120 protein-coding genes (2 of these 120 running past the window's edge) are annotated in these 110113 nt (G+C 70.2%); 52 read left to right on the top strand and 68 right to left on the bottom strand.

Going from position 1 to position 110113, the window contains the following annotated elements:
* Positions 1 to 281, bottom strand: partial view of a 4-hydroxy-3-methylbut-2-enyl diphosphate reductase gene (locus tag FB561_RS35905; protein WP_145814537.1) — the 5' portion only. 760 nt of this gene lie to the left of the window's left edge; only the first 281 of its 1041 coding nucleotides appear in the window; the start codon lies at positions 279 to 281; the stop codon falls past the left edge of the window.
* A gap of 165 nt (positions 282 to 446) precedes the next feature.
* Complete coding sequence (locus FB561_RS35910; protein WP_145814538.1) at positions 447 to 1037, bottom strand: dihydrofolate reductase family protein; 591 nt, start codon at positions 1035 to 1037, stop codon at positions 447 to 449.
* An 81-nt stretch (positions 1038 to 1118) separates the two neighbouring features.
* Between FB561_RS35910 and FB561_RS35915 the strand changes: the two genes are divergently transcribed.
* Entirely contained in the window at positions 1119 to 1673 is a 555-nt protein-coding gene (locus tag FB561_RS35915; protein WP_145814539.1) for a TetR/AcrR family transcriptional regulator, read from the top strand.
* On the opposite strand, the gene FB561_RS35920 is transcribed toward FB561_RS35915, so the two are convergent.
* Positions 1645 to 2136: an HAD domain-containing protein gene (locus FB561_RS35920; protein WP_145814540.1), complete on the bottom strand. Its 492-nt coding sequence runs from the start codon at positions 2134 to 2136 to the stop codon at positions 1645 to 1647. The two genes, FB561_RS35915 and FB561_RS35920, sit on opposite strands and share 29 nt — an antisense overlap.
* Positions 2137 to 2191: 55 nt before the next feature.
* On the opposite strand from FB561_RS35920, the gene xseA reads away from it, so the two are divergent.
* Together xseA and FB561_RS35930 are read left to right on the top strand one after the other, a co-directional pair.
* The gene (gene xseA / locus FB561_RS35925; RefSeq protein ID WP_145814541.1) at positions 2192 to 3412 is read left to right on the top strand and encodes an exodeoxyribonuclease VII large subunit; all 1221 of its coding nucleotides are present in this window, start codon (positions 2192 to 2194) and stop codon (positions 3410 to 3412) included.
* A gap of 17 nt (positions 3413 to 3429) precedes the next feature.
* Positions 3430 to 3633: an exodeoxyribonuclease VII small subunit gene (locus FB561_RS35930; RefSeq protein ID WP_145814687.1), complete on the top strand. Its 204-nt coding sequence runs from the start codon at positions 3430 to 3432 to the stop codon at positions 3631 to 3633.
* A gap of 9 nt (positions 3634 to 3642) precedes the next feature.
* Here the strand turns inward: FB561_RS35930 and FB561_RS35935 are convergent, their stop codons facing one another.
* Positions 3643 to 4269 (bottom strand): TetR/AcrR family transcriptional regulator, encoded by a 627-nt coding sequence (locus FB561_RS35935; RefSeq protein WP_145814542.1) that lies wholly within the window; start codon positions 4267 to 4269, stop codon positions 3643 to 3645.
* Between the two features lie 42 nt (positions 4270 to 4311).
* On the opposite strand from FB561_RS35935, the gene FB561_RS35940 reads away from it, so the two are divergent.
* Positions 4312 to 4911 carry a flavodoxin family protein gene (locus tag FB561_RS35940; RefSeq protein WP_145814543.1) on the top strand — a complete coding sequence of 200 codons (600 nt, stop codon included), beginning with the start codon at positions 4312 to 4314 and terminating at the stop codon, positions 4909 to 4911.
* On the top strand, positions 4911 to 5231 hold the full coding sequence (locus tag FB561_RS35945) for a DMT family transporter (RefSeq protein WP_145814544.1): 321 nt from the start codon (positions 4911 to 4913) through the stop codon (positions 5229 to 5231). The genes FB561_RS35940 and FB561_RS35945 overlap by 1 nt, the downstream gene beginning before the upstream one ends.
* Positions 5232 to 5288: 57 nt before the next feature.
* On the opposite strand, the gene FB561_RS35950 is transcribed toward FB561_RS35945, so the two are convergent.
* The gene (locus tag FB561_RS35950; RefSeq protein WP_145814545.1) at positions 5289 to 5954 is read right to left on the bottom strand and encodes a nucleotidyltransferase family protein; all 666 of its coding nucleotides are present in this window, start codon (positions 5952 to 5954) and stop codon (positions 5289 to 5291) included.
* A gap of 136 nt (positions 5955 to 6090) precedes the next feature.
* Positions 6091 to 6747: a DUF4245 domain-containing protein gene (locus FB561_RS35955; protein ID WP_145814546.1), complete on the bottom strand. Its 657-nt coding sequence runs from the start codon at positions 6745 to 6747 to the stop codon at positions 6091 to 6093.
* A 78-nt stretch (positions 6748 to 6825) separates the two neighbouring features.
* On the opposite strand from FB561_RS35955, the gene glpX reads away from it, so the two are divergent.
* The 5 genes from glpX to FB561_RS38890 all read left to right on the top strand — a co-directional run bounded on the left by glpX (position 6826) and on the right by FB561_RS38890 (position 10667).
* A complete protein-coding gene (gene glpX / locus FB561_RS35960) occupies positions 6826 to 7860 on the top strand; it encodes a class II fructose-bisphosphatase (RefSeq protein WP_145814547.1) in 1035 nt (344 codons plus the stop codon).
* Positions 7857 to 8795 carry a carbohydrate kinase family protein gene (locus FB561_RS35965; RefSeq protein ID WP_145814548.1) on the top strand — a complete coding sequence of 313 codons (939 nt, stop codon included), beginning with the start codon at positions 7857 to 7859 and terminating at the stop codon, positions 8793 to 8795. Before glpX ends, FB561_RS35965 begins: the two co-directional genes overlap by 4 nt.
* A 2-nt stretch (positions 8796 to 8797) precedes the next feature.
* Complete coding sequence (locus FB561_RS35970) at positions 8798 to 9280, top strand: hypothetical protein (protein ID WP_145814549.1); 483 nt, start codon at positions 8798 to 8800, stop codon at positions 9278 to 9280.
* Entirely contained in the window at positions 9277 to 9786 is a 510-nt protein-coding gene (locus tag FB561_RS38885) for a hypothetical protein (RefSeq protein WP_238335323.1), read from the top strand. Before FB561_RS35970 ends, FB561_RS38885 begins: the two co-directional genes overlap by 4 nt.
* A gap of 65 nt (positions 9787 to 9851) precedes the next feature.
* A complete protein-coding gene (locus tag FB561_RS38890) occupies positions 9852 to 10667 on the top strand; it encodes an ABC transporter ATP-binding protein (protein ID WP_238335324.1) in 816 nt (271 codons plus the stop codon).
* Positions 10668 to 10676: 9 nt separating this feature from the next.
* Here the strand turns inward: FB561_RS38890 and FB561_RS35980 are convergent, their stop codons facing one another.
* Complete coding sequence (locus FB561_RS35980; RefSeq protein WP_145814551.1) at positions 10677 to 11387, bottom strand: DUF1707 SHOCT-like domain-containing protein; 711 nt, start codon at positions 11385 to 11387, stop codon at positions 10677 to 10679.
* Positions 11388 to 11582: 195 nt separating this feature from the next.
* Here FB561_RS35980 and FB561_RS35985 point away from each other — a divergent pair, with 195 nt between their 5' ends.
* Positions 11583 to 13247, top strand: coding sequence for a fumarate hydratase (locus tag FB561_RS35985; protein WP_145814552.1), 1665 nt, complete (start codon positions 11583 to 11585; stop codon positions 13245 to 13247).
* 63 nt (positions 13248 to 13310) lie between these two features.
* Here the strand turns inward: FB561_RS35985 and FB561_RS38105 are convergent, their stop codons facing one another.
* A complete protein-coding gene (locus FB561_RS38105; protein ID WP_170284946.1) occupies positions 13311 to 13469 on the bottom strand; it encodes a hypothetical protein in 159 nt (52 codons plus the stop codon).
* Positions 13470 to 13543: 74 nt separating this feature from the next.
* A complete protein-coding gene (locus FB561_RS35990; RefSeq protein ID WP_202881014.1) occupies positions 13544 to 14521 on the bottom strand; it encodes an ArsR/SmtB family transcription factor in 978 nt (325 codons plus the stop codon).
* A gap of 233 nt (positions 14522 to 14754) precedes the next feature.
* Between FB561_RS35990 and FB561_RS35995 the strand changes: the two genes are divergently transcribed.
* On the top strand, positions 14755 to 15918 hold the full coding sequence (locus tag FB561_RS35995) for an MFS transporter (RefSeq protein ID WP_170284947.1): 1164 nt from the start codon (positions 14755 to 14757) through the stop codon (positions 15916 to 15918).
* On the opposite strand, the gene FB561_RS36000 is transcribed toward FB561_RS35995, so the two are convergent.
* The 3 genes from FB561_RS36000 to FB561_RS36010 are packed head-to-tail and all read right to left on the bottom strand — an operon-like array spanning position 15896 to position 18467.
* The gene (locus tag FB561_RS36000; protein ID WP_145814554.1) at positions 15896 to 16405 is read right to left on the bottom strand and encodes an AAA family ATPase; all 510 of its coding nucleotides are present in this window, start codon (positions 16403 to 16405) and stop codon (positions 15896 to 15898) included. The two genes, FB561_RS35995 and FB561_RS36000, sit on opposite strands and share 23 nt — an antisense overlap.
* Positions 16402 to 17067 (bottom strand): ribonuclease FAU-1 family protein, encoded by a 666-nt coding sequence (locus tag FB561_RS36005; RefSeq protein ID WP_238335325.1) that lies wholly within the window; start codon positions 17065 to 17067, stop codon positions 16402 to 16404. Before FB561_RS36005 ends, FB561_RS36000 begins: the two co-directional genes overlap by 4 nt.
* Positions 17064 to 18467, bottom strand: a complete 1404-nt coding sequence (locus tag FB561_RS36010; protein WP_145814555.1) for a class II fumarate hydratase — start codon at positions 18465 to 18467, stop codon at positions 17064 to 17066. The genes FB561_RS36005 and FB561_RS36010 overlap by 4 nt, the downstream gene beginning before the upstream one ends.
* A 110-nt stretch (positions 18468 to 18577) precedes the next feature.
* Here FB561_RS36010 and FB561_RS36015 point away from each other — a divergent pair, with 110 nt between their 5' ends.
* Complete coding sequence (locus FB561_RS36015; protein WP_170284948.1) at positions 18578 to 18955, top strand: DUF3224 domain-containing protein; 378 nt, start codon at positions 18578 to 18580, stop codon at positions 18953 to 18955.
* Here the strand turns inward: FB561_RS36015 and FB561_RS36020 are convergent.
* From FB561_RS36020 to FB561_RS36030, 3 genes are all read right to left on the bottom strand, one after another.
* The gene (locus FB561_RS36020) at positions 18940 to 19581 is read right to left on the bottom strand and encodes a spermidine synthase (protein ID WP_145814557.1); all 642 of its coding nucleotides are present in this window, start codon (positions 19579 to 19581) and stop codon (positions 18940 to 18942) included. The genes FB561_RS36015 and FB561_RS36020 overlap by 16 nt on opposite strands.
* Before the next feature lie 231 nt (positions 19582 to 19812).
* Positions 19813 to 20511 carry an aggregation-promoting factor C-terminal-like domain-containing protein gene (locus tag FB561_RS36025; protein WP_145814558.1) on the bottom strand — a complete coding sequence of 233 codons (699 nt, stop codon included), beginning with the start codon at positions 20509 to 20511 and terminating at the stop codon, positions 19813 to 19815.
* A gap of 182 nt (positions 20512 to 20693) precedes the next feature.
* Positions 20694 to 22028, bottom strand: coding sequence for a PhoH family protein (locus FB561_RS36030; protein WP_145814559.1), 1335 nt, complete (start codon positions 22026 to 22028; stop codon positions 20694 to 20696).
* Positions 22029 to 22427: 399 nt separating this feature from the next.
* Here FB561_RS36030 and FB561_RS36035 point away from each other — a divergent pair, with 399 nt between their 5' ends.
* Positions 22428 to 23519, top strand: a complete 1092-nt coding sequence (locus FB561_RS36035) for an NYN domain-containing protein (RefSeq protein WP_202881015.1) — start codon at positions 22428 to 22430, stop codon at positions 23517 to 23519.
* On the opposite strand, the gene FB561_RS36040 is transcribed toward FB561_RS36035, so the two are convergent.
* Positions 23486 to 24265, bottom strand: a complete 780-nt coding sequence (locus tag FB561_RS36040) for an isoprenyl transferase (protein WP_145814560.1) — start codon at positions 24263 to 24265, stop codon at positions 23486 to 23488. The genes FB561_RS36035 and FB561_RS36040 overlap by 34 nt on opposite strands.
* A 271-nt stretch (positions 24266 to 24536) precedes the next feature.
* Between FB561_RS36040 and trhA the strand changes: the two genes are divergently transcribed.
* A complete protein-coding gene (gene trhA / locus FB561_RS36045; RefSeq protein WP_145814561.1) occupies positions 24537 to 25238 on the top strand; it encodes a PAQR family membrane homeostasis protein TrhA in 702 nt (233 codons plus the stop codon).
* Between the two features lies 1 nt (position 25239).
* Here the strand turns inward: trhA and FB561_RS36050 are convergent, their stop codons facing one another.
* On the bottom strand, positions 25240 to 25665 hold the full coding sequence (locus FB561_RS36050) for a MarR family winged helix-turn-helix transcriptional regulator (protein ID WP_145814562.1): 426 nt from the start codon (positions 25663 to 25665) through the stop codon (positions 25240 to 25242).
* A gap of 63 nt (positions 25666 to 25728) precedes the next feature.
* Between FB561_RS36050 and FB561_RS36055 the strand changes: the two genes are divergently transcribed.
* Positions 25729 to 26904, top strand: coding sequence for a phosphotransferase (locus FB561_RS36055; protein ID WP_145814563.1), 1176 nt, complete (start codon positions 25729 to 25731; stop codon positions 26902 to 26904).
* A 4-nt stretch (positions 26905 to 26908) separates the two neighbouring features.
* On the opposite strand, the gene FB561_RS36060 is transcribed toward FB561_RS36055, so the two are convergent.
* Entirely contained in the window at positions 26909 to 27379 is a 471-nt protein-coding gene (locus FB561_RS36060) for a nitroreductase/quinone reductase family protein (RefSeq protein WP_145814564.1), read from the bottom strand.
* Between the two features lie 43 nt (positions 27380 to 27422).
* Here FB561_RS36060 and FB561_RS36065 point away from each other — a divergent pair, with 43 nt between their 5' ends.
* The gene (locus FB561_RS36065) at positions 27423 to 27911 is read left to right on the top strand and encodes a hypothetical protein (protein ID WP_238335326.1); all 489 of its coding nucleotides are present in this window, start codon (positions 27423 to 27425) and stop codon (positions 27909 to 27911) included.
* 10 nt (positions 27912 to 27921) lie between these two features.
* Here the strand turns inward: FB561_RS36065 and FB561_RS36070 are convergent, their stop codons facing one another.
* From FB561_RS36070 to mca, 6 genes are all read right to left on the bottom strand, one after another.
* A complete protein-coding gene (locus FB561_RS36070; protein ID WP_145814566.1) occupies positions 27922 to 29343 on the bottom strand; it encodes a M28 family metallopeptidase in 1422 nt (473 codons plus the stop codon).
* Positions 29344 to 29439: 96 nt separating this feature from the next.
* Positions 29440 to 31491, bottom strand: a complete 2052-nt coding sequence (locus FB561_RS36075; protein WP_145814567.1) for a M4 family metallopeptidase — start codon at positions 31489 to 31491, stop codon at positions 29440 to 29442.
* Between the two features lie 251 nt (positions 31492 to 31742).
* Positions 31743 to 33734 carry a thioredoxin domain-containing protein gene (locus FB561_RS36080; RefSeq protein WP_145814568.1) on the bottom strand — a complete coding sequence of 664 codons (1992 nt, stop codon included), beginning with the start codon at positions 33732 to 33734 and terminating at the stop codon, positions 31743 to 31745.
* Between the two features lie 23 nt (positions 33735 to 33757).
* Entirely contained in the window at positions 33758 to 34786 is a 1029-nt protein-coding gene (locus FB561_RS36085; RefSeq protein WP_145814569.1) for a CopD family protein, read from the bottom strand.
* 107 nt (positions 34787 to 34893) lie between these two features.
* Positions 34894 to 35241: a hypothetical protein gene (locus FB561_RS36090; protein WP_145814570.1), complete on the bottom strand. Its 348-nt coding sequence runs from the start codon at positions 35239 to 35241 to the stop codon at positions 34894 to 34896.
* A gap of 40 nt (positions 35242 to 35281) precedes the next feature.
* Positions 35282 to 36193 carry a mycothiol conjugate amidase Mca gene (gene mca / locus FB561_RS36095; RefSeq protein ID WP_202881016.1) on the bottom strand — a complete coding sequence of 304 codons (912 nt, stop codon included), beginning with the start codon at positions 36191 to 36193 and terminating at the stop codon, positions 35282 to 35284.
* Between mca and FB561_RS36100 the strand changes: the two genes are divergently transcribed.
* A complete protein-coding gene (locus tag FB561_RS36100; RefSeq protein ID WP_145814572.1) occupies positions 36181 to 36597 on the top strand; it encodes a DUF4307 domain-containing protein in 417 nt (138 codons plus the stop codon). The genes mca and FB561_RS36100 overlap by 13 nt on opposite strands.
* Before the next feature lie 284 nt (positions 36598 to 36881).
* Positions 36882 to 37391: a transcription elongation factor GreA gene (gene greA / locus FB561_RS36105; RefSeq protein ID WP_145814573.1), complete on the top strand. Its 510-nt coding sequence runs from the start codon at positions 36882 to 36884 to the stop codon at positions 37389 to 37391.
* 80 nt (positions 37392 to 37471) lie between these two features.
* Here greA and FB561_RS36110 read toward each other — a convergent pair whose 3' ends face one another.
* Positions 37472 to 38308 carry an ABC transporter permease gene (locus FB561_RS36110; RefSeq protein ID WP_145814574.1) on the bottom strand — a complete coding sequence of 279 codons (837 nt, stop codon included), beginning with the start codon at positions 38306 to 38308 and terminating at the stop codon, positions 37472 to 37474.
* Positions 38305 to 39321, bottom strand: coding sequence for an ATP-binding cassette domain-containing protein (locus FB561_RS36115; RefSeq protein WP_145814575.1), 1017 nt, complete (start codon positions 39319 to 39321; stop codon positions 38305 to 38307). The genes FB561_RS36110 and FB561_RS36115 overlap by 4 nt, the downstream gene beginning before the upstream one ends.
* A 211-nt stretch (positions 39322 to 39532) precedes the next feature.
* Between FB561_RS36115 and FB561_RS36120 the strand changes: the two genes are divergently transcribed.
* On the top strand, positions 39533 to 40789 hold the full coding sequence (locus FB561_RS36120; RefSeq protein ID WP_145814576.1) for an MFS transporter: 1257 nt from the start codon (positions 39533 to 39535) through the stop codon (positions 40787 to 40789).
* Here the strand turns inward: FB561_RS36120 and FB561_RS36125 are convergent.
* From FB561_RS36125 to FB561_RS36135, 3 genes are read right to left on the bottom strand one after another with little or no spacing between them, the layout of a single operon-like run.
* Positions 40773 to 41468: an ABC transporter permease gene (locus FB561_RS36125; protein ID WP_145814577.1), complete on the bottom strand. Its 696-nt coding sequence runs from the start codon at positions 41466 to 41468 to the stop codon at positions 40773 to 40775. The genes FB561_RS36120 and FB561_RS36125 overlap by 17 nt on opposite strands.
* A complete protein-coding gene (locus tag FB561_RS36130; protein WP_145814578.1) occupies positions 41465 to 42238 on the bottom strand; it encodes an ABC transporter permease in 774 nt (257 codons plus the stop codon). Before FB561_RS36130 ends, FB561_RS36125 begins: the two co-directional genes overlap by 4 nt.
* Complete coding sequence (locus FB561_RS36135) at positions 42235 to 42942, bottom strand: ABC transporter ATP-binding protein (RefSeq protein WP_145814579.1); 708 nt, start codon at positions 42940 to 42942, stop codon at positions 42235 to 42237. The genes FB561_RS36130 and FB561_RS36135 overlap by 4 nt, the downstream gene beginning before the upstream one ends.
* A 131-nt stretch (positions 42943 to 43073) precedes the next feature.
* Between FB561_RS36135 and FB561_RS36140 the strand changes: the two genes are divergently transcribed.
* Both FB561_RS36140 and FB561_RS36145 read left to right on the top strand, forming a co-directional pair.
* Entirely contained in the window at positions 43074 to 43928 is an 855-nt protein-coding gene (locus FB561_RS36140; protein WP_145814580.1) for a sensor histidine kinase, read from the top strand.
* Positions 43925 to 44581, top strand: coding sequence for a response regulator (locus tag FB561_RS36145; protein ID WP_145814581.1), 657 nt, complete (start codon positions 43925 to 43927; stop codon positions 44579 to 44581). The genes FB561_RS36140 and FB561_RS36145 overlap by 4 nt, the downstream gene beginning before the upstream one ends.
* A gap of 49 nt (positions 44582 to 44630) precedes the next feature.
* On the opposite strand, the gene FB561_RS36150 is transcribed toward FB561_RS36145, so the two are convergent.
* Both FB561_RS36150 and FB561_RS36155 read right to left on the bottom strand, forming a co-directional pair.
* Positions 44631 to 45743, bottom strand: coding sequence for a hypothetical protein (locus FB561_RS36150; protein ID WP_145814582.1), 1113 nt, complete (start codon positions 45741 to 45743; stop codon positions 44631 to 44633).
* A 167-nt stretch (positions 45744 to 45910) separates the two neighbouring features.
* Positions 45911 to 47410 carry an MFS transporter gene (locus tag FB561_RS36155; RefSeq protein ID WP_145814583.1) on the bottom strand — a complete coding sequence of 500 codons (1500 nt, stop codon included), beginning with the start codon at positions 47408 to 47410 and terminating at the stop codon, positions 45911 to 45913.
* Positions 47411 to 47498: 88 nt separating this feature from the next.
* Between FB561_RS36155 and FB561_RS36160 the strand changes: the two genes are divergently transcribed.
* Entirely contained in the window at positions 47499 to 47945 is a 447-nt protein-coding gene (locus tag FB561_RS36160; RefSeq protein ID WP_170284949.1) for a MarR family winged helix-turn-helix transcriptional regulator, read from the top strand.
* Positions 47946 to 47971: 26 nt separating this feature from the next.
* On the opposite strand, the gene FB561_RS36165 is transcribed toward FB561_RS36160, so the two are convergent.
* Genes FB561_RS36165 through FB561_RS38110 form a run of 5 tightly spaced genes read right to left on the bottom strand, consistent with a single transcriptional unit; the run spans position 47972 to position 53068 of the window.
* Positions 47972 to 48778 (bottom strand): carbohydrate ABC transporter permease, encoded by an 807-nt coding sequence (locus tag FB561_RS36165; RefSeq protein WP_145814585.1) that lies wholly within the window; start codon positions 48776 to 48778, stop codon positions 47972 to 47974.
* Positions 48775 to 49695, bottom strand: a complete 921-nt coding sequence (locus FB561_RS36170; protein WP_145814586.1) for a carbohydrate ABC transporter permease — start codon at positions 49693 to 49695, stop codon at positions 48775 to 48777. Before FB561_RS36170 ends, FB561_RS36165 begins: the two co-directional genes overlap by 4 nt.
* Positions 49692 to 51032 carry an extracellular solute-binding protein gene (locus tag FB561_RS36175; protein ID WP_145814587.1) on the bottom strand — a complete coding sequence of 447 codons (1341 nt, stop codon included), beginning with the start codon at positions 51030 to 51032 and terminating at the stop codon, positions 49692 to 49694. Before FB561_RS36175 ends, FB561_RS36170 begins: the two co-directional genes overlap by 4 nt.
* Positions 51033 to 51042: 10 nt before the next feature.
* Positions 51043 to 52245 carry a threonine ammonia-lyase gene (ilvA, locus tag FB561_RS36180; protein ID WP_145814588.1) on the bottom strand — a complete coding sequence of 401 codons (1203 nt, stop codon included), beginning with the start codon at positions 52243 to 52245 and terminating at the stop codon, positions 51043 to 51045.
* Positions 52246 to 52291: 46 nt separating this feature from the next.
* Positions 52292 to 53068: a hypothetical protein gene (locus FB561_RS38110; RefSeq protein WP_170284950.1), complete on the bottom strand. Its 777-nt coding sequence runs from the start codon at positions 53066 to 53068 to the stop codon at positions 52292 to 52294.
* Between the two features lie 114 nt (positions 53069 to 53182).
* Here FB561_RS38110 and FB561_RS38115 point away from each other — a divergent pair, with 114 nt between their 5' ends.
* Complete coding sequence (locus FB561_RS38115; protein WP_170284951.1) at positions 53183 to 54463, top strand: phosphotransferase family protein; 1281 nt, start codon at positions 53183 to 53185, stop codon at positions 54461 to 54463.
* Here the strand turns inward: FB561_RS38115 and FB561_RS36190 are convergent.
* Genes FB561_RS36190 through FB561_RS36205 form a run of 4 tightly spaced genes read right to left on the bottom strand, consistent with a single transcriptional unit; the run spans position 54456 to position 58427 of the window.
* Positions 54456 to 55262, bottom strand: a complete 807-nt coding sequence (locus FB561_RS36190; RefSeq protein ID WP_145814590.1) for an ABC transporter permease — start codon at positions 55260 to 55262, stop codon at positions 54456 to 54458. The genes FB561_RS38115 and FB561_RS36190 overlap by 8 nt on opposite strands.
* Complete coding sequence (locus FB561_RS36195) at positions 55259 to 56044, bottom strand: ABC transporter permease (RefSeq protein ID WP_145814591.1); 786 nt, start codon at positions 56042 to 56044, stop codon at positions 55259 to 55261. The genes FB561_RS36190 and FB561_RS36195 overlap by 4 nt, the downstream gene beginning before the upstream one ends.
* Entirely contained in the window at positions 56044 to 56991 is a 948-nt protein-coding gene (locus FB561_RS36200; RefSeq protein ID WP_202881018.1) for an ABC transporter ATP-binding protein, read from the bottom strand. The genes FB561_RS36195 and FB561_RS36200 overlap by 1 nt, the downstream gene beginning before the upstream one ends.
* A gap of 56 nt (positions 56992 to 57047) precedes the next feature.
* Positions 57048 to 58427 carry an MFS transporter gene (locus tag FB561_RS36205; RefSeq protein WP_145814593.1) on the bottom strand — a complete coding sequence of 460 codons (1380 nt, stop codon included), beginning with the start codon at positions 58425 to 58427 and terminating at the stop codon, positions 57048 to 57050.
* Between the two features lie 55 nt (positions 58428 to 58482).
* On the opposite strand from FB561_RS36205, the gene FB561_RS36210 reads away from it, so the two are divergent.
* Positions 58483 to 58827: a MerR family transcriptional regulator gene (locus FB561_RS36210; RefSeq protein WP_145814594.1), complete on the top strand. Its 345-nt coding sequence runs from the start codon at positions 58483 to 58485 to the stop codon at positions 58825 to 58827.
* 3 nt (positions 58828 to 58830) lie between these two features.
* Here the strand turns inward: FB561_RS36210 and FB561_RS36215 are convergent, their stop codons facing one another.
* The gene (locus FB561_RS36215) at positions 58831 to 59559 is read right to left on the bottom strand and encodes an SDR family oxidoreductase (protein WP_145814595.1); all 729 of its coding nucleotides are present in this window, start codon (positions 59557 to 59559) and stop codon (positions 58831 to 58833) included.
* Positions 59560 to 59680: 121 nt separating this feature from the next.
* Between FB561_RS36215 and FB561_RS36220 the strand changes: the two genes are divergently transcribed.
* The 4 genes from FB561_RS36220 to FB561_RS36235 all read left to right on the top strand — a co-directional run bounded on the left by FB561_RS36220 (position 59681) and on the right by FB561_RS36235 (position 62915).
* Positions 59681 to 60217 carry a MarR family winged helix-turn-helix transcriptional regulator gene (locus tag FB561_RS36220; RefSeq protein WP_145814596.1) on the top strand — a complete coding sequence of 179 codons (537 nt, stop codon included), beginning with the start codon at positions 59681 to 59683 and terminating at the stop codon, positions 60215 to 60217.
* Complete coding sequence (locus FB561_RS36225; RefSeq protein ID WP_145814597.1) at positions 60214 to 61818, top strand: MDR family MFS transporter; 1605 nt, start codon at positions 60214 to 60216, stop codon at positions 61816 to 61818. The genes FB561_RS36220 and FB561_RS36225 overlap by 4 nt, the downstream gene beginning before the upstream one ends.
* Before the next feature lie 204 nt (positions 61819 to 62022).
* On the top strand, positions 62023 to 62616 hold the full coding sequence (locus FB561_RS36230) for a hypothetical protein (RefSeq protein WP_145814598.1): 594 nt from the start codon (positions 62023 to 62025) through the stop codon (positions 62614 to 62616).
* The gene (locus FB561_RS36235) at positions 62616 to 62915 is read left to right on the top strand and encodes a hypothetical protein (protein ID WP_145814599.1); all 300 of its coding nucleotides are present in this window, start codon (positions 62616 to 62618) and stop codon (positions 62913 to 62915) included. Before FB561_RS36230 ends, FB561_RS36235 begins: the two co-directional genes overlap by 1 nt.
* 48 nt (positions 62916 to 62963) lie before the next feature.
* Here FB561_RS36235 and FB561_RS36240 read toward each other — a convergent pair whose 3' ends face one another.
* Genes FB561_RS36240 through FB561_RS36250 form a run of 3 tightly spaced genes read right to left on the bottom strand, consistent with a single transcriptional unit; the run spans position 62964 to position 66805 of the window.
* Positions 62964 to 64235: an AI-2E family transporter gene (locus FB561_RS36240; protein WP_145814600.1), complete on the bottom strand. Its 1272-nt coding sequence runs from the start codon at positions 64233 to 64235 to the stop codon at positions 62964 to 62966.
* Between the two features lie 30 nt (positions 64236 to 64265).
* On the bottom strand, positions 64266 to 65651 hold the full coding sequence (locus FB561_RS36245) for a glutamate mutase L (RefSeq protein WP_145814601.1): 1386 nt from the start codon (positions 65649 to 65651) through the stop codon (positions 64266 to 64268).
* A complete protein-coding gene (locus FB561_RS36250; protein WP_145814602.1) occupies positions 65648 to 66805 on the bottom strand; it encodes a cystathionine gamma-synthase in 1158 nt (385 codons plus the stop codon). Before FB561_RS36250 ends, FB561_RS36245 begins: the two co-directional genes overlap by 4 nt.
* A gap of 176 nt (positions 66806 to 66981) precedes the next feature.
* Between FB561_RS36250 and FB561_RS36255 the strand changes: the two genes are divergently transcribed.
* From FB561_RS36255 to FB561_RS36270, 4 genes are all read left to right on the top strand, one after another.
* A complete protein-coding gene (locus FB561_RS36255) occupies positions 66982 to 67563 on the top strand; it encodes a hypothetical protein (protein ID WP_145814603.1) in 582 nt (193 codons plus the stop codon).
* Positions 67564 to 67571: 8 nt separating this feature from the next.
* Positions 67572 to 68759, top strand: a complete 1188-nt coding sequence (locus FB561_RS36260; protein ID WP_145814604.1) for a hypothetical protein — start codon at positions 67572 to 67574, stop codon at positions 68757 to 68759.
* A 181-nt stretch (positions 68760 to 68940) separates the two neighbouring features.
* Positions 68941 to 69522: a hypothetical protein gene (locus FB561_RS36265; RefSeq protein WP_145814605.1), complete on the top strand. Its 582-nt coding sequence runs from the start codon at positions 68941 to 68943 to the stop codon at positions 69520 to 69522.
* Between the two features lie 8 nt (positions 69523 to 69530).
* A complete protein-coding gene (locus FB561_RS36270; RefSeq protein ID WP_145814606.1) occupies positions 69531 to 70358 on the top strand; it encodes a hypothetical protein in 828 nt (275 codons plus the stop codon).
* A 75-nt stretch (positions 70359 to 70433) separates the two neighbouring features.
* Here the strand turns inward: FB561_RS36270 and FB561_RS36275 are convergent, their stop codons facing one another.
* The gene (locus tag FB561_RS36275; RefSeq protein WP_145814607.1) at positions 70434 to 71021 is read right to left on the bottom strand and encodes a TetR/AcrR family transcriptional regulator; all 588 of its coding nucleotides are present in this window, start codon (positions 71019 to 71021) and stop codon (positions 70434 to 70436) included.
* An 87-nt stretch (positions 71022 to 71108) separates the two neighbouring features.
* Here FB561_RS36275 and FB561_RS36280 point away from each other — a divergent pair, with 87 nt between their 5' ends.
* Positions 71109 to 73271: an MMPL family transporter gene (locus FB561_RS36280; protein ID WP_145814608.1), complete on the top strand. Its 2163-nt coding sequence runs from the start codon at positions 71109 to 71111 to the stop codon at positions 73269 to 73271.
* A 94-nt stretch (positions 73272 to 73365) separates the two neighbouring features.
* On the opposite strand, the gene yczE is transcribed toward FB561_RS36280, so the two are convergent.
* Positions 73366 to 74034, bottom strand: a complete 669-nt coding sequence (yczE, locus tag FB561_RS36285; RefSeq protein WP_145814609.1) for a membrane protein YczE — start codon at positions 74032 to 74034, stop codon at positions 73366 to 73368.
* Between the two features lie 62 nt (positions 74035 to 74096).
* On the opposite strand from yczE, the gene yczR reads away from it, so the two are divergent.
* Both yczR and msrA read left to right on the top strand, forming a co-directional pair.
* On the top strand, positions 74097 to 75539 hold the full coding sequence (yczR, locus tag FB561_RS36290; RefSeq protein WP_145814610.1) for a MocR-like transcription factor YczR: 1443 nt from the start codon (positions 74097 to 74099) through the stop codon (positions 75537 to 75539).
* 87 nt (positions 75540 to 75626) lie between these two features.
* The gene (gene msrA / locus FB561_RS36295; RefSeq protein ID WP_145814611.1) at positions 75627 to 76277 is read left to right on the top strand and encodes a peptide-methionine (S)-S-oxide reductase MsrA; all 651 of its coding nucleotides are present in this window, start codon (positions 75627 to 75629) and stop codon (positions 76275 to 76277) included.
* Between the two features lie 50 nt (positions 76278 to 76327).
* Here the strand turns inward: msrA and FB561_RS36300 are convergent, their stop codons facing one another.
* The 3 genes from FB561_RS36300 to FB561_RS36310 form a co-directional block, all read right to left on the bottom strand.
* Positions 76328 to 76765: a DUF6228 family protein gene (locus FB561_RS36300; RefSeq protein WP_337692339.1), complete on the bottom strand. Its 438-nt coding sequence runs from the start codon at positions 76763 to 76765 to the stop codon at positions 76328 to 76330.
* Between the two features lie 102 nt (positions 76766 to 76867).
* Positions 76868 to 77626 carry a class I SAM-dependent methyltransferase gene (locus tag FB561_RS36305; RefSeq protein WP_145814613.1) on the bottom strand — a complete coding sequence of 253 codons (759 nt, stop codon included), beginning with the start codon at positions 77624 to 77626 and terminating at the stop codon, positions 76868 to 76870.
* A 114-nt stretch (positions 77627 to 77740) separates the two neighbouring features.
* A complete protein-coding gene (locus tag FB561_RS36310; RefSeq protein ID WP_145814614.1) occupies positions 77741 to 78268 on the bottom strand; it encodes a DinB family protein in 528 nt (175 codons plus the stop codon).
* A 63-nt stretch (positions 78269 to 78331) separates the two neighbouring features.
* Between FB561_RS36310 and FB561_RS36315 the strand changes: the two genes are divergently transcribed.
* Positions 78332 to 78874, top strand: coding sequence for a DUF1707 SHOCT-like domain-containing protein (locus tag FB561_RS36315; protein WP_145814615.1), 543 nt, complete (start codon positions 78332 to 78334; stop codon positions 78872 to 78874).
* Positions 78875 to 78925: 51 nt separating this feature from the next.
* Here FB561_RS36315 and FB561_RS36320 read toward each other — a convergent pair whose 3' ends face one another.
* Positions 78926 to 80554: a glycoside hydrolase family 26 protein gene (locus FB561_RS36320; protein ID WP_145814616.1), complete on the bottom strand. Its 1629-nt coding sequence runs from the start codon at positions 80552 to 80554 to the stop codon at positions 78926 to 78928.
* Positions 80555 to 80924: 370 nt separating this feature from the next.
* Here FB561_RS36320 and FB561_RS36325 point away from each other — a divergent pair, with 370 nt between their 5' ends.
* Positions 80925 to 81287 (top strand): hypothetical protein, encoded by a 363-nt coding sequence (locus tag FB561_RS36325; protein ID WP_145814617.1) that lies wholly within the window; start codon positions 80925 to 80927, stop codon positions 81285 to 81287.
* A gap of 252 nt (positions 81288 to 81539) precedes the next feature.
* On the opposite strand, the gene FB561_RS38120 is transcribed toward FB561_RS36325, so the two are convergent.
* On the bottom strand, positions 81540 to 81989 hold the full coding sequence (locus tag FB561_RS38120) for an MmyB family transcriptional regulator (protein WP_238335327.1): 450 nt from the start codon (positions 81987 to 81989) through the stop codon (positions 81540 to 81542).
* Here FB561_RS38120 and FB561_RS36335 point away from each other — a divergent pair.
* Positions 81913 to 82257, top strand: a complete 345-nt coding sequence (locus FB561_RS36335) for an aldo/keto reductase (protein WP_238335328.1) — start codon at positions 81913 to 81915, stop codon at positions 82255 to 82257. The two genes, FB561_RS38120 and FB561_RS36335, sit on opposite strands and share 77 nt — an antisense overlap.
* 144 nt (positions 82258 to 82401) lie before the next feature.
* Positions 82402 to 83184: a maleate cis-trans isomerase family protein gene (locus tag FB561_RS36340; protein ID WP_145814618.1), complete on the top strand. Its 783-nt coding sequence runs from the start codon at positions 82402 to 82404 to the stop codon at positions 83182 to 83184.
* Positions 83185 to 83207: 23 nt separating this feature from the next.
* On the opposite strand, the gene FB561_RS36345 is transcribed toward FB561_RS36340, so the two are convergent.
* The 3 genes from FB561_RS36345 to FB561_RS36355 form a co-directional block, all read right to left on the bottom strand.
* Positions 83208 to 85991, bottom strand: a complete 2784-nt coding sequence (locus FB561_RS36345; RefSeq protein WP_145814619.1) for an AfsR/SARP family transcriptional regulator — start codon at positions 85989 to 85991, stop codon at positions 83208 to 83210.
* A gap of 89 nt (positions 85992 to 86080) precedes the next feature.
* Entirely contained in the window at positions 86081 to 86542 is a 462-nt protein-coding gene (locus FB561_RS36350) for a hypothetical protein (protein ID WP_145814620.1), read from the bottom strand.
* Between the two features lie 227 nt (positions 86543 to 86769).
* A complete protein-coding gene (locus FB561_RS36355) occupies positions 86770 to 87600 on the bottom strand; it encodes a phytanoyl-CoA dioxygenase family protein (protein WP_170284952.1) in 831 nt (276 codons plus the stop codon).
* A 65-nt stretch (positions 87601 to 87665) separates the two neighbouring features.
* Here FB561_RS36355 and FB561_RS36360 point away from each other — a divergent pair, with 65 nt between their 5' ends.
* A complete protein-coding gene (locus FB561_RS36360; protein ID WP_145814622.1) occupies positions 87666 to 87896 on the top strand; it encodes a hypothetical protein in 231 nt (76 codons plus the stop codon).
* A gap of 88 nt (positions 87897 to 87984) precedes the next feature.
* Here the strand turns inward: FB561_RS36360 and FB561_RS38415 are convergent, their stop codons facing one another.
* Positions 87985 to 89010 carry a GNAT family N-acetyltransferase gene (locus tag FB561_RS38415; RefSeq protein WP_145814623.1) on the bottom strand — a complete coding sequence of 342 codons (1026 nt, stop codon included), beginning with the start codon at positions 89008 to 89010 and terminating at the stop codon, positions 87985 to 87987.
* 59 nt (positions 89011 to 89069) lie between these two features.
* Between FB561_RS38415 and FB561_RS36370 the strand changes: the two genes are divergently transcribed.
* Positions 89070 to 89654, top strand: coding sequence for a chloramphenicol phosphotransferase CPT family protein (locus FB561_RS36370; RefSeq protein WP_145814624.1), 585 nt, complete (start codon positions 89070 to 89072; stop codon positions 89652 to 89654).
* Here the strand turns inward: FB561_RS36370 and FB561_RS36375 are convergent.
* Complete coding sequence (locus tag FB561_RS36375; RefSeq protein ID WP_145814625.1) at positions 89651 to 90277, bottom strand: glycerophosphodiester phosphodiesterase; 627 nt, start codon at positions 90275 to 90277, stop codon at positions 89651 to 89653. The two genes, FB561_RS36370 and FB561_RS36375, sit on opposite strands and share 4 nt — an antisense overlap.
* Positions 90277 to 91173, bottom strand: a complete 897-nt coding sequence (locus FB561_RS36380) for a lysylphosphatidylglycerol synthase domain-containing protein (protein ID WP_170284953.1) — start codon at positions 91171 to 91173, stop codon at positions 90277 to 90279. The genes FB561_RS36375 and FB561_RS36380 overlap by 1 nt, the downstream gene beginning before the upstream one ends.
* A gap of 217 nt (positions 91174 to 91390) precedes the next feature.
* On the opposite strand from FB561_RS36380, the gene FB561_RS36385 reads away from it, so the two are divergent.
* Positions 91391 to 92119, top strand: a complete 729-nt coding sequence (locus FB561_RS36385) for a phosphatase PAP2 family protein (RefSeq protein WP_170284954.1) — start codon at positions 91391 to 91393, stop codon at positions 92117 to 92119.
* On the opposite strand, the gene FB561_RS36390 is transcribed toward FB561_RS36385, so the two are convergent.
* A complete protein-coding gene (locus FB561_RS36390) occupies positions 92100 to 92978 on the bottom strand; it encodes an aminoglycoside phosphotransferase family protein (protein ID WP_238335334.1) in 879 nt (292 codons plus the stop codon). The two genes, FB561_RS36385 and FB561_RS36390, sit on opposite strands and share 20 nt — an antisense overlap.
* A gap of 137 nt (positions 92979 to 93115) precedes the next feature.
* On the opposite strand from FB561_RS36390, the gene FB561_RS36395 reads away from it, so the two are divergent.
* On the top strand, positions 93116 to 93904 hold the full coding sequence (locus FB561_RS36395) for a hypothetical protein (RefSeq protein ID WP_145814629.1): 789 nt from the start codon (positions 93116 to 93118) through the stop codon (positions 93902 to 93904).
* On the opposite strand, the gene FB561_RS36400 is transcribed toward FB561_RS36395, so the two are convergent.
* Both FB561_RS36400 and FB561_RS36405 read right to left on the bottom strand, forming a co-directional pair.
* Positions 93828 to 94847, bottom strand: a complete 1020-nt coding sequence (locus FB561_RS36400; protein ID WP_145814630.1) for a LacI family DNA-binding transcriptional regulator — start codon at positions 94845 to 94847, stop codon at positions 93828 to 93830. The genes FB561_RS36395 and FB561_RS36400 overlap by 77 nt on opposite strands.
* A 23-nt stretch (positions 94848 to 94870) precedes the next feature.
* On the bottom strand, positions 94871 to 96250 hold the full coding sequence (locus FB561_RS36405; RefSeq protein ID WP_145814631.1) for an FAD-binding oxidoreductase: 1380 nt from the start codon (positions 96248 to 96250) through the stop codon (positions 94871 to 94873).
* Positions 96251 to 96439: 189 nt separating this feature from the next.
* Between FB561_RS36405 and FB561_RS36410 the strand changes: the two genes are divergently transcribed.
* Entirely contained in the window at positions 96440 to 97687 is a 1248-nt protein-coding gene (locus FB561_RS36410; protein WP_145814632.1) for a lactate racemase domain-containing protein, read from the top strand.
* On the opposite strand, the gene FB561_RS36415 is transcribed toward FB561_RS36410, so the two are convergent.
* Complete coding sequence (locus FB561_RS36415) at positions 97684 to 98577, bottom strand: GTP-binding protein LepA (RefSeq protein WP_238335329.1); 894 nt, start codon at positions 98575 to 98577, stop codon at positions 97684 to 97686. The genes FB561_RS36410 and FB561_RS36415 overlap by 4 nt on opposite strands.
* Positions 98578 to 98815: 238 nt before the next feature.
* Here FB561_RS36415 and FB561_RS36420 point away from each other — a divergent pair, with 238 nt between their 5' ends.
* The gene (locus FB561_RS36420) at positions 98816 to 100267 is read left to right on the top strand and encodes a flavin-containing monooxygenase (protein WP_145814633.1); all 1452 of its coding nucleotides are present in this window, start codon (positions 98816 to 98818) and stop codon (positions 100265 to 100267) included.
* Between the two features lie 529 nt (positions 100268 to 100796).
* Here the strand turns inward: FB561_RS36420 and FB561_RS36425 are convergent.
* The gene (locus FB561_RS36425; protein WP_145814634.1) at positions 100797 to 102170 is read right to left on the bottom strand and encodes a cystathionine beta-synthase; all 1374 of its coding nucleotides are present in this window, start codon (positions 102168 to 102170) and stop codon (positions 100797 to 100799) included.
* A gap of 111 nt (positions 102171 to 102281) precedes the next feature.
* On the opposite strand from FB561_RS36425, the gene FB561_RS36430 reads away from it, so the two are divergent.
* On the top strand, positions 102282 to 103328 hold the full coding sequence (locus FB561_RS36430; protein WP_145814635.1) for an SGNH/GDSL hydrolase family protein: 1047 nt from the start codon (positions 102282 to 102284) through the stop codon (positions 103326 to 103328).
* Positions 103329 to 103460: 132 nt separating this feature from the next.
* Positions 103461 to 103691, top strand: coding sequence for a DUF4287 domain-containing protein (locus FB561_RS36435; RefSeq protein WP_145814636.1), 231 nt, complete (start codon positions 103461 to 103463; stop codon positions 103689 to 103691).
* A gap of 189 nt (positions 103692 to 103880) precedes the next feature.
* Here the strand turns inward: FB561_RS36435 and FB561_RS36440 are convergent, their stop codons facing one another.
* The 3 genes from FB561_RS36440 to FB561_RS36450 all read right to left on the bottom strand — a co-directional run bounded on the left by FB561_RS36440 (position 103881) and on the right by FB561_RS36450 (position 106616).
* The gene (locus FB561_RS36440) at positions 103881 to 104738 is read right to left on the bottom strand and encodes a Bax inhibitor-1/YccA family protein (protein ID WP_145814637.1); all 858 of its coding nucleotides are present in this window, start codon (positions 104736 to 104738) and stop codon (positions 103881 to 103883) included.
* Between the two features lie 141 nt (positions 104739 to 104879).
* Entirely contained in the window at positions 104880 to 105629 is a 750-nt protein-coding gene (locus FB561_RS36445; RefSeq protein WP_337692340.1) for a DUF4118 domain-containing protein, read from the bottom strand.
* Between the two features lie 78 nt (positions 105630 to 105707).
* Positions 105708 to 106616 carry an SDR family oxidoreductase gene (locus FB561_RS36450; protein WP_145814639.1) on the bottom strand — a complete coding sequence of 303 codons (909 nt, stop codon included), beginning with the start codon at positions 106614 to 106616 and terminating at the stop codon, positions 105708 to 105710.
* 87 nt (positions 106617 to 106703) lie between these two features.
* On the opposite strand from FB561_RS36450, the gene FB561_RS36455 reads away from it, so the two are divergent.
* Together FB561_RS36455 and FB561_RS36460 are read left to right on the top strand one after the other, a co-directional pair.
* Positions 106704 to 107264, top strand: coding sequence for a TetR/AcrR family transcriptional regulator (locus FB561_RS36455; protein ID WP_145814640.1), 561 nt, complete (start codon positions 106704 to 106706; stop codon positions 107262 to 107264).
* A gap of 6 nt (positions 107265 to 107270) precedes the next feature.
* The gene (locus FB561_RS36460) at positions 107271 to 107540 is read left to right on the top strand and encodes a hypothetical protein (protein ID WP_145814641.1); all 270 of its coding nucleotides are present in this window, start codon (positions 107271 to 107273) and stop codon (positions 107538 to 107540) included.
* Positions 107541 to 107542: 2 nt separating this feature from the next.
* On the opposite strand, the gene FB561_RS36465 is transcribed toward FB561_RS36460, so the two are convergent.
* From FB561_RS36465 to FB561_RS36470, 3 genes are all read right to left on the bottom strand, one after another.
* Complete coding sequence (locus FB561_RS36465; RefSeq protein WP_145814642.1) at positions 107543 to 107866, bottom strand: type II toxin-antitoxin system PemK/MazF family toxin; 324 nt, start codon at positions 107864 to 107866, stop codon at positions 107543 to 107545.
* Entirely contained in the window at positions 107863 to 107997 is a 135-nt protein-coding gene (locus FB561_RS39075; RefSeq protein WP_272952596.1) for a hypothetical protein, read from the bottom strand. Before FB561_RS39075 ends, FB561_RS36465 begins: the two co-directional genes overlap by 4 nt.
* 267 nt (positions 107998 to 108264) lie before the next feature.
* Positions 108265 to 109047, bottom strand: a complete 783-nt coding sequence (locus FB561_RS36470; protein ID WP_145814643.1) for an SDR family oxidoreductase — start codon at positions 109045 to 109047, stop codon at positions 108265 to 108267.
* Between the two features lie 148 nt (positions 109048 to 109195).
* On the opposite strand from FB561_RS36470, the gene FB561_RS36475 reads away from it, so the two are divergent.
* On the top strand, positions 109196 to 109699 hold the full coding sequence (locus tag FB561_RS36475; protein WP_145814644.1) for a DinB family protein: 504 nt from the start codon (positions 109196 to 109198) through the stop codon (positions 109697 to 109699).
* Between the two features lie 32 nt (positions 109700 to 109731).
* On the top strand, positions 109732 to 110113 hold the 5' portion of the coding sequence (locus tag FB561_RS36480; RefSeq protein WP_170284955.1) for an NUDIX domain-containing protein. 80 nt of this gene lie beyond the right edge of the window; 382 of the gene's 462 nt are visible here — the first part of the coding sequence; it begins with the start codon at positions 109732 to 109734; its stop codon lies beyond the right edge, outside the window.

Here is a 110113-nt window from a genome sequence, read left to right on the forward strand (position 1 = left end):
ACGCCGTGGGCGGAGAAGATCACGGTCTCGCCCTCGGGGACCTCGTCGGTCTCGTCGACGAAGATCGCGCCGCGCGCCTGCAGGGTCTGCACGACGTGCTTGTTGTGCACGATCTCCTTGCGCACGTAGACCGGTGGCCCGTACAGGTCGAGGGCCTTCTCGACCGCGACGACGGCCCGGTCCACGCCGGCGCAGTACCCACGCGGGGCGGCCAGCAACACCCGCTTGGTCCGTACGGCGGTCGGTCCGGTGGTTTCGGTCTGGGCAGTCACGGCACCCATGGTACGGGGCCTGCCGTGGCCACCCCGCCACCGTGGCCCACGTCACGCCACGGCCGGGCGCAGTCGAAGAGCCGCCCGCCCTGTCCGGGCGGCTCCTGACCAGGAGGTGATGCGATGCCTCCATGATGCGGCCGCAAAGCCCTTGTGATCAAAGGATTTTCCGCGTCAGGCCTGGCGATACGTCAGCACGGCGACCCCGCTCCCGTACACCTGGTGATCGGTCAGTTCGAGCCGCCGGACGTCGAAGGCGCCACCGTCGAACAGCTTGACCCCGGCCCCGATCACGACCGGGTTCACCTTGACCACCAGCCGGTCGATCTCCGGCCACAGCGTCTCGGCCAGCCGGCCACCCCCGCAGAGCCAGATCCCCAGTCCTGGTTGGCGTTTCAGCTCGCGGACGACCTCGACCGGGTCGTCGGCAACGAACTCGACGGCCGGATCCGGGCTCTGCGCGGTCCGCGTGAACACGTAGCTCCGCAGCCGCGGGTACGGGTTCGTGGTGCCGTGGGACTTGCCGACCTCCCAGGTGTTGCGGCCCATCAGCACGGTGTCGAACACCCTGTTCTCCGCGTCCAGGCCGAGGTACTCGCGGACCGCGCCCGGCACCGTCTCCGGGTACGCGGTGAGCAGCGGCTCGGAGTGGTCGCCCTGGGCGAGGAAGAACCCGCCTGGACTGGTGTCGGTGGGGTCGCCGCCGCTCGGGTCCGCGACGTACCCGTCCAGCGTCGAGGCGATGAAGTACGTCAGTTCGCGCATGCCTTGTCCCTTCGAGAAGCGATAACCACTCCGAGCATAGTACTCTGACCATAGTGGTTTCCAAACTGGAAGGGTAGGACGATGCGGAGCAACCCGGAACGACGGACAGCGCTGGTCGACGCCGCGATCGAGGTGCTCGCGTCCGACGGCGCTCGCGGACTCACCTTCCGCTCGGTGGACCAGGCGGCCGGCGTACCGGCGGGCACGGCGTCGAACTACTTCACCAACCGGGACGCCCTGCTCCTCCAGGCCGGCCTGCGCATCCACGACCGGCTCGGCCCCGACCCCACCGACCTCGACCAGCCGCCGTCGGCCGAGTTCCTCACCGATCTGCTCCGCCTGCTCCGGCAGCGCCTCACCGAGGACCGCACGGGCTACCTCGCCCTGCTCGAGCTCCGTCTGGAAGCCACCCGGCGCCCGGAGCTCCAGGAAGCGCTGACCACCAGGGTCCGCGCGAACCTGGACGAGAACGTCCAGCTCCACCGCGATCACGGCCTGCCCGGCGACCCACTGCTGCTCTACCTGGCGATGGGCGGTCTCATGCTCGAATCGCTCACCCTCCCCGGCGTACTCCCCGACAACGCCCTGGAACAGCTCGTCGGCCACCTCATCCGAGCCGGGCGGCCCACTCCCTGACCGTCGCGCAGTCCTCCGCCGTCAGACCGATCGCCGAGTCGACCAGGTGGAGGTAGTGGGCGGGCACGCCCTGGGCCTCGAGGTACGCGGTGTCCGCGTCGGAGATCTCGTCGTCGATCCACGCGAACGGCCGGTCGACCCACTGCGCCACGTGCCTCGTCTTCCAGCACAGGCTGCCGGAGCCGGCGCCGATCGCGCCCTCTGGCCAGGTGATCACCGGGAACTCGGGCAGCCCGATGCGGGGAGCGAGCAACCGGTTCGCGCCGTGCTCCCAACCGGTGGCCCAGATCGGGTCGTAGACCTCGGCGAGCGCGGTGATAAGTTCGCCGTGGCCCGGGTTCATCAGGACGTCCCAGGTCTTGTCGCCCTCGCGAAGGTGGTGGGCCTCGTACCCCGGGGGCGGGGTGGTCGCGCGGTCGGGATTGAGCGGGCCGTCGACGTCGAGCAACAGGTAGGGACGCATCGGCCCAAGGTATGGCGTCCCGGGGTTTGTCGGCGCGGGGTCGTAGGGTCTGGGGGTGGCTTTGGAAACCTCCCCGGACGCGCCCGCGGCCGTTCGCACGATCGCGAACGGGATCGCCGGCTGGATCAACCAGCTCGGCGCGGTCTGGGTCGAGGGCCAGCTGACCGACGTCTCGGCCAACCGCGGGACGACCACGGTGTTCGCCACCCTGCGCGACACCGACGCGGACATCTCGCTGCGGATCACCTGCAACCGCCGGGTGTTCGAGGCCGTCGACCCGCCGGTCACGGACGGGTCCCGGGTGGTCGTGTTCGCCAAGCCGAACTTCTTCGCCCGGCGCGGCACGCTGGCGCTGGCGGTGAGCGAGATCCGGCACGTCGGGATCGGCGAGCTGCTGGCCCGGATCGAGCGGCTGAAGCAGTTGCTCGGCGCCGAGGGGCTGTTCGCGGCGTACCGGAAGAAGAAGCTGCCGTTCCTGCCGCACACGATCGGGCTGATCTGCGGCCGTGACTCCGCCGCCGAGCGGGACGTGCTGGAGAACGCGAAGCGCCGCTGGCCGGCCGTCGCGTTCCGGATCGAGTACGCGTCGGTGCAGGGCCCGTCGGCGGCCGGGGACGTAATGACCGCGCTGCGCCGGCTGGACGCGGACGAGTCGGTCGACGTGATCGTGATCGCCCGTGGCGGTGGTTCGCTGGAGGACCTGCTGCCCTTCTCGGACGAGGGCCTGGTCCGCGCGGTCTCCCAGGCCCGGACGCCGGTGGTCAGCGCGATCGGGCACGAGCCGGACTCCCCCTTGCTCGACCTGGTCGCCGACCTGCGCGCCTCGACCCCGACCGACGCGGCCAAGCGGATCGTGCCCGACGTCCGCGAGGAGCTCGACGGCGTCCAGGTCCTGCGCGACCGGGGCCGCCGCGCGATCACGGCCTGGCTGGACCGGGAGTTCCACGCGCTGGCCGCGATCCGCAGCCGGCCGGCCCTGGCCGCGCCGACGAGCGACCTGCGCCGCCGGTCGGACGAGATCGCCGCGCTGGTCGACCGGAGCCGGCGCACCCTGACCCATCGCCTCGACCGGGCGAGCGACGACGTGGCGCACCGGCTGGCGAGTGTGCGCGCCCTGTCCCCCAAGGCGACGCTCGAACGCGGGTACTCCGTGCTCCAGCTCGCCGACGGGACCGCGGTCCGGCAGCTGGACCAGGTGCGGCCGGGCGACGTACTGAACGCGCGGGTGACCGACGGGCGGTTCGATGTGGAAGTGACCTCGAAGGAGAGCAAGTGACCGACGGCCGTCCGGAGATGTCCTACGAGCAGGCCCGCGAGGAACTGGTCGAGGTGGTTCGCAAGCTCGAGGCGGGCGGGACCAGCCTGGAGGAGTCGCTGGCTCTGTGGGAGCGCGGCGAGGAGCTCGCCGCCACCTGCCAGCAGTGGCTCGAGGGGGCCCGCAAGCGGCTGGCCGAGGCGCAGGCCGCGCACGCGACCGACGAGAAGAAGCCGGACTGACCGATCCGCTCAGCCGGCCAGTAGCGCCGTCGCCGCGGCGCGGAGACCTTCGCGCATGCGGTCCAGTGCGAAGCCTTCGGCGCGCAGAGCCTGGTGCAGGTCCGCGGCCAGCGGCGCCAGGATGACGTGCGCCGTGTAGTCGGCGTCCAGCTCCGGCCGGGCCTGCTCGACCAGCATCGCGAGATGGCGGTGCCACAGCCGGTACGAACCGATCCGGTACCGCGCGCCGTCCGACGCGTTCTCGCTGTCGACGAAGAGCTCGACGTGCCGGTCGAGGAGTTCCACGTACGCGTCCAGGAAGGCCGTGACCCGCTCGGCCGGGGACGCTCCCGGGCCGAGCGGCGGTGGTCCGGTGAGGATCTTCGCCTGCAGTTCTTGCTCGCGTTCGTCCAGGAGCGCGACCGCCAGCCCGGCCCGGTCCCCGAACCGGCGGAACACCGTGCCCTTGCCGACACCGGCCTCGGCCGCGATCGCATCCAGCGACACGTTCTTCACCCCCTGCTCGGCGAAGAGCCGGTCGGCCGCCTCCAGCACCTTCAGCCGGTTGCGGCGCGCGTCGGCCCGTTCGGGGCGCGGCTGATCCAGCAACGGCAGCGCCTCTGGCGAAACGGACTCCGGTCCGGTACGGTCGCTCATAGAACGGACTGTAGTCCGTTAGACCGACTGGAGGAAGCCAGGATGAGCAACAACCCCGCCCGGATCGCCGTCGCCTACCACTCCGGCTACGGCCACACCGCGCAACAGGCCGAGGCCGTCGCGGCGGGCGCGTCAGTGGTACCGGGGGCCGTCGTGGAGCTGGTACCGCTGGACGAGCTGACCGACGAGGTGTGGCAGCGGCTGGCGGCCGCGGACGCGATCGTGTTCGGGTCGCCGACGTACATGGGTGGCCCGAGTGCCGTCTTCAAGGCGTTCGCGGAGGCGAGCGCGAAGGTGTGGGCCGACGACCTGGCCTGGCGGGACAAGATCGCGGCCGGGTTCACCAACTCCAAGGCGATGTCCGGCGACAAGCTGAACAGCCTGGTGTACTTCTCGATCCTGGCCGCGCAGCACGGGATGATCTGGGTCGGTCTGGATCTGTACCCGGGCTGGTCGGAGTCGACGGCGAGCAGTGAGGACCTCAACCGGCTCGGCAGCTGGCTGGGCGCGATGGCGCAGTCCGACGCCGACCTGTCCGCCGAGAAGGCGCCGCCGGCCACCGACCTGCGCACCGCGGCCGCCCTCGGGACCCGGGTCGCGACCGTGACGATCCGGCACCTCCGCGGTGCGCCGGCCGCCTGATGGCCTGGGTGGTCCTGCTCGCCGCGGCGGCCTTCGAGATCGCGTTCGCGCTCAGCCTCAAACCGAGTGAGGGGTTCAGCCGGTTCTGGCCGACCGCGGGCGTGCTGGTCTTCGGCGTCGTCTCGGTCGCCCTGCTGGCCAGGACCCTCGACCGGCTGCCGGTGGGCACGGCGTACGCGGTGTGGACCGGCCTTGGTTCGCTGGGCGTGGTGATCCTCGGCATCGTCCTGTTCGGCGAGCCGCTCACGCCGGCCCGGCTCGCGTGCCTGGCGCTGATCATCACCGGCGTCATCGGCCTGCGGCTGGCCGGGGCGGAGTGAAACCGAGACTCGCACCGGTCACCGGGCACTCCGGGAGGGAGGTCGTTCTCCTGGAGGTCAGGGACCGGTGCGGGTCGGCCGGAGCGGCGCGCGCCCCCGAGTCGGTACCGCGGCCGGCGGGACGACCGGCAGGGTGTCGAGCGGGCCGGAGGTGGCCTGGCCGACCAGCGTCGCGTAGTCGTCCCAGGTCCGCACCGTCGGCGGAATGTTGCCAATGGCATCGACATCCGTGACCAGGTGCGGACCGGCGTCGATCAGGTGCCACAGCTCCTCGTCACTGCGCAGCCCGCGCAACGAGCCGAACGTCTCCCGGCCGAACCACACCGGGTGGCCGCGCCCGTCGTCGTACCGCGTGACGCCGATCGGCGTGGCCACCTCGGCGACCAGGGACCACACGGCAGCCGACGTCACGCCGGGCTGGTCCCCCAGCATCACCACCAGGCCGTCGGTCCGCCGGTCCACCGCGTCCAGGGCCGGGACGACCGAGGAGCTACCGGTGTCGGCGTGCGGTGATTCGACCACGCGGGTGCCGTCCAGGTCGACCCGCTCGCGGATCTGCTCGGCAGCGACGCCGAGGGTGACGAGCAGCTGGTCGAAGCCGCAGTCGCGTGCGGTCTCCAGGGTGGCGTCGAGCACCGTGGTGCCCTGGTAGGCCAGCAACTGGCGGGGTACGCCGATCCTCGGCGAACCCTCCGCGGCGAGCACCATCCCGGTGACGAACATCGCCGCATCAACCCCCGACCTGGAACGGACACATCACGCCAGGCTCCTTAGTCGATGCCTCCTCCGAGAGAACCGGATGCCACGCAGAGTGTCAACCTCTGCACAACTTCGACAGCGAGCCGGCCGTGAGCGGGGATCAGCGCAACGTGGCGGCGAACGTCTCCAGGGCCGGGTAGCCGGCGTTGCCGACGACGATCGTGGTGACCCCCGAGCCGACCAGGACCAGCGCGTGCTCGTCCTTGCGGTCCAGCAGGGTCCGGCGCTGCCAGGTCACACCGTTGACCGTCGCGGTGCCGTCGTCCTCGGTCTTGCCGAGCTCGTCGTTCTGGAACCCGCGGCTGGTGACGTTGGACTGCTCCAGCCCGACGTACTTCTTCTCGCTGGTGACGATGCCGAGGTGCCAGGTGATCGGGCTCTGCTCGGGCGCGCGGAACCGGACGCTGGTCGCCGTCCACCCGGCCGGCATCGGCTCCGGGCCGCGGATCCAGGACGCCAGCTTCTTCGCGTCGGCGAGCTGCTCGGTGTACGGGACGGCGTTGACCTTCTCCTGCTTGGGCCGCCAGGTGACGATCATCAGGAACGCGACCACGACGAAGCAGGCCAGCAGGGCCCAGAACATGTTGGTCAGGGTGCGCGCCTTGGCCCGGTTCACCCGGTCCTGGGCCCGGTACTCCATCGCCTCCGCGCGGGCCCGGGCGCGCTCCCGCGTCTCCGCGTCGATCACGGTGGACGGGGAAGCGTTCTCCTCGGTGCCGGGGCCGGGGTCGGCCGGCTCTTGACCTGTCGGGCTCATGGCACCAGTGTCCCCTGCGCCGGAAGTGGCCGCGGTAGGGGGCGTCGGCGGCGGGCCCGGGTTGGCTACGATCCCGCCATGAGCGACCCCACCACACCCCCTGCCCATCTCGAGGTCGGCGAGCGCGCCCCCGACCGGAACCTGGCTCTGGAACTGGTCCGGGTGACCGAGGCCGCCGCGATGGCCGCCGGCCGGTGGGTCGGCCGGGGCGACAAGAACGGCGCCGACGGTGCGGCCGTGAACGCGATGCGCACCCTGATCGGCACGGTCGGGATGAACGGCGTGGTGGTGATCGGCGAGGGCGAGAAGGACAACGCCCCGATGCTCTACAACGGCGAGCAGGTCGGCGCCGGCGACGGGCCCGAGTGCGACGTCGCGGTCGACCCGGTCGACGGCACGACGCTGGTGGCCAAGGGGATGGCGAACGGAATCGCCGTGATGGCGGTGTCGCCGCGGCACACGATGTACGACCCGTCCGCCGTGTTCTACATGGAGAAGCTGGTGGTCGGGCCGGAGGCGGCCGACGTGGTGGACATCCGGCTGCCGGTCGCGGAGAACATCCGCCGGGTCGCGAAGGCGAAGGGCTCCAGCGTCGAGGACGTCACCGTGGTCCTGCTGGACCGGCCGCGGCACGAGCAGATCGCGGCCGAGATCCGGGCCACCGGGGCGCGGATCAAGTTCATCAGCGACGGCGACGTGGCCGGCGCGGTCGAGGCGGCCCGGCCGGACACCGGGCTGGACATGCTGGTCGGCATCGGCGGGACCCCGGAGGGCATCATCGCCGCCTGCGCGATGAAGTGCGTCGGCGGCCTGATCCAGGGCCGGCTCTGGCCGCGCGACGACGACGAGCGGCAGCGCGCCGTCGACGCCGGCCACGACCTCGAGCGCGTCCTCACCACCGACGACCTGGTCGGCGGGGACGACTGCTTCTTCGTCGCCACCGGCATCACCGACGGCGAGCTGCTGCGCGGCGTCCGGTACGGCCGCTCCACCGCGCGGACCCATTCGCTGGTGATGCGGTCGCGCAGCGGCACGATCCGCAGCATCGAGAGCGTGCACCAACTGGAGAAGCTGCGCGCGTACTCCGCCATCGACTTCGAGCACGCCCGATGACGGCACCCGTCCTCGTCGTCGGCGAGGCCCTCGTCGACATCGTCGGCACGGCCGGCCGGAGTCCCGGCAAGAACGGCACCAAGGCGACCCCGGGCGGCTCCCCCGCCAACGTCGCGGTCGGCCTGGCCCGGCTCGGCGTCCCGACCGAGCTGGTCACCCGGTTCGGCACCGACCCGTACGGCGACCAGCTCGGCGCGCACCTGTTCGGCAACGGGGTCCAGCTGGCACCAGGATCGGTGGACCCGGGCTTCCGGACGAGTACGGCGACCGCCACCCTCGACTCCGACGGCGTCGCGTCGTACCAGTTCGACATCAGCTGGGAGCCGCCCGCGCTGACCCTCAACCGCGGCTGCCCCGCGGTCCACACCGGCTCGATCGCGACCGTGCTCGAACCGGGGGCGGAGGCGATCCGGAAGTTCCTCGGCACGCTCGCCGACCAGCCGGTCACGGTCACCCTGGACCCGAACGCGCGACCGACCATCACGCCCGACCCGGTGGCCACCTGGTCCGCGGTCCAGGCGCTGGCGGCGTTGTCGGACCTGGTCAAGCTGAGTGACGAGGACTGTGCGTTCCTGCGGCCGGGGTCGTCGCCGGAGGAGATCGCGGCCGAGTTGCTCGCGGCCGAGCGGACCCAGTGCGTCGTGATCACCCGCGGCGGTGACGGCGCGACCGGGGTCACCCGGACGGCCCACGTCGAGGTGAACGCCCCGGCGATCGAGGTGGTCGACACCGTGGGCGCGGGTGACTCGTTCATGTCCGCGTTGATCGCGGGACTGTCGGCGCGCGGACTGCTCGGTCCGGCCCGGTTGCGGGGCCTGGACGAGAAGGCGTTGTGCGAGGTGGTCGACTACGCGGTGAAGGCCGCCGCGATCACCTGTACCCGGCACGGCGCCGACCCGCCGACCTCCGCCGAGCACGCCGGCCGCTGGAGCTGACCGTGAGTCCGGCGGGCACGTGGACCGCGGAGTTCGAGGCGTCCGGGCGCGTGGTGTTCCCGCCCCGGCGTAACCGGCTGCTGATCCGGCTGGCACTGGTCCTGGTGCTGTTCGGCAACTCGCTGTGGTCCAACCTCGAGCACCTCCGCGCCGACGACGTGTCCGGAGCGCTCGGAATCCTGCGGATCACGGCGCTCGCGGCGTTCGCGTACCTGGTCGGGCTGACCGTCTGGCAGTTGGCGACCGGACGTCCGGTGGTCACGATCGACGGCACCGGGATCAGCCGCGGCGACCGGACCCGGCTCGGCTGGCATCAGATCGCCCGCATCGACGAGCCGTCCGGCCTGCCGGGGCTGCGGACCGTCCAGGTCCACCCGACCGAGCGGTCCGCGGGGCCGGTCGGCATTCCGCAGGACAATGTCCTGGAGCTGGGCGAGCTCGCTCGCTGGCTCCGCACCGTGCACGACCACCGGAGGAACGGATGAACGCCGCCGACCCGACCAACGATGCCGAGCGCATCGGCCGCTGGGAGAAGGCGTTCGCGGGCGCCGACGGGTTGCGAGTCCCCCCTCGCCGGAACCTGATGATCCGCCGGTTGGTGGTCTTCGGCCTGCTCGTCCTCGCCACCGGCTGGCCGGTCCTGTCGGCAGTGCTCGGCAACTCGGAGTGGCGCGGCTGGCCGGTCTTCTGCGCCGTCTGCCTGCCGTTCTTCCTGTTCTTCGGCCTGCAGACCGGCCGCGCGCTGCTGACCGGGCGCCCGGTCCTGGTCGTCGACCGGACCGGGATCGCGGTCGGCAAGCAGCAACTGGCCTGGCCGGACATCACCGCGATCGATCTGCAGAAGAAGAACCTGCCGCAGGGACTGCAGTCCATCGGCATCACCGCCGGGAACCGCCGGCTCGATCTCACCGAGGAACACCTCGAGAACCTGTCCGTCTTCGAACGCTGGCTCGAGCGCGTCTGGAAGAAGCAGACCACGCACGACGACTGAGCGGTCCGGGAACTGGGCCCCTACCGGCTGTCGGCCGGAAACAGCCCTCGTCTACGGTCGTCTGCGTGTCCTGGAACCGCCGGCCCGTGCTCGCCCTGCAGAACGTCGACTTCGTCCGGAACGAGAAGGTACTGCTCGCCGACGTCTCGCTGACGGTCCGCGCGGGCGAACGCTGGGCCCTGCTCGGCCCGAACGGTGCAGGCAAGAGCACGTTGCTCCGGCTCTGCGGCGCGGTCAATCACCCGACCCGCGGCACCGTCGACGTACTCGGCCGCCGGATGGGCCGGGTCGACATCCGCGAGCTGCGCGAGTCGATCGGCCACGTGGATCCGCGGCACCCGCTGCGCTCGCCGCTGACCATCGAGCAGGTCGTGCTGACCGGTGTCACCGGCTCGATCGAACTGATGCCGCGCTGGCAGCCGACGGCCGAGGAGCAGGCTCGCGCGACCGACCTGATCGACCTGCTCGGCATCGGTACGCACGCGATGTCACCGTGGACGACCCTGTCCCAGGGTGAGCGAGGACGCGCGCTGATCGCCCGCGCCCTGATCGCGGATCCGGGCCTGCTGTTGCTCGACGAGCCGTCGACCGGGCTGGACGTCGCCGCGCGCGAGCAGCTGCTGGAGACCATCGACCTGGTCCACACGACCCGGCCGGAGCTGGCGTCGGTCCTGGTGACTCACCACCTCGAGGAACTGCCGTCCTCGACGACCCACGCGGCCCTGATTCGTCGCGGGCTGCTGCACGCCGCGGGACCGGTGGACGACGTACTCACCACCCGGCTGATCTCCGAGTGCTTCGACCACCCGATCGAGATCACCCGCAACGGCACCCGCTGGACGGCGACCGCGCAGACGTCGGACACCCGCCGCGCGGGCTGACCCGCTGGATCAGGTGAGCCGGAGCCGCTTGCTGAGGCGGGGGCCGCGCTTGACCTTGATCTCGCCGAGGATCGCCGTGCCGCGGATATGGAAGACCTTCACCGGTCCGGTGGCCGGGTCGACGGCGCCGCCGAAGCCGGCCTCCTGCTCGGTGACGGAGCCGAGGATCGGGTTGCCGTCGAGGTGCACGATCGCGTTCTGCGGGACCCGGATCTTCACCTCCGACAGGATCGACTTCACCTCCACGAAGATCTCGTCGTACGGCAGCTGCGCCTCGGTGTAGTCCAGCGTCACGTCACCGAGGACGGCGTTGACCTCCTGCCGCTGCGGGGCCAGCCAGCCGCCGGTGCGCTTGGTTTCGGCCAGGAACGTGTTGATCACCGGGGTCGAGTCGCTCTGCGCGTACTGCGCGGGGTGCTGCTCGCCGCTGTACTGCGCCGGCGTGCTCGGGGCACTCGGTCCGCCCGGGAGGTCCGCGGTGATGTGAACGAGCTCGCCGTACGTCTTCGCGTTGTACGTCGTCTCCAGCCGGTCCTCCAGCTCGGTGAAGCTCAGCCGCCCCTCGCCGGCCGCGGCCCGGAGGACCTCGGCGACGTCCTCGCGTTCCAGGTCGGAGACGCGGCGGCGCAACGCCAGCTCGTCCCCGGTCGGCTGCGCCACGGGCGCGTCCTGCGGGCGGTCCTGGGGCCTGTCCTGCTGCGAGTTCTCGTCCTGAGCCACGACAGCACGATACGCGGGCGGGCGGCCCGGTGCCGATGAGTTGACTCCCCCATTTCGACCCTGACCGCACCCCTGAGTCTCCGGCTCCGGCGAATCGGTCCGCGGGGTTGCCGACCGGCCCGTCGCCGCGCCCGCGGAGGGCCGGATCTAGGCTTGGGCTCGCAACGCAGACCATTTCGCCAGGAGGTACGCCCGGTGTCCGCCGACTTCAGCTACTCGGATCTGTTGCCGCTCGGGAAGGACGAGACCGAGTACCGGCTCCTCACCACCGAGGGGGTCAGCACCTTCACCGCCGGCGACCGGACCTTCCTGCAGGTCGAGCCGTCGGTGATCCAGGCGCTCACCGCCGAGGCGATGCACGACATCTCGCACTACCTGCGGCCGGCCCACCTGGCCCAGCTGCGGCGGATCATCGACGACCCGGAGGCGTCCGGCAACGACCGGTTCGTCGCCCTGGACCTGCTGAAGAACGCGAACATCTCGGCCGGCGGCATCCTGCCGATGTGCCAGGACACCGGCACCGCGATCGTGATGGGCAAGAAGTCCGAGGGCGTCCTCACCGGCGCCGTGGACGAGGAGTGGATCAGCCGCGGCGTGTACGACGCCTACACCAAGCTGAACCTGCGCTACTCGCAGATGGCGCCGCTGACCATGTGGGACGAGAAGAACACCGGCTCCAACCTGCCGGCCCAGATCGAGCTGTACTCGACCCCGGCGAGCGGCGACCCGGCGTACAAGTTCCTCTTCATGGCCAAGGGCGGCGGCTCGGCGAACAAGTCGTTCTTGTTCCAGGAGACCAAGGCGGTGCTCAACCCGGACGGGATGATGCGGTTCCTGGACGAGAAGATCCGCTCCCTCGGGACCGCCGCCTGCCCGCCGTACCACCTGGCGGTCGTCGTCGGCGGCACCTCGGCCGAGTACGCGCTGAAGACCGCGAAGTACGCGTCCGCGCACTACCTCGACTCGATGCCGACGACCGGATCGCCGCTCGGGCACGGATTCCGGGACCTGGAGCTGGAGGAGAAGGTCTTCGAGCTGACCCAGCAGTTCGGGATCGGCGCGCAGTTCGGCGGGAAGTACTTCTGCCACGACGTCCGGGTGATCCGGTTGCCGCGGCACGGCGCGTCCTGCCCGGTCGCGATCGCGGTGTCGTGTTCGGCCGACCGGCAGGCGCTGGCGAAGATCACCCCCGAGGGCGTCTTCCTGGAGCAGCTCGAGCGCGACCCGGCCCGGTACCTGCCGGACACCACCGACGAGCACCTCGAGTCCGAGGCTGACGTGGTCCGGATCGACCTGAACCGGCCGATGAGCGAGATCCGCGCCGAACTGTCCAAGCTCCCGGTGAAGACCCGGCTGTCGCTGTCCGGCCCGCTCGTCGTCGCCCGCGACATCGCGCACGCGAAGATCAAGGAGCGGCTGGACGCGGGCGAGGAGATGCCGCAGTACCTGCGCGACCACGCGGTGTACTACGCGGGCCCGGCGAAGACGCCCGAGGGGTACGCGTCGGGTTCGTTCGGGCCGACCACGGCGGGCCGGATGGACGCGTACGTGGACCAGTTCCAGGCGGCCGGCGGGTCCTTCGTGATGCTTGCCAAGGGCAATCGCTCGGCGAAGGTGACGCAGGCCTGCAAGGACCACGGCGGCTTCTACCTCGGCTCGATCGGCGGCCCCGCGGCCCGGCTGGCGCAGGACTGCATCAAGTCCGTCGACGTGATCGAGTACGCCGAGCTGGGGATGGAAGCGGTCTGGAAGATCGAGGTCGAGGACTTCCCCGCGTTCGTGGTCGTCGACGACAAGGGCAACGACTTCTTCACCGACACCGCCAAGCCGGTCCCGCTGAGCGTCCGCCCGCGCAGCTGACGGCATCGGCGAGACGTGCCGAACGGACCCGGTTGCGGTGGCGCAACCGGTCCGGGGGCGGCCTCAGCTCGCGTTGCTGTCGACGGGCTCCGGGATCTTGACCAGCAGAGCCCTGGTGGCGCGGACGAGGTCGGCTTCGTTGTGACCGAAGGCCTGGAGGTAGCTGCGGAGCGCGGAGCGCAGTAGTTGGAGCTCCTCGGCATCCAGCTCGATGGTGTACATATTTCCAAGGTAAGACTCTGCCTGGCAGGTGCAACCACCCGTGACCCAGCTGTTGCCGGCCGGACCGTGGGGGCTCAGTGACCGGCCAGGTCGCGGCCGAGCTCGGTGCACACGTAGAGGACCTGCTTGCCCTGCCGGTGGCGGCTGACCAGACCGGCGTCGTACAGCACCTTGAGGTGGGCCGAGATGCTGCTGGGTGCGGCGCCGAGGCGGGCAGCCAGGTGGGTCGTGGTCTGCGGTGCGTCGAGGACGGCGAGCAGGCTGGCCCTGGTGTCGCCGACCAGGCGCGCGAGCGGCCGGCCGGTGGGTGACGGGCGGCGTTCCCAGAGCGTCCCGATCGCCCGGGCGCCGTAATAGATAGCGGCTGGCGAGGCGTTCCGGACAGCGAAGGCGGGCCGCCCGGCCAGGAAGACGCTGGGGATCAAAGGCAGGCCCGCACCGGTGAGCTCGCGCTCGATGTGCTGGTGCCAGTCGATCCGCAGGCGTCCCTCCAGCCAGGTCAGGGTCGGGTGGATCTCGGCGAGCATGCGGCCGGGTCCATGGTCGGCGAGGGCGCGGGTGCGGTAGGCGATGTCGGCTTCCAGCAGCGTTCGCATCCGCGGCCAGAAGGGTTCGACGGCCAGCCGCCACCAGGTCGAGAGAGCGGTCACCAGCAGTGGAAGCCCTCGCTCGGGTTCGGCGTGGAGCCGCCGGCCGAAATCGACCAGCGGGGTATGCCCCGTGACCGAGTCCAGGTCGGCGCGCATCGTGTCTGGAGTCGTCGCCCTGAGCACGTCCAGCTCGGACTCGATCGCGGTCAGCGGTGAGCGCGGTGGTGGCGTGAGGAAGTCGGGCAGCCACGCGGCCGGCCGGATCAGTGCCTCCAGCAGCGGGCGATGCGGGCGGAACTCGGGCGACCGGTCGACCCGTTCGGCGTGTTTCAGCCAGGACAGGTGGACGGCGTTCGCGCCCGGGTCCTGCAGGCACCAGCGGCTGGCCACCGTGTCCCACAACGGGGAGATGGCAAAGCGCGTACTGGCCAGGTCGTCGGCGCCGAACCGAATGATCAACACGGTTCCCAGTGTCACCGACGATTCGCCTCGGAACGAATTGATATCCGTGGCCCGGCGGCATCGGGTTCCATCCCGCCATGGTCACCTCCAACACAGGCTCTGACACCAGCACAGGCTCTAGCCCCGGCTCCGACGGCAGCACCGGTGGAGGCACCGGCGTCGACGGCTCCGGCCCTGCGCCGAATCGCTGGCAGCGTCTGCTTCCGCCGGCCGGGCTGGCTCGCCCGCTGTGTGTGCAGTCGGCCCTGTACGCCGTGGGATCGGGGTTCTTCCTGGCCGGCAACGCGGTCTTCTTCACCACGATCGTCGGGCTGTCGGCCGCCCAGGTCGGTCTCGGTCTGTCCATCGCCGGGGCGCTCGGCTTCTTCGCCGCGGTCCCGCTCGGCACGATCGCGGATCGCGTCGGCCCGTTGCGGGCGTGGATCCTGGCGGCGCTGGTCGAGGGATGCGTCTACCTCACGTACCCGCTGGCGCGCGGGTTCGCCGCGTTCGTCGTCATCGTCACGGCTCTGGCGCTCGCGGAGTCCGCCGGGAACTCGGCTCGCGGCGCCTACACCCTGGACGCCTTCGGTCCGGCCGAGCGGGTCCGGGTGATGGCGTACAACCGCTCGGCCCTGAACCTGGGCTTCACCGTCGGTGCCCTGCTCGGTGGAGTCGCCCTGGCCAGCGGCAACCGGACGGTGACTCTGATCGTTCCGGTACTCGCCGGCCTGCTCATGCTGCTCACCGCGCTGCTCGTCTCCCGGTTGCCCGCGTCCCGGCGCGAGCGGGGTGGCGAGCAGCGTTCGCGGTACGCCGTGCTCCGGGACCGGCCGTTCCTGCTGGTGTCGCTCCTGAACGGCGTGCTGGGGTCGCACCAGGTGCTGCTCATGATCGTCTTCCCGCTCTGGCTGGTCGAACGCACCGATGCGCCGCGCGCCGTCCTCGCCTGGTTGCTCGCGCTCAACACGGTGCTGGCCGTGGGCCTGCAGGTGTGGGCGGCCCGTGGCGCGGACACGGTGCGCGGGTCGGTACGCAGTTCCCGCGTGGCCGCCGGCGCCATCGCGGCCGCTTGTCTGGTGATACCGATCAGCTCCGTGACCGAGGCTTGGGTGACGATCACCTTGCTGGCCGCGGCGTACGTGGCGCTCACGTTCGGCGAGTTGTTCCAGTCCGCGGGGTATTGGGGTCTTGTCAGCGAACTGTCGCCGGTGGATCAACGGCCGCAGTACCAGGGCGCGTTCCGGCTCGGCCTTCAACTCCAGTCGATCGTCGGCCCGGCCGCGTTCACTCTGCTCGCCGTGACGTGGAGCCCGCTCGGCTGGCTCCCCCTGGCCGCCCTCATCGTCCTCGCCGCCGCCGCCCTCGGTCCTGCCGCGGTAGCAGCCGTTCCACCTAAGGCCAGCCGAGTCGACTGAGGATCTCGGCCGCGGTCTCCTCCGGGGAGCCCTCGTTCGTGACGGTGAAGTCCTGGATCGGCTGATGTGTCTTCGCCTGCGCGAGCGCGGTCTGCAGATCCCAGTGCGGTCCCCTGGTGCCTTTGGTCCGCTCCGCGATCAGCTCCTCCGGGATCTGCAGCCTCACCAGCTGGACGTCGCAACCCGCCAGCGCCGCCACGTACGCCGCATGCAGCTCAGGCGTCTCCACATGGCCGCTGACGACCAGGTACTCCGCGCCGGCCTCGCGGTACGTCGGCCACACGGCGGTCAGATTCCGCACGCGCAGTCGGTCGTGGAAGCGCAGCCCACCCGACGACGGCCGGGGCGGACCGAACTGCGCGATGGCGTCGAGATCCACGACGGCGGTGATGTGGTGATCGGAGGTCAGGAGCCGGGCGATCGCTTGACCCACCGTGGTTTTGCCGACCCCGTCCCCGCCCGTGAGAAGGACGGCGCGAGGTGTCATCCGGTCAGCTCCTCGGCGACGAAGACCGGTTGATGGGTCGTCGGTGCGGTCGGCAGCCGCCAGTGCGACGGCGGCATCCAGTCCTTCCACCCGTCGGCGAACGGCGACACCCACGCCTCGATGTCACGCACAGCCGCGTGCGCGTCCGCGACGATCTGCTCGGCCTCCGCCTCGGTGAACCGGCCGGCCGTGACAGCGCCCTCCAGCTCGTCCTCGTCCTTCCACTCGATCGTCCGGTCCGAGCGGATCCACAGATCGAGGACGTGGTCGACCGTACTCGTCCGGAACGCCTCCGCCTCCCGGACATGCGGCGCCTCGAGGTTCACGTACCAGCCGCGGAACGTGCCGTCGTCGGCCCAGAAGTGCCACACCGACCACGGCTTCCCCGGTGGCAGCACCTTGAGGATCCCGGTGCCCCGCCAGATGTCGAGCTTGAGCGCCCGGTCCTGGGTGAACATCGCGACCGGACCCGCGTTCCGCATCTCCCGGCCGTCCACCAGCACCGGCTTGATCAACGGCGTCCCGGGCGCGAGCCACGCGACCAGGCCGTCGGCGTCGTCCCGCACCACGGTCATCGGCCGGACGTTCGGCTTGTCCACGTGCCGCCCGGTCCCGCGGTACACCCACTCGATCGTCGTCCCGGGCTGCCAGTAGTCCGTCACGACGTGGCCGGCCGGGTCATCGAGAGCACGTCCAGGGCCGCGTCCAGCTGCTCCTCGGTCAGGTCGCCCTTCTCGACGTGACCGTTCTCGAGCACGACCTCGCGGATCGTCTTGCCTTGTTTCAAAGCGCTCTTGGCCACGGCGGCCGCGTTCTCGTAGCCGATGTAGCGGTTCAGCGGGGTGACGATCGAGGGCGACGACTCGGCCAGGGCGCGGGCGTGCTCGACGTTCGCGGTGATGCCGTCGACGCAGCGGTCGGCGAGCAACCGGGACGCGTTGGCGAGCAGCGTGATCGACTCCAGCAGGTTCCGCGCGATCACCGGCAGCATCACGTTCAGCTCGAAGTTGCCGCCGGCACCGGCCACGGTGATGGTGGCGTCGTTGCCGATCACCTGGGCGGCGACCATCAGGGTGGCCTCGCAGAGCACCGGGTTCACCTTGCCCGGCATGATGCTGGACCCCGGCTGCAGGTCGGGCAGCTGGATCTCACCCAGCCCCGCGCGCGGGCCGGATCCCATCCAGCGCAGGTCGTTGCAGATCTTGGTCAGGCTGACCGCGACGGTCTTCAGCTGGCCCGACAACTCGACCAGGCCGTCGCGGGCGCCCTGCGCCTCGAAGTGGTCCGCGGCCTCGGTCAGCTCCAGCCCGGTCCGCTGGTTCAGCTCGGCGATCACCTTCGCGGCGAACCCGGGCGGCGTGTTGATCCCGGTCCCGACCGCCGTCCCGCCGAGTGGCAGCTCGGACACCCGCGGCACGGTCGCGAGGACCCGGTCGGCACCCCGCCGCACCTGCGCGGCGTACCCGTCGAACTCCTGGCCGAGCGTCACCGGGGTGGCGTCCATCAGGTGGGTCCGGCCGGACTTCACCACCTCGGCGAACTCGGATCCCTTCCGGGACAGGGAAGTCGCCAGGTGCTCCAGCGCCGGCAGCAGCTCGCGCACCACGCCCTCGGTCGCGGCGACGTGGATCGCCGACGGGAAGGTGTCGTTGCTCGACTGGCTCGCGTTCACGTGGTCGTTCGGGTGCACGTCGGAGCCCAGGTCGCGCGTCGCCAGCGTGGCGAGCACCTCGTTCACGTTCATGTTCGTGGAGGTGCCGGAGCCGGTCTGGAACACGTCGATCGGGAACTCGCCGTCGTACTCGCCCGCGGCGACCCGGCGGGCGGCCGCGACGATCCCGTCGGCCACCGCGCGGTCGACCACGCCCAGCTCGGCGTTCACCACGGCGGCCGAGGCCTTGATCTGCGCGAGCGCGTGCACGAGCGCCGGCGCCAGCGGCCGGCCGGAGATCGGGAAGTTCTCCACCGCACGCTGGGTCTGCGCCCGCCACAACGCGTCGCGGGGCACCTTTACCTCGCCCATCGTGTCGCGTTCGATCCTGTACTCCTCGTTGTCACCCATACCTGCAGAGTACGTCGATCCGGGCTGTCGGCCGGGGCTGATAGAACGGCTGTGGACAACACCACAACGCCACACCGCGAGCGTCCGTACGGGGCCCAGGAGGAATGCCGATGAAGTTCACCCAGCCGTTCGAGATCACCAAGTGGGACCAGTCCGTCGCCGACGACTCCGACGACCTGGAGCTCGGCCGCGCGACCGTGGCGAAGACGTTCGCGGACGGCGACCTCGAAGGCGTCAGCACCGCGGAGCTGCTGATGGTCGGCACCGAGGCCGGCCCGGCGGCGTACACCGCGGTCGAGAAGTTCGTCGGCAGGCTGGCCGGCCGGGAGGGCGCGTTCGTGATGGTGCACGGCGCCAGCGCGGACGAGTCGTCCTCGCTCGGCAAGGTGGTCGCCGCGACCGGTGACCTGACCGGTCTCACCGGCAGTGTCGTCTACGAGCACGACGAGCAGGGCCCACGGCTCACCCTCGACTACAACCTGCCCTGATAGACGAAGTAGGTCTCGTCCCGTTCCTGCAGCCGGACCGGGACGGGCGAGACCTCACTGCGCCCGAAGACCCGCGCCAACGCGGCGTCCAGGCCGGCCGAGGACGACGAGGACCAGACGGTGAGGACACCGCCGGCCCGGAGCTTCTGCTTGCACAAGGCAAGGAACTCCGACTCGTACACGGCCGAGTTGCTGTCGTAGACGAGGAAGTCCGGCCCGTTGTCGACATCGAGCAGGATGCCGTCCAGCGACGCGTCCGGCTGCTCCGCGACCACCGCGCGAACGTCGCCCACGGCAACGACCACCCGTTCGTCGGTCAGCACCGACGGCAGCACGCCGTCCCGCATCCACTGCACCAGGGCCGGCTCGATCTCGGCGACGACCACCGTCCGCACCCGCGCGTCCGCGAGCAGCGTCCGCACGGTGTACCCGAGGCCGAGCCCGCCGACCAGCACGCGCTCCGGAGTACCTGACAAGGCAGCTTGTGCGAGCAGTTCCTCGCTGGAGGTCTCCCGGTCGTCCATCACGAACACACCGTTGACCCGCAGTTCGAGTGCGCCGTCATCCGCGCGGCGCCGCAGTACCAGCTCGCCGCGGTCACTGACCGCCCGCGCCACCTCACTCACCAACTCCCCCGCCTCTCCACGCCTACCCGCCCTCGCCCGCCACTCGCCACGCCCTCGCCCGCTCTCGCCCGGCCCGTTTGATGGGTTAACCCCTCAGATGGATGCTTGGCCCACCGTATTTCCGAGGGCCAAGCATCCACCTGAGGGGTTAACCCATCAAACGCCGCCCGGGCAGGCGGGGAAGGCGGGGAAGCGGGGAGGGAAAGGCGGGTGGGCGGGGCTGAGCGGGGGTCAGTACCAGTTCTTGGCCCGCGAGTGGGCCCACGCCTCGCACGGTGAACCGTACGCGTCCTCGATGTAGTCCAGGCCCCACTTGATCTGGGTGACCGGGTTGGTTCGCCAGTCCGAGCCGTACGAGGCCATCCGGTTGCCGGGCAGGGCCTGCGGGATGCCGTACGCGCTGGAGGTCGGGTTGTCCGCGGTCACCTTCCAGCGGGACTCCTTGGTCCACAGCTTGTCGAGGCAGGAGAACTGGTCCTCCTTCCAGCCGTGGTTGTCCAGCAGGTTGAAGGCGATCTCCTTCGGAGTGCCTTCCATCTCCTTGCGGGCGGCGTCCCGGCTGGCGCGCTCCTTGCGGGAGTCGTCGTTCTTCTTCTGCAGGGCCTCGTACCGGGCGAGGGCGGCGTTCTTCGCCTTACGGCGCAGCGCGGCCTGGTCCTGAGAGGCCTTCCGGGCGGCCTCGACCGCCTCGATCTGGTTGCGCAGCCGGACGACTTCCTGGGCCTGCTGCTCGGCCGTCAGCGGTTTCGGCGACGGCGTCCTGGCCTCGCGCGCCTTCCCGCTGTTCAGCACAGCGGCCTCGGCCCGGCCCGAGACCGGATCGGAGGCCGCACTACTGCCTGGGGAGGTGAAGAGATCGAAACCGGCGACGACGGAGACTACGGCGATCCCGGTGACCGCGAGGATCGCGACAGAGCGCTTGGCTTTCATCTGTCCTTCCGAATACCCGACCCCCGTCGGCTGGCAACAGGAACATACTCTAACGAGCCGGTTGATCACCAGCAGGTCACAACCAAAGGTGCGGCCACACAGTGTGTGACCGCACCAGGTCGGGGAGAAGTCTTACCGGGCCTTAACAAGCAACGCCCGGCAGCCCCGGATCAGCCCTTGGATCAGAGCTGTACGTCCTCCAGCATCTCGGTGACGAGCGCCGCGATCGGCGACCGCTCCGAGCGGGTCAGCGTGACGTGTGCGAACAGCGGATGGCCCTTCAGCTTCTCCACCACCGCGACCACGCCGTCGTGCCGGCCGACCCGCAGGTTGTCGCGCTGCGCCACGTCGTGGGTGAGCACCACCCGCGAGTTGGCGCCGACCCGGGACAGCACCGTGAGCAGCACGTTGCGCTCCAGCGACTGCGCCTCGTCGACGATCACGAACGCGTCGTGCAGCGAGCGGCCGCGGATGTGGGTCAGCGGCAGCACCTCGAGCATGCCGCGGTCCATCACCTCGTCGATCACGTCGCTGCTGGTGAGCGCGCCCAGCGTGTCGTACACCGCCTGCGCCCACGGCTGCATCTTCTCGGACTCGCTGCCGGGCAGGTACCCGAGCTCCTGGCCGCCGACGGCGAACAGCGGGCGGAACACGACCACCTTCTTGTGCTGGCGGCGCTCCATCACCGACTCCAGGCCGGCGCACAACGCGAGTGCCGACTTCCCGGTACCGGCCCGGCCGCCGAGCGAGATGATCCCGACGTCGGGGTCCAGCAGCAGGTCCAGGGCGACCCGCTGCTCGGCGGACCGGCCGCGGATCCCGAACGCCTCCCGGTCGCCGCGGACCAGCCGGATCCGCTTGTCCGGCATCACCCGGCCGAGCGCGCTGCCGCGGTCGGACAGCAGGACCAGGCCGGTGTGGGTCGGGAACTCACCCGCCTGCCGCAGTTCCAGTACACCGTCCTCGTACAGCGAGTCCACGTCCGCGGTCTCCACCTCGAGCTCGCTCATCCCGGTCCAGCCGGACTCCAGGGTGAGCTCCGCGCGGTACTCCTCGGCCGTCAGGCCACAGGCGGACGCCTTGACCCGCATCGGCAGGTCCTTGGAGACCAGCGTGACCTCGCGGCCCTCGGCCTTGAAGTTGCACGCCACCGCGAGGATGCGGCTGTCGTTGTCGCCGAGCCGGAACCCGGCCGGCAGCGACTCCGGGTCGGTGTGGTTGAGCTCGACCCGGAGTGATCCACCCTTCTCCCCCACTGGCAGGGGCGCGTCCAGTCGTCCGTGCAGGATCCTGAGCTCGTCCAGCAGGCGCAGCGCGGTGCGAGCGAAGTAGCCGAGCTCGGGGTGATGCCGTTTGGCCTCCAGTTCGGTGACGACGACCACCGGCACGACCACCTCGTGCTCGTCGAACCGCAGCATCGCGTGCGGGTCCGACAGGAGTACGGAGGTGTCCAGCACGTAGGTGCGCTGGGCCGGTGCGGATGAGGTACTTGACGCCTTGGCGTGGGTGGCAGCCATGTCGCACGTCCTCTCGGGCCGCGACGTGCACCACGCCCGGCCCACCAGTGGTTAGGTAGTGGACCGGGATCGGGCCCGGAGGTCTGGTGCAGACCCCCTCCGGTGCGCCGCGAAGGCGTCACCGGGGATCAGAAAGATCGAGACCTGGGGTCTCGGGTACTCCGTTCTGCTCCTCATGAAGCAACCGGCTGGCGAACGACTCTCATCTGATCGGGCCTCCCGGACAGCCGGCTTCCCCTCCGACCGTCACTTAGGAGAGTAGGTCGGTCCTGGTAACCCCGCATGCCGACACGCCCTCCCCCGGGGTTAACTGCGTGTTACACCTTTCCCCCCGCCGGGGGACGCCGTTCGCCCGGCGGAGTGACCCGGGACGACGGTCCGTCAGGCGACGCTCACACCATGCGAAAGAACTGGCCGGCCTGGTCCGGATACGCCGCCGCCCTGTGGTCCCTCGTCTACGGCGTACTCGGCGTGTACTGGGCCGCGGGCGGCGCCGGATACCCGTTCGCCCGGGTGGACGACGACCGGGCGACCGCGTCCCTGATGGAGGGCGCGCCGGTGGGAATCGTGGCTCCCGCGCTGGCCGTACTCGGTCTGACCGGAGCCGTGGTCGCCGTGCTGATGACTCGCCGGGAAGCCCGCCACTGGGCCCCGACCGCGTTCGCCGCGGTCCTGGCGGTCGTCCTCGCCCTCCTGATCCCCGACTACACCCTGATCGCGATGATCGCGCTGTCCCCCGCGTTGGTCGTCTTCGCGTTCACCGGGATCCCCGGCGACCAGGGTGGCCTCGGCGACGTCCTGTACTGGCACCGGGTGAACCTGATCCTGATGTTCGTCGGCGGCCTGCTCTGGGCGGCGACCGCGATCGCGTACCACCGCAGGGCGCGCCGGGCCTGCCTCAGCTGCGGCCGGACCGACGCCGTGACCAGGACCTGGCAGACCCCGGAGTCCGCGGCTCGGTGGGGCCGATGGGCCGTCGTCGCGGCCGGCCTGGTCACGGTGCCGTACGAGCTCACCCGGGTCGCCTGGTACCTCGGCTGGCCGCTCGGCGTCACCGAGGAGTTCCACCGGATGATGGCCGACACGCCAGGGATGCTGGAGATCGGGCTGGGCCTGGCCGTACTGAGCGTCGGCGGGACCGTCCTGACTCACGGTCTCGTGCACCGCTGGGGCGAGGTGTACCCGCGCTGGCTGTGGTTCCGGGCGGGCCGGCCGGTGCCGCCGAGTCGCGCGATCGTGCCCGCGTCACTGGTGGCGATCGTGCTGGTTCCGGCCGGGCTGATGAACTTCCGGATCCCGTTCGAGCCGGAGAACTGGGGCATCGCCGTGCCCGGCATGTTCTGGGTCCTCTGGGCCGTCGCGCTCGGGGTGGCGACGTACGGGTACCACCTGCGCCGCCGGACGACGTGCCGCCGGTGCGGGCGTGGTTCGATCAGCGCTGAGGTGCGGGTGCCGGATCAGGTGCCGAAGCGGCGTTCGCGTTGGGCGTAGTTGCGGATCGCGCGGAGGAAGTCGACGTGCCGGAAGTCCGGCCAGAGCGCCTCGCAGAAGTAGAACTCGCTGAGCGCGCTCTGCCAGAGCAGGAACCCGCCCAACCGTTGCTCCCCCGACGTCCGGATCACCAGGTCGGGGTCGGGCTGGCCCTTGGTGTACAGGTGCTCGGCGATGTGCTCGACGTCGACCCGCTCGGCCAGCTCCTCGATCGAGATGCCCTTGGCCGCCTCCTCGAGCAGCAGCGACCGGACCGCGTCGGCGAGCTCGCGGCGGCCGCCGTACCCGACGGCGACGTTGACCAGCATGCCGCTGACGTTCTGGGTGGCGGCCTCGGCGCCCTTGAGCACCTCGGCGGTGTTGCCCGGGAGCAGGTCGAGGGCGCCGACCGGGTGGATCCGCCAGCGGCCGATCGCGGCGAGCTCCTCGACCGTCTGCTCGATGATCCGCAGCAGCGGCTCCAGCTCCTCGGCCGGCCGGGTCAGGTTGTCGGTGGACAGCATCCACACCGTGACCACCTTGACGCCGACGTCGTCGCACCAGTCGAGGAACTCCGAGATCTTGCTCGCGCCGGCCTCGTGCCCGCGCGACACCGGGTCGCCGGAGGCCCGGGCCCAGCGCCGGTTGCCGTCGATGATGACACCGATGTGCCGCGGGAGCCGGTCCGGCGACAGGGACCGGGCGACCCGGCGCTCGTACAGTCCGTACACCGCGCTGCGCAGCCGCTGTTTCCCGGGTGTCCGCATGGGCAGATGATCTCCTCGACGAATGAAATGCCTTACCGAGGCTAGCCGAGATTCGGCGTCGGGGAGAGCGGGGAAGTGACATCGAACTTTCCGGCCGGTTCGCGCATCGGACACACCGGTGGCCGGTGTCCGCCCAGCGGCCGGACACACCGAAGTACTGGGTCCGTCGCGGTGATGTGGCCTACATTTCATCCTTGTGGACGATCGAACCTACGGTTCCGTAGGTTACGGTTGGGTATCCCAAGTCCCGCACCGGCTCGAGAGGATGGCGATGGCCGACACTGCGACCAGCACCCCGCCCCACGAACTCGGTCACCGTCTCAGTGGCGCGTTCTCACCCCTCAAACCCAAACTCCGCGGCTGGCTGCACGCCGGCACCTTCCCGTTCGCGATCGCGGCGGGCACGGTGCTGATCTGCCTGGCCCCGGGCGCGAGCGCGCGCTGGGCCGCCGCGGTGTACACGTTCGGCGCCATCCTGCTGTTCGGGATCTCGGCGCTGTACCACCGGTTCTACTGGGGCCCGACCGGTGAGGCGATCCTGCGCCGGCTCGACCACAGCAACATCTTCCTGTTGATCGCCGGCACCTACACCCCACTGGGGATGGTGCTGCTGCGCGGCGACGACCGGGTGTTGCTGCTCAGCATGGTCTGGGGCGGTGCCCTGCTCGGCATCCTGTTCCGGATCTTCTGGGTGGGCGCGCCGCGCTGGCTCTACACCCCGATCTACCTGGCCCTGGGCTGGGTGGCGATCTTCTGGATGAACGACTTCTACCACCTCGGTGGCGCCTCCGTGGTCACGCTGCTCGCCGTCGGCGGCGGCCTGTACTCGATCGGCGCGGTCGTCTACGGCACCAAGCGGCCGAACCCGTCCCCCCGCTGGTTCGGCTTCCACGAGATCTTCCACGCGTTCACGGTGGCCGCCTTCGTCTGCCACTACATCGCGGTCAGCATCGCCACGTACAAGGCCGGCTGACCTACTCGCGCAGTTCCTTCAGCGTCGCCCGGAACTCGGCGTAGCGGTCCGCGCCGAGCCGGGCGGACCAGGCGTCCTCGACCCGGGCAATCGCGGCCAGCGCGTACGCCGCGGCCTCGTCCCCTCGAGGTGTCCGGCGGACCAGCCGGACCCGTCGGTCGGCGGGCAGCCGCACCGACTCGGTGTACCCCAGGCCCTGCAGATAGTCGACGTGCTGCCCGAGCGCCTGTTTCGTCATCCCGGCCACCTCGGCCAGGTCGGTGATCCGGGCGCCGTCGGCCGGGATCAGGTCGAGCAGCCGGTAGTGCGACGCCCGCAACCCCGGGTACCGCGCCTGCGAGCCGGTGTGCAGTTCGGCGCGGACCTGTCCCAGCGCGGCGCCGAGCAGGTTCGCCACGTGCTCAGAGATCCCGTTGACGGAAGTCATAAGGCAACTTTACTATCTCGATGGTAAGGCCGCTTTACCTTCCTGGAGCGGAGTGGGGGGACCATGACCGCGACCGCACTCGAACCACTGGGCCGGGCCGCGCTGACCCCGGACGAGCTGACCGCGCTCGTCCGTACGGTCACCGGTGAGCCGCTGGCCGTACCGGCGGAGCTCCACGTCGAACCGGTCGACTACCTGATCGGCACCCCGACCACCGAGGCGCTGCTCCGGGTGGTCGGAACCGCTCGGCTCCCCGACGGGCAGACCACCGGTTGGTCGTGCTTCGTCAAGCAGCTCCAGTCCGCCCGCCACTGGTCGTTCCTCGACGTGGTGCCGGCTGAGCTCCGTGAGGTGTTCATCCGGAACATCCCCTGGCAGCTGGAGATCGCGGTCCACACCGGCGACCTGGACCAGGTCCTGCCTGAGGGTCTCCGGCTCGCCAGGTTGTACCGGATCGACGAGTACGAGGACGAGCGCGGCACGTTGTGGATGGAGGACGTCGTCCAGGAGCAGGGGATCTGGCCGCTGGAGCGGTTCGAGCGGGCCGCGTTCCTGCTCGGCCGGTTGTCGGCGCGGCGGCAGACCCACCTGGTCCGGCCGCTGCTCCCGCGGGACGGCGTCGAGACGCCCGGCGTGGGACTGCGGTACTACACCGAGAACCGCGTACTCCAGGGCGCTGTGCCCGCATTGGCCGACGAGGCGACGTGGCGTCATCCGCTGCTGGCGGCCGCGGTCGACGCGACCGGCGAGCACGAGCTCCGTACGGACCTGCTGGCGCTGGCGGAGCAGTTGCCCGCGGTACTGGACGCGCTGGACACGGTGCCGCAGTGCTACCAACACGGCGACGCGAGTCCGCAGAACCTGCTCGTCCCGAACGGGAGTCCGGACGAGTTCGTCGCCATCGACTGGGGCTTCGACTGCCCGCAGGCGGTCGGATTCGATCTCGGGCAACTCCTGGTGGGACTCGCGCACGCCGGCGAGTTGGCGCCGTCCGCCCTGCCCGCGGTGCACAAGGTGATCCTGGCGGCGTTCCTGGAGGGGTTGGCCGCCGACGGGATGGACGTCACCGCGGAGCAGGTGCGGTTCGGGTACCTCGGCTCGCTGCTAGCCCGGGCCACCTTCACCGCGATCCCGGTCGAGCTGTTCGGCCTGAGCCCCGGACCCGCCAACGAGGCCGTCTTCGAGCAACGGGTCCTGCTCACCCGCGCCCTCGTCGACCTGGTCCAGCCGGTCGTCTAGCGGATCACCGGGGCGTCAGCACGAACACGCGGACGTCGCGCCCACTGCGTTCCACGTACGTGTCGTAGGCGGGCCACACCTTGCACACCAGGGGCCATACGCGCTCCCGCTCCGCTCCTTCGGCGAGGACTGCGCGCACCGGGATCTCACGGTCACCTGAGATCGCCACTACGGCATCCGGTGCGGCCAGGAGGTTCGCGGACCACGCGGGGTGGTGCTGCTGGCCCCAGTTCGACGCGGTGATCACGAACGCGTCGCCGTCCGGTGCGTAGAGGAGCGGGACCGTACGGGGCAGGCCGGACTTGCGTCCCGTGGTCGTCAGCAGCAACGACGGCAACGCGGTCCGGCCGATGATGGTCAGCCGGCCGCCGGTCCGTTGTTGCAGCCAGCGATCGACAGGGACGACGGTGCGACCCAGCGTGGCGAACCAGGGCCGGTGCCCTAACAGCCGGATGACATTCGTGTACCAGCCCATGCACGAAGTCTGCACCGGACCCGGCGGCGGGTATGCATGGGGTGTGAGGACCCTTCAGTTCGTTGTACTCGCCGCCGCCGGTCTCGTGCTGGCCGGGTGCGGCGACGACACCGGCGCCGGCGGTACCCCGACCAGCGCCCCGACCAGGGCACCGAGTTCGGCCGCGCCCACCGGCGAGGTGTTCCCGGTGACCGTCACCCGGACCGGCGGCTTCGCCGGGTTCGACGACCGGGTCGTGATCGGCAAGGACGGCGTCGCCAGCGTCAGTCAGCGGGCCAAGGATCCGGTGCGCTGCAAGCTGGATCCCAGCCTGCTGACCACGTTGACCACGGCGCTCGAGCAGGTCGACTGGGCCGCGGTCGGAAGCACCAAGCCGACGTTCCGGCACCCCGACGACCTGATCGTCGCGGTCTCGGCGGGCGGCGGCACGGCCCGGATCGAGGAGCCGAAGCTGAAGCCGCTGATGGCCCCGGTGAGCAAGCTGCTCACCGAAGCCACCGTGCCGCCGGGCAAACTCTGCAAGCCGGTCTGAACCGGCCCGCTCAGCTGGTGGTCAGGGCGGTGTCGTCGATGACGAAGCTGGTCTGCAACGACGAGTCCTCCTGACCGACGAACTTCACCGTCACCGTCTTGCCCTTGTACTGCGTCAGGTCGAACGTCTTCTGCACGTACGACGTGGACTTGTTCAGGTTCGACAAGGTTCCGAGCGTAGTGGTCGTCGAACCGTCGACCACCTGCACCTTCACCGTGTCGTACGCCGTCGTGCCGGTGGTCTCCGAGGTGTCGATCCGGATCCAGAACGACAGACTCGCCGCGGCCGCCGAGGCCGGGATCGCGACCGACTGGCCGACGTTCTCCGTGGTCGACCGGCCGTTGCCCTGCAACCACAACTTCCACGTACCGGTCCGGGCCGGACGGCCGGTGTTGTTGGTGATCGGACCCGAGGTACCGGTCCAGTTCACCGCGCCGGATTCGAAGCCAGGGTTGAGGATCAGGTTGTCCCCGGCCGGCGGCTGGGTGCTGCCGTAGTCCTTCTGCGCGTAGCTCCAGATCATGTGGCCGATGGCATCGATCTGGCGGTCCAGCGAGGTCAGGTCGAGGTTGCTGATGGTGTCGCAGGACCGGTGGTAGCAGGGGTCGAAGGCCTGTCCCGCCGACCCGCCCCATTTGGTTGCCTGGGACGACGACTTGATGCCCTCGGCGCCCGAGAAGGTCCCCGCGGTGGGGATCCCGAGCGACCGGAACGCCGCGTGGTCGGACCGGCCCTGGACGTCGATGTACTCGGTCTGGACACCCTTGCCGGTGAAGTAGGCGACCAGGTCGTCGCGGGCGCCGTCACCGGCCGGGTTGTCGTCGTAGACGAAGTAGCCCGGGTTCGGCGAGGCGATCATGTCGAAGTTCAGGTAGAGCTCGACCTTGTCCCGCTCGGCCGCGGACAGGTTGTTCACGTAGTACTTGGAGCCGACCAGGCCGAGCTCCTCGGCGCCCCAGAAACCGAACCGGAGCCGGTTCTTCGGAGTCTGCCCGCCGGCGGCGTAGGCGAGCGCGACCTCGAGGACGCCGGCGCTGCCGGACCCGTTGTCGTTGATGCCGGGGCCGGAGCTGACGCTGTCGAGGTGCGAACCGGCCATCACGACGTGGTTCGCGTCGCCGTGCGGCCACTCGGCGATCACGTTGTACGACGTCCCGGCCGAGGTGGAGAACTGCTGCAACGTGGTGGTGTACCCGGCGGCGTCGAGTTTCGCCTTCACCCAGTCGGCCGAGGCGCGGTATCCGGGCCGGCCGGTGGACCGGTTGCCACCGTTGCTGGTGGCAATGGACTGGAACTGGTCGAGATGGGCCTTGGTGTTGGTGACCGAGATGTCCGGCGACGCGGCCACGGTCGCGGTCGCGGGTCCGCCGGGGACGAGCAGGGCGGCGACGGGGGCGGCGCCGAGGACGGCGTACCGGAGGGACTTGGGCATGCGGGGACTCCTTCGCCTCACAAAGGAGTCCGGGACGCACAGCCTGGGCGGAGGCCGTGCGCCCCGGACTGGATCACAGCGGGACCTGCGGGTGGATCAGCTCGTGGTCAGCGAGGTGTCGTCGATGACGAAGCTGGTCTGCAGGGAGGAGTCCTCCTGGCCGACGAACTTCACCGTGACCGTCTTGCCCTTGTACTGCGTGACGTTGAACGTCTTCTGCACGTACGACGTGTTCTTGTTCAGGTTCGAGTACGTCGCCAGCGTGGTGGTGGTGCCGCCGTCGACGATCTGGACCTTCGCGGTGTCGTAGACCGTCGAGCCGGTGGTCTCCGCGGTGTCGATCCGGATCCAGAACGACAGGCTCGCCGCCGTGGCCGAGGCCGGGATCGCGACCGACTGACCGATGTTCTCGGTGGTCGACCGGCCGTTGCCCTGCAGCCACAGCTTCCAGGTGCCGGTGCGCGCCGGACGCCCGGTGTTGTTGGTGATCGGGCCGGCGGTGCCGGTCCAGTTCACCGCACCGGACTCGAAGCCCGGGTTGAGCAGCAGGTTGTCACCCGTCGGCGGCTCCGGGTCGCCACCGCCGGCACAGGCGGCCGCACCGGCCGGGACCGAGATGCCCGTGAACGCGGCCTCGATGCCCTTGCACTGGGTGGAGTCGGCGCCGTACAGCTCCTTCGCGGAGTTGATCGCCCCTTCGCGGGCGTCCTTGTAGGTGCTGCCCGAGGTGAGCTTGGTGCTCAGCGTCCGGTACCAGACCTTGGCGGCGACGTCCCGGCCGACACCGGCGATGGTGGCGCCGTTGCAGGCGGTGCTGCTGTGGTTCACGCCGCCGATCACCTTGCTGCCGGTGCCTTCGGAGGCCAGGTAGAACCAGTGGTTCAGCGGGCCCGAGGAGTAGTGCGGGTCGGCGCTGCCGACCGAGCTGCTCCAGCAGTCGTAGCTGCGCCCGTCCTTCGACGGCTTGTCCATGTACCGCAGCGGCGTGCCGTTGCCGTTGATGTTGATCTTCTCGCCGATCAGGTAGTCACCCGGGTCGGACGAGTTGTTGGCCGAGAACTCGACCGCGGTGCCGAAGATGTCCGAGGTGGACTCGTTCAGGCCGCCCGCGTCGCCGAAGTAGTTCAGGTTCGCGGTCGCCTCGGTGACACCGTGGCTCATCTCGTGGCCGGCCACGTCGATGGAGGTCAGCGGCCGGGCGTTGCCGGAGCCGTCGCCGTACGTCATCTGGGTACCGTCCCAGAAGGCGTTCACGTACGCGTTGCCGTAGTGCACCCGGGACCGGGCACCCTGGCCGTTGTTGAAGATGCCGTTCCGGCTGTGCACGTTCTTGTAGTAGTCCCAGGTCAGCTGGGCGCCGAAGTGCGCGTCGACGCCGGCGGTCTGCCGGCTCGAGGTGGCGCCGTTGCCCCAGGTGTCGTCCGGGTCGGTGAACGTGGTGCCGTTGCCCGACGTCGCGCCGTTGAGGTCGGTGGTGTAGTTCCCGCCGCGGCTCGGGTCGGTCATCGAGTAGCTGCCGGAGGTGCCGATGCTGACCGTGCCGGAGTACATCGAGTTGCCGGTGCCGGTCTTGATCTCGTCGTCCTGGGCGAGGACGGCGCCGGACCTGGCGTCGACGAACGTGTGCAGCACCGAGGGGGTCTGGTCGGCCTTGGTCCCGCTGGTGACGACCTCGTAGGCCAGCACGGGCTTGCCGGTCGCCGCGAAGACGACCAGAGCACCCTTGTTGCCGGTGGCCTTGAAGTCGGCCGCTTTGGAGCCCTTGCTCAGCGCCGCCGCCTGGGACAAGGTCGGCTTGGTCGAGCTGACTCCGACGGACTTCGCGCCACGGTTGTAGGTGACGCTCGCGACCTTCTCGCCACTGCGCCTGACGATCAGGTCACCACCGACGACCTTGAGGCCGTTGAAGATGCGGTCGTAGCGGACGTACTCGGTGCCGTCGGCATCCTTGACCACGTCGCGGACCTTGAGTTCCTCGCCGCCGGCCAGGCCGAGCGCCGCGGCCGTCTGCGCGGTCAGCGCCTGTTCGGCCTGGACGGCGGCGGCCTTGTTGAAGCCCGACGCCGGGAGCGGAGTCGTCGGGTTGGCGGCTCCGGCGGGCGCGGTGGTGAACGCCCCAGCCAATCCCGCTGCTGCGACTACCGCCACCGCCCCTGCTGATGTCAGTCGTTTCAAGACAACATCTCCTCACTGGGTGGTCGCTGTTTGGGCGCAGCGACCGATGTTGATGGGGACGCCGGATGCTCTGGCGCAGCAGTGCCACCGCACTCTTGTGACACTGCGTGTCAGGACATGCGAGTTCTGTTACATCCGACTGAGGGAGGACTCTGTCCCCCGGATGCCCGGGAGTCAAGGGATCCGGGCGAAACGACAGGGAAAACCCGCACTGGCGCGCGTTGTCAGCGCGTCGGCGTCAACTCGCGCCGAAGGTCTTCCGGCAACACGATCGGCAGCCGGCAGGTGAACTTCTGACAGACGTAGGCGGCCGGCTGCCCGCCGACCAGGTCCCGGCCGGCCATCAGCGGTACGTCGAGCCCGGGCGCGCCGCGGACGATCGCGGTCCCCCACGGCGCCTCGGTCAGCGCCGTCCGGACCAAGGCGCCGGCGCCTTCAGGATCGGGGGCAACGATCGCGATCTCCAACGGGCCGGCCTGCAGCGCCTCGGCGACCGCGAGCGCCCGGCCCGCGAACCGCGGTGCCCGGTCAGCCAGCGCCCCGGACGCCGACAAGGCGAGCCGCGCCGCCTCCTCGTACCGGGCCGACCCGGTCACCGAGGCGAGCGTCGTGAAGGCCTCGGCGGCCAGCGACACCCCGGACGGGCTCGCGTTGTCCGTCGGGTCCTGCGGCCGCCACACCAGCGACTCGGCGTCCGCCGCCGTGTCGAAGAAGGTGCCGTCAGCAACGAACTGCCCGAGGACCCGGTCCAGCAAGGACTCCGCGAGCGTCAGCCAGCTCGCGTCCCCGGTGACGGCCAGCAACGTCAGACAGGCCTGCGCGTACGCGGCGTAGTCCTCCAGGACGCCGTGGGCCGTCCCCACCTGGCCGTCCCGCGAGGTCCGGCGCAACCGCCCGTCGGCGTCCAGGTGGACGTCGCGAACCAACCCGGCGGCGGTCACCGCCGCCCCGACGTACTCGGGCCGGTCCAGCACGACCCCGGCCCGTGCGAGCGCGGTGATGGCCAGCCCGTTCCACGCGGCAACCACCTTGTCGTCACGGCCGGGGTACGTACGGCGCGCGCGGGCGTCCCGCAGTACCGTCCGGACGCGGGCCCATCGCTCGGGGTCGTCCGGGTCCTGGCGGAGCTGGAGGACAGAGGTGCCGTGTTCGAAGGTGCCGGTGACGTCGCAGAGCCCGATCGTCCAGTCCGCGTCCTCGCCGAGGAGCTCGCGCAACTCGTCCGGGGACCAGACGTAGTACCGGCCTTCCTCGCCCTCGGTGTCGGCGTCCAGCGCGGAGGCGAACCCGCCTTCCGCGGTCCGCAGCTCGGCGAGCAGGAAATCGGCCGTCTCGGTGGCGATCCGCTCGGCCAACGGCGACCGCGTCACGGCCCACAGCTGGGTGTACACGTCGAGCAGCAACGCGTTGTCGTACAGCATCTTCTCGAAGTGCGGCACGATCCACTGCCGGTCCACGCTGTACCGCGCGAAGCCGCCCGCCAGCTGGTCGTACATCCCGCCCCGGGCCATCCGCTCACACGTCTCGACCGCCATCCGGAGCGCGTCGGCGGACCCGGTCCGGCGGTGATGACGCAGCAGGAAGTCGAGCACCATCGACGGCGGGAACTTCGGCGCCTGCCCGAACCCGGCGTCGGCCTGGTCGAAGTCCACCCCGAGCAGCGAAACCGCCTTGTCCAGCGCGGCTTCGTCGATCGCGGCACCGGCCATCGCCTTGCGCGCGCCGAGCTGCTTCACCACCGATTCGCCGATCCCGTCGATCTGCTCGCGCTTGCTCCGCCACGCGTCCGTAAGCGACTCCAGCACCTGCCGGAACGTCGCCATCCCGAGCCGCGGCTGCGCCGGGAAATACGTCCCGCAGAAGAACGGCTCCCCGGCCGGCGTCAGGAACACCGACATCGGCCAGCCGCCCTGCCCGGTCATCGCGACCGTGGCCTCCATGTAGATCGCGTCCACGTCGGGCCGCTCCTCGCGGTCCACCTTGACGCTGACGAAGTGCTCGTTCAGGTACGCCGCGGTCTCGGCGTCCTCGAACGACTCGTGCGCCATCACGTGACACCAGTGACACGCCGAGTACCCGATCGACAGGAACACCGGCACATCCCGCTCCCGCGCCTCCGCGAAAGCCCGCTCCCCCCACTGCTTCCACGCCACCGGATTCTCAGCATGCTGCCGCAAATACGGCGAGGTCGACGTGCCCAGCTCGTTGGCGGCCATGTCCCCCACCGTAACGGGCCGGATCAGGTGGTCTGGGCGAGGGCGGTGGAGAGGCCGAGGGCCAGGGCCATCACGACGAGTTCGACGCCGACGAGCTTCCAGAAGCGGGGGCCGGGCTCGATCAGGCTGGTGACGATCTGGCGGCGGTGGATCGCGCCGCCGATGATCAGCAGGAGGAAGAGGGCGGTCTTCGCGATCAGCAGGCCGCCGTACGCGTCGGCGGTGACGGTGTCGAGGACCTGGTCGTACCCGCCGCCCTTCGCGGCCAGCCGGCCGGCCGCGCTGAGCAGACCGCTGAGCAGGACCAGGATCGACGACAGCAGGGCGATCTGGCTGAAGCGCTCGAGCACGAACGGCAGGCCGTTGCGGCTGGCGCGTCCGTACCGGACCAGGGCGGCCAGTCCGCCGACCCAGCAGGTCGCCGCGATCACGTGGACGACCAGCGCGATCCCGGCCGTGACGACGTACTGCTCGTTGTTCGGGTACGCGGTGACGGCTGCCGGGATCAGGGCGGCGATCGCGACCAGTACACCGAGCCACGCGGCCGCCGCGGTCTGGACGCGACGGATGCCGATCGCGAGCGCGACCACGAGGATCCCCGTGATCAGCTGCGCCTTGACCTCGGGGACACCGAGCGCGTTGTCCACCCTGTACCGCAGCAGCAGGACCGCCGTGTCGAGGAGGACCGCCGATGTCACCACGGCGCCGGCGAACGACGCGACGGCCCAGATGATCGCGGCGTTGCTGGCGTCGCGGACCGCACGGCGTCCTTGGTTACCGAGCGGGCCGCCGTCGGTCCGCAGCAGGACGACCGCGGCGAGCAACGCACCGGCGCATCCCACGGTCGCCAACGTCGAGACCAGCCGCAGGAACGGCAGCAGCCAGGACACGAACTGACTCGGACCGCCGATCCCCAGGACGTTCTCCTGTGGTTCGCTGCCGGCCGCGAAAATGCCGGCGACCATGGCGATCGTGGCGACCAGCAGAGCGATCAGACCACCCGCGAGCAGACGTCCGGGCATCCGGTGCCGGGCGGCGCGGGTGGCCCTCACAGAGCGGTCCCGCCCTCGGCTCGGTTCAACACGCGCTCACTATAGGGTGAGCTGCGTCACCGTCGCCGCCTGCGACACCATCTCGTGACCAGGCGGCGGTTGCGGCCTCAGCGCTGGGTATGAGCCGGGTCGTCGGCCGGCTTCTCGGCAGCCGTCTCTTCGGCGGCCGCGTCAGGCTTCGCCGTCGGCTCGGCAGCGCCAGCCTGGTCCGCTGAGCTGTCCGCCGTCGGCCGGTCGCCAGACGGTGCTCGGTCGTCCGCAGTGTCGTCCGCGGGCGCGGGCCGCCCACCGGTGGGATCGAAGTCGATCCGCTTCAACTGCTTGCCCATGTTGCGCCACAGCAGCGCGGTGGCGGCAGCGAGCGCCAGCACGATCAGCAGCGCCACCCACCCGGGCCGCACCGTGTTCGGGTCGATCTCCCCCATCGGGAGCACGGTCGTCGGAGGAAGGGTCATCGCGATCACCCGGCCAGTGTCTCACCGTCCGCGCCCGCCGTCAGCGCAGCCCCGCGAACAGGTCGTCCTCGGGCACCGCTGTCTCGACCACACTCCGGGCCAGTTCGTAGTCCTCCGTCGGCCAGGCCTGCTGGTGGACGTCCAGCGGAACGGCGAACCACGCCCCGTCCGGATCGATCTGGGTCGCGTGCGCCAGCAGCGCCCGGTCCCGGACGCCGAAGTACTCCGCGCACTCCACCCGGGTGGTGATCCGGCGCTCGTTCTCCGGGTCCGGCTTCCAGTCCTTCAGCCGGTCCGCGTACGGCGACTCCAGGCCGCGGGCGACCATCGCGTCGTGCAGCGCCTTCATCCGCTCCCGGTGGAAGGTGTGGTGGTAGTACAGCTTCAGCGGCTGCCACGGCTCGCCCAGCTCGGGGTACGCGTCGGCGTCACCGGCCGCCTCGAACGCGGCCACGGTGATCTGGTGGCACATCACGTGGTCGGGATGCGGGTAGCCGCCGTTCTCGTCGTACGTGGTGACGACCTGCGGGCGGAACTCGCGGATCAGCTTGACCAGCGGGGCGGCGGCGGCCTCGACCTTGAGCGAGGCGAAGCAGCCGTCCGGCAACGGCGGCAGCGGATCGCCCTCGGGGAAGCCGGAATCGATCCAGCCGAGCCACTCCTGCCGGATCCCGAGGATCTCGCGCGCGGCGTCCATCTCCCGGCGGCGGATCTCGGTGATGTTCGCCAGCACGTCGGGGCGGTCCATCTTCGGATTCAGGATCGAGCCGCGCTCACCACCGGTACACGTGGCGACCATCACGTCGACGCCTTCGGCCACGTACCGGGCGGTCGAGGCGGCGCCCTTGCTGGACTCGTCGTCGGGGTGAGCATGGACATGCAGCAGGCGAAGATCTTCGGTCACAAGACACAATGGTCCTCCAAGCCCGAGGAGAACCGTTGACCGACCCATCCGGAACCGACCTGGACGCCCGCTACGGACGGCGCCCGCGCGGCCGCCGACCCCTGCTGTACGTGCTCGCCGGCGTGCTCGTCGTGGTCGCGCTGGGGTGGCTGGTCCGGGTCGCGGTGATCCAGGCCACGCCACCGGTCTCGTCCCGGCTGCTGGCGTTCGCGATCCCCTCGGACACCAGCGCGACGGCCACCATCCAGGTCGAGCGCCGCCGGTCGGTGGAGGCGTCCTGCCGGCTCCAGGCCAAGGCCGCCGACTTCGCCATCGTGGGTGAACTCACAGTCACCGTCCCGGCCGACTCCCCGCGGCGCCAGACCGTCCCGGCCACCCTCACCACCCAGCGCGCGGCGACCTCGGTGGTGCTGATCGGCTGCACCACGCCGGACAGCAAACGCCCGCACTGACCGGCGGAAAAGTCGGCGGAAAAGCGCGCCCGGTACCCCGGACGCCGGGGAACGAAACGTGATCCTGGACGGACTGTCCACAGAGCGAACAGACTGAAAAGCCGCTGGACTTCCGCGGAAGCAATCGATTACATCGCGGGACGCAACCGTTTTTGGTTCGGTCCCGTGGGCCGAAAGAACAGTGGGGTTCCGAGCCCGTTCTTGCTACGCTGAGTGGAATGGTCGCCGTCGTCGACGGCGGCCAGAGGCTTTTCTACCCATCCCATCGACACAAGGAGCAGCCCGTGACGCAGAACATCGAAGAGAGCGTTGTCTGGCTGACACAGGATGGCTATGACCAGCTGAAAGCGGAGCTCGAGCACCTGAAGGGCCCGGCCCGGGCCGAGATCACCCAGCGCATCAGCGACGCCCGCGACGAGGGCGACCTGAAGGAGAACGGCGGCTACCACGCCGCCAAGGACGAGCAGGGCAAGATCGAGGCGCGGATCCGGCAGCTGGAGGACATGCTGCGCCGAGCCCAGGTCGGTGAGACGCCTAAGGTCGGCGGCAAGATCGAGCCCGGCATGAAGGTGTCGATCAAGTTCGCCGGTGACGACGACGTCGAGACCTTCCTGCTCGGCTCCCGCGAACTGCTCGCCCTGGACGCGTCGGTCGATATCGACGTGTACTCACCGCAGAGCCCGCTCGGCGCCGCGATTCTCGGCAAGAAGAAGGGCGACAAGGCGACGTACGAAGCCCCGAACGGCAAGGACGTCACCGTCGAGATCGTCGCCGCGGAGCCGTTCACCAGCTGATCCCCCAAACGCACAAGAGCGCCCCGGTGGATCCACCGGGGCGCTGTTGTTTTGTGCGCGGGACGCCTTCTTCGTCAGTTTCAGTGGCCGGTCGTGAGGCGGTATTTGCGGACGGCCAGCGGTCCGAAGACGCCGATGATGACCGCACACCAGATCAGGCTCAGCCAGACCGGGTGCTGGGCCGGGAATCCGTCCGGACTCGCGAACGGGGACGGGTTGCCGAACAGGTGCCGGCAGGCGGCCACGATCGAGGAGATCGGGTTCCACTCGGCGACCGGCTGGAGGGCGGCCGGGAGGTTCGGCGTGGGCACGAAAGCGTTCGACAGGAAGGTCAGCGGGAACAGCCAGATCAGGCCCGCCGACGCGGCCACCTCCGGGCTGCCGACCGACAGGCCGATCAGGGCGCCGACCCAGAGCATCGCGAACGCGAACAGCAGCAGGATCGCGAACGCCGCCAGCGCCTGGCCGAAGCCGTTGTGCCAGCGCCAGCCGACGATGAACCCGCAGATCACCATCACCAGCATCACGAACGCGTTGAACACCACATCGCCGATCACCCGGCCGGCGATCACCCCGGACCGCGCCATCGGCAGCGACCGGAACCGGTCGATCAGCCCCTTCGACATGTCGTCCGCCAGCCCGACACTGGCCGAGGCGACCGCGAACGCCATCGTCTGCGCGAAGATGCCGGCCATCAAAAACTCCCGGTACGCCTGCGCGCCCGGGAAGCCGGGGATCGGGATCGCGTTGCCGAACACGTACGCGAACAGCAGCACGAACATGATCGGCTGGATCGTCGCGTAGATCAGCATGTCCGGCGTCCGCGGAATCCGCTTCAGCGTGCGCCAGGCCAGGATCCCGGCGTCCGACACGGCCCGGCCGAGCGGACTCACCTTGGCGGGCGTCTGGGTACTCATGCTCGTCCTCTCGCCGCGCCCACGGCGGACTCGTCGGTGTCGGTGTCGGGGTTGTCGGTCGCGTGCCCGGTCAGGGTGAGGAAGACGTCGTCCAGGGTCGGCCGGCGCAGCCCGATGTCCGCGATCCGGATGCCGTTGCCGTCGAGGGTGCGGATCACCTCGACCAGGGCGCCCGCGCCACCCGGCGCCGGCAGCGTGATCCGGTGACTGTTGCCGTCGATCGAGGTGGCGTCCGGGTCGGTGACCTGGAGCGCGGTGACGAGCAGCTTCAACGCGCGATCGGCCTCCGCCGGATCCTGCGGGACCACCTCGATCCGCTCCCCGCCGACCTTGGCCTTCAGCTCGTCCGCGGTCCCCCGGGCGATCACCGAGCCGTGGTCGACGACCGCGATGCTGTCGGCCAGCTCGTCGGCCTCTTCCAGGTACTGGGTGGTGAGCAGGATCGTGACCCCCTCGCTGACCCGGTCCCGGATGATCTGCCACAGGTCGAGCCGGCTGCGCGGGTCCAGCCCGGTGGTCGGCTCGTCCAGGAACAGCACCTTCGGATGGGCGATCAGCGAGCCGGCCAGGTCGAGCCGGCGGCGCATCCCGCCCGAGTACGTCTTCAGGGTCCGGTCGGCCGCTTCGGTGAGGTCGAAGATCTCCAGCAGCTCGTCGGCCCGTTGCTTCGCCTGGGCGCTGGACAGCCGGTAGAGCCGGCCGAACATCCACAGGTTCTCCCGGCCGGTCAGCAGTTCGTCGACCGCCGCGTACTGCCCGGACAGCCCGACCAGCTGCCGGACCGTGTCCGCCTCCTTGACCACGTCGTGGCCGAGCACCCGCGCGCTGCCCTCGTCGGGCCGCATCAGGGTGGTGAGCACTCGGACGGTGGTCGTCTTGCCCGCGCCGTTCGGCCCGAGCAGGCCCAGCACGCTGCCTTCCGGCACCTCCAGATCGATCCCGTCGAGCGCCTTGACCGTGTTCTTCCGGGACTTGAACGTCTTCACGAGGCCAGTCGCCTCGACAGCAGCCATCCCCAGTGCCTTTCTTCCTGATGCGAGTGTGATGCAGGTCATCCTGACCGAGCCCACCGACAATGCGCGACGGGATATTCGACAGGCTAAGTACGTTATCAGCTATATAAGCCAGCGCAACTATTAGCTCGCGGCTCAACCTTGAGTCGAGCAGACTCAACTTTGTTGACATTGAGTCGACAAGGCTCAACTTCGGGGCTACGGTCCCGGCATGACGACCGGCCGAGGCATCCTGAGCCACCCCGATTTCCGCCGCTTGTGGATCGCCGACCTGCTCAGTCAGCTCGGGAGCCGGCTCGGCATGATGGCCGTCCCGCTGCTCGCGGTCCTCACGCTGAACGCGTCGACCCTGCAGGTGTCGCTGCTGCGGACCTGCGAGACGGCCGCCTGGCTGCTGCTCGGTCTGTTCGCGGGCGCCTGGGTCGACCGCGTCCGCTGCCTACCCGTACTCGTCGCCGCCGACCTCGGCCGGGCGCTGCTGTACGCCTCGATCCCGGTGGCCGCGGCGTTCGGCGTCCTGAGCCTGCCGCAGTTGTACGTCGTCCTCGCCGCGACCGGCCTGCTGACCGTCCTGTTCGACGTCGCGCACAGCTCGTACCCGCCTCGCTTGCTGTCGCCGGAACAGCTCCTCCCCGGCAATGCCCGGCTCGCCGCGAACCACTCGGTGGCAGCCGTGGTCGGCGCGGGCGCGGGTGGCGTCCTGGTCCAGTGGCTCACCGCGCCGATCACGATCGGCCTGAACGCGCTCGGCTTCCTCTGGTCCGCGGTGTGGCTGCGCTCGATCCGTACGCCGGAACCGCGGCCGGCACCGCAGGACCGGCCGAACCTGCGCCGCGAGATCGGCGAGGGCCTGCGGTACGTGTTCCGTCACCCCCTGCTCCGGCCGATCACGTTGAACACCGCGACCACGATGCTCTTCCAGGCCGCCGGCAACGCCGTGATGATCGTGTTCCTGGTCCGGGAGATCCACCTGTCCCCCGCCACGATCGGCCTGCTGAGCATGATCGGGCTGCTCGGCGCCCTGGCCGCGTCGGCGCTGACCGAGCGGATCAGCCGGTGGATGGGCGACGCCCGGGCGCTCCTGGTCGCGGCGATCGGGATGGGGTTCGCCTTCTCGCTCCAGGCGCTGACCCGGCCCGGCTGGGGCCTCACCTGGTACGTCGCCGGCACGTTGCTCGCCGCGATCTGCATCATCGTCGGCTACATCCTCCAGGTGAGTACCCGGCAACGCGTCTGCCCACCCGAACTGCAGGGCCGGGTGAGCGCCACGATGAGCTTCGTCTCCTGGGGAGCTGCCCCGATCGGCAGCCTGCTCGGCGGCATTCTCGGTACCGTCTTCGGCCTCCGCCCCACGCTCTGGATCGCGGGCGCCGCCATGCTCGCCGGTTCGGCCTGGCTGATCTTCTCCCCGTTCCGGACCCTGCGGAGCGTCCCCACCGAAGCGGAGTCGCTCAGGCGTCCCGCTTGAGAAAGGCCACCACCGCCACCGTCCCGATACAGAGCACCCAGGCCAGCAGAACCGCCCCGCCGCCCGCCGGAGCGAACGGCCCGGGATCGACCGAGTACAGCGCTCGGCCGGCCTGATCGGGCAGCCACCGGACCTGATCCGTGACCGATCCCAGCAGCGGCGACGCGATGACCACACCGCCGAGTGCGACGCCCAGCGCCGGGAGGAGCGACCGGATCACCACCGTGACAGCGCCCGCCAGCAGGCCCACCAGTACGAGGTAGGCCGCGGCGCCGGCGACCCACCACAGCGAGGTACGCACTTCGTCGGTCATCAGCACCGCAGTCGCCAGCCCCGCCGCCAGGGCGATGACGCTGGTCGCGGTGATCGCGATCAGCTGTGCCACGGCCTTGGCGGTCAGCGAGACCACCCGGTTCGGCGTCGCCGTCAGGGTCGTCCGCAGCTCATGGCTTCCGTACTCCGAGGCTACGGAGAGGACGCCGAGCACGATCGATCCCACCTGCAGGTACGCGACGCTGCCGAGCGCGACCGTCACCGCGTCCGCGGCCGGATCGACGGACGAGCTCGCATCCGCCGCCGTCACGAGGACCGCCGCTGCGACCGTCAGCAGGCTCGTGATCCACACCGCGGGCAGTGTGCGCAGCTTGATCAGCTCAGCCGCGACCGACGACCCGATCATGCGTCGCGACGGGTGAGGACGACCGCGGCGACCAGCAGCAGTACGGCAGTCCACACCGCCATCACGATCCCGCCGGTGACGGGAGGCAGCGCGTCGTCGACGGCGGTGAAGGTCTCGCCGGCGAACAACCGGGTGCCGGCGAGGTCGGGGAGATACCGGGCCAGCGGCGTGACCTTCCACAGCAGGAAGGACACCGACACCACCGTGCCGTTGGCGATCAGCACGATCAGCGGCACGATCCCGCTCCGGGCGAGGACCGTGATCGCCAGCGCCATCAGCGCGGCCAAGGTCCAGTACAGCCCGGCCCCGACGAATCGGCCCATAGACAACTCGGCATCCGGTGGTGCGGCGTCACCGATGATGATGGTGGCCGCAGGCAACGACACCGACAGGCTGACCACGGCAGCCGGTACGACGAGCGCAACGACGACAGCCGTCTTCGCAACGAGGAGCGACCAACGCCGTGGGGACGCGATCAGGGTTGTACTGATCTGCCGTCCGCCGCCCGCGTCGGTGCTGTTCGCGGTGTACTCGCTGCTGATCACCACGATGCCGAGGACCATCGCACCCACGGCACCCAGCGGTACGCCGGACAGCGCGGCCTCAGCGGGCGTGGAGTACCCGACGCGACCGCCCGTCGTCAGGGCATCGCGGACGTTGAACGCATTAAGTACGGCCAGCGCGATCGGACCGATCACCGCGATCGCCAGCGCGACGGCGGTGGCCGGCAACGTCACGGCCTTACGTAGTTCCGCGGCCACCTGGTTCATCGCTGCTCCCCGGGCTGGGTCAGGACGAAGAAGGCGTCCTCCAACGTCTGGTGCCCGGCGCCGATCTCGGCGCAGGGGCCGGAGGCAACCACCCGTCCTCCGGCGAGGACCACGAGGTCGTCGGCGAGTTGGGCGACCTCGCCGATCTGATGGCTGGACAGCAGGACCGTTCCGCCGGCGGCCGCGTGGTCCCTCAACAGGTCCCGCAGCCACCGGATCCCGTCCGGGTCCAGCCCGTTCGACGGCTCGTCCAGCACCAGCGCCTCCGGTTCGCCCAGCAGCGCGGCCGCGAGACTCAGCCGGCAGCCCATCCCGAGGGACAACCGGCCCGCCTTGGTCTTCCGGCTGTCCGCGAGGCCGACCTGATCCAGGACCTCGTCGACCCGTCGCTGCGCGATGCCGTTGCTGCGAGCGATCCAGGCCAGGTGGTGGGCGGCCCGCCGGGACCGGTGGGCCCCTGATCCGTCGAGCACCGAGCCGACCGCGCGCAGCGGGTGCCGCAGTTCGTGGTACGGGCGCCCGCCGACCAGCGCGGTACCGGACGTGGCCCGGTCCAGGCCGAGGAGGATCCGCAGGGTCGAGGACTTGCCCGCGCCGTTCGGGCCGAGGAAGGCGGTGATCCGGCCCGGCGTGGCCTGGAAGCTCACCTCGGACAGCACCACGCGGGCGCCGCGTCGTTTCACGAGAGCGTCGATTGTCAGCATGCGCACCATCCCAGCGCCCTGGGTCGCCGCCCGGATCGGCCTGCGGACCGGACTTCGCCGCGCGCCTCCGACCGGGGTCTGTCAGACCTGGGTCCGATGTCCCGCCCGGCCGGCGAATCTAGACTCGCCCCGTGGAGGCTGGCCGACCGACCCGATCCTCAGGCGTTCGTGCGGCCGCCGGTACCGTCGCGGTGCTGCTCGCAAGCCTTCTCCTGGTCGCCGGCGGCGAGGCGCCGGCCACCCTGATCGCTCCGGTCGTGATCAGCGGGCTCGCGATCGCGGTATCGGTGTGGGCCGTGATCCGCAGTCGCCGGCAGCGGCGCGAGTACGAGGAACGCCTGACCGCGTGGGCCGGCGAGCAAGCGGCCCAGGCCGAACGCCTGCGGATCGCCCGGGACCTGCACGACCTGGTCTCGCACGGGCTGGGCCTGATCACCATCCGGGCCGCCGTCGCCCGCAGAGCGGGAGCCGACAGCGCGACCGGGCTGAACGCGGCACTGACCGACATCGAGCAGGTCAGCCGCGGGACCACGACGGAACTGCGGCGGATGCTGAACGTGCTGCGTTCCGAGAACGGCGAGTCGGCGCCACTGCGGCCCGCGGAAACGCTCGACGACCTGCCGGCGATCATCGACGAGGCCCGCGACGCCGGTCTCCGGGTCACCGCCGACCTGCCCGAGCTGGACGACGTCTCCCCGGGCGCGCAGCTCACCGTCTGCGCCGTAGTACGGGAGGCGCTGAACAACACGCTGCGCCACTGCGGTCCCACCCGCGCCCACCTCGCCGTACGCCGCGAGGACGGCGTACTGCAGTCGTCGTACCGTGACGAAGGACCGGTAGACGGCTGGACCGCTCACCTCGGTGGAGGACACGGCCTCACCGGTCTGCACGAACGGGTCACCGCTCTCGGCGGCACTCTGGAGGCGAGACCGGAGCGAGGCGGCTTCGTGGTCATCGCCCGACTCCCCGACGGGCTCGCCGAGTGAACGCGCCCATCCGCGTACTGATCGCCGACGACCAGCCCCTGCTACGACACAGCCTCGCCCTGCTCATCGACGCCACCGACGGCCTGACCGTGGTCGGTCAGGCCGGTACAGGACGGGAGACCGTCGAACGCGGTCGGGAGCTGCGGCCCGACGTCGTCCTGATGGACATCCGGATGCCCGGCGGCGACGGCATCGAGGCCACTCGACAGCTCACCGGCCTGCTGAACGGCACCCGCGTGCTGGTCCTGAGCATGTTCGAGCTCGACGAGTACGTGTACGCCGCGCTCCGTGCGGGCGCTAGCGGCTTCCTGCTCAAGGACGCCGAGCCCGACCAGCTGCTCGACGCCGTCCGCCGGACCCACCGTGGGGAGTCGTTGTTCGCCCCGCGGATCGTGACCCGGCTCGTCGAGCACTACCTCGACCGGCCGACGGCCCACCGGTCCCGATCGGTCGACCGGCTGACCGAGCGCGAGACCGAGGTACTGGTCCTGGTCGCCCGCGGCCTGTCCAACGACGAGATCTCGGCGGCCCTGCGCATCTCGATCAAGACGGTCAAGACCCACATCGGGAACCTGCTCGCCAAACTGGCCGCCCGCGACCGCGCCCAGCTCGTCATCACCGCCTACGAGGCTGGGCTGGTCACCGCTGGTTGACGCGGGACGGCGGCGCATCCGGCGCCACCGTCAGTCTTACCGGGGGCCGTCAGTCCGAGCTGATCTGCGCGGAGCCGACGAGGACCTCGACGTCGAGGGCGGCCCGGCCGCGGCCGATCTCCACGTCCTTGGACTGGCCGTTGACGGCTCCCGTCCAGGTGACCCGGCCGAGCTGCGACTCGGTGTGCACCCGGACATCGGATCCGCGCCGCAGGTTGACGGTCGCTGAGCCCGACTCGACCCGGACCCGGGACCGGCCCTTGGTGACCTGTGCGTCGAGGTGCGCCGAGCCCGCCTGGACCAGCAGGTCGATCGGGCCGTCGACGTCGGTCACCTTGGCCGTCCCGGCGGTCACGCGGACCCGCTGCAGGCCGGGCAGCCGTTCCGCGACGACGCTGCCGCCGGTCACCTCGATCTCGACCTCGAGCATCGGGTTGACCCGGATCGACAGCTCCTTGGCGAAGCCGTTCACGTGCGACTTGAGATCGCCGACCGACCGGGTCCGCAACATGCTGAACCCGTCGATCGAGACGCCCATGTCGCCCTCGCTGTTGATCGCGAGCGTGTCGCCGTCCCGCTTGATCACGTGCGGCCCGTCCACCGCGACGCCGTTGATGGCCGGCTCGCCGATCAGCCGGACCCGCCGGCCGATCGCCCGGATCGTCACCCGCTGCACCCCGGACGGCACCGGGACGTTGCTGTGCTCGGCCTCGCGCTCGTCCTCGGTCGGCTCGGCGTCCAGCGGCTCGTCCAGCACCGCGCCCTCGACCGGCGAGGCCGCCGCACCTGCGTCCGCGGGCGCGTCGTCCACGACGCTCTCCGCCGGCGCGTCCCCGGCCGAGGTAACCGTCGGCGCATCGGCCGCAGGGGTCGAAGCGCCCGTGGTCGGCGAATCGACCGCGTCGGCCCACACCGAGGTGGACGGCACGTCGTCACCGACCGCGGAGCCTGCCGGGGATCCGGCTGCTGATCCGGACGCGGCTCCGGCGTCGGCGGGGGTACCGGCGTCGGCTCGGGTCTCGGGCTGGGCGACCGGACCGGTCGGTGGGGTCGGCTTGGTGAGGGCCGCGATCAGCGTCGCGGCCTCTTCGCTGGTCAGGTGGCCCTGGGCGACCCGGTCGAGGATGTCCTTGACCCGGCGGTCGTAGTCGCTCTCGCTCATGACCCCAGTCCAGCACCCGCACCGGGCCAAACCAATAAGGGATCGCCCCGAAACCTCCCGAACACGGCAGTGCGGGTCCCGGCGGAGTAGCCCGAGACCCGCACTGCGCTCTGTATTGACTGCACGACTCGACAGAGCCGGTTGTTGTCGTCAGCCGAGCGCGTGGTTCACGCCGCCGGCGTGACTTCCTCCCGCGACAGCTCGCGCTGCACGGCTTCCAGTTCAGCGGCCTCCTGAGCCTCCAGGGCCCGGCGCGCCCGCAGGCCGCGCAGCCCGGTGAGACCGATCAGCAGACCGACCGCCGCGATCCCGGTGACGACCGCGAGCGCCGGCTTGTACGCCGTCAGCATCCCGGCCGCCGTGGTCACGCCGGCCGACTGGCTGCTGATCACCGCGGTGACGACGGCCAGCATGATCGCGCCGCCGACCTGGTTCGAGGTGTTGAAGAGCCCGGAGGCCAGCCCCTGCTCGTGGTCCGCGACCCCCGAGGTGGCCTGGATGTTCAGCGCCGGGAAGGCGATCGCGAAGCCGAGACCGATCAGCATGATCGTCGGGAAGACGGTCGCGAAGTACGCCGACTCCGGGCCGATCCGCAGCGACAGGGCGTAGCCGGCGACGAACAGCGCCATCCCGGCCACGATCATCCGCTCGGTACCGATCCGGTCGGCCAGCTTGCCCATCTGCGGCGACAGGGTGGCCACCAGCAGACCGGCGGGCAGGAAGCCGAGCGCGGTCTCGAACGAGGACCAGCCGAGCAGGTTCTGCAGGTACAGCGTGCCGATCAGCTGGAAGGCGACGTACGCGCCGAAGACGGTCAGGATGGCCAGGTTGGCGCGGCGCAGCGGTGCCTGCCGCAGGATCCCGAGCCGGACCAGCGGGTGCTTCGACTTGCGCTCGACCAGGACGAATGTGGTCAGCATCGCGACCGCGAGGACGAACAGGCCGATGGTCTGCAGCGACACCCAGCCGGCGTGCTCGGCACCGACCACGGCGTACACCAGGGACAGCATGCCGGCCGTGACGGTGACGGCGCCGGGGACGTCGTAGCCGCCGGCCGAGTCGTCCCGAGGGCTGTTCGGGATCAGCTTCAGCGCGAACAGGAAGACGATCAGCGCGACCGGGCCGGGCATCAGGAAGGTCCAGCGCCAGCCGACCTCGGTCAGCGCGCCGCCCAGGATCAGGCCCATCGAGAACCCGCTGGCGGCGCAGGTGGTGAAGATGCTGAGGGCGCGGTTGCGGTCCGGGCCCTCGTGGAAGGTCGTGGTGATGATCGAGAGCGCGGCCGGCGCGGTGAACGCGGCGGCGACGCCCTTCACGAACCGCGCGGCGATGAGCAGTTCGGGGTTGGTGGCCAGTGAGCTCAGCATCGAGACCACGGCGAAGACGGCGAGGGCGATCAGGAACACCCGGCGGCGGCCGAGCAGGTCCGCGGTCCGGCCGCCGAGCAGCAGCAGACCGCCGTACCCGAGCACGTACCCCGTGACGACCCACTGCAGTGACGAGAGCGGGACGCCGAGGTCGGCGCCGATGGCGGGCAGGGACATCCCGACCATGGACACGTCCAGGCCGTCGAGAAAGATCACGCCGCAGACCACCAGGAGGGCGCCCCAGAGGCGCGCGTCCCAGGTCAGGCGGTCCGGTGATGTGGTGTGCGTTGTCTGTGTCACGAGGAGAGAGCTTTGCATGCATGTGCATCTAATGTCTAGGCATTAAATGCATTTGCATGAAATGCGTGTGCATGATAATGTCGCCGGCATGACCGAGACGAAGGTCAGCGCCGGCCCTGGTGAGACCAGCGCGGAGGAGACCGGCACCGACGTGCGCGCCTGGCGCGAGCTGCTGGCCCGGCACGCCGACCTGACCTGTGCGCTGGACCGTGCGCTACAGGCCGGTCACCAGCTGGGCATGAGCGAGTACGAGGTGCTCGAGCGGCTGGCCGAGCTGCCCGAGCAGTCGGCGAAGGTGCAGCAGATCGCCAAGTCGGTGCACCTGAGCCAGAGCGCGCTGTCCCGTGTGATCGGCCGGCTGGAGACGGCCGGGCTGGTCGAGCGGCACATGTGCCCCGAGGACCGGCGCGCGGTGAACGTCCGGCTCACCGACGAGGGCCTGCTCCGGCAGACCGAGGCGCAGCCGACCCAGCGCCAGGTCCTCGCCGACCGGCTGCACGCTCCCCTGCTGAAGAGCTGCGAGCCGGCCGACTAGTACCGCGGGACGCGGCGCCGGCGGAGCTACTCGCGCACGGCGCCTTCGAGCATGCCCTGGATGAAGTGCCGCTGCAGGAACGCGTAGATCAGTACCACCGGCGTCCCCACGATCACGGCACCGGCCGCCAGCAACGTGAAGCCCGAGGTGTACTGGCCGGAGAAGAACGCGAGTCCGAGCGGCGCGGTCCGCAGCGACTCGCTCGTCACCATCACCAGCGGGATCAGGAACTCGTTCCACGTCCACATGAAGACCAGGACGATCAACGTCACCAGCGCGGGCCGCGCCGGCGGGACCAGCACCTGCCACAACGTCCGCCAGTGACCGGCCCCGTCCAGCCGGGCCGCCTCCACCAGGGACCGGCTGGAGGAGCGGAAGTACGCCCGCATCCAGAACGTGCCGAAGGCCACCGATTGGGCGACCTGCGGCAATGCGACCGACCAGAACGTGTTGGTCAGCCCGAGCGAGCGCAGGTCGAAGTACAGCGGCACCACGATCGCCTCGGTCGGCATCATGATCCCGACCAGGAACAGGTAGAACAGCGGCCCCGCCCCGCGGAACCGCATCGTGCCGAACGCGTACCCGCTGAGGATCGACAGCAGCACACTCGCGATCACCACGGTCACCGACACCAGCACACTCGTCCGCAGGTACGTGCCGAAGTGGCCGACCTCCCAGGCGCGGCCGAAGTTGCCGAAGCCGCTGGTCCCGCCGCCCGCGTCGTCCGGGCCGAGCGCCGCGGTGACGATGGAGACGATCGGCGCCAGCGCGAAGAGACCGAAGACCGCCAGCAGCAGGTAGTTGCCGAAGCGCTCGGCCGCCGACGCCCTCATGCGGTACCCCGATCCGCGATCCGGTTCACGCCGAGCGTGATGACGAAGATCAGCACGGTCAGGCAGACCCCGATCGCGGCCGCCGAACCGACCTGGCCGAGCTCGAACGCCCGGTGGTACACCTCGTACGACGGGACCGTGGTCGACGTCCCCGGTCCTCCGCTGGTGGTCACGTAGACCAGGTCGAACGTCCGCAACGCCGCGATCACCGTCAACGTCACCGCGACCGCGATCTCACCGCGGACCGCGGGCAGCACGACCGCGAAGAACTCGGCGAACGGCCCGGCCCCGTCGAGCCGCGCCGCCTCGTACCGCTCCCGCGGGATCCGGGCCATCCCGGCCAGCAGCAGCACGGTGACCAGACCGGTCTCGAACCAGGTCCCGATCACGCCGACGGCGGGCAGGGCGAACGTGTAGTCGCCGAGCCAGCCGCGCGCGAGCGAGTCGAGCCCGACGGCCCGCAGTACGTCGTTGAGCGGGCCGTCCGGCGCGTAGATGTGGCGCCAGGCAACGGCGACCACGACCATCGCGACCACCTGCGGCAGGAACACGACGGTCCGGAAGAAGCCGAGCCCACGGACCCGCGCTCGCTGCAGGACCGACGCGAGCGCGAGCCCGATCACGACCGGCAGGACCGCGTAGAAGACGATCAGCACCAGCGCGTGCCCGAACGCGGCCCGCAGCCCGGCGTCCGCGACCACGTCGGCATAGTTGCTCAGGCCAACGAACTTGCCGAGCGTGATGCCGTCCCACTCGAAGAAGGACAGGTGCACGGCCCGGCCGAGCGGGTAGAGCAGGAACAGGCCGTAGACGACCAGCGCCGGTAACAGGTAGAGGTACCCGATCCTGCGCGGCTCCCCCGGCGGGGCGCCGCGGCCGGCCCGGGCGGCCCGCGCAGTGGCCGCGCGGGCCCTCACTGGCCGGCGAACTTGCTGTAGTCGGTCTCGAGCTTGGTGAGGAACTGGTCCGGGGTCGCCTTCTTGGCGGTCAGGTCCTGCAGCGCGGCACCGAGGGTGTCGTACATGGTCGGCGTGGCGTAGTCGAGGTACGGCACCAGGCCCTCCTTGCTGACCGCGGTCCCGAAGCTGCTGAACACGTCGGCGGCGAGTCCGGGCGGCGCCTGCTGGCTGGAGGTGTCGGCGATCGGCAGGTTACCGGTCGAGGTGAGCACCTTCATCGCGTCCGGGCTGGTGATGAAGTTGATGTACGCCGCGGCCGCGTCCGGGTTCTTCGCCTTGTTGGTGACCGCGAACGGCAGCCCGGTCCCGCCGGTGACGACCGGCTTCGCGTCGGCCGCCTGCCCCGGCGGCAGCATGAACCCGACCTTGTCACCGAGCGCCTTCTGCAGATCGGCCTGCAGCCAGGTCCCGGCGATCAGGAAGACACCCTTGCCCTTGCCGAAGTCCTGCCAGGCCGGGTCGTACCCCTGCCCGTTGACGCCGGAGTTGAAGTACCCCTTGTCCACCCACGACACCAGCGCCTCGGCGGCCTTGGTGTTCTCCGGCGTCTTCCAGGAGGCACCGGACCGGCCGAAGGCGAGGGTGGTGATCTGGTCGGCCGGGGTGAACCGGCCCTGGACCGTGCCGAAGACGTGGATGGCCGGCCACTTGTCCAGGTTGCCGAGCTGCATCGGGACCTCGCCGGCCGCCTTCGCCTTGGCCAGCGCGTCCTCGAACTCGGCCCATGTCTTCGGCGGCTGCACGCCGAGCTTGGCCAGCTTCTCCTTGTTGTAGTAGATCCCGACGACCTCGCCGACCTGCGGCAGCCCGTACAGGTTGCCCTCGCCGAACGTCTTGCCGTCGGCGGAGTACCGCGAGTACTGCAGGACGGAGGCCGGGTACCGGCTGCCCCAGTCGTACGCCTTCGCCCACTCGTCCAGCGGGACCAGCTGGCCCGCTTTGACGAACTCGCCCATGTCCGAGCGGCCGTTGTTCGCCTGGACGACGTCGGGGGCGTCGTTGCCGGTCAGGGCCAGTCGCAGCTGTGTCTTCAGGTCGTCGAAGGAACGGGAGACCCGGTTGAGCTTGATGTTCGGGTACTTGGCCTGGAACTGCTTGTTCAGCTCGGCCATCTGGGCCGCCTGACCACCCCGCACCTCCTGGTCCCAGACGGTCAGGGTGACGTCGCCGAGTGACGCGGCGTCGGTCTTCACCGAGCTCGGCGTACTCGCCGACCCACCCGGGTTGTCCGAGCCCGGCGTGCAGGCGGCGGTGAACAAAACAGCGGCTGCGGCCACTAGGGCGACGACCTTCACGACTTGCTCCTCAGTTCAGGGTGTACGTGTACCCGTTGCTGTCCAGACTGGCCAATACCCTCATCCGGTGCTCCTCACCCCGGGTCTCCAGTTGCAGGGCGACCTCCACCTCGTCCAGGTGCAGCGAGGCCGAGATCCGTTCGTGCAGTACCTCGATGATGTTCGCCTCCTCCTGCGCCAGCCGGGTCAGCAGGGTGGCGAGGCCGCCCGGCGTGTCCGGGATCCGGACCCGCAACGAGAGGTACCGCCCCGCCGCCGCCAGGCCGTGCCGGAGGACGCGCAGGAGTAACAGGGGATCGATGTTGCCACCGGTCAGCACGACGACGACCGGCGGCTCGAACCGCAACGGATCGTCCAGCACGGCGGCCACTCCGGCGGCACCGGCCGGTTCGACCATCAGCTTGGCGCGTTCCAGCACCAGCAAGAGGGCCTTCGACAACGAATCCTCGTCGACCGTGACGATCTCGTCGACGTGCTCCCGGATCACCTCGAACGGCACCTTGCCCGGCAGCCCGACCGCGATCCCGTCGGCCATCGTCGCCATCTTGTCCAGGGCAACCGGTTCACCGGCGGCGAGCGACGCCGGGTACGCCGCGGCCGCGGCCGCCTGCACCCCGACCACGCCGATCGGCATACCGTCGCGTTGCATGGCCGACGCGATGCCCGCGATCAGGCCGCCGCCCCCGGTGGGGACGACGACAGTCCGGACCTGCGGGCACTGCTCGACGATCTCCAGCCCGGTGGTCGCCTGCCCGGCCACGATGTCCGGGTGGTCGAAGGGATGAATCAGGATCGCGCCGGTCTCCCGCTCGAACTCGGAGGCGGCGGCCAGGCAGTCGTCGATCGAGGTGCCGGCGAAGCGCACGTCCGCACCGTAGGCGCGGGTCGCCTTCTCCTTCGGGATCGGGGCCCCGTACGGCATGAACACGGTCGCGTCGATCCCGAGCAACTGCGCCGCCAGCGCGACCCCCTGCGCGTGGTTGCCGGCGCTCGCCGCGACCACGCCGCGGGCCCGCTCCTTCTTCGACAGCCGCGCCATCCGCACGTACGCGCCGCGCAGCTTGAACGAGCCGGTCCGCTGCAGGTTCTCGCACTTGAGGAACACCTCGCCGCCGACGAGCTCACTCAGCCACCGCGAGTACTCCAACGGCGTCGGCGCCACGACGTCATGCAGCAGGTCCGCCGCCCGCACGATGTCCCTGGCATCGATCACGTCCTCACAGTAATAGCGATGCCTGCTGATGTGGCGGCAATTTGCGTTACCGCGGCCGCCTGCCGAGGTGGCGGTTGTTGGCCAGCCTTCGGCGGACCGGACGGTCCAGGTACTGCGCCCAGTCGGGGTCGCGTTCGTCGCGGAGGGCCGCGTAGTACGCGAGCGCCTCGGCCAGCGCGTCCTCGCGCAGGTACCCACGGGCGAGCGGAAGCTTCCGTCCACCGGGATGCGTGCGCACGTCGTACGCGGCGTTGGCGGTGAAGATGCCGAGTCCGAAGAAGACGGTGAGCAGATCGGTCAGCGACTCGTGGTCGGGCCGCGCGATCGGCGAGATCCGCCCGTCACCGAGCAGGATTTCGTGGCCCGCCTCGTGCGCGCACACGGCCACCAGCGCGACCGGGTCCTCAGCCAGCGCCGGGACGAGCCAGATGCGGTTGTGGTCCTCTCCCCTGATCCACCGGCCGCTCAGCTCCTTCACCAATGGCCGGGACCCGGAGCGGGCCGGTCGGCGGCTCCGCGTGTCCGGCAGGTCGAAGCAGATCTCGAGGCGGTCGGCGGGGATGTCCATCCGCTCCCGGATCCGGGCCGTCACCGCTTCGGCCGCGGCCAGGCTGCCGTCGTACCCGTCGGGGATCACGTCGTCGGGCAGGACGATCGGCCGGCGCAGCACGTCGGTGCCGAACTCGTCGGCCATCCAGCGCATCGACTTCGCGATCCACTGCCGCCGCCCACCCGGCAACCGCTCTCGGGGTGCTCGCAGCTCGGCCCGGACCCGCTGCCCCCGGCGGAACGCGTCGATCGAATTCGTCAGCCGCAGGATCATGCCCTGTCCGACGCCGAGCCGGGGTGGATAGTTCCGCAGCGTCGTCGGCCGGGGACTGCGCGTGAGCGGTTAAACCAGGTGTGGGATCCGGATCCGTCGACCTACGATCCGTCGGTGCCCGAGACGACGACGATCAGCGCTGTCATGGTGGACCCGGAAGGCTCGGACCCGCGGGGACCGGTGACCGTGTCGATCCCGGAGAAGGTCTGGTTTCCCGACGTCGAGGACCCGTTGCGGGCTTTGCGCGAGCAGCTTGGCATCGACGGTTACGTGCTCACCTGTCTCGCCGACGAGCCGGGCCGGGTCTCGTACCTGCTCGTCAGCGACCAGCCGGTACCTGGCCAGGACCTGACCGAGGACTCCACGCTCAAGCTGGCCGGCGAACACCTCGCCCTGCCGGTCGGACACCCGGTGACTCCGGCGTGGACGAGGCCGGGCTGGTACGCCGAGGCGCTGCCCTGGCTCGACGAGCAGCTGGCCGTGGCGGGGACGCGGCGCACCGGCATACCGACGCAGGTGCGGACGTGGGGTCTGTCGAATGTGCTGCGCTGTCCGACCGAGGCCGGGGACGTGTACTTCAAGGCGCAGGCGCACACCAGCACGGTGGTACCGATCCGGCCGGATGCGCCGGCGCTGTTGTTCGCCCACGAGCCGCGGGTGCTGCACGCGTTGTCGAGCAAGTTGCCCGAATTCGTGGTCACGCCGCTCGCGATCGACGAGGACCGGGCCTGGATGGTGCTGCCCGATCTCGGGACGGCGCTGGCGGACAGCGATGATGTGGAACTGTGGCTCGCGGCCGTGCGTGGGCATGCCCGGTTGCAGCGTGCCTTTGTCGGCCGGGCCGACACGTTGCTGGAGTACGCCTGTGTGGATCGCCGGCTCGAGCTCCTGACCGGCGAGCTTGATCGGCTGTTCGGGCCGAATCTGCTGACCGACCGGCTCGATCCCGGGGATCGCGACAAACTTCGTGAGGCGGCGGGGCGGTTCGGTACCGCGATCCAGGAGCTCGCCGCGATCGGGGTCCCGGAGACCTTGCTGCACGGGGATCTGCACCCGCGCAACGTCGCGATCCGGGACGGCCGGGCGCTCGCGTTCGACTGGACCGACGCGGCCGTGTCCCATCCGTTCCTCGACCTGGTGACGTTCTTCGAGCAGGCGACCGCGGTGACCTCGGATCCGGCGACGGCCGAGCTTCTGCGGGACGCGTACCTCGCGGAGTGGTCGGAGTACGCGGGAGTGGACGACCTTCGCCGGGCCGTCGAGCTGGCCGGGCAGGTCGGCATCCTGCACCAGACGATGACCTACCTGCACCTGTCCGAGCACCTGTCCGGGCCGAGCCGCCGCTCGATGCTGGGTGGCGGCGACTACTGGCTGAAGCGGCTGCTGGCTACTTGAGCAGGAGCCGGCCGAGCCGGCGGGAGGCGACGTACAGACCGAGGGCGCCCATCGCCGCGAGGTACAGGGCGTTCAGGATCATCGTCCAGCCGACGGTGCCCGTGGTGAGGGCGCGTTCCAGCGCGACGCCCTGGTACAGCGGGGTGAGCTGGACCAGCCAGCGGATCGCCCCGGGGTACGTCTCGACCGGGTAGAAGGTCGCCGAGAACAGGAACATCGGCATGATGATCAGCTGGACGAACTCGAAGTCCTGCCAGCTGCGCATGAACGTGGTCAGCGCCATCCCGGCCCCGGCGAACGCGAACCCGATCAGCACCGCGACCGGCAACGCGAGCACGGCCCACCACGACTCGATCAGGCCGAGCACCAGCATCACCACGATGAACATCGCCGAGTAGCAGGCGCCCCGTAGCAACGCCCACGTCACCTCACCCGTCGCCACGTCCCACGGCCGCAACGGCGTGGCCAGCATCGAGTCGTACAACCGGGCGTACTTCATCCGGAAGAAGATGTTGTACGTCGAGTCGAAGATGGCGCCGTTCATCGCCGAACTGGCCAGCATCGCCGGCGCCACGAAGGCGGCGTACCCGATCACGGTGCCGTCGGCCAGGGTGAAGTCGCCGACCAGCTGGGCCACCCCGATCCCGATCGACAGCAGGTAGAACACCGGCTCGAAGAAGCCGGAGACGAACACCACCCAGGACCGCCGGTAGACCAGGTAGTTCCGCTCGACCAGGTGCCGGCCCGCGCCGAGCCGGACCGGCAGCGGGACCACCCGCGCGGTCAGGGTCCCCGTCATTTGATCAACCTCCGGGTCAGGCCGCGGACCGCGAACCAGGTGCCGACGCCGAACCACGCGCCGAGGTACAGCAGGTTGCCCAGGGCGGGCAGCGGCTCGACCGTGTCCAGGCTGAGGTCACGCGCCAGCTCGACGCCGTGCCACAACGGGCTCAGGTACGCGAGCCACTCGATCCAGTCCGGCAACTGCGAGACCGGGAAGAACGCACCCGAGAACAAGAACGCCGGGATCACCCCGAACCGGAAGATCATCGCGAAGCCGGAGTCGTTCTCCAGCCGGGTCGCGACCGCGCAGACCGGCGCCGACGCGGCCATCCCGACCAGCAGCGCGACCGGCAATCCGAGCAGCCCGAGTGGCGTGGCGAGCCCGCCGAACATCGCGATCACCACCGTGAACACCGTGCACGTGGTCAGCACCCGGAACGCGATGAACGCGAGCTGCCCGTACATCACGTCGGCCGGCCGCAGCGGCGTGGCGATCATCGAGTAGTAGAACTTGTGCCACTTGATCCCGCCCATCACCGGGTACGTCGACTCGCTCACGGCGATCTGCAACGCGGTCGCCGCGAGCAAGCCGGGCGCGATGTACTGCAGATAGCTGACTCCGCCGAGGGCGCCGGTACCGTTCTCGTCGACGAAGGACCCGAGCCCGATCCCCATCGCGGCCAGGTAGAGCAGCGGCAGCAGGAAGCTGCTGACCAGGCTGCCCTTCCAGGTCCGCTTGTAGACGGTGAGCCAGTAGTCGAACTGACGGCGGCCGTTCTCGACCAGGACCGCGGTCATCAGTCCACCAACGTCCGGCCGGTGAGCCGCAGGAAGACGTCCTCGAGCGTGGACCGGCGGACCAGGACCGCGGCCGGCTGCAGACCACGCTCGTGCACCGCGGCCGCCGCGTGCTCACCGTCGTCGGTGTAGAGCAGCAGGCGATCGGGCAGCACCTCGACCCGCTGGGCCAGATCCTCGACCTTGCCGGCCAGCGCATCGTGGTCGGCGAGCATCACCTCCGGCCCGAACCGCAGCTCGGTGACCTCGCGGGTGGAGTAGTCCCGGATCAGCTCGGCCGGCGAGCCCTCCGCCGCGATCAGGCCGCCGTCCATCACCACCAGCCGGTCGCACAACTGCTCGGCCTCGTCCATGTAGTGCGTGGTGATGATCAGCGTCACCCCGGTCTGCTTCAGCCGGAACAGCTTGTCCCACAACAGGTGCCGGGCCTGCGGGTCGAGTCCGGTGGTCGGCTCGTCGAGCAGCAGCAGGTCCGGCCGGCTCACCAGCGACCGGGCGATCGTCAGCCGCCGCTTCATCCCGCCGGACAGCTCGTCCACCTTGACCTTCGCCTTCTCGGTCAGGGCGACGAACTCGAGCAGCTGCTCCGCCCGCTCCCGGCACTCGGCCCGGCTGAGCCCGAAGTACCGGCCGTAGATGGTCAGGTTCTCCAGGACGGACAGCTCGACGTCGAGGGTGTCGTCCTGCGGGCAGACGCCGAGCCGGGCCCGGATCGCCGGCCCGTCCACCGCCGGGTCCTGGCCGAGGATCCGCAGCGTGCCGCCGCTGGTCGGCGAGACGGCGCCGATCATCCGCATGGTGGAGGACTTGCCGGCGCCGTTCGGCCCGAGGAACCCGAAGGCCTCGCCCTTCCAGACGTCCAGGTCGATCCCCGCGACCGCCTCGAAGTCGCCGTACGACTTCCGCAGACCCCGCGCGTGCACGAGAGACTCCCGCTGCTCACTCACGTCCACGACAGTAACCATCTCCGCCGACAATGCGCTTGTCGTTTTGGGCAGTCCGCTCAGCGGGACCGGCGGAAGACCTGCGCCACCAGGGTCAGCACGGCGAACGCCAGGATCACCCACACCCCCGGCGGGAACATCCCCGGCTCGGTCCCGGGCGCGATCGCGGCGGTGACCACGGCCAGACCGGACGCGCCGCCGACCTGGAGCGAACTGTTCAGCAGCCCAGCCGCCAGGCCCTGCTCCTCGTCGGCCACCCCGCTGGTCCCGGCGACCATCAACGCGGAGATGCTGAGCGCGAAGCCGAGCCCCCACAACACCGACGCGGGGAGCAGGACCGTCCACAGGTCCGGCTCGGGGCCGAGCCGCAGCAGCAGGGCGTACGCGGGGATGAACGCGGCCAGCCCGGTCAGCAGGACCCGGCCCACGCCGTACCGGCTCAGCAGGGCGCCGAGCTTCGGGCCGATGAGGACGACCATCAGGCCGGCCGGGAGCAGGACGAACGCCATCTGCCAGGGCTGCCAGCCGTTCACGTTCTGCAGATAGAGGGCGAGCAGGAACTGGAAGCCCATCGCCCCGCCGTACAACAGGGCGGCGCTCACGTTCGCGGTCGCCAGGGCGCGGTTGCGGAAGATCCCGAGCCGGACGAGCGGGCGGCGGACGGTCCGCTCGATCATGCCGAACGCGGTCAGGAGTGCGGCGGCCACCACGAGTCCGCCGATCGTCCGGGTCGAGGTCCACCCGGCGTCCGCGGCCGACGACACGGTGAACACGAACAGCAGCATCCCACCGAGCAACGTCACCGCTCCGCCGACGTCGAGCCGCTCCCGCTCGGTCCGCGGTGGGTCGGGCGGCAGGTACCGGATCGCGGCGAACACCAGCAGGACCGCGATCGGGATCGGCAGCACGAACGTCGCCCGCCAGTCGATCGTGGCGAGCAGACCGCCGACGAGCAGCCCCGAGGAGTACCCGGAGGCCTCGAAGACGTTGAAGATCCCGAACGCCCGGTTCCGGTGCGGACCCTCGGGGAACGTGGTGGTCAGCAGCGACATCGCGGCCGGCGCGGTGAACGCGGCCGCGGCGCCCTTCAGGAACCGGGACACGATCAGCAGCACCGGATCGGTGGCCAGCGCGCCGAGCAGCGAGACCACGGCGAACACGGTCATCGCAACGACGAGCACCCGCCGCCGCCCGAACAGGTCGGCGCACCGCCCACCGAGCAACAGGATGCTGCCGAACGCCAGGATGTACGCCCCGGCCAGCCACTGCGCCACGGCCGCGGTCATGCCCAGCTCGTGCTGGATCTGCGGGATCGCGACCGTGATCATCGAGATGTCCAGGCCGTCGAGCAGGATCACCCCGCTGCAGATCAGCAGCGCGATCCAGGTCCGGGCCGGCCAGCGCGGTGGAACTTGGGTGGACGCGGAATGTTGACTCATACCGGGCACGTTAGGAATTCACACCGGTGTCAAGGTCAAGTCCGAAGAGGTGCGCATGCTGATCGGCGAGTTGTCCCGGCGGACGGGAGTCAGCCCGCGCCTCCTGAGGTACTACGAGGCGCAGGGCCTGCTGGAGCCCGACCGCGGCCCGAACGACTACCGCAGCTACACCGAGGACGCGGTCGCGACGGTCCGCAAGATCCGCGCCCTGCTCGGGGCCGGGCTCACCACCGAGGTGATCCGCGCGGTCCTCCCCTGTGTCCGCGGTGACGGCACGCGGTTCGACTGGTGCCAGGACCTCCGCGACATCCTGGCCGGCGAGCTGTCCGCGATGGACCAGCGGCTCGACGACCTCCGCCGGACCCGGGGCACGCTGGCCGGCCTGATCGTCCAGAGCTGACCGCTACCCGCGTCCGGCGTACGGCATGCCGGCGGCCATCACGGTCAGCGTCGGCACCGCCACGGTGACGGGGAGCTGCGCGACCCGGACCACGAAGTCGGCCACGATCCGCGGATCGAAGGTGGGCTCGACCGCCGTCGTTCCGTCCGGCTGCAGCGCACCCTGCTCCATCCGCTCGGTCATCGCGGTAGCCGCGTTGCCGATGTCGATCTGGCCGGCGGTGATGCCGTGCGGGCGGCCGTCGAGCTCGAGCCCTTTGGTCAGCCCGGTGATGGCGTGCTTGGTCGCGGTGTACGCGATCGCGTGCGGCCGCGGGACGTGCGCCGAGATCGACCCGTTGTTGATAATCCGGCCGCCCTTCGGGTCCTGCCGCAGCATCCGCGCGAAGGCGGCCTGGGCACACAGGAACGAGCCGGTCAGGTTCGTGTCGACGACCTGCCGCCAGTCCGCCTCGGCGACGTCCTCGACCGACGCGGCCGGCATCCCGATCCCGGCGTTGTTCACCAGCACGTCGATCCGCGGCAGCGCCTCGAAGAACGCCCGGACCGCGGCGCCGTCGTTCACGTCGAGCACGCCGTACCGCACCTGGCCGGCGCCGAGCTCGGCCGTCTCGCGCAGCTTCGCCTCCGTCCGCCCGGTCACCCAGACACCGAAGCCGGCCCCCGCCAGCGCGAGCGCCATCTCCCGCCCGAGCCCGGACCCGCCCCCGGTGACGACTGCGATCTTCTCCATCCGACCCTCTTCCCACGCTGTCCGTGACCGTCAGACTACGAATAGTTACTCTCTTGCGGCGATAGGACCATCTTAGGAAACTCATTTGCGTGTATCACGCAAGCATGTATATGCTTGCAGCATGCAAGCAAATGACGCGTACGTTCCGCAGACCCCGATCGAGGGTGTGCTGCACGCGTTCACCCGGATCGGCCGGCGGCTGAAGTCGAAGGCGCCGGGTGACACGATCGACCACAGCGCGCACGTGCTGTTGTTCGTGCTGCGCTGCAACGGTGCCCTGCGGCTGTCCGACCTGGCGGCCAAGATGGAGCTCGACGCCTCCACCACGAGCCGGCACGTCCGGGCGATGGAGCAGGCCGGCCTGGTCCGCCGCTCCGCGGACCCCGACGACGGCCGCGCGTTCCGGGTCGAGCTGACCGAGCGGGGCATCGAGGAATGGGAGGCCGCGGCCAAGCGCCGGACCGCCCTGCTGGCCCAGGCCATGGAGGGCTGGACCGACGAGGACATCGTGACTTTCGAGCGACTGATGACGCGCTTCGCCGAGGGCGTCACCACCATCGTCGACGCACGTGGCGGCGACCCGAGGGCCTGGGCCGACAAGGGCTGGGCGATCGCCGCGCGGCAGAACACCGAAGAGAACGTGGAGAGCACCAGATGAGCACCACCGAGTCCGCCCCTGCCGGCGGGCCTCAGTCCACCCCGGACGCACCGGGGTACCTGTCCCACAAGCAGATCCTGGTCGTGCTGGCCGGGCTGATGGCCGGGATGTTCCTGGCGGCGCTCGACCAGAGCATCGTCGGGACCGCGTTGCCGCAGATCGTCAGCGAGTTCAACAGCCTGGACAAGCTGTCCTGGGTGGTCACCGCCTACCTGCTGACGTCCACCGCCTCCACCCCGCTGTGGGGCAAGATCTCCGACCTGTACGGCCGCCGCCCGCTGTTCATCGCGGCGATCGTCACCTTCCTGGCCGGTTCCGTGCTGTCCGCGATGTCGCAGAACATCGAGATGCTGATCGGCTTCCGGGCCGTCCAGGGTCTCGGCGCCGGTGGTCTGATGTCGCTCGCATTCGCCACCATCGGCGACGTGATCCCACCGCGCGAGCGCGGTAAGTACATGGGGTACTTCGGGGCCGTCTTCGGGCTGTCCTCGGTGGCCGGGCCGCTGCTCGGCGGTCTGCTCACCGACGGTCCGGGCTGGCGCTGGATCTTCTGGATCAACCTGCCGATCGGCCTGGTCGCGCTCGGGATCGTCGCCGCCGTGCTCAAGCTGCCGCACGTGAAGCGCTCGCACAAGATCGACTACCTGGGCGCCGCCGTCGTCACCGCCGCGGTCACCACGCTGCTGCTGGCCGTCTCCTGGAGCGGCCCGGACCACGGCTGGGGCGCCGGGACGACGATCGGGCTGCTGGGCGCCGCGGTCGTGCTCGCGGTCGCCTTCGTCCTCATCGAGCTGCGGGTGGCCGAGCCGATCATCCCGATGGACCTGTTCAAGGGCCGGATCTTCTCCGGGTACGCCGGGTACGCGTTCCTGCTCGGGTTCGCGATGTTCGGCGCGCTGATCTTCCTGCCGCTGTACCTGCAGGCCGTCAAGGACCTGTCGCCGACCGCGTCCGGGCTGGCGCTGCTGCCGATGATCGTCGGGATCTTCAGCGCGTCGATCCCGAGCGGCCAGCTGATGAGCCGCACCGGCCGGTACAAGATGTACCCGATCATCTCGGCCGTCCTGGTCGGCGGGGCGATGGTGATGCTGTCCACGATCGGCCTGCACACGCCGTACTGGCAGCTGGCGATCTACATGTTCGTGATGGGCTCCGGCCTGGGTCTGTCGATGCAGATCACCGTCACCGCCGCGCAGAACAGCGTGCCCCGCAAGCACATGGGCACCGCGACCTCGACGATGACCTTCTTCCGCTCGATGGGTGGCGCGATCGGGACCGCGGTGTACGGCGCGGTGCTGACCAGCCGGCTGAAGGAGCACCTGGGCGAGATCGTCCCGCAGACCGCACAGAACATGGTCGGCATGCTGGCCAAGGCGGCCAACAGCGTCGACGCCCTGCACGCGCTGCAGCAGCCGATGAAGGGCTGGGCGCTGCTCGGCCTGGTCGAGGCGATGGGCGACGTCTTCCTGGTCTCGCTGCCGTTCCTGGCGATCGCGCTGATCATCGCGGTCATCACCCCGGAGCAGCGGCTGGCCGGCCGCACCGACGGCGAGGCGAAGCCGGAGGACGTCGAAGCCTCCGCCGCGGCCGCGATGCACTGACCCACGGCACTCCGAACCACCGCCTCCCGGGCCGCAACGGCCCGGGAGGCGGTGGTCTGTCCGGGCCCGGTTTCGTCGCGGGATAACCGGCAAACCCTTTCCTGGACAGTATCTGGGACGTCGTCTCGATGCAGCTCAAAGTGACCCCCGCAGCGCTTTAGGTTGCGGTCGGAAGACGACGCTCTGAACGACGGGAACAGCTTGGTGAAGACTCTCGACCGGCCGCTGGACGACGACGACCGCGCGATGGCGGACCTCGCCGAGGTCCGTGACTGGCGTCGCGTCGCCGGTGCGTTCAGGAACCAGAACGGGTCGGCCGCTGTCCGCAAACTGGTCCGGCGGGTCAAGTCGGCGACCGGGTGGAAGCCCTGGCCGTACGGCCGCGACACCGTCATCGACGACCTGCTCGACGGCTGGGGCTTCCTGACCAAGCGCGGGACCGAGATGGCCGTGTACGGCGACCAGGTCCTGCCGCACAGCCCGTTCAGCGGCTGGGTGGCGTACGAGATCGGCCGCGCCGACCTGGCCGCAGCCGAAGCCGGGCTGGACGAGAACTGGCCGGCCAAGTTCCAGCTGGCCTGCAAGCACTGGGGACAACCGGCGTACATCGGGCTCGACAACAGCCCGCAGTTCGTCGACGAGTGGGCGTCCGGCGCCGGCCTGGACCGGCGTCACCTCGCGGTCTGGACCCCACCGGGAGCCGAGATCCACCTCTACAGCAACAAGCCGTCGAAAGACCCGGTGACCCTCTCGGTGGGGATAAACTACGCGGTCTACCTCAACGAGGAGGGCACGTGATGGCTGTACCACCGAACATCGCCGAGGCTCGGCGCCAGCGGGAGGCGCACCGGGACGCCCTGGCCAACAGTCCCGTGCGGCCGCCGGCCAACAGCGTCTCGCCGGACCGGCTGACGTCCGTCGCCAGGGGGTACGGCCGCGGGGGCGCCGGAGTCGGCGACGACCTGGCGAACAGCTTCCGCGCCGGCACCACACCTTCGCCGCGGTCGACCAGCCGGCCAGGATCGGCCGCCGACGAGCGGCAGGGCACCCGGCCCACCGGGTCGCGCGGCAAGGGCAATCAGGGTCCGGCTCTCTGAGTCAGCGGGCCGCCTCGTCGCGACGAGGCGGCCGGAGCCCCGGGGTACTCAGCCGTCGGTGATGTCCTGGATCGGCCGCCGGAGCGGTCTTCGGGGCAGAGGTCTGGGGGGTTCGGGGTCCACGTCGTTGCCGGCCAGGTGATTGACGATGGTGTTCACCACGGCCGCCGTCGGGACGGCGATCAGCGCTCCGACGATACCGGCCACCACGACGCCGGTCGCGATCGCCAGGATCACCGCGAGCGGGTGCACGCTGACCGCGCGGCCGAGCAGGAACGGCTGCAGCACATGGGCTTCCAACTGCTGCACGCCGATCACCACGGCGAGCATGATCACCGCGATCAGCGGGCCCTTGGCGACCAGCGCGACCAGGACCGCGACACCGCCGCTGACCAGGGCGCCGACCACCGGGACGAACGCGCCGACGAAGACCAGGATGCCGATCGCGCTGACCAGCGGCAGCCCGAGGATCGCGGCGCCGAGCGTGATCCCGATCGCGTCCACGGCCGCGACGATGATGGTCGCCCGCACGAACGCGGTCAGCGAGACCCACGCCTTCCGGCCCGAGGAGTCCGCCTTCTCGCGCGCCTGCCGCGGGAACAGCCGGACCAGCCAGGCCCAGATCTGCTCGCCCTGGTAGAGGAAGAAGAACAGGCAGAACAGCGAGATGAACAGCCCGGCGACCACGTGCGTCGCCGTCGTCCCGACCTCGGCCGCGCGCTGCCCGATCACGCCGCCGGACATCACCGTGTCGCGCAGCTGGTTCAGCGCGTTGGTGATGTCGGCGTCGGTGATGTTCAGGTTGACCCGGGCCAGGTCACGGAGTTCCTGCACGCCCTGACCGACCTGGGTGGACAGGTCCTCGAACTGGCTGGCGATCTGCGTCCCGACCAGGGTGAGCAGACCGGCCACCACCACGATCGTCGCGACCACGGTGAGCCCCGCTGACGGACCTCGCGGGATCCGTACCTTCTGCAGGGCGTTCGTGACCGGGACGAGCAACGCGGTGAGCAGGATCCCGACGGTGACCGGGACGACGACCTCGGACAGGTACCGCAGCAGGTACCCGATCACGCCGAGCGCGGCCACGACCACCAGGAACCGCCAGGCCCACGCGCTCGCGATCTGCATGCCCGGCGTCACCCCGGTGTCCACCCGGCCGCGGCTCGACGCCACCACCACGCGGTCGGCGGCGTCCGGGACCACGCTGTCGCTGACGTTGTCGGCGACCTCGTTGTCCGCCACCGGGCTGGGCCCGTCGCGCCCGACCTCGGGTACGTCCACCTGGTCCGGGTCCTCGGTGTCCCTGGGCTCGCTCATCACACCCCTCCCAGCTAGCTGGTCCCGAGACTAGTGCCCCTGACCGGCCGTTCCATGAATGCCCGAACCCACACGCCGGGCCAGGCCCTCCGCTGCGAGCGGATCCACCTCGGCCAGCAGACCGACGCCGGCCAGCACGTAGTCCTGGTCGACGCAGGTCCGCGCCTCGGCCGGGACCAGCCAGCCCTCCTCGCGGGCACCGTGCGCGACCGCGCCGAGGATCCGCTCGGCCACCTCGGGCGGGTTGTGCCGCAGCACTCCCCCGGACCCGACCAGCAGATCCACCTCGCGCAGGTCCTTGCCGGACCGCTCGATCACCCTGCCGCCAGGACCGAACACGACGCGTTGCCGCCCCGCGTGCCGCCTGAGTGCCACCGTCGCGGCCACCCGCGCCAGCGTCTCGTCGTACGCCGCCTCGCCGCTCCCGCCCGGCAGGTACGCCGGGTCGTCGTGTCGCCGTTGCGCCGCGGTGAGGAGGGCGGGGTCGTCGGTGAGCAGCCCGGCCTCGATTCCGGCCTGGACCACCGGGACCGCGCTCCACCGCATCCCCAGGTCGCCCTCGACGGTCCGGGTGACCGGGTGGGTCGCGACCACCTCGCGGCCGAGGTTCGCGTCCTCCGGGTCGAGCTCGATCACCGAGTGCACGTCCGTGGTCGCGCCGCCGATGTCGACCACGGCGACGTCCCCGTGGATCCCGGCGAGCACCTCGACGCCCCGCAGCACGACGTCGGGGGTGGCGGCCCGGATCATCGCGGCGAACCCGGGGTCGCGGGACAGGTGCTTGCCGCCGATCACGTGGGCCAGGAACATCTCCCGGATCGCGGCCCGCGCACCGTCCGGCGCGAACACCCCGATCTCCGGGACGACGTTGCCGGCGGCAACGTGCGGGACGTCACCGGCGGCGAGGGTCGCGGCCACCTGGCCCCGGGCCTCGATGTTGCCCGCGACAACGACCGGGCGACGCCACCTGTACCGGGCGAGAACCTCCGCCGCGTTCGTCAGGACCGCGGAGTTGCCGCCGTCGGTCCCCCCGAGCAGCAGGACCACGTCGGGCCGGTCGGACCGCAGCTGCTTCAACGAGGTGGCGGTGAGGCCGCCGCTGACCACGGCGACGACCCGGCCACCGCTGGACAGGGCGACCCGGCGACCGGCCTCGGCGGTGACCAGCTCTTCGTTGCCGACGACACCGATCCGCAGGCCGCCGCCCGCACTCGAACAGGCCAGCACCTCGGCCCGCTCGAGCCCGCGGTCGACCGCGAGCAACTGCTGCCGGCAGGCGGACCAGCCGTCCATCACGTCGGTACCGAGCGTGGTGCGGTACTCGGCCCGGGCGATCAGCTCACCCGAGCCACCGTCCACCGCGACGGCCTTCGTGAAGGTCGACCCGAAGTCGACCGCCACCCACCGGGTGGTCACGCCATCGCGCGGTCGAGATCCTGGAGCAGGTCGTCGACGGTCTCGATCCCCACGCTCAGCCGGATCAGGTCGGCCGGCACCTCGAGCGGGGTCCCGGCGACCGACGCGTGCGTCATCCTGCCCGGGTGCTCGATCAGCGACTCGACGCCGCCGAGCGACTCGCCCAGCGTGAACACCTCGGCCTTGTTGCAGATGTCGATCGCCTGCTGCTCACCACCGCGGACGCGGAACGACACGATGCCGCCGAAGCGCTTCATCTGCTTGGCCGCGGTCTCGCTGCCAGGGTGGCCGTCGACGCCCGGGTACAGCACCGAGCTGACCGCCTGGTGCCGCTGCAGGAACTCGACGACCTTCTCCGCGTTGTCGCTGTGCCGGTCCATCCGGACGCCGAGCGTCTTGATGCCGCGCAGCACCAGCCAGGAGTCGAACGGCCCGGCGACCGCGCCGATCGCGTTCTGGTGGAAGGCGATCTTGTCGGCCAGCTCCTGGTCCCGGACGATCAGCGCCCCGCCGACCACGTCCGAGTGCCCGCCCATGTACTTCGTGGTCGAGTGCACCACCACGTCAGCGCCGAGCTCGAGCGGCTGCTGCAGGTACGGCGAGGCGAAGGTGTTGTCGACCACCAGCAGCGCGCCGGCCTCGTGCGCGATCTGCGCGACGATCGCGATGTCGGCCACGTTCAGCAGCGGGTTGGTCGGCGTCTCCAGCCAGACCACCTTGGTCCGGCCCGGCTGGATCGCGGCCCGGATCGCGTCCGGGTGGGTCACCGCGGCCGGGGTCATCTCGACGCCCCAGGTGCCGAGCACCCGGGAGAACAGCCGGAACGTGCCGCCGTACGCGTCGTCGGGGAACACCACGTGGTCGCCGGGGACGCAGATCGACCGGATCAGGGTGTCCTCGGCCGCGAGCCCGCTGGCGAACGCGAACCCGCGCTGGCCCGCTTCGATCGCGGCGAGACACTCCTCCAGCGCGGTCCGGGTCGGATTCGCCGACCGCGAGTACTCGTAGCCGTTCCGCAACCCGCCGACGCCGTCCTGCTTGTACGTGCTGGTGGCGTAGATCGGCGGGACCACCGCGCCGGTGGTCGGGTCAGGCTCGTTGCCCGCGTGAATCGCGAGCGTCTCGAAACCGTACTGCCGGAGTTCGTCGTTCACCGGACCAGCGTACGTCCTGGTCCTACCCCGCCCGCGGCCCGGTCCACCGATCACGGATCGGCGGCGAATCCCGGCCGGACTCGGCCGTGCCCCGGCGTGTCGGGCGGTTTGGCCCCGTCGGAATCTAACGTTTCCCCAGAGGCCGGCCGGCCATGGACGGAAGGACACCGCGCGGGATGAAGACCCAGGACAGACCCCTGGACGAGGACGACCTGGCGATGGCCGACCTCGCCGAGATCACCGACTGGACCCGGATCGCCGGTCCGGACGACGACGCGGCCGGCCCCGAGGTCGTCCGCGCCCTGGTCTACCGGGTGATGAACGCCACCGACTGGAAGCCGTGGCCGTTGGAGCCGGGCGAGGTGATCGACGAGGCGATGGCGTCCTGGGGGTTCACCACCCGGCGTGGGATCACGATGATCGTGTTCGCCGGGCTGACCTTCTCGGACTGCCCGGACAGCGGCTGGTCGGCGTACGACATCGGCCCGGACGACATCGCGGCGGCCGAGAAGGGCCTGGACGCGGCCTGGCCGGACCACCTCGCGCTGGCCCGCAAGCACTGGGGCGAGCCCGACTACCTCGGCGACGACAGCGCGCCGATGTTCGCCGACGAGTGGGAACCGGGCGCCGGTTCGGGGCGTCGGCATCTTGCGGTCTGGTTGCGGACCGGCGCGCAGTACCACCTGTACAGCAACAAGCCGACCCGCCAGCCGCTCAGTACGGCGGTCGGGGTGAACTACTCCGTGTACATCGACTAGGAGGCCTGATGAGCACGCCGCACCGCGCACCCTCGCGGAACCCGATTCGCCGGCTGGCCGCCGGCGTCTCGCGCTGGCGGAACACCCGCCGGGGCACGGCGACACTGAAGGCCGCCTACGCGCAGGCCGCGCGTGACGCGAAGCGGATGGACCCGGCCGTCCGGGCGGCCGTCGGCCGGGCGAAACTGGGCAAAGAGGACCTCAAGGCGCTGGCGCACTCCCAGATCTCCGCGCACGCCAACCGCGACGGGGGGCTCGCCCAGCAGCTCGATGGCATGGCCGCCGGCCAGATCGCGGCGACCGACCGGCCGCGGCAGCGGACCTTCAACCCGGTCAAGATGGTGCAGAACCGGGTCACCCGCTGGCGGGAGACCCGGCAGGGCACGGCGACGCTGAAGGCCGCCTTCGCCCAGGCGGCCCGGGACGCGAAGCGGATGGACCCGGCAGTACGGGAGGTGATTGGGCGGTCGAAGATCGGCAAGGCCGACCTGGCCCACTTCGTCAAGGCACAGATGGCCCAGTCCCTCGACCCCCGCACCGCCGCCGCCAGAGCGTCCGCCGCCGGGACGCACGTCCCCACCGCGGCCCCTGCCGGTCGATCCCGGCCGGCCCATGCCGCGCCGTCGCAGTCAGCGGGTCAGCGCGTGGCGAACGCCGTCAACACCATGTCGCGCTGGAAGAACGCGGTGAAGAGCGGCTCGGTCGACAAGGCGCGGAAGTTCCGGGACGACTACAACGAGCGTCGCCAGAACCCCACCGGCCGCGCGGCCCGGGCAGCCCAGGCCGCTCAGCCGGCCACCGGCCGGGTCGACCCCGCCTGGACGGCCGGCCCCGGTCAGGCCACGCCCCGGCCCGCGACACTGGGGCAGTCAGCTCCCGCTCAGACGCCCGGTCAGGGTCAGTCGCCCGAGGACAAAGCGAGACTGGCGAAGGCCTTCCACGCCTCGGTGAACAACTCGGTGCCGCTGGCATCGGAGGCGGCGGAGAAGTCGGACAAGTTCGGTGGCCAGGAGTCCGGGGGCGGCAAGCACCGGGCGCCGGACTGGGCGCTCGACGGCAACGCGCCGGCGTCGGGTGCGGTGAAGAACGCGCCGAAGGCCGACAAGTCCAGCGCGGCCGGCCAGAAGGGCGAGGCCCCGGAGACCAGCCGGCACGGCACCGCGACCAAGACCCCGGCTCACCGAGAGCGGGACTGAGGCGTAACCGCCGCGGGTGGGAGCGCCCCCGCGGCGGGCAGCATCAGCCGATCGCGTCGCCGGACCGGCTCCGGACGAACCGCGGGCGGGTCGCGGATGGACCTGCCGGGCCTTAGCGTTGCGCAGACGGCTTGTTGCCCCCGAGCCGTGACCCCGTGGACGGAAGGAACAGGGCACAGGGATGAAGACGCAGGACAGACCGCTCGACGAGGACGACCTGGCGATGGCCGACCTCGGCGACGTGTCGGATTGGACCGCGGTCGCCGGGCCGGACTCGGACGAGACCGGTGAAGCAGTGGTACGCGCCCTGGTCCAGCGCGTGATGGCGGCGACCGGCTGGCAGCCGTGGCCGCTGGAACCGGGCGAGACGATCGACGAGGTGGCCGCCTCCTGGGGTTTCACCACCCGGCGCGGGACCACCATGGTCGTGTTCGACGGGCTGACGTTCTCCGACTGCCGCAACTCCGGCTGGTCGGCGTACCAGATCGGGCCGGACGACATCGCGCAGGCCGAGGCGGGCCTGGACGCGCACTGGCCGGACCACCTGGCCCTGGCCGTGAAGCACTGGGGCGAGCCGGACTACGTCGGCGACGAGTCCAGCCCCACGTTCCTCGACGAGTGGGCGCCCGGGGCCGGTACCGACCGCCGGCACCTGGCCGTCTGGCTGCGGCCCGGCGCGCAGTTCCACCTGTTCAGCAACAAGCCGACCAAGGACCCGCTGACACCGGCGGTGGGTGTCAACTATGCGGTCTACCTCGACTAGGAGTACTGATGAGCACTGAGGGTCTGTGGAAGCAGGGCGACCAGAAGGCCGCGCTGGAATGGCTGGCCAACCTCGACACCAAGTCCCAGGTCGCGCTGCAGCGGTCCATCCGGACCCATCAGGCGCTCGGCCCGGTCTACAACGCCATCGCGCGGACCGTCCACTTCGCCCAGCGGAACACCACCCGGCTGAGCGACTTCGCCCAGCGGCTGGCCAGCAGCGGCAAGAACAGGTACCAGCAGGCCAAGGAGAAGCACGAGACGAAGTCCGCCGCGCGCAGTGAGCGCAGGGCGGAGATGGTCAGCAACGTCAAGGAGAACGTCGCCAACGCGAAGCAGTGGGCCGGCGACACCCGCCGCGACCTGGTCGCCTCGGGCAAGGAAGCGGCGGGCAAGGCGGTGGCCGCCGGAAAGGAGACCGCCGCGAAGGGCTCGCGGTGGTTCAACCAGAAGATCAGCAACGGAGCGGCCCGGGCGAGCGCGGCGTTCGCCGGGATCGCCGCCCGGCGCAGCTCGCCGGAACTGCAGGGCCCGGACCTGAAGCTGCCGACGAACCTGCAACTGGCCGAGCACCTCTCCCACGTGGCGACGGCCACGACGCCGGAGCAGCTCGCGAAGGCCGAGGCGAACCTCGGCAAGTTCATCGACGCGAAGCGCACCGAGCTGCAGTCGGCGCAGACCGGCGTCAACAAGGCGCAGAACCTGGCCTGGGCACTGCAGGGCAGCTCGCCGGCCGCCGGGGCGGTCCAGCAGAAGCCGGCCGCCGGTCAGCCGGGCCAGGCCGCCGAGAACAAGCAGGGCGGCAAGCACCGCAAGCCCGACGGCAAGGAGATCTGACCTTCCGTACTCCGTGCAGCGCCCGTCGACGGTCCCCCGTCGGCGGGCGTTTCGTTTGTCCGGACCGGCCAGGCCTCAGGCGTCGGCGGGGGCGTGGGCGCGCAGTGCCAGAACGGCGGTTGCGGCATCGAGCAGATGGGCCCGGAGCTCGGCGTCGCTGATCTCGGCCGTGTTGAGCCCGGAGGAGAGCACCGCGCCGATCACCTCGACCGCGGCCGCCGCCAGCACCCGGTCCCGCGGCGTCGGATCGTCCCCGGCCAGCCAGAGCTGGAAGGCGCGGCTGCGCGCGATCAGGTCGTCCAGGTCGTCGCCGAACGCGGCCAGCACCGCGGCCACGTCCCGCAGCACGGTCGGCCCGGTGGACCGGTGCTTGATCACGACGTCCAGGTACGCCCCGAGCAGTTCGCGCTCGCTCTCCGGTGACCAGGGCACCGTCTTGATCAGCTCGAAGATCTGGTTCATGTCGTCGAAGAACGTGCCGATGATCGCCCGGAGCAGGTCCTGCTTCGACGAGTAGTGGTAGTACAGCGACGCCTTGGTGATCCCGACCTGTTCGGCGATCTCGCGCAGGCTCGTCTTCTCGTACCCCTGACTCGAGAACAGCTCGAGGGCGGCGCGGTGGATCTCGCTCTTGGTGTCCCGGGTTCGCGTCTCGTGCTGCATGTCACCACTTTCTCACTTCCCGTGCCTACCGGACGGCAGGTAGTCTACCAACCGACCGGCAGGTAGACAGCAGCTCAGGAGGGTTCCGTGTTCACTCGGCTCGGGCGATTCGTCGTCCACAACCCCTGGAAGGTGATCGCCGCCTGGGTGATCGCGGCGATCGCCGTGGTCGCGTTCGCACCCACGCTGGCCGACGTCACCAACAAGGACCAGGCCAGCTTCCTGCCCGACAAGTACGAGTCGGTGCAGGCGCAGAAGCTGGCCGCGGACGCGTTCGGCCAGACCAACGACGCCACCGCGAGCATCGTGGTCAAGCGTGCCGGCGGCGGTGAGCTGACCGCCGCCGACCAGGCCGAGGTGACCGAGCTCGCGAAGAAGATCACCGACGCCAAGATCGAGCGGGTCACGGCCGCTCTGACCGGACCGCAGGCGCTCTCGCCGAACAAGCAGGTCCAGCTGGTCTCCGTCGGGTTGAAGGGGATGCCCGACGACCAGGCCGTCCTGGACGCGGTCCAGAAGGTCCGCGACGTCGCCGGGCCGGCCCTGGCCGACAGCGGGCTCGAGTACGGCGTGACCGGTGACGCGGCGTTGTTCCTGGACAACCAGGACGCGTTCGAGAACGCGTTCGTGGTGGTCGGGATCGCGACCCTGGTCCTGATCGTCGGCCTGCTGCTGTTCATCTACCGCAGCCCGGTGGCCGCGTTGCTGCCGATCCTCACGGTCGGCCTGGTCAGCGCGATCGCGCCCGGCCTGATCGCGCTCGCGGCCAAGGCCTTCGACCTGCAGGTGACGCAGGACCTGCAGACCATCCTCACCGTCGTGCTCTACGGCGTCGGCACGGACTACATCCTGTTCCTGCTGTTCCGGTACCGCGAGCGGCTGCGGGCCGGCGAGGAGCCGAAGCAGGCCCTGGTGATCGCGACCGCCCGCGTCTCCGAGGTGATCGTGTCGGCGGCCGGGGCGATCGTGGTCGCGTTCAGCGCGCTGCTGCTGGCGGTGTTCGGCGGGTTCAAGAGCCTCGGCCCGGGCCTCGCGATCGCGGTCGCGGTGATGGCGTTCGCGGCGATCACGCTGATCCCGGCGGTCGTGTCGCTGCTCGGCCCGAAGGTGTTCTGGCCGTCGAAGTCGTGGCAGCAGACGCCGAAGGGCGCGATGTTCAAGCGGTTCGGCCGGTTCACCGCGAAGCGCCCGGCCGTGGTGGCGATCCTGTCCGGCGGCCTGATGGTCGCGCTCGCGCTCGGCGCGCTCGGGATGAAGGTCGACTACGACGCGTTCAGCCAGCTCCCCGACAACACCGAGTCCTCCCGCGCGGTCAAGGACCTGCAGGCCGGCTTCCCCGCCGGTGCGCTCAACCCGACCACCGTGTACGTGAGGTCCACCGACGGTACGCCGCTCGACCCGGCCGAGCTCACCGCATACGCCGGGAAGCTGGCCAAGGTGGAAGGTGTCGGAGCTGTCCTCCCGGCTGCCGCGGACGGTTCGCCGGCCTTGCTCAACCAGGACAAGACCGTTGCCCAGATCAACGTCGTGCTGGCGGACCCGCCGTACGCGACCTCTGCGCTCGACCTGGTCGACGGGAAGCTGCGGGACGCCGCCCACGCCGAGGCGCCGGACGGTACGACCGCTCTGCTCGGTGGGGTCACCGCGAGCTACACGGACATCCGGGACGCGAACACCCGGGACCTGTCGGTGATCTTCCCGGTCGCGGGTGGGCTGATCGCGGTCATCCTGGCGCTGTTGCTGCGGAGCCTGCTGGCGCCGCTGGTGCTGATGATCGCGGTGGTGCTCAGCTTCTTCAGCACCACCGGCGCGACCGTGCTGGTGTTCCAGGGCGCGGCCGGTCATGCAGGCGTGACGTTCTCGCTGCCGATCATGCTGTACCTGTTCGTGGTTGCCATCGGCACCGACTACAACATCCTGATGGTGGCCCGGTTGCGGGAGGAGGCCGAGCGCGGGACGGATCCACGGGAGGCGGCCGACCTGGCGATCGAGCACGGTGGCCCGTCGGTCGCGGCGGCCGGGCTGATCCTGGCCGGTACGTTCTCCTCGCTGATGCTGGCCGGGATGGCGCTGCTGACCGAGATGGGATTCTCGGTCGCCGTCGGGATCGCGATCTCCGCGTTCGTGATGTCGATCTTCCTGGTCCCGAGCGTCACCGCGTTGCTGGGTGACAAGGCCTGGTGGCCGCGGAAGCCGCGCCAACGGGCCAAGCCGGCTCCGGAGGAGCGTGAGTTGGCGCCCGTCGGCTGACGCCGCTCCCCCACAGACCGCAGGCAGAGGGGTCCTGCGAGGCGAGGCCCTGGACCACCGGTCCAGGGCCTCGCCGTTGGTACCTGCCGTTGGGTCAGGTGGTCCTGGCCGGGTGGTCGAGGCGGACGGTGAAGATCGGCAGCAGGACGTGGACGAGCGGGCCGATCGCGAGGGCGTACGCCACCGTGCCGAAGCCGACCACGCCGCCGAGCAGCCAGCCGATCGCGAGCACGCTGACTTCCAACGTGGTCCGGACCAGCCGGACGCTCAGCCCGGTCCGGCGGACCAGGCCGGTCATCAGCCCGTCCCGGGGACCCGGGCCGAACTGGGCGCCGATGTACAGCGCGCCGGCGAGCGCGTTCAGCACGATGCCGCTCGCGATGAAGACGATCCGCAGCCACAGCGCGTCCGGGGTGTGCAGGAGGTACAGGGTGAGGTCGGTGACCAGGCCGATCACGATCGCGTTGCTGATCGTGCCGAGCCCGGGCCACTGACGCAGCGGGATCCAGGCCAGCAGGACGACGAAGCTCATCGCGATCACCACCGTGCCGAAGCTGAGCGGCAGGTGCTTGGTGATCCCGGAGTGCAGCACGTCCCATGGGTCCAGGCCGAGGTTGCTCTCGATCATCAGGCCCATCGACCCGCCGTACAGCGCCAGCCCGGCGTACAGCTGGACCAGGCGGCGCGGCAGGTGGCCGGCGCGGAGTTGCTGCAGCGGGTTCAGCGCGGCGAGAGTGCGTGGGGCTTCGGCAGTGGCGGTCACTCGTCCAGTTTGTGCCTCGATTGGCCTGGTGATCGATAGCCACTTGGGCAATAGTGGACTGTATGAGCACGCGACACGTCCCCGCGAGTACGTTGACCGGCCTGCTGGGCGAATGGGCCGACGCCACCGGCCCGGCGTACCGGGCACTGGCCGAGCGGTTGCGGCTGCTGATCGCGGACGGGCGCGTCATCCCCGGTTCGCGGCTGCCGAGTGAGCGGGAGCTGACCGACGCGCTCGGTGTCAGCCGGACCACGGTCGCCTCGGCGTACCGGGAGCTGCGCGACCGCGGGTACCTGGTGAGCAAGCGCGGGTCCGGCAGTCTCACCGCGCTCCCGTCCCGGATCGAGCCCGAACTCGGCCGCCACCACGCCCCGGGGATCGAGACGGACGGGCTCTACGACTTCACCTGCGCCGCGTCGACCGCCGTACCAGGGGTGAGTGCCGCTGTCGCCGAAGCACTCGAGGATCTCCCCCACCACCTCGCCACGCCCGGGTACCACCCGCAGGGGCTGCCCGTGCTGCGGGAAGAGATCGCGGCCGCGTACGAGGCGCGCGGGTTGCCGACATCGCCGGACCAGGTGATCGTCACCGCCGGTGCGCTCGCGGCCACGTCGATCGCGGTCCGGGCGATGACCCAGATCGGTGACCGGGTGCTGACCGAGAGCCCCACGCACCCGAACTCGATGGACGCGATCCGGCGTAGCGGGGCCCGGGTGGTCGCCGCCCCGATGAGCCCGGGTGGCTGGGACCTGCCGTTGCTGGAGGCCACCATCCGGCAGACCTCGCCGCGGGCCGCCTGGCTGGTGGTGGACTTCCAGAACCCGACCGGCCGGCTGATGCCGGCCGCGGACCGGGAGCGGCTGGCGATCGCGTTCGCCCGCAGCCGGACCACGGCGATCGTCGACGAGACGTTGTTCGAGCTGTCCCTCGACGGCCAGGAGATGCCGCCGCCGTTCGCCGCGTACGACCCGGGCGGCGTGATCACGGTCGGCTCGGTGAGCAAGTCGTTCTGGGGCGGCCTGCGGATCGGCTGGCTGCGGGTCCCCGAGTCGCTGGTCGCTCGGGTTCTGGACGCGCGCGCCTCGATGGACCTGGGCGCCCCGGTACTCGAACAGCTCGTGGTGGCCCGGCTGCTCCGCGACCGAGCCGCGATCCTCCCGGAACGCCGGCTGGAACTGCGGTCCCGGCGCGACACCCTGGCCGCGGCACTCCGGGAACACCTGCCGACGTGGCGCTTCGAGGTACCAGGGGGCGGGCTGTCGTTGTGGTGTGAGCTGCCGGCCGCGGTCGGTTCAAGTCTGGTGGGCGTGGCTCAGCGGAACGGGGTACTGCTCGTGGCTGGGTCGCGGTTCTCGGCGGAGGGCGGGCTGGAGCGGTTCATGCGGTTGCCGTACACGCAGGATGCGGACACGCTCCGTGACGCGGTCGAGCGGCTCGCGTCGGCGTACGCCCAGCTCACCGAGGCGCCGGCGGTACGGCGGACCGCGTCGGCCCTGATCGCGTGACGTCAGCGCGCCGTAATGTCCCGGGGGAAGGTTCGTCCGGGAGATCGCGTTGGACGACAATGAGAGTCACTCTGCGAGAGGTGTGAGATGTCGTTCTTCAAGCACAAGACAGCCCTGGTCGAGCCCGACGCCGCGCTGCCCGGCCGCGCCGAGCCCGGATTCGCCGTCCCGGCGGACAACATCGTGCTCGGCACTCCGCAGACCGCGCCGGCCCCCGAGGGGTACGAGGAGGTCTGGTTCGGCACCGGGTGTTTCTGGGGTACCGAGGAGATCTTCTGGCAGCTGCCCGGCGTCTACACGACCGCCGTCGGCTACGCGGGCGGGTACACCCCGAACCCGTCGTACGAGGAGGTCTGCACCGGCCGGACCGGGCACACCGAGGCGGTCCGGATCGTCTACGACCCGGCGAAGATCTCCTTCACCGACCTGCTGAAGGTCTTCTGGGAGACCCACGACCCGACCCAGGGAATGCGCCAGGGCAACGACCTCGGCTCCCAGTACCGCTCGGCCGTCTACTACACCACCGAGGCCCAGCGCGAGGAAGCCGAGCGCACCAAGACCCTGTACGCCCCGGTGATCGCCGACCGCGGCTACGGCGAGATCACCACCGAGATCGCCCCGGCCTCAACCTTCTACTACGCCGAGGGCTACCACCAGCAGTACCTCTCCGACTTCAAGAACCCCAACGGCTACCGCTGCCACAGCAACACGGGCGTCTCGTTCCCTGCCGACGGCTGAGACCTGACAAAGAGGGCGCACCTTTCGGTCGCGCCCTCGTGGTCAGCGTCTCACCGTGAGGCTGCGAAGAATTGCGCTACCTCGGTGCTGAGTGCGTCCATCTCGGCACCGGCCTCGACGTCGAACTCTGCTGACGTTTCCCACACATCTCGGTGATGAGTGGACCGCAGATGGACCCGCAGCGTCACATGGCCGCGGCTCGACCACTTCGCCACGATCCGGAGCTGCCCCTCGAGGCTGCGCCACTCGCGGACGCCCTCCCATCCGCGGAATCGCTCAGCCAGGTCGCTGAAGTAGGCGTCCAGCGAATCCCCTTCCAAGCTCGTGACGACGGCTTCTGCCTCCAGCCCCTCACCGGTGATGGAGACCAGGTAGTCCAGCACAGCATCCTGCCAAGGCCGCTGTGGCGCGCTCAGCATGAGTCGTACCGAACGTTGTCGAGCCGCTACCAAGAGCACGACCGGTTCGCCAGGGAAGGGTTCTCGCACCGCTGAATCCTGGCACAGCCCACCTGCTACCCCGACCGGCTTCTATCGCCCGCGAGGTATCGCAACCACCAGCAACCTTTCCGATCTCAACGACCCGAACGGCTACTCGCGGCGGGCGAGGTGGAGGTGGAGTTCGGCGTCGAGTTCCACGGTTTCGGGGAGGACCTGGAGGATTCGGCGGAAGACCTGGTCCCGGTCGGCGGGCGGGAGCATGACGTACGCCGAGACCGTCGAGAGTTGTCCGACGTAGTCGTGGGCGCTCATCGTCAGACGCCGGTCGATCACCGACTGCCGGACATCGGTGAACCACTCGGATTGCTGCAGCTCCGTGCCGGGCCACTGCATCGGGCGATCCGCGGGTGTGCCGTCGGGCGACGGGACGCCGTCGTCCGCGAGGTACGGCGCACGGGCCGCGCGCACGGCCTCCTTGAGCGCCGGATCGGCCAGCTGGATCGGTGCGCCGAACGAGGCGAACACACCACCCGGCCGGACGAGTGCGGCCATGCGGTCCCACCGGCCTTCAGGTTTGGTCCAATGGAGCGCGGCGGCCGAGTACACGAGGTCGTACGACGAATCCAGCGGCAGATCCTCGAATGCGGCCTGCTCGGTCGTGACGTTGGCCGGCAGGTGTTTCCGCAACTCCGCGAGCATGGCCGCGTCCGGGTCGGTCGCCGTGACCGCGATCCCGCCCTGCGCGAACAAGTGGGTCGCTTTGCCGGTCCCGGCGCCGATCTCGAGCGCGGTCCGGATCGGCCCACCGGCGTACGCCGTCACCAACTCGAGGACTTCCGCCGGATACCCGAACCGGAACCGTTCGTACGCCTCTGCCACCGACCCGAAGCTCAACGCCCGCTCAACCATCCCGGCATCCTGGCACCTTCCACACCCCAGAGCCCGCCATTTTCCAGGCAGGAACAGCGCCATCACCAGCAGTACCGACTCTTGCCGGTCGGGGCGCTCGCGGGTCCTGGGTGGTTAGCCCATGCTTTTCTGGCCGTCGATGGCTTCTCGGATGATGTCGGCGTGGCCGGCGTGCTGGGCTGTTTCGGCGGTGATGTGGAGGAAGACGCGGCGGACGGTCCAGAAGACGCCTGGTGGTTGCCACGGGGCGGCCGGGAGTTCGTAGCTGGTGTCCAGGTCGAGGGTGCGGACCAGGTCGTCGGTTGCGGCGGCGACCCGCTCGTACTCCGCGAGGGCTCCGGCCAGCGTTTCGCCTTCGGTGAGGCGGAACTGGTCCTGCCATTGGGCGAGCAACTCCGGGGTGAACTCGGTCTGCTCGGGCACGTCCTCGCCACCCGTCTGGGCGAACTCGGCCCACCTCTGCTCGACCGCGGTGACGTGCTTGATCAGGCCACCGACGGTGAGCTCGCTGACGGTACTGCGGGTGTTCGCCTGCTCGTCGGTCAGGCCTTCGGCGGTGTGCCGCAGGAAGTAGCGGTGCTTGGCGAGGAAGTCCAGGATGTCGGCGCGCTCGCCGGTGACGGCCTGCTCGGATGAAGTCATACTCCGAGCGTAGACACCGAAGCGGCCAGGATGTGACCTCTACCTCGGCGGTACAGTCGTCCTGTGACCGCCCTGCCGGAAGACCGCCCGCCGATGATCGGCAACGAGGACCGTGACGCGGCTGTGCAGCGGCTGCAGGACGCCTACGCCGACGGGTACCTCTCGCACGACGATCTCGAGGAACGCCTCCACCAGGTGCTCACCGTGAAGACGCAGGGCGAACTGGTCGTGGCATTGGGCTCGCTTCCGGCGGAGAAGGCGGCCACGTCGTCCACGATCGCGGCCGCCGGTGGGCGGATCCAGCGGCGGGGCGTTTGGCGCGTCCCGCGGAACCTCAAGGTCGAGTCGGCGTTCGGCCGGGTGCGGCTTGATCTGTCCCGGGCGATCATCGAGGACCCGGTGGTCGACCTCGAACTGCAGCTCGGGACCGGCCGGGCCACGATCGTCGTCCCCCGGGATGCGGTCGTCGACATCGAGGGTCTGCAGACCGGATGGAAGGACACGTCGTACCGCCCCCGGCGAGGCGCTGGTTCGGGCGGGCCGACGATCCGGGTCTCCGGGACGATGGGGTTCGGCCGGCTGAAGATCCGTCACGCGCGGCGCTGACTCTCCTTTCTGCGGCAGGCTTCTGGGCCGGCTGCTCGTTGCCTTCTGCACCTATTGTTCCGCCGGGCGGAGGGCGATCGTGTACATGATCGTCGTACCGGAGGTGGTCGCCCCTGTCGCCGTGAAGGTCCCCGTCGGTGCGATGCCGACCGCGGCATCTGTGTCCGCGAGTGTGGCTGTGATGTGTCCGCCGCTACTGCCGCTGGCCGTCCTCCGTTGTGTCAGCGTCGTCGGGATCGTGTAGCCCGTGTTCGTCGACGACTTGTCCGCCCAGTACACGACGACCCAGTCGCCGCCCTGCGTCGGCGTGACGGACGGGGCCGGATGGCTGGCGGTGGTGACCGTTTGGATGGTCATCGCGTGGACGTCGACCGGCTGTGTGGCCGAGATCCCCCGGTACGCGGTGACCATCAGGTCCGCCTTGTTGATCACCGAGTTCGTGACGGTGACATTGGTACCGGCGTCGGTGGCCGTCGCCGTCCTGGTCCAGACGCGGCTCCGCATCCCGGTCGGATCGGCGGTTCGCAGCTGGGTCCAGCCGGCCGGGCCGGTGGTACTCGCCGGGTTCTGGTTGGAGCTGAAGAAGAGCAGCAACGTGTCGCCCGCTCGGACCGTGCCGGGGATCTGCACGGTGTGGTTGACGAGGTTGCCATTGCTCCCCGCGATTCCGACGGCCTCGATCGCGGTCGGGTCCGGCGGGTCGGGTGGATCGACGGTGCCGCCGTAGAACTCGTCGTTGCCCATCGTGCCGAACGCGGCGAGTGCGGAGGCGCTGCTGTTCGTGAGCCAGTTGCAGTTCCCCGACCCGGAGAACGGGTAGTCGAAGTAGGCGACACCGCGGAACTGAGCGTAGTCAGGCCGCTTGAACAGAGCTTGCGCGTCCGCGATCCACTGAGCCTTTCGGCCGGGGACCGCTGGGTCCTCGGTACTGGCCCATTCGGTCAGCCAGAGTTCCTCGTCCGGATGAGCCGCACCGAAGTCGCGGTACGGGCGGATGATCTGCTCCAGCGACTTCCACGGGTTGCTGATCCCGGTCCGGCAGTTGTGCCAGTTGTACGCGTCCGCGCCCATCGCTTCCAGGTACGCGTCGCCCGGGTACCACTTGGCGGCGTCGTTGCGGGCCTGAGAACCGACGAAGAAGCTGTAGTCGGTCATGATCCAGATGAACTTCGCGTTGGTGACGCCGCGATCGTTGAAGATGCCGCGGATCTTGCGCCAGGCCGCGATGAAGTCGGTGGCCGTACCGAGCGCCTGACTCGCTCCCGATTCGGGCTCGTGGTTGAAGGCGAAGTAGATCGGCGCCTCGAACGCCTTGATCCGATCCGCCCAGCGCACCATGTCGTTGTACAGCGTGCTTCCTGGCTGCGCTGCGACGAGGTTTGCCCACAGGACCGAAGCGCCGTTTGCCCGCTTCGACTTCACCGACAGGATCAACGTGTGGTCGGTGCTCTTCAGCCAGTTGTGGAAGGAGTTCGGGAACGCCGAGTCCCAGGACAGGAACTCCCGGACGACATCGAGATGCCCGGCGGTCTGCTCCATCCGTTGCACGGCGGCCTGATCGGTCTCCCCACCGCGGGTGGCGACCCGGGCCCCGAACTCCATCCCGGTCGGCGAAGCCTGCGCGGGAACAGCGGTCACGCCGCCGGCGAAAAACAGTACGAAAACAAGCAGAAGCGTCACAAGACGAAATCTGGCCATCACTCAAAGCCCCCCCTGGCCGGCCCCAATTCCTGGCCCAAGAGCAACACCACTCAGGCCAACGGGTCAAGGGTCCTAAGTCCCCACCGATCAGCAAGCGAATGAATACCCGAGCGGAATGCAGCACCCGTTGTGTACCTTCCGTCCATGGAGACCGAGGTGTGAATTGACGGCCAATGTGAATTGGACCGGCCGAGGCCCGACCTGGCTCGGAGTACCCGCCCTGATCGTCGCCGCTCTCGGCGGCCTGATGCTTGCTGAACTCACCTATCGGCAGTCGCTCTGCCGAGACCTGCTCACCAATGGGGTTGAGACGACTACGTCGTCCGTACAGGTGCACATCGGGCGAGGCATGTCCGAACCGGAAATCGTCTTCCGCACCCGCGACGGCCAGGACATGAGCACGACGCTGGCCGAGTTCGAGGACGACGGCGAGGGTATGCCGGAGGGCCTGCAGACGCCCGCGCCAGGCACCCGGTACGCTCCGCCGTTGAGCATCGTCTATCGGCCGTCGGACCCAACAGTCGTCCTGGCCACGGTGGACGCACGCGAGTGGGCCGCCGACAGCCACACAGCACCGCGAGCCATCGCTATGATCATCGGCGGTCTGGCGGTCACGCTGTTCGCGATGGGCTGGCTGACCCGCGACGCCCGCCGCCGCGGCCTCACCTGGTGGAAGTGGTACACGGACGCCCCGGCGAAGAATCCGCGCTGAGTATTGTCAGGCGGATTCTTCGGTGAGGAGGTTGATGCGGCGGCGGAGGTTGCGGGGGAGGTACCAGTGGTGGGCGAGGAAGGTGATCGCGACGAGTGTTGAGAACGCTGCCACCGGATAGCCGTGGATCGCTCTCTGCGCACACGCTGATCATCCGACACCGCCCCCCCAACTGTTACAGGGTTCGCGCTGTAGTCGTAGGCAACTTTCGTCGCCGCGTTCCTGGTCAGCTTGGTTGCTGGCCGGCGGGGTTCAGGTGGGGTTGGGTTTCGGTGGCGGCCAACGTGGCCAGGAGTTTGAGGTTGTCGGCTGTTGGGTTGCCGGGTCGGCTGTGTAGACGAGGAGGGTGAGGCCTGGGTCGGAGGGGAATTCCATGGCTTCGAAGTTGAGGACCAGGTCGCCTACTGCTGGGTGGTGGAGCTTCTTCAGCCCGGTGCGGTGGAAGCGGACGTTGTGGGCGGCCCACCTGGCGCGGAAGACCTCGCTGCGGGTGGAGAGTTCGGGCTCAAGGTCAGCCGGATCGCGCTCGGACCTGCACCACTCATCAACCTCCCAACCAGCCGGCCGCCTGAGGCCCTCCACGCCTACTCCAGTCCGACAGCCAGCCGGCCGCACAGGTTGGTGAGTGCTGCGGGTCCCGAGCCCGCTCGCCAAGGGCCGGCTGGCGCGGCCGTGGGGGACGCAGACGCAGCGCGCCGACACGGATCCGGTGGGCCGCCGGTTCTTCGCCGGGAACGACGAGCCGATCGCGGACGCCGTCCAGCGGGTCGCGGAGGCGCGTGGTGTCCCGATGGCGCAGGTCGCGCTGGCCTGGGTCCTGGCCAACCCGGTTGTCGCCGCGCCGATCGTCGGCCCGACCAAGCCGCACCACCTACCCGACGCGGTCGCCGCCCTCGACCTCGAGCTCACCCCCGACGAGCTCGCCGCGCTCGAAGCCCCGTACACCCTGCGCCCACCGACCGGCTTCTGACGCCCACCTCGCCCGGCGAGCTCCGCCGCTACCTCGCCCCGAGACCTGGCGAACGGCTGGACGTCGCCGGCACCCTGCCTCCGCACGGCGCTGGTCGGCGTCTCTTGGGCGTGGTGTGATGAAGGTGGGAGTTGGGGGTGCGTGGTGAGCAACGGTGGGGCGGTTTGGCAGCCGGACGGGTGGGATGCGCGGACGCGGATCGGGGTGCTGACGCCGCACGCGGATCTCGGGCCCGAGTCGGAGTTGCAGGCGATGGCGCCCTCGGGGGTCCGGATCCACGCCGCGCGGGTGCCGTTCGGGGCGATGGCGAGCGGTGGCGCGATGAGCCGGACGATCCCGCTCGCCCCGGTCGAGGCGTTCGTCCGGCCGCCGCACATCGACGAGGCGCTGGCGTTGCTCGCCGCCGCCCCGCTCGGGGCGATCGGCATCGGGTTCACCAGCGCGGGGTACGTGGTCGGCGCGGCCGGTGAGCGGAAGCTGATCGAGCGCCTGCACGAACGCGGCAGCGGCGTCCCGATCATCAGTACCTGCGCGTCGGCGGTCGAGGGACTGCGTGAACTCAAGGCCGAGCGGATCGCGCTGTTCGACCCACCGTGGTTCGACGCCGAGCTGAACCGGCTGGGCGCGGAGTACTTCGGGTCGCAGGGCTTCGAGGTCCGGTACCACGCGCCGTGCGGACTGCCGAGCCGCCAGCAGAGCATCAACCCGGCCGAGCTGTACCGGTGGATCCGCGACCACACCCCCGCCGAGGCCGACGCGATCTTTGTCGGAGGCAACGGGTTCCGCGCGGTCGGTGTGATCGCCGCGCTGGAGGAGGATCTCGGCCGGCCGGTGCTGACCGCCAACCAGGCCCTGCTCTGGACCACACTCCGCGCGGCCGGCTCGCACGCGAAGCCGGCCGGCTACGGTGCGCTCTTCGCGCTCTGATCAGCTGATCGGCAGTCCGGGACTCAGCTGATCGGCAGTCCGGAGACCAGGAGTTTCTGGATGTCCTCGGCCTGGATGGTCGCATGTCGGTCGGAGGTGGGCAGCCGGTCCAATTCGTCCAGCGCCTGCTGCCAGCTCCGGTGGGCGTCGTCCAGCCGGGTCAACGCGGTCAGGGCATGCCCTAGCGTCACCAGGACCTCGACCTTGGACCACGGGAGTTGCTCTCGCTCGGACAGCTCGAGCGCCTCCTCGAGCAGGGCCCTGGCCTCGTCGGGCTGGTCGCGCCGGAGCGCGATCTCGGCGCAGGTGTGCAGGGCGAAGGTCAGCCCGTCCCAGTCCGCGAGCTCGCGATGCGTCCGCACTGATCTGGTGGCGGAGGCGTACGCGTCGTCGAGGTGGCCCAGATCGCGTTGCGCGTTCGCCAGGTTGTTGGACAGCACCCCGATGTCGTGAAAGCTCCCGGCCTCCAGCGCGTCGTCCAGCGCGCCGTTGAGGTGCATCACGGCCTCGTCCAACCGGCCCAGCCGCCGCAGCGCCAGCCCGAGGTTGCCGGTGGTCATCATCTGACCACGCAGGTTCCCCAAGCGCAGGAAGAGGGCACGGGAGTGCTCGATCTCGACGACTGCCTGGGCGTACTCCCCAGCTCGGCCGTAGCAGGTCGCGAGCTGATTGGCGGCGATGGCTTCCAGCAGCGGATCACCGGCCGCGCGAGCCGCGCTCGCCGCCGTCCGCATGGTCACGAAGGAGTCGGAGAGGGCCGATTTCCGGGTCAGGTGCTGCCACAGGTAGACACCGACCATCGCCGCTTTCCGGGGGTGGCCGTTCTCCGCGGCCCGCCCGACGGCGGAGACGATGTCGCGGTACTCGAGCTCGAACCAGGCATGCGCCTCACGATCCGAGGCGAACCCCAGCGGTTCGGCACCGGCCACGAACTCGGGCAGCAGGACGAGGTTGTGGCCGATCACCGTGGCCGCGGCCCGCAGTGTCGCCAGGTACCAGTCGAGGAGCCGGCCGAGGACGGCCTGGACCCCTGCCTCGCCGTCGACCGCGAGGGCCTGCTCGGCGGCGAACACCCCTAGCAAGCTGTGGAACGTGAAGCGGCCGGGCCGTGGCTCCTGGACGAGATGGAGGTCGGTGAGCTTCCGGAGCGCCCGGACCGTCGCGGCGTCGCCCAGCCCGCCCAGCGCAACGGCACATGGGGTCGATACGGACTGCGCACCGCTCGCCGCCAGGGCGCGGAACAGCGCGGCGCAGTCCGGGTCCAACGCGCGATAGGAGCGGTCCACGATCACCCGGACGTCGGCCGCGTCGTCGTCGCCGGTCCGCAGCAGATCCAGCCGCGCCGGTGCCGAGCGGAGATCCTGGACGAGCTGCTCGACGCCGAGCTCCGGTTGCCGGTTCGCCTGGCCGGCGGCGACCGCCAGGGCCAGCGGCAGGTGTCCGCAGAGCTCGGCCAGCTCGGTCAGCCAGCGGTCCGGCCGGTCTGCCCCGGCCACGCCCGGGCGCAGCGATCCAGCCAGCATCGCCCGGGACTCCTGCGGACTCAGCGGAGCGACCGAGACCTGCCGGAAGTCGTCGCGAGCGGCCAGGCCGTCCAGCCGATGCCGGGAGGTGATGACCACGAACGCGGATCCGCCCGGCAGCAGCGGGCGTACCTGGTCGGCGTTGCGCGCGTCGTCGAGAACGAGCAGGATCCTCCGCCGGGCGACCGCTGTCCGGAACTCGGCGGTCCGGGCGTCGGTGGAGGCGGGCACCGCGTCGGCCGGTACGCCGAGCGAGCGGAGCAGGTCGTGCAGGGCGTCCGCCGGGTCGACGGGCGAGCGCTGACCGTAGCCGCGAAGGTCGACGAAGAGGCAGCCGTCGGGGAACTCGGCGCCGGCCTGATGCGCCCATTGCACGGCCAGCGAGGTCTTGCCCACGCCAGGTGGTCCGTGCAGGATGACGCCCGCGTTCGCGCCGGCTTCGTCAGGGCGCGTGCCGAGCAGCCGATGCAGGTCCGCCAGCACCTCGGACCGGCCGCCGAACCGTGCGACGCGAGGCGGCAGCTGCCACGGGATCATCGGATCCGCGCACGCCTCGGCCGCGTCCGCGGTGAGCGCGAGCGTGAAGGCTGCGCGCAGCTCCTCCCCGGGATCCACGCCCAGTTCCTCGGCCAGGTGCCGCCGGACCCGGTCGTACTGCCCGAGCGCCTCGGCTCGGCGCCCGGACCCGGCCAGGGCACGGATCAGCCGCGACCACAGGGACTCCCGGAGCGGGTACCGGTCGGCCAGGTCGCGGAGCTCGGCGCTGACCAGGTCGTGCCGGGCCAGGGCCAGGTCGAGATCCACCCGGGCCTCGAAGGCGCCCAGGTACCGTTCGATCAGCCGGGTCCGCTCGTCCTCCGGTACCTCCGGGGCGGACTCGTCGCGGAGCGGCTCGGGCCACATCGCCAGTCCCTGCGCGAGCAGCTCGTACCGGCGGGCGCTGTCGGTTTCGTTGCCGGCGGCCTCGAACTGGCCGAGCATCCGGAGCACGTCGACGTCGCCGGGATCGATCTGCAGGCAGTACCGGCCGCGCTCGCTGCTGATCGCGCTCTCACCGAGGACCCGGCGCAGCCGTGCGATCGCCGAGTGCAGGGTCGGCCGGGGGTTGTCCGGGGAGCGGTCGTCCCAGAGCCGGTTGATCAGCGAATCGGCGGTGAGCGGACGCCCGGCGGACAACGCGAGGAGCGCCACCAGCGACCTCGACAACGCGCCCCGGAACTCGACCGGCGTGCCGTCCAGCGCGACCGAGAAACCGCCCAGGAGCTGCACCTTGATCACAGCCATGCCGCAGAATAACGGGCCCGGAGTCCAGCCGGCGACGCCCTGGGAACAGCCGGCCCGGAGCGGGCCGGCTGCTGGTCCGGTCAGCGCCGTCAGTACCGGATCTGGACGCAGGCCGGCTGCGGCTGCTTGCCCTCCCAGATCGCCTTGGAGCAGACCTGCGAACCCGGCTGGAACTGCTTGTTCACGGTGAACTTCGCCCCCAGGTGGCCCAGGGCGCAGGTGTTGTGCTGGAAGCTGTTGGAGTACGGGTACCCGCCGAGCTCGGTGCCCCAGACCTCGATCTTGACGTTGCAAACGGTGACCGGGTAGCCGGGTACGCCCTTGGAGTCGATCCAGCCCTCGATGGACTCGACGTTCAGGCCGGCGCCGTTCACCCGGACGCAGTGGTTGTTCCAGTTCCCCGGACCGTGCGCCGCGGTACAACCCGCCGCGCCCTCGGGGTCGGACGCGGTGACCGCCGCGTTCGCGGTCGCCGCCGGAATCGTTGCTGCCAGCAACCCGATCAGGGCGGCGGCCAGGACGAGGAGACTGCGGGCGCGAATCGAACTCATTTGGTGAATGATGTTCACTGTTGCTCCACTTCGGCCGGTGCCGGCGCCGATCGGGCGCCTCGGAACACCGGTGTGCCGCCAGCTTTGCCAACCAGTCTTCCGTTTCGCTGCCCGCAGGCTGTCGGAGCCACGTCCGCCGACAGCGGTCAGCCGGTCACCTGCCAAGGGCTCAGGTCGAGGTCCGGGTACCGCATCCGCATCCCCGCAAGGGTTTCGGGCGTCCAGAATTAGGGGCCGGGCCGCGGAAAACCGAAGAGCTCGAGCTGCCGCACCGTTGCCCTGGGCACGAACTCGTACCAGGCCGGCTCGTGACTGCGGCCGGCCCAGGCGACCCGGTTGCCCCAGTCAACTTCCGCCGCGCGGAAGGTGAGCTGCATCGAGTACCGCGCACCGCGGGGCTTGCGCAGGCCGGTACCGCGGTGAAAGGTGTTGGTGCTGAAGGCAATCACCGTCCCGGCCGGCCCGGCTCCGGACTCCTCCACGTCGTACAACGCGGTGTTGTCGGCGGTCGAGACGAACCGGTCCCCCTGGCCGCCGGACCGCGGCAGGAAGTTCGGGCTCATCGGCAGGTCGGCGGTGTGGGTCCGCGAGACGAGGTGCGGCGGACCGAGGTCTTCGGGCACGTCGACGAGGAAGACGAAGAACTCGACCTGCTGGTACTCGTCCGCGGTCGTCGGTACCAGCACGGTGTGGTTGAGGTAGTCCCGGTGCAGCTCCTGGTCGTACGAGGTGGCACCGGTGTACTTCGCCCAGGCCTCGGCCGAGTAGATCCGCAGATCCGTATGCCCGATCAGCGTCTCGGCCAGCTCGACGATCCGCGGATGCACGGCGAGCAGACTCAACTCCGGACTGGCGAACGGGAACGTGTCGATCCCGTCGAACTCGTCCTCGAGGTACCTCTTCCGCCGTGGATCGGTGCCGTCGTGGAACCCATCCGGCGTGGGGAACATCGTCTCCAGTTCCCCCAGCGCAGGTGCAAGGTCCTCCGCCGAGAGGAACCCGGGCAACTTCACGAAACCATCGGTATGCCACGTCCGGGCGAGCTCATCACGATCCACCCCAGCCATCGTGTTCGCCCGATCCCCAGCCGGCAACAGGTTTTTCCCCCTGTCAGACTGGCGCGGTGATCACGCCGAGGGAACTCAGCCAGGGCCACCAGGTCGCCGACGCCGATCTCCCCCTCCTCGCCGCCCACTGGCTGGCCGACGGCTACGACTCCCCCACCCTTCGCGAACTGGCCGGCCTCACCCACCGCGACGGCCAAGAGGCCCGTACCCTCCGCGACACCGTCCTCGCCGAACTCGGCCACCCGATCAAGCTGATCACCTCCCCGTACGAGGGACTACCGAGCTGATCGGCGTGTTGAGGTCGGCGGTGCGATCTCGGCGGTATTGCGAGAATTGAGCGAAGAGGACGTACCCGCTCTGGCTTGAAGCCGGCGGTCAGTCGCGGAGGAAGTCGATCGGGGTGGTTGCGTCGAAGCCGGAGCAGGCTTCGGCGAGGGCTTCCAGGGTCGGCTGCTCGGTGCCGTGGACGGCCGGGTCGGGGCGGAAGCGGATCGTGGTCCCGGTGCTTCCCGACGCGTCGACCTTGGTGAGCGGACCCCGCGGCAGGCCGTGTTCGTACCGTTGGGTCCAGCTGCCCTCGGTCCGGCGGTTGGTGTGCTCGACCCATTCGCTCAGCGCGCACACCACCGACATCCCCGAGCGGCGCCGGCCGTCCGGGAGTACGGGTGAGTCGGCGACCTCGAAGAAGCGCAGGTCCTTGGTCGCCATGATCGGCTTGACCATCGGCACACCGGCCGCGTCGAAGCGCACCGCGGTCCCGCGGCCGTTGTCCTCGACCGAGACGGAGCCGTCGTCGTGCAGGATCACCCGCACGTGGTCCGTCGTCCCCTCGCGCGCCTCGTCCAGGGCGTACGCGATCACCTCCAGCGCGGCATGCAGCACCCCGCCCTCCGCGTACCGGCTCGCCTCGCGCTGGATCGCGGCGACGTGCTCGGTGTCCGTGCTCGACAACCAACTGTGCGTACTCAACCGCATCGTCAGGAACGGGATCGTGTCACCGTCCAGCACATACCGCTCGGTCTCCACGAAGCCGTGCCGTTGCGCGAAGTACACGCCCTCCTCGTTCGTCGCGAGGATGACGGTCTCGACCGCGGTGGCGCCCAGTTCGTCCGCCTTCGCCAGCCCCCGCCGGTACAACTGCTCCCCGAACCCGCGACGCCGGTACTCGGGCAGGATGCGCGCGATCACGGTCACCGTGTCCGTCTCCCCGTCCGGCGGCCGCACGGTCGAGCAACCGACCGCCGTGTCACCGAGGTAGGCAACGTCGAGGTGGTTCCGCTGGACCCGCTCGCGAACCTCGTCGGTCGACAAGGGCGCCGTCGGGATGATCGCGTTGTGCACCTCCCGCCAGTCCTCGACCAACGCGTCCCCGTCCACCGGCACGATCCTCAGCTCCACCACGCCAGCACCCAACCCCGTTCCCCGGCCGCGCGTCAACCCTGTTCCGGCGACAATGGGGCATGCCGATCGCCCACGAACTGACGCCCGAGGCAACGAACCCGGAACCCGGCCGGGTGATCCTGCTGAACGGCACGTCCAGCTCCGGCAAGTCGAGCATCGCGGCCGAACTCCTCACCACCCTCGACGGCCCGTGGTACCACCTCGCCGTCGACCACTGCCACCGCATCCGCTCCCGCCACCCGTGGACCGAGAACGAGTTCCTGCCGATCTTCCAGCGCACCCTCCTCGGCTTCCACCGCATGGTCGCCGGGATGGCAGCGGCGGGGAACGACGTCGTGGTCGACCACATCCTCAGCGAGGACTGGCGCCTGACCGACTGCCTCGAAGTCTTCGCCGGACTCGACCTGTACTACATCGGCATCCACTGCTCCCTGCCAGAGCTGGAACGCCGAGAAGCCGACCGCGGCGACCGCACCACCGGCCTCGCCGCCCTCCAGTACCCCCTGGTCCACCGCCACGGCGTCTACGACCTCGAAGTCGACTCCGAGAAGCACGACCCCACAACCTGCGCCACCAAAATCCGAACCCGCCTCACCCAATCGCCACCCACCGCCTTCCCCACCCTGAGGAAGTCGTTCGGTTAGGGGAGGTTGGTGAGGAGGGGGAGGTTTTTGCTGATGATGCCGGTGACGCCCAGGCGGTGGGCTTCGTCCAGGGCCGTGGCGTCGTCGACGGGCCAGGTGAGGACGAGGTCGGCTCTTCGGCGGAGTTCGGTGACGAGGGCCGGGGTGAGTAGGCGGAGGTGGACGCAGACACCGTGAACCGGGCTCACTTTGAGTCTGCGGCGGAGGCGGCTCAACCCACGGCGGCTACCCGCTGAGTACACCAACTTCGCCTCAGGCTGGTCCGCCAACTTCGGCAGCATCCACCAGTGCTGCGTGCACACGGTGATCGGCGTACCGCGGACCGCCGCGGCCACGCGACCCGCCAAGTACGGGTGGATGCCCTTGAGGTCCAGCATCAGCCGGGGATCCCCGCCGACCGCCGCGAGCAGATCCGCGAGGGACGGCACCGGGGTACGGCGTACCAGCTCGCCTTGCTCCCACAGGAACCACGGGCCGAGCGTCTTGTGGTGGCGGATCTCCAGGCGGCCGCGGTACCCGTGCACGTCCGCCTCGACGAGGTCCACGCCCGCGTCGAGGGCTTCCCGGAGTCCGGCCAGATCGTTGCCGGCGCGGTGGGCGACGGTGACGAGGCGCTCGGACATCAGGCCGTGGCTGGTCGTCTCGACGTTCGCCAGCGCAGCAGCAGTCCACCGCCGCCGAGCAGCAACGCCGGGACCCACGTCAGCAGCGCCGTCAACGCCACAGCGCCCAGCGCCGCCGTCCACGGCACGCCGATCGCCGCGAGCCCCGCGACGAGCGCACCCTCCCGCGGGGTCGCACCGTGGACGCCCGGGAGCGCGCCGGCCACCTGGCTCGCGCCGAAGACACCCAGCAGCTGCAGCGCCGACACCGAGTCACCGACCGCGTGGATCGCGCCGACGAGCAGGCAGACGATGGTCAGCTGGTAGACCACCGACAACGCGACCCCACCGGCGAACACCTTCCACGACGGCCACGGCCAGCGGTCCTTGAAGCCGGGTTTGCGCCGGTTCACCAGCACCGCGACGGCGAGCACCACCGCGGCACCGACCAGGGCGACACCCATCACGATCGGCGGCAGCGCGACGCCGGACACGACCACGGCGACGATCATGCCGACCGCGCCGACGAACCGGTCCAGCGCGACCTCGGCGACCGCGGGCGCCCGGCGTACTCCGGTGGTCTCGAGGCGGTGCACCCGCCAGAGGTCCGCACCCGCGTGCCACGGCGTGATCAACCCCAGGATCTCGCTCTCCGCGTACGCGCGCAGATGCCAGCGCCGGGTCTGTCCGCTCGCCGACAACGCGTGCCAGCGCAGCGGACACGCGACGTACTTGCCGATCACGAACGGGAGGAGGCCGACCACGGCGGGCAACAGGGTCAGGTGCGGAACGCGATCGACGTTCCACGCCGAGACCAGCACGGCCACGACCAGCGCGGCGACCCGGAACAGCCGGTTGTGGAAGAGCGCCTGGCCCCAGCGGAGAGCGGTGGTCGCGGCGCGGCGGATTCCGCTCACCGGTGCAACGGTGGCGGTGACGGTCGGTGTCTCTTCCGAGGAGGAGAGATTTTCTGATGCCGCCCCAGACGGCACGGGGGAGAGATTCATGGGGGCTTGTGGTTTTCTGGTAATGAGGGGTTCTGGTCGAGCCGGCCGACCCTGGGGGGTCGACTCGCGGGAAAGTCTAGGCAGCAGCACCCAAACGCGCAGGTCGAAGCGTTGCGGGAGGGGCAACGTGAGTGCTACACACCGTGACCCCGCACGCAGGATTCTCTTCGAAGCCGCCCTGATCGCGACCGCGGTCCTGCTGTACTTCCTGGTCCGCGGTCTGATCGAAGAGCGCGTCGCGACGGCCTACGAGAACGCGGAGTCCGTGGTCCGCTTCGAGCAGCGGACCGGCTTCTTCGTGGAACCCCACCTGCAGCAGTATGTGACCGACCACCCGTCCCTCGTGGTGTTCGCGAACTGGATGTACATCTACGGCCACTGGCCCGTCGTCGTGATCACGCTGGCCTGGTTGCTCACCCGGCACCGGACCGAGTACCGGCGGTTCCGCAACGCGATGCTCATCTCGGGGGCGATCGGCCTGGTGATCTTCGCGCTCTTCCCGGTCGCACCGCCGCGCTTCCTGCCCGGCCTTGGGTTCGTCGACACCGTGACCGAGCAGTCCTCGTCGTACCGGGTCCTGCAGGCGCCCGGGATGACGAACCAGTACGCCGCGGTGCCGAGTCTGCATTTCGGCTGGAACCTGCTGATGGGGATCGCCTGGGCGACGGTGGCGACGCATCCGCTGGCTCGCGCGTTCGGCTGGATCATGCCGCCGGCGATGTTCGCGGCGATCGTGCTGACCGCGAACCACTACATCGTCGACGGCCTGCTCGGTGGGTCGATCGCGCTGTTCGGGCTCTGGCTCGGGACCCGGATCGACCGCCGGAACCCGGGTCTCAGGCCGGGGCGCCGGTGACGTCGGCGACCACCTGGTCGATCACGTACTGCGCGTTCGCGGCGATGCCCGGGTTCGTCTCGCGGTAGTACGGCAGCTGGATCAGCGCCATCGACAGCGCCCTCGCCCGGCCGCGGATCCAGGTGTCCTCGTCGACGTCGACGGCCGCGCGGAACGCTGTCCGGGCGGGCCCGGTCAGCAGGTTCCACGCCGGGATCAGGTCGCAGGCGGGATCACCGGTCCCCGCCGTCGCGAAGTCGAGCACGGCAAGCAGCCGGTCCCCCTGGACGAGCAGGTTCGACGGCATCAGGTCGGCGTGGAGCCAGACCGACCCCGTCGCCGGCGCGGCCGCGAGCCCAGCATCCCAGCCGGCCATCGCCGCCTCGACGTCGATCCAGCCCACCAACTGCCGCAGCGCCGACCGCGTCCCTGCGTCCTGCTCGCTCAACGGCCCACCCCGGTACGCCGCAGGCGCGTCCGGCAGCGTGATCTTGCGGAACTCCCGGACCAACTCGCCCAGCTCGGTCCCGAGGGTCGTCGAGGTCGTCCCGGCCACCGGGAGGTCGCCGTCGATCCAGCGGTTCACCGACCATCGCCACGGGTACTCGTCGGCCGGCTCCCCCAGCGCGACCGGGACCGGGATCTCGACCGGCAGCAGCGGCGCCAACCGCGGCAGCCAGGTGGCCTCCTTGCCGATGTCGTCCACTCCACCCGGGACCCGCGGCAGCCGGACGGTCAGCGAGTCACCGAGCCGGTACATCGCGTTCACGGTCCCGCTGGACGGGATCTCGGTCACCGTCAGCCCGGCCCACTCGCGGAACTGACCCGCCACCAGGCGCTGGACCAGTTCCGCGTCGATGTCCACCTCGTCCGCGTGCATTCTCACGGCCGCCATCCCACCGGATCGGGCCGTCCTTGTCGAGCCGATTCCCACCAATTACGGGCCGAAGGCAACCAACTGGTCCGAACCTTCCGCCGAGTTCGCGCGTCTGCACCGGCATGAGAGGGTGGGCGGTCGTGCGGGTGCGGAACTGGTTACTGGGCGTCGGGCTGCTCGGTGCGACGGTGTGGTCGTTCGTGGTGAGCGCGTCGATGCCGAGCTGGTTCGACCCGAGCGAGGACTGCGCGCTGACCGCGTCGAGCGACGGCGTCTACGGCAGCAGCGCCGGGATCGACATCCGGACCAGCTGGTTCCCGCCCCGGGCCGTCTGCGACTTCGGCAGTGGCGAGAAGTACGAGTTCATCTCCCAGGCCGAATCGGTGACGCTCACCGTTCTCGCGGTCGTGCTCGCGCTCGCGCTGGTCGCCGGGCTCGTCCTGGCGGTCCGCGGACTCACGGCGACCGGCGGCGTGATCCGGGCCGCCGACGCGATCAACCTCCGCCGCCGGCTGCTCACCCATCTCGCCGTCGCCGCGTTCCTGGGCTACGTGGCGAGCTCCGGTCTGGTCATCGGCCAGGTGATCGGGATCATGCTCACCGGTCCGCCGGGCCTGGTCACGCTCGTCGTCGGCGCCCTGGTCGTGCTCACAGCCGTCACCACCGCGGCCGACCGCGCGTACGGTCCGCTGCCGAGCACGGCCACCGACTCGTACCGGCGCGGGACGACCGCGGCGGTCCTGGTCGTCCTCGTCGTGACAACCATCGCGGTCGTCAACTTCCCGCTGCGCGACCTCGACGTCGCGATCCCCGGCGCGGCCACGTACGCCGCGGTGGTGGCGGTCCAGTGGTTCAGACCGCGCCGATCGTCGCTCCCGGTACCTGCGGACAGTCCAGCAACTGCTGATCGGTCCGCCGAGCCCCGGTGATCTGGTCGACCAGCAGACGCACCGCCCGCCGGCCGAGCTCGCGACGCGGTACCTCGAACCCGCTCACGTCCGGCCGGCCCTTCGGCTGACCCAGCACGGCGAGCGACAGGTCCTCGGGGAGCCGGAGACCCGCCTCCTCCGCAGCGGCCAGGGCGGCTCTCGACAAGACGCCGAGATCGGTCTCCTCCACGACGACCGCGGTCACGCCCTCGTCCCGCCATTTCGTCAGCAGTGCGGCATCCACGTCGGCGGACTGCGCGCGCACGACAACACGGCGTACCGGCAGGCGCGCTCGACGGATCGCGGCAAGCACGCCCTTCTCCCGGTCCGTCGAGGACAGCGCGTCCTCCACGGAGCGCAGGTACCGGATCTCGCGGTGTCCCAGCTCGAGCAGCCGCTCCACCACCGCGGCCGACGCGGCCACGTAGTCCACGCCGACGAACGGGATCCGGCCGCCGAGCTCGTCCCGCCGGCCGACGTACACCAGCGGGAAGTCGCCGTGCAGCAGCCAGTCGATCGGCTCCTCCGGCACATGCCGGCCGAAGAACACACAGCCGTCGGCGACCCTGGTCCGGCGGATCGCGGTCTTCGCGTCGGTGCGCGCGTCCAGCCCGCCGGTCCCGGTGAACAGCACCAGGTCCTGGCCGAGCGCGGTCGCCTCCGCCTCGATCCCGGCCAGGATCGGGTAGTAGAAGTCGTCCAGCTCGATCGGGAACGCCGAGGCGAACGTGTACACCCCGAGCAGGTGGTTGCGGGCCGAGGCGAGCCGGGTCGCGACCGGATCGGGGACGTAGCCGAGCTGCTCGGCCGCGGCCAGCACCCGCTGCCGGGTCGGCTCCGACAGCCGGGTACCTTCGGTGTTCCCGGACAGCACCAGGGACACGGTCGTCTGCGACACCCCGGCGACCGCCGCGATGTCCGCCTGCCGGGGAGCTCTCGCCATCCCGGCAGTGTAGCTAATACGGATTACTTCGAGCCATTCCCGGCGGGTCGGATGTTCTGGTTCAACCGGAACACGTTGCCCGGGTCGTACTCCGCCTTGATCACCGCGAGCCGCTCGTAGTTGTCCTTGCCGAACCCGGCCACCACCCGGTCCCGGCCCTCGTCGCCGATGAAGTTCAGGTACACCGCGCCGGTCGCCCACGGCCGGACGTCCTCGCACAGTGCGCGGGCCCAGCCGATCCCCTGGCCGTCCTCGGCCGGATCCGCCCACAGCCCGAACGGGTGGATCACCCAGTCGGCACTGCGGTGCGGCAACGGCCACCGGTCCGCGTCCCGAGCCACGGCGCCGCCCCACGGTACGGCGATCTGCTGCGACGGCGACGGGGCCGGCATGTCGGCGGACCGGTCACAGAAGGCCTGGACCGCCTCGTCCGGGAACGCCGACAGGTGCTCGGCCGACCAGTAGTTGCGGAAGCCCGGTGGATCGTCGAGCGCGGACTGCAGGCCGGCGTACGGCAGCTCGGCGATCATCGCGCCCTCCGGAGCGAGCTCGAGCATCGGCCGGAACACCTCGCGCGCCTCGGCCTCGTGGCCCGCGTAGATCGCCCCGGCCGCGACCAGGAGCCGGCCGTGCAGGTGCTCGGGTACGAACTCCTCCGGCGGCCCGGTGAGGTAGATCGCGCCACCGCCGAGGTCGTCGGGCGCGCCGCTGGTGATCAGGTCGCGGTATGCACGGACGATCTCGGGACCCGATTCGGCCGGCCACAGCAGCAACATCAGTGTGACCGCCGGTAGCGGGCGGACCCGGAAGGTCAGCGAGGTGGCGACCCCGAAGTTGCCACCACCACCGTGCAGCGCCCAGAACAGCTCGGGGTTCTCGTCCTCGGAGGCGGTCACGGTCCGCCCGTCGGCGGTGACCAGCTCGACCGCGACGAGGTTGTCGCAGGCCAGTCCCCACTTCCGTTCGAGCCAGCCGGATCCGCCACCCAGGGTGAGCCCGGCGATCCCGGTGGTGGACACCCGGCCGCCGGTGGTGGCCAGCCCGTACGGCTGACACGCCCGGTCCAGATCGGCCCAGAGCGCGCCGCCCTCGACCCGGGCCAGACCCGCCTCCGGATCCACCTGGACCCCGTTGAGGCGGCGCAGGTCGACGACCAGCCCGCCGTTGCTCAGCCCGGTCCCGGCCACCCCGTGACCACCTCCCCGGACCGCGATCTCCAGCCCCTGGTTCACGCCGTACCGGATCGCCGCGGCCACGTCGGCGGCCGACTCGCACTGGGCGATCAGGCCCGGCCGTTTGTCGATCATCGCGTTGAAGATCGTCCGCGCCTCGTCGTAGTCCGGCTCACCGGCCCGCAGTACCCGGCCGCCGAACCCGACCGGTTGTGCCATCGTCTCTGCCATCTCGGGAACGCCCCCTCTTGCCTGACCCCTGATCCCCGTGCACATGGCCGATGCTCCGCCGACCATCTCCCCCGGTCAACGCCCCCGATCCCTGGCACACAAGGCGTTCCCGGTCCGCGACGCACCGTCGCGTGGTCCAGCACCTGGGCCGAGCACCCGGCAACCGTTTGCACAGCTAGGGTGGGGCGCATGAACGCTGTCTCCGTACTGGGTGGACCGGGCCGGACCCTCACCGACGAGGAGGTCACCGGCTTCGTCCAGGACACGCTCGCCTCGGCCGGGCTGGACGGGAAGAGCGTCTGCCTGATCGTCCCGGACGCCACCCGCAGCTGCCCGTTGCCGCTGCTGGTCGAGGCGGTCCACACCGCGCTGGCCGGCCGGGTCCGCAAGCTCACCGTCTTGGTTGCCCTGGGCACCCATGCCGAGATGAGCCGGGCCGAGCTGACCGACCACCTCGGCAGCGACCAGTACGACGTGCTGAACCACGAGTGGTGGAAGCCGGACACGTTCGCGAACCTCGGCACCATCGACGCCCGGCGGATCGGCGAGATCTCCGGCGGCCGGTTGCACGAGGACGTCGAGGTGAAGCTCAACCGGGCCGTCGTCGAGCACGACGTCGCGCTCGTCCTCGGCCCGGTCTTCCCGCATGAGGTGGTCGGCTTCTCCGGCGGCAACAAGTACTTCTTCCCGGGCGTGGCCGGCGCCGAGGTGATCGACCTGTCGCACTGGCTCGGCGCCCTGATCACCAGCGCGAGCATCATCGGCACCCCCGGCATCACCCCGGTCCGCGCGCTGATCGACGAGGCGGCCGCGCTGATCCCGGCCGAGAAGCTCGCCCTCTCGGTGGTCGTCGAGTCCGGCACCCACAACCTGCACGCCGTGGCCTTCGGCGACACCGTGTCGTCCTGGCGGGCCGCGGCCGAGGTCTCCGCGCAGACCCACGTCCGGTACCTCGACCACCCGGTCCGCCGGGTCGTCTCGCTGATGCCGGAGCGCTACCAGGACATCTGGACCGCGGCCAAGGGCTTCTACAAGGTGGAGCCCGTGGTCGCCGACGGTGGCGAGGTGATCCTGTACGCGCCGCACATCAGCCAGATCGCCGCGATGCACCCGGAGATCGAGGAGATCGGCTACCACTGCCGCGACTACTTCCTCGGCCAGTGGGAGAAGTTCCGCGACCTGCACTGGGGCGTGCTCGCGCACTCGACCCACCTCCGCGGCGCCGGCAGCTGGGACCCGGTCACCGGCGAGCACCTGCGCGTCGACGTGACCCTGGCGACCGCGATCCCCGAGGACGTCGTCCGGCGCGCGAACCTCGGCTACCTGGACCCGGCCACGATCGACCTGGCCGCGTACGAGAACGACCCGGACACGCTGGTGCTGCCGAACGCGGGCGAGATCCTGCACCGGCTGCGCGACCACTCCCCGGTGGACTAGGACGCGTTCTCCGCGCTCTCGAGTTTCGGCTGTTCCACGGCCGCTTCGAGGGCCCGGTGGAACGCGTCGGCGACGTACGTCGGGACCCGCAGGCCGTTGCGGTGCGCCCAGAGCAGCTCGTACTCGATCCGGGCGACCTGCTCGGCGTACCGGGCGACCGCGGAGTCGTCACCGGTGGCGACGCCTAGCTTGCGCATCACCGTACCGAAGTGGATCCGCTGGTGGTCGTTGCCGACGCCAACGGGGGCGAAGGTCTTCCGGCGCAGGGTGCGGACCAGCCACTTCTGCCAGGACCCCAGCTGACCCCACAGCCCGCGCGCCGCGATCTGGTAGTACGCGAAGTGGCCCGGCTCCTGCCGGCGGATCGGGGCGATCACCGTCTTCGCGATGGCGCGTTCGCCCAGCCGCAGCAGGCCGCCGTGCAGGTCGCTGTAGGCCAGCACGGCGGAGCGTTCGGTCGCCATCCCGGTCAGGTAGTAGAGCATCCGGCTAACGTCCTGGACCGCGCCGATCCGCCCGAGCGCACCGAGCAGCCGGAGCTTGAACGACACCGTGGTCAGGTCCGGCTCTGCCGCCGGCAGCCCGATCAGGGTCTGCAGCTTGTCCAGGATGACGCCGTGCTGGGTCTCCTGCGGCAGCCAGACGTCGGCGTAGAAGTGCCGGTCGATCTCCGGCGGATCGGGCAGCACGGCGTTCAGTTCGAGCACGTTCCGCTCGACCTCGAGCTCGACCCGGGACATGTAGGTCAGCACCGGACCGAACCGGTCCGCGACCAGGCCCGGACGGGCCATCGTGTAGTCCACCGTGCCGAGCTCGATGGGCGGGTGTTCGTCGGCCTGACGCGCGACGTGGTCGGCGAGCCGCCGCTCGGCGGCATCCAGACCGCTCACCCGACGCTCCTGCCCAGGGCAGCGGGCGACGATGCAGCGATCAAGTCCCCTCCTCGCGGGCGCGTACGTGAACGGGAGAATCGGCGATGCCGGAAACAGAATAGTTGTTCGCTTAACCTACCCGGAAACGGATTCCCCTTTATCGTGAAATCGTTCACATCGGAAGGGTCATCCGTCCTGGTCGTCCCATCCCTCAAACAGTCTTTTCCCGGCTGTGACCCGCAAGTAACCTTCCGTCATGGGACAGACCGAGGTCGCCATCGTCGGATCGGGGTTCGCCGGGTTGTGCATGGCGATCAAGTTGCGCGCGGCCGGCGTCGAGGACTTCGTCCTGCTGGAACAGGCGGACGAGCTGGGTGGGACCTGGCGGGACAACACCTATCCCGGCTGCGCCTGCGACGTCCCGTCCTACCTGTACTCGTTCTCCTTCGAGCAGAACCCGCACTGGACCAGGATGTTCGCGCCCTGGGACGAGATCCTCGCGTACCTGCGGCACTGCGCCACCAAGTACGGGGTCGCCGACCGGATCCGGTACGGCGCGGAGGTGACCGAGGCCGTGTTCGACGAGTCGGCGGGCCGCTGGACGGTGACGATCAACGGCACCGAGACCCTCGAGGCACGGGCCCTGATCGCCGGGGTGGGCAACCTGCACCAGCCCAAGCTCCCCGATCTCCCCGGCCTCGACACGTTCGCGGGGACCGCGTTCCATTCCGCCCAGTGGAACCACGGCCACGACCTCACCGGCCGCCGGGTCGCCGTGATCGGGACCGGGGCGAGCGCGATCCAGTTCGTGCCGCGGATCGCCGAGCAGGTCGGGCACCTGGACCTGTACCAACGCACGGCGCCGTGGATCACCGGTAAGCCGGACCGCGCGATCGGTCCACGCGAACGCGGTCTGCACGAGCGGTTCCCGGCCGGGCAACGGCTGATCCGCGACGCCATCTACTGGGGGCTGGAGGCACGCGGCGTCGGCTTCGCGGGCACCCCGAAGCTGATGAAGGGCCTCGAGCTCCAGGCCCGTCGGCACCTGCGCAAACAGGTCCCGGATCCGGCGCTGCGGGCGAAGCTGACCCCCGACTACCAGATCGGCTGCAAGCGGATCCTCCTTTCGAACGACTACTACCCCGCGCTCGCGCAGGACCATGTCGACCTGGTGACGACGCCGATCAGCCGGGTGACGCCGACCGGGGTGGTCACCACCGACGGCCAGGAGCGGCCGTGCGACACGCTCGTGCTCGGTACCGGGTTCGAGGTGTCCGGCAACCTGACCCGGCTGCGGCTGATCGGCAAGGACGGCGTCGACCTGGCCGACCACTGGAAGCAGCACGGGATCGGTGCCCACCTCGGGATCGCGGTCGCGGGGTACCCGAACCTCTTCCTGCTGGTCGGCCCGAACACGGCGCTCGGCCACTCGTCGATGGTGTTCATGATCGAGGCCCAGGTCCGCTACGTCCTGCAGGCGTTGCGGATGCTCCGCGGCGCGGCGTACGTGGAGGTCCGCGAGGAGGCACAGGAGCGGTTCGTCGACGAGGTCCAGGGGCAGCTCGACAACACCGTCTGGCAGTCCGGTTGCAGCAGCTGGTACCTCGACGACCAGGGCCGGAACTCGACGATCTGGCCCGAGTTCACCGTGACGTACTGGCGCCGGACCCGCCGGCTCGACCCGGCCGACTTCGTCCTGGTCCGCTGACTCAGGGTTGTCCCGGACGCCGCGGGTCGGACCGCCGGGGTCCGCCGTACGACCATGGGATGAGAGCAGGACGAGACCGAAGACCGATGTGCGCGCCGCGGCTTTCGCGGATCCTGGAGGACATGGACCTCTTCCAGATCATCAGCGCAGTCGTCATCGTCGGCGGTGTCGTGGTCACCGCCCTGATCGCCATCGTGCCGTCCGTGGTCGACCGCTGACCCCGACGCCCTCCCGCGACGTCCGGACCGCCCCACCAGGGGCCGGCCGGGCGTCGTCGTGCTTTCTTGCTGAAGGCAACGGAAGTAGGAGTCCGGGGCAACGGACTGCGACTCCGGGCGGACCGCGGAACCGGTCCGTGGGCCGATGGAAACGGCGCCGCCCGGACGCACGCTGGAGGTATGGAAATCCTTCAGATCATCGGCGCAGCGGGCATCGTCATCGGCATCGTGCTGACCGCCCTGCTCGCCATCGTGCCCACGGTCGTGGACCGGTGACGCACCGGTCCACGACGTAAGGCTCCGGGCAGGAGTCAGTCGACGGCGAGGTGACCGAGCAGGTCCTGCCGGGTGAGGACACCCACCGGCTTGCCGTCGTCCAGCACCATCAGGGCGTCCCGGTCCTCGAGCAACGCGACCGCCCTCGACACCGGTTCACCGGCGCCGAGGGACGGCAGCGCGGGGTCCATGTGCAGCTCGACGATGTCGTTCAGCCGGGCCTGGCCGGAGTACAGCGCGTCCATCAGCGTCCGCTCCGACACGGCCCCGGCCACCTCGGCCGCCATCACCGGCGGCTCGGCCCGGACCACCGGCATCTGCGAGACGTTGTACTCCCGCAGGATCTCGATCGCCTCGGCGATCGTCTCGTGCGGGTGGGTGTGCACCAGCGGCGGCATGCTGCCGTCCTTGCGGGCCAGCACCTCGCCCAGCGTCGTGCCCTGCCGGGCGTGCGCGAGGAAGCCGTACTGCGCCAGCCAGTCGTCGTTGAAGACCTTGGTCAGGTACCCGCGGCCGCCGTCCGGCAGCAGCACCACGATCACCGCGTCCGGGTCGTCCAGTTCCTGGGCGAGCCGGATCGCCGCGGCCGCCGCCATCCCGGCCGAACCGCCGACCAGCATCGCCTCCTCGCGGGCCAGCCGCCGGGTGGTGGCGAACGAGTCCGCGTCCGAGACCTCGATGATCCGGTCGCAGATGGTCCGGTCGTAGGTGTCCGGCCAGAAGTCCTCGCCGACGCCCTCGACCAGGTACGGGCGGCCGGTGCCGCCGGAGTACACCGAGCCCTCCGGATCCGCGCCGACGATCTGGACCCGGCCGTTCGAGACCTCCTTGAGGTACCGGCCGGTGCCGCTGATCGTGCCGCCGGTGCCGACGCCCGCGACGAAGTGGGTGATCTTCCCCTCCGTCTGCTCCCACAGCTCCGGACCGGTGGTCTCGTAGTGCGAGCGCGGGTTGTTCTGGTTGGCGTACTGGTTCGGCTTCCAGGCGCCCTCGATCTCGCGGACCAGCCGGTCGGAGACGTTGTAGTACGAGTCCGGGTGCTCCGGGGCGACCGCGGTCGGGCAGACGACCACCTCGGCGCCGTAGGCCTTGAGGACGTTGCGCTTGTCCTCGCTGACCTTGTCCGGGCAGACGAAGACGCACTTGTAGCCCTTCTGCTGGGCCACCATCGCCAGCCCGACCCCGGTGTTGCCGGAGGTCGGCTCGACGATCGTGCCGCCGGGCTTGAGCTCGCCGGCGGCCTCGGCCGCCTCGACCATCCGGACCGCGATCCGGTCCTTCACCGAGCCGCCGGGATTGAAGTACTCGACCTTCGCGAGTACGAGCGGCCGGGCGCCGTCGGTCGTCTTCGTCAGCCGCACCAGCGGGGTGTTGCCGACCAGGTCCAGGAGTGAGTTCGCGTAGTGCACGAATCTCACTGTATGGGACACCCTGCGGATCGCCCTGATCGGATCCGAACTGTGCCGTGTGTCCTTGGCAATATCACTTGCTTCGTCGTGACAGCGTGTAATCCTTGATCCATGAGCAGAGCCCGGGCCGCTAAGCGGCTGGCCCAGGCCGCGGCCTTTGGGGGCGGGGGACTAGGACTGATCGGTGCCACCCTGTACGGCGTGCTGACCGCGGAAGCGCAGTACGCCCGCCGGGTGATCGGTCCGATGAAGGCTCACCCGGTTCCGGGCAACGGTCTGTACGGCCGGTATCCAGGTCAGCCGATCACGCTCGCGATGATCGGTGACTCCAGCGCGGCCGGATACGGCACCGCCACCCCCGAGGAGACCCCGGGCGTCCTGCTCGCCTGCGGCCTCGCGGAGCTGGCGAAGCGGCCGGTCCGGCTGATCGACGTGTCCAGGGTGGGGGCGAAGTCGACCGACCTGGCCCCGCAGATCGACACCGCCCTGCTGGCCGGGCCGCACGTCGCGGTGATCCTGATCGGCGCCAACGACGTCAAGGACCAGATGCCGCCGTCCACCTCGGTCCGGCTGCTCGACCGCGGCGTGCGCAAGCTCCGGTCGGCCCAGTGCGAGGTCGTCGTCGGCACCTGCCCGGACCTCGGCGTGGTCCGGCCGATCAAGGCGCCGCTGCGGCAGGTGGCCCGGTCCTGGAGTCACCGGCTGGCGGCCGCGCAGACGATCGCGGTGGTCGAGGCCGGCGGCCGGACGGTGTCGATGGGATCGATGCTCGGCAAGGCCTTCCGGACCAACCCGGTGATGTGGGGCCCGGACAACTTCCACCCCTCCTCCACCGGGTACGCCGCGGCCGCGGCCGCGTTGCTGCCCACGGTGGCGGCGGCGGCCGGCGTCGGGCCGGACTCGATCGTGCACCCGGAGCCGTTCCGCGGCGAGGCCGTGCTGCCGATCGCGGAGGCCGCTGTGCAGGCCGTCCGGACCGCCGGGACCGAGGTCGCCGCGGCCAAGGTGGCCGGCAAGGACCGCGGGCCGTGGGGTCCGTGGGCGCAGCTGCGGCATCGCCGCCGGCACCCGAAAGCCGAGGTGGACAAGGTCGACGAGAGCGAGCCGGCCACGACCGCCGAGGACTCCGGTCAGTCGCTGGCGGAGACCGTCTCCTGATCGGCCCGCCGTCGCTTCTTGACCGTGGTGTGCGTACTTCGAGCGAGGACTTTCATCGCGAAACTCTTGCCTGGGCGAGCGTCCTGAGGCACAGTCGAATACTACGCATCACCCCGACGACGGGAGGCGAAGATGGGCTTGAACCACTCCGAGGAGACGCACAAACGTCTGGTCGAGAAGGTGCCCACGTGCACCGGACGAGAGATGACAGAGTGGTTCAAGTTGATGAACGACGGTCCGTCGTTCTCACGCTTTGACGACAGGGTGCGATGGCTTTCCAGCGAGTACGCCCTCGCTCACGGGCACGCCACAGCCATCGTGCACGAGTACGACTTGGTCAAAGCGCACCGGCGCATGGTCTGAGCCGAACAGGAGCTGTTTCCCAGCGGGCCTGCCCTTTCTTCAGGTGGAAGGGCGGGCCCGCTCGGCTTTTCCGGGGGTCGATCTCGGTGGTTCAGGAACAGGCGAAGGGCCGTTCCCCCACCTGAGAGGGATCGGCCCTTCGTCGTTCTCGGATGTGGCCGAACCGGGGTGAGCCGGTCCGGCCGTCGGTCAGTCGCCGCCGCGCAGGATCGCGAGGATCCGCAGCAGGTTCCAGTACAGCCAGACCAGGGTGACGGTCAGGCCGAACGCGGCCCGCCAGGCCTCGCTCTGCGGGGCACCGTGCTTGACGCCCTGCTCGATCAGGTCGAAGTCCAGGATCAGGTTGAACACCGCCAGGCCGGCGCCGAGCGCGGCGAACAGCAGGCCCATCGGGCCGAAGCCGCCGATCCCGGAGTTGAAGCCGAACAGGCTGGCGACGAAGTTGATCAGGATCACGCCGGCGAAGCCCATGGTCGCGATGATGACCATCTTGGTGAAGCGCGGCGTCACCTTGATCGCGAAGTACTTGTAGGTGGCCAGGGTCAGACCGGCGGTCACCAACGTGGCCAGGATCGCCTGGACGATGATGCCCGGGTCACCGACCCAGTTCGCGATGAACTTGCTGCCGATCCCGAGGAACACGCCCTCGGCGGCGGCGTACACCATCACCAGGGCCGGGCTCACCTTGCGGGAGAACGAGAGCACCATCGCGATCGCGAAGGCGAGCAGCGCACCCGCGAGGAACACCGGGGTGACCAGATTGTCCGGCGTCTTCCACCACGCGACCGCGGCGGCGGCGACCACGACACCCAGCGTCATGCTGGTCTTCACGATGACGTCGTCCAGCGTCATCGGGCGGCTGCCGGCCGGCGCCCCCTGGTACTGCTGCGGCGGCGTGCCCGGCCCGCCGTACCCGTACTGCCCGGGCTGCTGCCCCGGCTGGCCGTACGGACCCGGCTGACCGTACGGAGCGGCCCCCGGGTAGGCCTGGCCTTGTCCAGGCGCGAACGCACTCGACCGGTTCAGGACCGGGTTACTGCTCTGCATGTCATCCTCCTGAGGACCCACTGTGGGTCGTAAAGGGATACTACGTTCCCACCCTTAACAACTCCTGAGGAAGAACCAACCGTTACCCAACGGAATTCCCGGAGCGTGAACAGTTGCAGAACCCAACCGAATCAGGCGGGGTCAGCGGGCGGTGGGCGCGGCCAGGGCGGCGCCGACCTGGTCGGCCAGGGCCACGGCGACCAGGCGTTGTTCGAGGTCGGGGCGGGCGATCCGGGTCGCCGCGGTGAGCAGGAACCGGCCCACGGTCAGGCCGCCGTGCTGGACGGGCAGCTCGATCTCCGCGTTCGTGGGGAGCCCGTCCCGCTCGACCTTCAACTGGTGCGACCCGCGGGTCACGGTGCCGTCGTGGTTCAGCTGCGGACCCCGCGCGGACCGGTCCCCCGGAACGAACCGGCACCCGTCGATCCGCAGGACAGCGGTCAGCTCCGCGGACACGTCAGCCACCAGGTCGTCCGTGGAAGCCCCCTTCGCCACCGCCGCCGAGGTGGTCAGCACCCCGTCCAGGTACCCCTTCTGCCGGCTGGCCCGCGCCTGTTGCCGACGGCCCCAGATCGCGATCTCGGTCACCGCCACCCCGATCCCGACCAGCAGCAACGTGGTCTCGATGTCGTCCCGGTTCGCGATGGTCAGCTTGTTGAACGGCACGGCGAGGAAGAAGTCGAACCACACCGCACTCGACAGCGCGGCCACCACCCCGGCGACCCGGATCCCGAACGCGGCCACCGCCACGATCACCACGACGAGCAGCAGCGCGGCATTCGCATTGTCGAACGAGTCGCGGAAAGGAACCAGCACCGCACAAACCAGCAAAGGCGCCACCAAAGCCGCCCCGACCACAGCACCGCGATATCCACCCACCCCACCATTCACCCGCGCCGAAGACCCCGATTCAATGCCGCCCCCGAAACTCTGGCGCCCTTCTCACGACCGAGGAGGTGGGCGTTCGGCTCAGCTGGTGACGGTGAAGTAGTGGGGAGTGGCGAGGTCTTCGAGGAAGGTGGGGTGGGTGGGGGTCCAGTTCAGGAGGGCTTGGGTCCTGGTGGACGAGGCGGGGTGGTCGAGGGCGACGAAGTGGGCCAGGAAGCCGAGGTACCGGGGCGCTTCCTGGGCGGTGACCGAGCGGGTGGGGACGCCGGTGCCGTGGGCGATGGCCTCGGCGATCCGGCGGAACTCGACACCCTCCTCGGCGACGGCGTGCAGGCGGGTGGCCGGCGGGGCGGACTCGAGGGCGAGCCGGTACAGGGCGGCGGCGTCGAGGGTGTGGACCGCTGGCCAGCGGTTCGTGCCCGCATCGATGTACGCCGCGACGCCGTGCTCCCGGGCGAAGCCGACGAGCGATCGGGGGAACCCGGTCAGGTCGAGGTCGCTGTGGACGATCGGCAGCCGGACGACCGAGGAGCGGATGCCCTTGCCGGCCAGGTCGATGACGTAGTTCTCCGCGTCGATCCGGTACCCGCCGGGCAGCGTGTCGGCCTCGGTCCCGGTCCGGTCGAGGCCGGCCTGGCCGAGCAACCCGGTTCCCGACGTACCGACCAGCGGCTTGTCCGTCCCGGCGAGCGCGTCGCCGATCGCCCGGAGCGCGGCCAGGTCGGATTCGGCGGCGCCGGCCAGGTCGCCGGACTGCATGGCGTCATGCCGGAACGCGAGGTGGACCACACCGTCGGACGCCTCGGCCCCGGCGCGCAGGCGATCGAGGTCGGCCAGGTCGCCGCGCAGGACCTCGGCGCCGGCAGCGGTGAGGCGCGCGGCAGCCGCGTCGGAGCGGGCGAGGCCGATGACCGCGTGGCCGTTGGCGAGGAGGTCGGGGACGACGGCGGAGCCGAGGTGGCCGGAAGCACCGGTGACGAAAACACGCACGAGCTGGATCCTTCCTGATGTCAGTCAGTGACATCATCGACTCTACACCAGTGATGTCACTCGATGACATGGCTATCATCGTCGCTCATGGGGCGCTGGGAACCGGATGCGGCCGGACGGCTGCGTGAGGCCGCGATGGCGCTGTACACCGAGCAGGGGTACGACGGCACGACGGTCGCGCAGATCGCCGATCGCGCCGGCGTCACCGCGCGCACCTTCTTCCGGCACTTCGCCGACAAGCGCGAGGTCCTGTTCGCCGGGTCCGAGGAGCTCCAGCACCGGATGGTCGCCGCCCTCGCCGCCGCGCCGCCGGCCGCGGGGCCGATGGACGCGATCGCGACCGGCCTGCTCGCCGGGACCGACCTGTTCAGCGGCCGCCGCGACTACGCCCGGCGCCGGCAGGCCGTGATCGCGGCGAACCCCGAGCTGCGCGAACGCGAGTTCATCAAGATGGCCGCCCTCGCGACCGCCCTCACCGACGCGCTCCGGGACCGCGGGGTCGCGGTAGGAATCGCCGCCCTCGCCGCCGAGACCGGGGTCGCCGTCTTCCGGGTCGCCTTCGACCGCTGGGTGACGGCGCCCGAGGACCCCGACCTCTCCGAGATCACCCGCGCCACCATCACCGACCTGGCCGGCCTCACCACCTGAGGCCGGATGCCGGGCAACGAACCAGGCAGCGAGTGGGCCGCGTACCACCGGGAGCTGGCGGCCGCGGCCGGGTACACGATCGATACGGGCGGACCGAACTTCGGCTGGGAGCATTTCGTCGAGCAGATCGCCGAGGGCCGCGCCCCGGTGGTCAGCGAACGGAACCACATCACCGCCCGATACCAGCCCTACAACCCCTCGACCCACTGGCTCCCCGACGAAGACCGAGCCCTCCTCGACCCGGTCCGATCAGGCCGGGTCGAGGATGTCGGATGAAGTCAGTCCGACATCCCAAGTGCGGCAGCGAGTCCTTTGTTGATCCCGCTCATCGCCTGGATCGACAAAGCACCGACGACTCCGATGACCTCGTCCTGGTAGATCTCCACGATGTCGTCACAGACAGCGCGCCCGACGAAGATCTCCGGATGACCTAGCTCTACGATGCTCGGAATCGCCGGTTTGGCCGAAGTCGTGAGGCGCACTGTCAGCACCTGAGGGAGATGCTCGTTCCGCCGGTTGTTGGACACCACGACAAAGAGTTTCGGCTCGTCCGAACCGATCGAGGCTCGCACCACTTGGCTGCGTAGCAGCGGCCAGCTCACTCGTCAGCCCAGCTGGGACGCCGGCGCCGGGCGACGCCCTGCCGCGCCGTAGCGTCCATCTCGGTCGCGATCCGTGCATACCCCTCGGACTCGACCTGGCGCTCCACGGCTTTGATCCCAACCTCCAGCACGGCGTGAAGGAACGCGGCTTCGCTGGTCCCTTCACTCACGGAAACTTGAGCCAATCGCGACAAGGCAGTCCTGTGTTCGGCCGATCCACGGAGAACCGCCAGGTCACGAAGGTCTCGCTGGGAAAGCGGTAACGACTTACGAACGCTCGGCTGATCCGTGGTCTCCATGCATCACATCATGCAGCACCTGTTGCAGCATTTCAACAGGCACATGGTGCATCAGGTGTCGCCGACAAGCTGCTGCCCTCGATCGCCTTGGCCGGCTGATCAGCTCAGGCGGTCGGTCAGGAACTCTTCCCAGGTGCGGCCGGTGCCGTGGTCCGGGGAGAGGTTCGCGCCGGCGCGGAAAGCCGCGGCCGCCTTGCCCGGCATGCGCATCGGCAGGAACAGCCGCTTGCGGCCGGTCGCCTTCAGGTACGAGCGGATCGGGTCGCCGAAGCCGTACACCTTCGGTCCCGCGATGTCAGCGACCAGCCCGGCTGGTTCGCCCAGGGTCAGCTCGACCAGCCGATCGGCCACGGCGGCCCCGTCGACCGGCTGCACGTGGAATCCGGACGGCACCGGGACCACCGGCAGCTTCGCCATCCCCTCGGCCAGCTTGAACAGCAGCTCGTGGAACTGCGTCGCCCGCAGCGTCGTCCACGGCACCCCGGATCCCTCGACCAGTTCCTCGGCCTCGCGCTTCGCCGCGATGTACCCGAACGCGTTCCGGTCCATCCCGCTCACCACCGGCGTCCGATCCGCACCGACGACGGAGATGTAGACGAGATGCCGTACCCCGCCCCGCCCGATCGCCCGCATCAACTGCCGAGCCTTCTCCCCGTCCCCCTTCGCGGCCCCGGCCAGGTGCACGACCACGTCGGCACCCTTGACGGCGTTTTCGACCCCGTCGCCGGTGTCCAGATCACCCACCACGTACTCGACGCCCGCCTCGCCGTCCCGCCGGCTCCGGCTGAGTACCCGCAGGTCGGCATCCTGCGCCGCCAACCGCGGCACCACCAGCTGCCCCAGCGTCCCGGTCCCGCCCGTCACCAGAATCGTCGAACCCATCGCAGTCTCCTCATCTCAGGTCTTCACAACACCGACGGACCCCGACGAGCGAGTGTGACCGGTGTGACCCAAACCACTTGGAGCCATCAGAGGCGCCAGGCTCCGCTCGCTGCCCGGCGATGGGTCCCTCGTGGTGCATCATCGCGACATGACGCCCCGACGACGACCGGCTGGCGATGCCGACGAACGCGCGATGCTGACCGGCTGGCTCGACTACCAGCGAGCCACGGTCCGCCTGAAGTGCGACGGACTGAGCGACGAGGATGCGCGGAAGGCGGTACTCCCCTCGTCCCCCGCGATGACGGTCGCCGGCCTGGTCTCGCACCTGCGTTGGGTCGAACACGGGTGGTTCGAGGTGAGTTTCCTCGGCGCGCCCGACAGGAGCCCGACGTCGCCGGAGGACGAGCTCGCCCAATGGCGCGCACCAGGCGTCACCCTCGCCGACCTGCTCGACGCGTACGACGACCAATGCGCCCGCTCCCGCGAGATCGTGGCGAACCACGCCCTGGACGAACCAGAAGCCTGGGCCCCACCGGGCCTGGAGGTGGTGTCCCTACGCTGGATCGTGGGCCACCTGCTCGAAGAAACAGCCCGCCACCTAGGCCACCTGGACGCAATGCGCGAACTCCTCGACGGCACCACCGGCTCGTAATCTCCTACGATCGCCCGATGGCGAGACATGCGGTGAAACTCCTGCTGCTGGACGAGAACGACCGCGTTCTCCTCATCCACGCGAAGGACCCGCAGACCCAAGCCGAATGCTGGTACCCGGTCGGCGGCGGCATCGAGCCCGGCGAAACCCTGCAGGAGGCGGCAGCGCGCGAGGCGTACGAGGAAACCGGCCTGACCGAGCTTCCCCCTGGCCTTCCGATCTGGCACCGGGACCACACCTACGAGTACGACGGACGGAAGTTCGACGTCCACGAAGAGTGGCTGCTGCACAGAATCGAGCGCTTCGACCCCCGACCGACGCAGCTGTCCGAGGCCGAGAGACACAGCATCTTCGGCTTTCGCTGGTGGCGCGCCGAGGAGCTGATCGAGACAACGGAGACCGTCTTCCCACCCG

This window comes from Kribbella amoyensis (assembly GCF_007828865.1).
In the GTDB taxonomy this organism is placed as follows: domain Bacteria; phylum Actinomycetota; class Actinomycetes; order Propionibacteriales; family Kribbellaceae; genus Kribbella; species Kribbella amoyensis.

What these genes read in the sequence shown, in the direction of transcription:
- FB561_RS35915 (WP_145814539.1), top strand. Translation starts at nt 1,119, where the DNA reads ATGCGGAGCAACCCGGAACGACGGACAGCGCTGGTCGACGCCGCGATC.
- FB561_RS36370 (WP_145814624.1), top strand. Translation starts at nt 89,070, where the DNA reads ATGCCGATCGCCCACGAACTGACGCCCGAGGCAACGAACCCGGAACCC.
- FB561_RS36470 (WP_145814643.1), bottom strand. Translation starts at nt 109,047, where the DNA reads ATGGGTTCGACGATTCTGGTGACGGGCGGGACCGGGACGCTGGGGCAG.
- FB561_RS36420 (WP_145814633.1), top strand. Translation starts at nt 98,816, where the DNA reads ATGGGACAGACCGAGGTCGCCATCGTCGGATCGGGGTTCGCCGGGTTG.
- FB561_RS36130 (WP_145814578.1), bottom strand. Translation starts at nt 42,238, where the DNA reads ATGAACCAGGTGGCCGCGGAACTACGTAAGGCCGTGACGTTGCCGGCC.
- FB561_RS35910 (WP_145814538.1), bottom strand. Translation starts at nt 1,037, where the DNA reads ATGCGCGAACTGACGTACTTCATCGCCTCGACGCTGGACGGGTACGTC.
- FB561_RS35920 (WP_145814540.1), bottom strand. Translation starts at nt 2,136, where the DNA reads ATGCGTCCCTACCTGTTGCTCGACGTCGACGGCCCGCTCAATCCCGAC.
- FB561_RS36270 (WP_145814606.1), top strand. Translation starts at nt 69,531, where the DNA reads ATGAGCACTGAGGGTCTGTGGAAGCAGGGCGACCAGAAGGCCGCGCTG.
- FB561_RS35950 (WP_145814545.1), bottom strand. Translation starts at nt 5,954, where the DNA reads ATGTTCGTCACCGGGATGGTGCTCGCCGCGGAGGGTTCGCCGAGGATC.
- FB561_RS36160 (WP_170284949.1), top strand. Translation starts at nt 47,499, where the DNA reads ATGACCGAGACGAAGGTCAGCGCCGGCCCTGGTGAGACCAGCGCGGAG.
- FB561_RS36030 (WP_145814559.1), bottom strand. Translation starts at nt 22,028, where the DNA reads ATGGCTGCCACCCACGCCAAGGCGTCAAGTACCTCATCCGCACCGGCC.
- FB561_RS36475 (WP_145814644.1), top strand. Translation starts at nt 109,196, where the DNA reads ATGACGCCCCGACGACGACCGGCTGGCGATGCCGACGAACGCGCGATG.
- FB561_RS36110 (WP_145814574.1), bottom strand. Translation starts at nt 38,308, where the DNA reads ATGAGTACCCAGACGCCCGCCAAGGTGAGTCCGCTCGGCCGGGCCGTG.
- FB561_RS36265 (WP_145814605.1), top strand. Translation starts at nt 68,941, where the DNA reads ATGAAGACGCAGGACAGACCGCTCGACGAGGACGACCTGGCGATGGCC.
- FB561_RS36430 (WP_145814635.1), top strand. Translation starts at nt 102,282, where the DNA reads ATGAGCAGAGCCCGGGCCGCTAAGCGGCTGGCCCAGGCCGCGGCCTTT.
- mca (WP_202881016.1), bottom strand. Translation starts at nt 36,193, where the DNA reads ATGGGTCGGTCAACGGTTCTCCTCGGGCTTGGAGGACCATTGTGTCTT.
- FB561_RS38105 (WP_170284946.1), bottom strand. Translation starts at nt 13,469, where the DNA reads ATGTACACCATCGAGCTGGATGCCGAGGAGCTCCAACTACTGCGCTCC.
- FB561_RS35965 (WP_145814548.1), top strand. Translation starts at nt 7,857, where the DNA reads ATGACGGCACCCGTCCTCGTCGTCGGCGAGGCCCTCGTCGACATCGTC.
- yczR (WP_145814610.1), top strand. Translation starts at nt 74,097, where the DNA reads ATGAGCACGCGACACGTCCCCGCGAGTACGTTGACCGGCCTGCTGGGC.
- FB561_RS36055 (WP_145814563.1), top strand. Translation starts at nt 25,729, where the DNA reads ATGACCGCGACCGCACTCGAACCACTGGGCCGGGCCGCGCTGACCCCG.
- FB561_RS36325 (WP_145814617.1), top strand. Translation starts at nt 80,925, where the DNA reads ATGTCCGAACCGGAAATCGTCTTCCGCACCCGCGACGGCCAGGACATG.
- FB561_RS36115 (WP_145814575.1), bottom strand. Translation starts at nt 39,321, where the DNA reads ATGGCTGCTGTCGAGGCGACTGGCCTCGTGAAGACGTTCAAGTCCCGG.
- FB561_RS36400 (WP_145814630.1), bottom strand. Translation starts at nt 94,847, where the DNA reads ATGGCGAGAGCTCCCCGGCAGGCGGACATCGCGGCGGTCGCCGGGGTG.
- FB561_RS36435 (WP_145814636.1), top strand. Translation starts at nt 103,461, where the DNA reads ATGGGCTTGAACCACTCCGAGGAGACGCACAAACGTCTGGTCGAGAAG.
- msrA (WP_145814611.1), top strand. Translation starts at nt 75,627, where the DNA reads ATGTCGTTCTTCAAGCACAAGACAGCCCTGGTCGAGCCCGACGCCGCG.
- FB561_RS36405 (WP_145814631.1), bottom strand. Translation starts at nt 96,250, where the DNA reads ATGGCAGAGACGATGGCACAACCGGTCGGGTTCGGCGGCCGGGTACTG.
- FB561_RS36120 (WP_145814576.1), top strand. Translation starts at nt 39,533, where the DNA reads ATGACGACCGGCCGAGGCATCCTGAGCCACCCCGATTTCCGCCGCTTG.
- FB561_RS35945 (WP_145814544.1), top strand. Translation starts at nt 4,911, where the DNA reads ATGGCCTGGGTGGTCCTGCTCGCCGCGGCGGCCTTCGAGATCGCGTTC.
- FB561_RS36000 (WP_145814554.1), bottom strand. Translation starts at nt 16,405, where the DNA reads ATGACACCTCGCGCCGTCCTTCTCACGGGCGGGGACGGGGTCGGCAAA.
- FB561_RS36150 (WP_145814582.1), bottom strand. Translation starts at nt 45,743, where the DNA reads ATGAGCGAGAGCGACTACGACCGCCGGGTCAAGGACATCCTCGACCGG.
- FB561_RS36350 (WP_145814620.1), bottom strand. Translation starts at nt 86,542, where the DNA reads ATGAGTTCGATTCGCGCCCGCAGTCTCCTCGTCCTGGCCGCCGCCCTG.
- FB561_RS36135 (WP_145814579.1), bottom strand. Translation starts at nt 42,942, where the DNA reads ATGCTGACAATCGACGCTCTCGTGAAACGACGCGGCGCCCGCGTGGTG.
- FB561_RS35955 (WP_145814546.1), bottom strand. Translation starts at nt 6,747, where the DNA reads ATGAGCCCGACAGGTCAAGAGCCGGCCGACCCCGGCCCCGGCACCGAG.
- trhA (WP_145814561.1), top strand. Translation starts at nt 24,537, where the DNA reads ATGGCCGACACTGCGACCAGCACCCCGCCCCACGAACTCGGTCACCGT.
- glpX (WP_145814547.1), top strand. Translation starts at nt 6,826, where the DNA reads ATGAGCGACCCCACCACACCCCCTGCCCATCTCGAGGTCGGCGAGCGC.
- FB561_RS36220 (WP_145814596.1), top strand. Translation starts at nt 59,681, where the DNA reads ATGCAAGCAAATGACGCGTACGTTCCGCAGACCCCGATCGAGGGTGTG.
- FB561_RS36205 (WP_145814593.1), bottom strand. Translation starts at nt 58,427, where the DNA reads ATGAGTCAACATTCCGCGTCCACCCAAGTTCCACCGCGCTGGCCGGCC.
- FB561_RS35935 (WP_145814542.1), bottom strand. Translation starts at nt 4,269, where the DNA reads ATGAGCGACCGTACCGGACCGGAGTCCGTTTCGCCAGAGGCGCTGCCG.
- FB561_RS36225 (WP_145814597.1), top strand. Translation starts at nt 60,214, where the DNA reads ATGAGCACCACCGAGTCCGCCCCTGCCGGCGGGCCTCAGTCCACCCCG.
- FB561_RS36240 (WP_145814600.1), bottom strand. Translation starts at nt 64,235, where the DNA reads ATGAGCGAGCCCAGGGACACCGAGGACCCGGACCAGGTGGACGTACCC.
- FB561_RS36375 (WP_145814625.1), bottom strand. Translation starts at nt 90,277, where the DNA reads ATGTCCGAGCGCCTCGTCACCGTCGCCCACCGCGCCGGCAACGATCTG.
- FB561_RS36070 (WP_145814566.1), bottom strand. Translation starts at nt 29,343, where the DNA reads ATGCCCAAGTCCCTCCGGTACGCCGTCCTCGGCGCCGCCCCCGTCGCC.
- FB561_RS36125 (WP_145814577.1), bottom strand. Translation starts at nt 41,468, where the DNA reads ATGATCGGGTCGTCGGTCGCGGCTGAGCTGATCAAGCTGCGCACACTG.
- FB561_RS36455 (WP_145814640.1), top strand. Translation starts at nt 106,704, where the DNA reads ATGGGGCGCTGGGAACCGGATGCGGCCGGACGGCTGCGTGAGGCCGCG.
- FB561_RS36195 (WP_145814591.1), bottom strand. Translation starts at nt 56,044, where the DNA reads ATGACCGCGGTCCTGGTCGAGAACGGCCGCCGTCAGTTCGACTACTGG.
- FB561_RS36390 (WP_238335334.1), bottom strand. Translation starts at nt 92,978, where the DNA reads ATGCACGCGGACGAGGTGGACATCGACGCGGAACTGGTCCAGCGCCTG.
- FB561_RS38110 (WP_170284950.1), bottom strand. Translation starts at nt 53,068, where the DNA reads ATGATCCTGCGGCTGACGAATTCGATCGACGCGTTCCGCCGGGGGCAG.
- FB561_RS35940 (WP_145814543.1), top strand. Translation starts at nt 4,312, where the DNA reads ATGAGCAACAACCCCGCCCGGATCGCCGTCGCCTACCACTCCGGCTAC.
- FB561_RS36040 (WP_145814560.1), bottom strand. Translation starts at nt 24,265, where the DNA reads ATGCGGACACCCGGGAAACAGCGGCTGCGCAGCGCGGTGTACGGACTG.
- FB561_RS36275 (WP_145814607.1), bottom strand. Translation starts at nt 71,021, where the DNA reads ATGCAGCACGAGACGCGAACCCGGGACACCAAGAGCGAGATCCACCGC.
- FB561_RS36165 (WP_145814585.1), bottom strand. Translation starts at nt 48,778, where the DNA reads ATGAGGGCGTCGGCGGCCGAGCGCTTCGGCAACTACCTGCTGCTGGCG.
- FB561_RS36310 (WP_145814614.1), bottom strand. Translation starts at nt 78,268, where the DNA reads ATGACTTCATCCGAGCAGGCCGTCACCGGCGAGCGCGCCGACATCCTG.
- FB561_RS36460 (WP_145814641.1), top strand. Translation starts at nt 107,271, where the DNA reads ATGCCGGGCAACGAACCAGGCAGCGAGTGGGCCGCGTACCACCGGGAG.
- FB561_RS36080 (WP_145814568.1), bottom strand. Translation starts at nt 33,734, where the DNA reads ATGGCCGCCAACGAGCTGGGCACGTCGACCTCGCCGTATTTGCGGCAG.
- FB561_RS36090 (WP_145814570.1), bottom strand. Translation starts at nt 35,241, where the DNA reads ATGACCCTTCCTCCGACGACCGTGCTCCCGATGGGGGAGATCGACCCG.
- FB561_RS36215 (WP_145814595.1), bottom strand. Translation starts at nt 59,559, where the DNA reads ATGGAGAAGATCGCAGTCGTCACCGGGGGCGGGTCCGGGCTCGGGCGG.
- FB561_RS36210 (WP_145814594.1), top strand. Translation starts at nt 58,483, where the DNA reads ATGCTGATCGGCGAGTTGTCCCGGCGGACGGGAGTCAGCCCGCGCCTC.
- FB561_RS36025 (WP_145814558.1), bottom strand. Translation starts at nt 20,511, where the DNA reads ATGAAAGCCAAGCGCTCTGTCGCGATCCTCGCGGTCACCGGGATCGCC.
- FB561_RS36305 (WP_145814613.1), bottom strand. Translation starts at nt 77,626, where the DNA reads ATGGTTGAGCGGGCGTTGAGCTTCGGGTCGGTGGCAGAGGCGTACGAA.
- FB561_RS36190 (WP_145814590.1), bottom strand. Translation starts at nt 55,262, where the DNA reads ATGACGGGGACCCTGACCGCGCGGGTGGTCCCGCTGCCGGTCCGGCTC.
- FB561_RS36035 (WP_202881015.1), top strand. Translation starts at nt 22,428, where the DNA reads ATGCGAAAGAACTGGCCGGCCTGGTCCGGATACGCCGCCGCCCTGTGG.
- FB561_RS36255 (WP_145814603.1), top strand. Translation starts at nt 66,982, where the DNA reads ATGAAGACCCAGGACAGACCCCTGGACGAGGACGACCTGGCGATGGCC.
- FB561_RS35930 (WP_145814687.1), top strand. Translation starts at nt 3,430, where the DNA reads ATGTCCTACGAGCAGGCCCGCGAGGAACTGGTCGAGGTGGTTCGCAAG.
- FB561_RS36235 (WP_145814599.1), top strand. Translation starts at nt 62,616, where the DNA reads ATGGCTGTACCACCGAACATCGCCGAGGCTCGGCGCCAGCGGGAGGCG.
- FB561_RS36440 (WP_145814637.1), bottom strand. Translation starts at nt 104,738, where the DNA reads ATGCAGAGCAGTAACCCGGTCCTGAACCGGTCGAGTGCGTTCGCGCCT.
- FB561_RS36060 (WP_145814564.1), bottom strand. Translation starts at nt 27,379, where the DNA reads ATGGGCTGGTACACGAATGTCATCCGGCTGTTAGGGCACCGGCCCTGG.
- FB561_RS36345 (WP_145814619.1), bottom strand. Translation starts at nt 85,991, where the DNA reads ATGGCTGTGATCAAGGTGCAGCTCCTGGGCGGTTTCTCGGTCGCGCTG.
- FB561_RS36260 (WP_145814604.1), top strand. Translation starts at nt 67,572, where the DNA reads ATGAGCACGCCGCACCGCGCACCCTCGCGGAACCCGATTCGCCGGCTG.
- FB561_RS36410 (WP_145814632.1), top strand. Translation starts at nt 96,440, where the DNA reads ATGAACGCTGTCTCCGTACTGGGTGGACCGGGCCGGACCCTCACCGAC.
- FB561_RS36010 (WP_145814555.1), bottom strand. Translation starts at nt 18,467, where the DNA reads ATGGGTGACAACGAGGAGTACAGGATCGAACGCGACACGATGGGCGAG.
- FB561_RS36015 (WP_170284948.1), top strand. Translation starts at nt 18,578, where the DNA reads ATGAAGTTCACCCAGCCGTTCGAGATCACCAAGTGGGACCAGTCCGTC.
- FB561_RS38885 (WP_238335323.1), top strand. Translation starts at nt 9,277, where the DNA reads ATGAACGCCGCCGACCCGACCAACGATGCCGAGCGCATCGGCCGCTGG.
- FB561_RS36050 (WP_145814562.1), bottom strand. Translation starts at nt 25,665, where the DNA reads ATGACTTCCGTCAACGGGATCTCTGAGCACGTGGCGAACCTGCTCGGC.